Genomic DNA, 110,612 nt, shown 5'->3' with positions numbered 1-110,612 from the left:
ACTTCTTCTTCCCCGACCAGCTGAAAGCGATGAGCGAGCATCCCGCGCTGATGACCGCCGCGTACACGTGTTTCCTGGCGGGCAACGTCCTGCTATGGCCCGCGATGGTCGCCATCGCCACCAAGATCGGCCGTACCAAGCCCGCGTTGGCCGCTTGGGGTGGCCTGTTCGTCCTTTTCGGACTCTTCGAGCGGACCTTCCACGCCGGGATCGACCAAGCCGCCCTCAGCCTTGCCGAACGGCACGGCGCCGGTTTCGCCGAGGGTGTGGTCAGCGAGTCGTACCAGGATCTGCATCTGTTCAGTTTTCTGTCGTTCACGATCATGTTCGGCTGGTACGTACTCGCATTCGCCGCCTATCGGGCGAAAGTGCTCGATGTCGCCGGGTCGATCGGGATGGCGACGATGGGACTTCTGCCGCTCGGGGTTTTGAAGGGCACCGAAATCGTGTCGATCATCGGTACCGCCGGACTTTGTCTCGCGTTGGTTCCGGCCGGTGTCCGCGCATTACTGGAAAGTCCCAAACCGAGCCGGCGGACGGTATTGCTCGCGGCGATCGCCGTTCCGGTTCTGGGCGGCCTCGCCTTCGCCAGCGCGCTGGGCTGAGTTCAGGCCAGCCGCGCGGGCGCTTTCCTGTCACCGGATTCGTGTTCGCGCCCCGCCGGGAGGCAGCTCATCAGCAGTACGACACCGACAGCACCGAGAAGCATGTGCCCGGCGAGGATGCACAGCCCACAGAATCCGATCCACAATGAGATCTTCATTCTCAGAGGGTAGGGCCGTTCTCGGCACCGGACCCCGAACTTGGGAAAGACTTAAGGTCTCCTTTGGGAAAAGGGTCTGTCCGGCATACGGACGTAATGCACCACCAGCGAAACCGTCGCGGCCAGGAAGACCACCTGCATCAGGCTCCGCGGCACCAGTTCGTCCATCGTCGAGGTCACCGGACCGTGCAGCGCCTTGTACACGTTCGCCGGGAACATCCCCAGCAGCAACAGCGTCAGCCCGGCGGACGCCCAAGGCGCCGTACGCGACCACAGCATTCCCGCGGCGCCCGCGAGTTCGAGGACGCCGGTGACGGTGACCAGCAGCCCCGGCGCGGGCAGCGCGGGCGGCACCATCGCGACGAGTTCCTCGCGCATGCCGATGAAATGCGCGAGACCGGTGGTGACGAACAGTGCCGCGACACCGCCGCGCACGGCCACCGGCCAGGGTTTCAGCCGCCGGACGCCGAAGACGCCCAGCAGGGACAACGTCGCCGTGACGGCGATCAGCATCAGTACGGGGACGAGACCGGGATCCATGACCATGCCCCTACCACCACGGCGACCTCCGCCGGGCCGTGCTCGACGCCGCCGTCGCGGCCATCACCGAACACGGCCCGGCGGGGATCAGCCTCCGCGACCTCGCCCGGCGCGCGGGGGTCTCGCACGCCGGGCCGGTGCACCATTTCGGCGACAAGGCCGGGGTGCTCACCGCGCTGGCCGCCGAGGGGTTCGACCTGCTCGCGGACGCGCTCGCTGCCGAAGGCGACCGGGGCTTCGTCGAGGTCGGGGTGGCGTACGTGCGCTTCGCGATCGAGCATCGCGCGCATTTCGAGGTGATGTTCCGCCCCGAGCTCCACCGCGAGGACGACGAGGCGCTGACCGCGGCCCGTGACCGCGCGGGGGCCCTGCTGACCAGCGGCGCGTCGTCGGTCAGCGACGACGCGATGGCGGGGGTCGCCGCGTGGTCGTTGATGCACGGGTTCGCGAACCTGTGGCTCACCGGCGCGCTGCGCGCCGAACTCCAGGAGGATCCGGACACCGCCGCCCGCGCGATCGCCCGGATCCTGTTCCCCTGAAACCGGCTCAGACCTGCGCGGTGGGCATCACGGTGACCTGCTGGAGGTTCACCCGCGCCGGGAGCGAGGTCAGGAACGCCACGGTCTCGGCGATGTCCTCCGGCTTCAGCCAGGTCAGCGTCTCGCGCGCGCCGTCCAGCCACTCCAGGGCACCGGCGTCGGTGACATGCCCCTGCAGTTCGGTCTCGACCAGACCCGGCTCGATCGCCGCGACCCGCACCCCCTTCGGACCGAGGTCGGCGCGAAGGTTCTTCGACAGGTGCGTCACGTAAGCCTTCGAAGCGACGTACACGGCGAAGGAGGGGAAGACAGCCTGCGCGCCGATGGACGAGGTGTTCACCAGGTCCGCGACGCCCTTCTCGGCCGCCGAAGCGACCAGCTGCGGGACGAAGGCGCCGATGGCGTTCATCAGACCCGTCATGTTGACGTCGATCATGCGCTGCCAGTCGCCGGTGGCGAGTTCGTCGATCGGCGCGGCCAGCATCACGCCGGCGTTGTTGAACAGCAGATCCGCACGGCCCAGTTTCGCTTCGACCTCGGCCGCGGCGGCCCGCATCGCGTCGGCGTCGGCGACGTCGGCCGCGAGCACGAGCGCGGTGCCGCCGTCCCGTTCGATCTCCTTGGCGAGGGTTTCGAGCCGGTCGGCCCGGCGGGCGACGAGCGCGACAGCCGCACCGGAGGCGGCCAGCCGCCGGGCGGCCGCTTCGCCGATCCCGCTGGACGCTCCGGTGACGACTGCGACCCTGTTCGCGTGCGGTGCCGGGGAGTTCGTCATTTCTGTTTCTCCTAAGTGGACTCGGGGTGACAAGTCCAGAAAACCGGGCCGCGCGCGGAGATGGCACGGTCTGTTCAGCCTGGGTCCGGCAGTACCAGTCAGACCGCGCACGGAACTGTTACGTGCTCATCGAGTTCCGCGGACACGGACCGGCCAGCGTGATCCGCATGCGAATCCGATCCCTCGCGCTCGCGCTGACCCTGATGACGGCGACCGCCGCCCCCGCGGCGGCCGTCATCGGCGGCACCGAGTCCACCAAGCCCTACGACTTCATGGTCTCGCTTCAGTACGACTCTCCCCGCCCGGACGGCCATCGGTGCGGGGCGGTGCTCATCGCCCCGCAGTGGGCGGTCACCGCCGGCCATTGCGCCAACACCCCGAACGGCGCGACGGCGGGCGTCCCCCGCGGCTGGAAGGTCCGCGTCGGCTCGCTGGACACCACCGCCGGGGGTGAGGTCACCGACGTCGACAAGTTCTACCGTCGCCACCTCTCCTACAACCCGCCCGGGGAGGACATCGCGCTGCTGCACCTGCGCGAACCCGTGCGAGCCAAGCCCATCCGGCTCGCCGGGAGCAGTCCCGCCGTGGGAACCCCCGTCCGCATCCTCGGCTGGGGCGCGGCGTCGACCGGCTGCGGCGACTTCGCCGACCCGAAGTGCTACCCGAGCAAGCTGCGTGAAGCGGACACCGAGGTCGTGCCGCTCGACCGTTGCTGGGACGACGACGGGCACACCCTGCCGTTGTGCGTCGGCCGCACCGATCCGCCGGTCGGGCCGGGGATGACGGATTCCGGCGGTCCCGCCCTGGTCCGTTCGGGCGACGGCTGGGCGCTGGCGGGAACGGTCATCGGACCGGGTATCCGGGGCGCCGACTTCCCCGACATGTACACCGACGTCGCGAAGAACTCGGCCTGGATCAACGGCATCGTGACCGGCACCGACGTCCCGCCGGACGACCCCGGCCCGGACGTGGAGGGCACGGCCGCGGTGGGCGACTGCAACGGCGCGGTGGTGCGTGCCGCCTCCGCCCGTCCCCACGATCCGGCGCTGGTGCTGACCAACGGCCACTGCGTGCCGAGCGGACGGCCCGCACCGGGGAAGGCCCTGGTCGACCGGCCCGCCGACCTGCCCCGCCCGGTCACCATCGCCGGCCGGGACGGTTACCCGAAGGCCAGTGCCCGCGCCACCCGATTGGTGTACGCGACGATGACCGGCACCGACGTCGCCCTGTACCGCCTCGACAAGACCTACGCCCAGCTGGCCAGGGAGGGCGCGAAGGTCTTCCGGCTGACCACCAGCCCGATGCGCGCCGGGGACCGGCTGCTCATGTCCTACGCCAGCGGCCGCCCGCGATGCACGATCGAGGCGGTGGTGCCGCACCTGCGTGAGGCGGGGTACCAGCAGGACGACGCGGTCCGCTACACCCAGAGCGACACCTGCGTGAGCAGGCCCGGCCGCTCCGGCGCGGCGCTTTTGACCCTCGACACGAATACGGTGATGGGCATCAACAACACCCACAGCCGGGACGGTGAGCGATGCACCGAGGGCAACCCGTGCGAGGTCGGCCGGGACGGGACCGTGACCGCGGTGAAGGGCCGCGGCTACGGCCAGCAGGTCCACCGGATCTCCGCCTGCCTGACCAAGGGTTCGCGGCTCGACCTGTCCCGCCCCGGCTGCCGGCTGCCCGCCTGACCTGCGACGAAATGCGCGGAAAGAAAAAAACCGGAAAGATCGCCGTCGCTGTCGAATCGGCGGGTCGCCCTTCGTATAGGGAGTGAAAGACCGCACGAACGAGGAGGACGCCATGACCCAGTACCTGATCAGCCTCTATCACCCCGACGGCCCTCTCCCGCCGCCGGAGTTCCTCGAGCCGGTGATGCGCAAGATCCAGGCGCTCAACGACGAGATGAAATCCGCCGGGGTGTGGGTGTTCGCCGCCGGTCTGCACCCGCCGACCACGGCGACCGTGCTGCGGGCGACGGAGAACGGGCAGATCGCGACGATCGACGGCCCGTACCTGGAAGGCAAGGAACACCTGGGCGGTTTCACCATCGTCGAGGTGCCGGATCTGGACGCCGCGCTCGACTGGGGCCGCCGGGTCGCCGAGATCACCTATCTCCCGGTCGAGGTCCGGCCGTTCCAGGGTGTGGAAGACCCTTCGTGCGTGCCCTGACCTCCGAAGACATCGGCCGCGTCTTCGCACAGGAGTACGGCCGCGCGGTATCCGTGCTGGTCCGCGTCTTCGGCAGCATCGACATCGCCGAAGACGCGGTCCAGGACGCCTTCGCCGAGGCGGTGGACCGGTGGCCGTCCAGCGGTCCACCGCCGAGCCCGGCGGGCTGGATCATCACGACCGCCCGCAACAAGGCCGTCGACCGCCTGCGCCGGGAAGCCGCGCGCGACGACAAGCACGCCCAGGCCGCGCTGCTCAACGCGGACAGTGAACCAGTGGAGGAGGGCCCGGTGCGCGACGACCGCCTACGGCTGATCTTCACCTGCTGTCACCCCGCGCTGGCCGTCCCCGCGCAGGTCGCGCTGACGCTGAAACTGCTGGGTGGCCTGACCACCGCCGAAATCGCGCACGCGTTCTTCGTCCCCGAGACGACGATGGCCCAGCGGCTGGTCCGGGCGAAGGGCAAGATCCGCGACGCGAAGATCCCGTATCGCGTCCCAGGCGACGCCGACCTGCCGGACCGGCTGCGTTCGGTGCTCGCCGTGATCTACCTCGTGTTCAACGAGGGCTACGCGGCCAGTTCCGGTGAGCGGCTGGTGCGCGAGGACCTGTGCGCCGAGGCGATCCAGCTCGGCAGGCTGCTGGCCGGCCTCATGCCTGACGAACCGGAGGCCACCGGGCTGCTGGCGCTGATGCTGCTCACCGAATCGCGCCGCGCCGCCCGGACCGGTGAAGACGGCGAGGTCGTGTTGCTGGCGGAGCAGGACCGGTCACGCTGGGACCGGGCGCTCATCGCCGAAGGACAGACGCTGGTCCGCGCCTGCCTGCGCCGGAACCAGCCAGGGCCGTACCAGATCCAGGCGGCGATCAACGCCGTCCACAGCGACGCCGACGACACGGCGAGCACGGACTGGGCTCAGGTCGTCGAACTGTACGACCTGCTGCTCGCGATGAATCCGACGCCGATCGTGGCGCTCAACCGGGCCGTCGCGGTCGCCGAGGTACGCGGCCCGGAGAAGGCGCTCGACGTGATCGACGCCCTCGACCTGGAGGGATACCACCTCTACCACGCCATCCGCGCCGATCTGCTGCACCGCGCGGGCCGGACGACGGAAGCCGCCCAGGAGTACGAAGAGGCGATCCGGCAGGCGGGGAACAGCGCCGAACGACGGCTGCTGGAACGAAAACTGGCCGTGCTCAGTCGTTGCATTCGGTGAACCGGTCCCGCATGCACTCCAGCTGCTCGATGCGCTTGTTCAGCTCGGCGCTCCAGCAAGCGGATGCCCGCCGCCAGAACGCGTGATCCGGCGCGGCGCCCTCGGGCAGGAAATCGAGTACGCCGCCGATCACCTCGAGCGGGATGCCGAGATGGTGCGACGCGCGGATGAACGCGACGAGGCGAAGCGTGCTCTGCGCCGCGACAGCCCCCGATGGGGAGTTCGGACATGTCCCCGATCCTAGCTTGACTTGAACCCTTGTTTAAGTTTCATGCTGGAGGCATGACAGTACAGGGGACCTCCGAAATGACCATCCACAAAGGACATTGGCCGACACCCGATGACGCGACCGTCGTCGTGGCTCGGGAATGGCCGGACGCCGACGCGGCACGGGCGGCGTACAAGAGCCACGACGGGCTCGTTTCCTTCACCGCTTACGAAGGCATCGACCACGACGGCGCCTTCACTTACGAGCAGTGGACCAGCGAAGACGCCATCCAGAACCTGGACGGCGCGCCCGTGTTCCAGCTCTACCGCAGCCACCGCGGCGAAGGGACGCCAGGCTGCCTCGTGATCGTCTCGGTCGAGTTCGAAGGACCCGACGAGCGGCGGCAACGCGACTGGATCGACCTCGTCTTCGAAGCGCTGGCGTCCGAACCCGCGCATCCCAAGGGCGGGATCTCGGGGTACTTCCACGTGAGCACCGACGGGACCCGCGTGCTGAACTACGCCGAATGGGTCAGCGCCGAAGCCCACCTCGCCGCGCTCGCGGCCCCCGGCGCCGACGGCATCGGGACGACGGACGCGTGGAAGAAGGTGCAGACCTACCCGGGGATGTCGGGCGGGTCGGTCAAGCGGTACCGCCCGGTCTTCTCGGCGGTGGCGGCATGAAGCCGATCCTGGTCGCCGGCGCGACGGGTAACGTCGGTTCGCAGGTGGTCGCCCAGCTGCGGGAGCGGGACGTCCCGGTCCGGCCGCTGAGCCGGAACCCACCACCGGACGGCGTCCGCGGCGATCTGGCGAAACCGGAAACGATCGCACCGGCGCTCGACGGCGTCGACACCGTGTTCCTGATGCTCTCCGGCGCCGCCGAGGCCCTGGTGCCCACGGTGTCGTTGCTCGGGGAACGGGTGAACCGCGTGGTGTTCCTTTCTTCGGGCGCCGTCGACGATTCACTGGCGGAGCAGGACAACGCCATCGGCGCCTGGCATCGCACCGTCGAAGAGGCTTGACCCGCTCGGCTGGGCGCCGTCGATCCGCGCGGAGGGCGTCGTCCGCGGCGCGTACGGCGAGGCGTCGATGCCGCTGATCCACGAGAAGGACATCGCTGCGGTGGCCGTCGAAGCGCTGACCGGCGACGGGCACGCCGGGGCGAAGTACACGCTCACCGGAACGCGGCCGCTCACGCAGGCCGAACAGGTCCGCGTCATCGGGGAGGCCGCGGGCCGCCCGGCGCACTGGGCGGAACTCCCGCTCGACGAAGCCCGTGCCGCACTGCTCACCAGGATGCCGGACTTCGTCGTCGACACGATGCTGACCGGATTCCGGGAGCTGGTGACGAAACCGGGCGAGGTCACCTCGACCGTCCAGGACGTCACCGGCAGGCCGGGCCTGGACTTCGAGGTCTGGGCGGCCGATCACGCCGCGTCGTTCCGCTAAACTCGGCTTCGTGTCGACACCGGTTCATGCCGCGACGGTCCACTAACCGCCGTTCCTGAAATCACCCCACGGAGCCCGCGGGGTCTCTTTGCCGCGGGCGAAAACAGGAACGGAAATCATGAACCCCCTGTCCACAAAGGACGGTGGTCGGCGCTGGCTGACCACCGTCGGCACGAAACGCCCCGAACGTCTCGTCGACGTCGACGATCGCATCACCGCCGACGAGGCGTTCCGGCTCGCCGTGTCCGGCACCGGACTCGTCTGGTACGGCGACTTCCCCGGCGCACGGAACCTGCTCGCCGCGTTGTCCCGGCGATGCGGTACGGCGGCGGGGAAAACCTTTCAGGACCAGCGGAACCAGCGGTCACGCCGGGCGCGGATCCTCGGCAGGCTGCTGGTCCCGCTGGATCCGGGCCACGTCCTGCCGTTGCGCCGCGGACCGGACGTCCGCGAGGCCTGCACCGAGGTCTACGGACCGTCCGAGGCCGCGTCGCTGGTCTCGTTGCGCGAACTGCTCGGCGTCGTCGGCGCGCACGAATGGCGGGTGAAGGGCGTCGAGGTCCCGGCGCTCGGCGCGAGGATCCACCCGCACCACGGGGTCTTCTCCCCCGTCCGCGGCGAGTACGTCGATCTGGTGGCGAGAACTCCCTTGCCCGCCAAGGAACTCGCCTTCGACATCGGCACCGGGACCGGTGTGCTCGCCGCCGTCCTCGCGCATCGGGGAGTCGAGCGCGTGGTGGCGACGGACAACGAACCCCGCGCGCTCGCCTGCGCGCGGGAGAACTTCGCCCGGCTCGGCTTCGACGGGGTCGAAACCCTTGAGACGGACGTGTTCCCGCCGGGCCGCGCACCGCTGATCGTCTGCAATCCGCCCTGGCTGCCCGCCCGCGCGCACACCCCGCTCGAACGCGCCGTCTACGACCCGGGAAGCCGGATGCTGAAAGCGTTCCTCGACCGGCTGCCGCGGCACCTCGAACCCGGCGGCGAGGCGTGGCTGATCCTCTCCGACCTCGCCGAACTGCTGGGCCTGCGCCTTCGCGAAGAACTCCTCGGCGCGTTCGAGCGGTCCGGCCTCGAAGTCCTGGGCAGGGAGGACATCCGGCCGAGGCATCGACGAGCCGACGCGAAGGAGGTGACCTCGCTGTGGCGACTCACAACCCGAGCAGCGCCCGTGCCTGACTGATGAACACGCGGGCGGCGGGGCTGACCGGCCCCTCCGTCCGCCAGGCCAGCGCCAGTTTCGCGCGCAATCCGGCCGGCCGCGTGATCTTCATGGCGTGCAGTTTCGTGTAATGCGTCGCCAGCGACATCGGCACCACGGCGACCCCGAGCCCGCGCCCGACCAGTTCGGCGACGACGTTCGGATCGCCGGCCTCCAGCGTCACCCGCGGCTGCGCGCCGTCGGCGAGGAACGCCGCGTCGACGATCGCGCGCATCCCGGTGCCTTTCGGCAGGCTTACCAGCGACCGGCTTTCCAGCTCCGACAACGTGATCGTGGCTTGTCCGGTGAGCGGATCGTCCGGCCCGGAGATGGCGACCATCGGCTCGTCGAGGACGACCTCCAGCCCGATCCCCGGCGGCGGTTCGCCGGAGACCCCGATCAGCGCGACGTCGAACCGGCCGTCGGCGACTCCCGCGAGCAGGACGTCGGAGGTCGCCTCGGCGAGCGTGATGTCGACGGCAGGATGCCGCTCGTGGAAACGCGCAAGCAGATCGGGCAGGTTGACCGGGCCGCGCGAAGACACCATGCCCATCGCGACCTGGCCGCGGACCAGGCCGGTGAGATCGTCGACCGCCTGCCGTACCCCGGCGACGGCGGCGAGCGCGGCCCTGGCGTGCGGGAGCGCGGCGGCGCCGACCTCGGTCAGCCGCACCGCCCTGGCCGACCGGTCGAGCAGCGGCTGCCCGAGTTCGCGTTCGAGGCGGCGGATCTGGGCGCTGACGCCGGGCTGCGCGACGTGCAGCCGCTCGGCGGCGCGGGTGAAGTTCGCTTCCTCGGCGACCGCGACGAAGTATTCGAGCTGACGCAGTTCCATAACCGATGATTCTAGTTGCCAGACAAACCAGATCTTGGACTTCTGGCCGAATCGGGATCACGCTGGTCCCATGACCACGATGCTCCGCTCCGGCGACCCGGACTACGACAACGAACTCGCCGGTTTCCAGACCGCGGTACCCCGCCGGCCCGACGTCATCGTGCCCGCCGCTTCGGCCGCCGACGTCGTCGAGGCCGTCCGTCACGCCGCCGAGCACGATCTCCCCATCGCCGTCCACTCCACCGGCCACGGCGTGGGCGTCCCCTACGAGGGCGGCGTCCTCGTCACCACCCACCGCATGACCGGCATCCGGATCGAAGACGGCGTCGCACGGGTCGACGCGGGCGTGCGCTGGGGTGCGGTCATCGAGGCGGCCGCGAAGCACGGGCTCGCGCCGCTGAGCGGTTCCTTCCCCGGCGTCGGCGTCGTCGGCTACACCCTCGGCGGCGGGTTCAGCCTGCTCGGCCGCAAGTACGGGCTGGCCGCCGACCAGGTGACCGCGATCGAGGTCGTGACCGCCGACGGCGAACTCCGCCGCGCCACCCCGGACACCGAAAGCGACCTGTTCTGGGCGCTGCGCGGCGGCCGCGACAATTTCGGGATCGTCACCGCGCTGGAGTTCCGGCTCGTCCCGGTCACCCGGCTGTACGGCGGGAGCCTGCAGTTCGGCACCGAATCGCTGTCCGCCGTGCTCCACGCCTGGCGCGATTGGGCGGCGGACCTGCCGCGCGAGATGACGTCGTCGCTGGGCATGGTCCCGATGCCCGACCTGCCGATGGTGCCCGAGCCGCTGCGCGGGCAGCACGTCGCGCAGATCCGGATCGCCTACCTCGGCGACGCCGCCGAGGGCGAACGCCTGGTCGCCCCACTGCGCGCCGCCGCCCCCGTACTGGGTGACACGCTCGCCGAAATCCCCTTCACCGAATCGGGGAAGATCGCGAACGAGCCGCCGTTCCCGCACGGCTACCGCGCCGACAACGCCACCGTGTCCGAACTGGACGACACGATGCTCGACGCGATCCTCGAACACGCCGGCCCCGGCGCCCCGGTGCCGACCGTCGTCCTGCTGGACCTGCTCGGCGGCGCGCTGTCCGACCCGCCCGAGCACCCCGGCGTCGGCTGGGACCGCGAAGCCCGCTTCACCGTCCGCGCACTGTCCGTCGTGGACGACGCGGGCATGGCCGAGATCAAGGCGGCCCACGGGAAGCTGTTCGACGCGCTGAAGCCCAAGTCGACCGGCAAGCTCCTGACCTTCGTCTACGGCGACAGCGGCGCGGGCGACGAAGCGGCCAAGGTGTACTCCCCGGCCGATCTGCGGCGGCTCGCCGAGGTCAAGGCGGCCGTCGATCCGGCGAACCGTTTCCGGCTGACCCATAACGTCGAACCCGCGCGTGACGCTGGGTGATCTCCGATATCCGCTGGTAGGAGGCCCCGAGCCGGGGCGAGGGCACAGTGGGCGGCACCCGTATACTTCCGGGCCGATACCGCCATTAGGGGGCACTGTGCGCACTTTGGACCATGACGAGTTCCTCGCCATGCGTCGGTTCCCCGCGCTCGACGGGCTGCGCGCGATCGCGGCCACCATCGTGATCCTCTTCCACTTCGCGGGTCCGAAGTGGAGCTGGCTGTCCGGCTGGGTCGGTGTCTACATCTTCTTCGTGCTGTCCGGTTTCCTGATCACGACGCTGCTGCTGCGTGAGCAGGACCGGACCGGCCGGATCTCGCTTTCGGCGTTCTACCTGCGGCGGGTGTTCCGGATCCTGCCGCCGTACCTGGTGATCCTCGGCGGGATCATCGTGTTCGTGTGGCTGCGCGGGGAGTTCTTCACCCGCGACTTCCCGCACGCGCTGAAGTACTACCTGACCTTCTTCAACGAGTTCCTGCCCGGCAGCAAGCCGAACGGCCCGGACAACTTCTTCAGCGGCTCGTGGACGCTGGGCATCGAGGAGAAGTTCTACCTGTTCTGGCCGTTCCTGCTGGTGGTCGCGGGCGCCGTCGGGCTGGCCGCGGCCTGGCGCAAACTCGCGCTGGCGATCGCCGCGTTCGCGCTGATGGCCGGGCTGGTCGGAGTCACCAGCGGCTGGGTGCTCAACGGGCCGCAGGTGCCGATCTACCGCTCGACCGTGCACTACGCGATCCTGCTGATCGGCTGCGTGCTGGCGATCGCGATGCACTACCGCCGGTCCTACGCGGTGATCAAACCGCTGACCCATCCGCTCGCGGCGGTCCCGGTGTTCGGCGCTTTCGCCCTGCTGCACGTCAACATGGAAAGTCTGTGGTGGGAGACCGGCAGCAACCTCGGCCTGCTGATCGCCTACGGCCTGCTCTCGGCGATGTTGCTGGTGGTGCTGGTCTCGCCGGGGCCGCTGCGCTGGCTGCTGGCGACGAAGGTGATGCGGTTCGTCGGTGAGCGTTCGTACTCGCTCTACCTGCTGCAGGGCCCGGTGCACTTCGCCGTCGTCGCGGCGATCCCGCCGCTGGGTGAGCACCGGATGATCAGCGCGCTGACCGTGTTCGCGGTCGGGCTCGGGATCGCGGACCTGATCCATCGCTGGGTGGAGCAGCCGATGATCCTCACCGGCAAGAAGCTGATCGCGCGCCGCCAGGAGCGCAAGGCGCTGCGCGCGGCCGAAGCCGAACTCAAGCGCCCGAACGCCGTCGAAGCCCCGAGCGGCGCGCGCTGACCCTCTCGCGTTTCGTCCTCTGAATGCGGTGGTTGCACGCGCAAGTACCGCGTCGGTGCAGTTGGTCGTGAGTGGCCCGCACTCACGTGATCGAAGCCGGAACTCGCGTGATCGAAGGCGTGACTCGCGTGATTGAAGACGGAACTCGCGAGTGCGGTCTCCAGTCACGCGAGTTACGTCCCTGATCACGCGAGTTCCGCCTTTGGTCACTCCGTGCGCCTGTGTGCCTAGTCCGTGAAGGCTCCTTTCACCGCATCAGACGCGGTGAAGGGAGCCTTCGGCCCACGCACGATCGGCCGACCCCAACGGCGCACGCTGGCCCCTCGCGTTTCGTCCTCTGGATGCGGTAGTTGCACGTGCAAGTACCGCATCCAGAGGACTGAATGCGGATCGTCAGCGCGAGATGGTGACGATCGGGATCACCCGGTCGGTCTTCTGCTCGTAGTCCGCGAAGCCCGGCATCAGACTGACCATCTTCGCGTACAGACGGTCGCGCTCGGCGCGGTCTTCGAGGACGACGGTCGCGGTCGCCTCGAACTTCTCCGTGCCCACCTCGATGGTGACCTTCGGGTTCGCGACGATGTTGTGGTACCAGGCCGGGTTCTTGTCGGCCCCGGCGTACGACGCGGCGACGATGTACTTGCCGTCCTCCTGCGCGTACGCGAGCGGCGACGTGCGCGGTTCGCCGCTCTTCGCCCCGATGGTGGTGAGCAGCAGCAGCGAGCCGCCCTCGAACGGGCCGCCCACCTTCCCCTCGTTCTCGCGGAACTCCTTGATGATGTTCTTGTTCCAGTCGAGTGCTTCGGACATTCCTCTTCCTCCAGTGTCGATCTCTCCGCCGAGGCTACTCAGCCTTCACGGGCCTTGCGGCGCTGCTCCTCGGCGCGCTCCCGGCACTTACGGAGGAACTCTTCGTCGTCGGCCGCGCTCGTCGCGGCGAAGCGGCCCGGACGGTCGTACTCCGGGAACGCCGGCGTCTCCCGTTCGTACCGGCCACGCGGCGCGCGGGCGACGTGCTGCGGACGCCCGGCGACCAGCCAGACGATCGAGCCGATCAGCGGAACGATCAGCACCAGCAGCAGCCACATCCCCTTGGGCATGTTGCGGCACGATCCCTCGTCCGTGGTGATCACGTCGACGATGCAGAAGATCCACAGACCGAGCGTGAGAACGCCGAAGAAACCATTGAAATACAGCATCGAAAGACTCCCCAGTTCCAGATGACCGGGGTAAGTCTTAGCACAGCAGGGCGTCGAGAATTCCCGCGGCCACTTCCCGCGCCCGCGTTTCCCCGGGGCACTTTTTCGGCCCTGCTCCGAACGGATGCTCCGACAGGTCCACCTCGACCACCTCGCCGCCGACCCACCTCCGGGTGATCAGAACCGGCGGATCCTCACGCAGAACACGGTCGATCAGGCTTTCGGCGTCTTCACCGGGCCGATGGGCGGCCAGCGCCTTGCCGAGCAGCTTGGCCGTCGCGTCGCAGGCCTGCACCAGGAGCCCGATCCGCGCGGCCGTCCGCTCGTCGGCGGCACCGCCGCAGGCCTCGACCAGCCGCCGCATGGCTTCCTCGGCGTCGTCCCCGATTTCCGTATGCGGGTGGTAGGCGGCGGAAACCGTCGCGATGTCGCGGGAAACGTCGGGCAGGCCGAGTTCCGTGGCCAGTACGGCGACCGGAACCCGCTCCACCTCGTCCCGCATCACCTTGGCGAGCGCGAAAGCCTTGTCCCGCAAAGATCCCATCGGCGCCAGTTCGGTGAGCACGAGCGCCCGCCGCCGCGCGTGGTCCTCCGGGCGGCTGAACCGGGCGACGTTCGCGCGCAACCACCGGACGCCGCCCGGTTCGACGTCCTGGGGCACCGGCGGAACGGGGGCTTCGATCAGGGGATTCTCCATACCGTGACGCTAAGTGCGGAACGCTTCGGTCACGGCCGAAACATGAGCTCATCACCGTTGTTATGGTGACCGGGTGACGGCCGTGTCGGAGGCAACCGAAGTCGACGGCGCGGGGCGAACGGCGCAACCGCGCCAGCTGATCGTGACCGTGTACGGCCTCTACTCGCGCGGCGAGGGCGGCTGGCTCTCCGTCCGTTCCCTGATCGACCTGCTGGCCGGTGTGGACGTCGAGGAACCGGCCGTCCGGTCGTCGATCTCCCGGCTGAAGCGGCGCGGGATCCTGTCCGCGGTGCGCCGCGACGGGGCCGCCGGGTACGAGCTTTCCAAGACCGCGCTGGCGATCCTGCGCGAAGGCGACGAGCGGATCTTCCGCCGCGAACGCGCCACCCCGGGCGACGGCTGGCTGCTCGCGGTGTTCTCCGTCCCGGAGGCCGAACGGCACAAAAGGCACGTTCTGCGCACGCAACTGGCCCGGCTCGGTTTCGGGACCGCGTCGTCCGGCGTCTGGATCGCGCCCGCGCATCTGCGGGACGCGACGTCCGACATGCTCCGGCGGCTCGAACTCGAGGGCTACGCCGATCTCTTCCACGCCGAGCACCTCGCGTTCGGCGACGTGCGGGAGAAGATCCGCGAGTGGTGGGACCTCGACCAGCTCGAAGCGCTGTACACCGCCTTCGTCGACGAGCACGCGGCCGCGCTCCGGCGGTGGCAGCGGCGCAAGACCACGGACGAGGCCGAAGCGTTCGCGGATTACGTCCGGGTGCTGACCGACTGGCGGCGGCTGCCGTACCTCGACCCTGGCCTGCCCGCCGAACTGCTGCCGCCGGGCTGGGCCGGGATCCGGGCCGCCGATCTGTTCTTCACGCTGCACTCGCGGCTGGGCGAGGCCGCGGCCGCGCACGTCTCGCGCACACTGCCCTAAACGACACTGCCTTAGACGACCGCGAAGCCCTGCACCTCGACCAGCGCTTCCACGTCCCAAAGCCGGCTGACACCGATCCCCGCCATCGCGGGGTACTCGCTCCCCGCGAGCCGCTTCCACACCGCGCCGATCTCGCGCGCGTGGGCCCGGTAGTCGTCCATGTCGACGATGTAGATGGTCACGCTGCACAGGTCCGACGGCTTCCCGCCCGCCGCGCGCAACGCGGTGAGCAGATTGGACAGCGCGCGTTCGAACTGCTCGACCACACCGTCGCCGACGATGCGGTTCTCCTCGTCCAACGCCGTCTGACCGGCGAGGAAGACGAACCGGCCACTCGCCGCGACGGCGTGCGAGAAGCCGGAGGGGCGGCCGAGCTCGGGCGGGTTGATGCGCTCCATACGGGTCAGCATATCCCGTATCGTTGACGGTCGTACATACCGCGACATACCCTGAGCGACGTGCGTATCGCGGTGTTAGGCGGCGGCCCGGCGGGGCTCTACTTCGCCACGCTGGCGAAACAGCTCCATCCCGATCACGAGATCACCGTCTGGGAGCGCAACGCGCCCGACGACACCTTCGGGTTCGGGGTGGTGTTCTCCGACGAGACACTCGGCGGCATCGAGCACGCCGATCCGGTGATCCACGCGGCCATGCGCCGGGAGTTCGCGCGCTGGGACGACATCGACGTCCACTTCCGCGGCACGGTGCACACCTCCGGCGGGCACGGGTTCGCCGCGATGAGCCGCAAACGGCTGCTCGGCATCCTTCAGGAACGCTGCGCGGAGCTCGGCGTCGACGTCCGGTTCCGCACCGAGGCGCCGAGCGCGGCCGAGGCGAGCGCCGAATACGACCTCGTCGTCGCGGCGGACGGCGTCAACTCGCCGACCCGCTCCGCCCTCGCCGACAGCTTCCGGCCGAGCATCCAGACCCGGCGCTGCAAGTACATCTGGCTCGGCACGGATCTCGTCTTCGACGCCTTCAAGTTCCACGTCCTGGAAACCCCGCACGGGATCATGCAGATCCACGGCTACCCGTACAGCGACACCGCGAGCACGTTCATCCTCGAACTGCACGAGGACGTCTGGCAGCGCGCGTTCGGCGAGATCGCTGCGACGTCACTCGCGCCGGGCGAGAGCGACGAGAAGTCGATCGAGGTCATCCGCGAGCTGTGCGCGGACGTCCTCGGCGACCACCAGGTGTTCGCCAACAACTCGAAGTGGACCGCCTTCGCCACCGTGCGCTGCGCGAGCTGGCGGCACGAGAACGTCGTCCTGCTCGGCGACGCCGCGCACACCGCGCATTTCTCCATCGGTTCCGGCACGAAACTCGCCATGGAGGACGCCCTCGCGCTCGCCGCCTGCCTGCACGAACAGTCCGATATGGACAGTGCTTTGCAGGCCTACGAGGCGGAACGAAGGCCGGTCGTCACCTCGACCCAGCGTGCCGCGCAGGCGAGTCTCGAATGGTTCGAGAATCTGGGCCAGTACACCCATCAGGATCCGGCGCAGTTCGCGTTCAACATCCTCACCCGCAGCCGCCGTGTCACCTACGACAACCTCCGGCTGCGCGATCCCGAGTTCGCCGCGGAGCTGGACACCTGGTTCGCGTCCACTTTGGACACCGAAGTCCGGCCGCCGATGTTCCAGCCGTTCCGCATCGGGAACCTGGACCTGCCGAACCGCGTCGTCGTCTCGCCGATGGACATGTACTCCTCCGAAGACGGCGTCCCGACCGACTTCCACCTGGTACATCTGGGAAGCAAGGCGCTCGGCGGCGCCGGCCTGGTGATGACGGAAATGGTCTGCGTCTCCGAGACCGGCCGGATCACCCCGGGTTGCGGCGGCCTGTACACCGAGGAACAAGAGCGAGCGTGGAAGCGGGTCACCGATTTCGTCCACGGGCACTCGCCCGCGCGGATCGGGGTCCAGCTCGGCCATTCCGGGCGCAAGGGCTCCACGAAACTGATGTGGGACGGCATCGACCAGCCGCTCCCCGAAGGCAACTGGGAGATCTGCGCCCCGTCCGCGATCCCGTACAGCGAAGCGAACCAGACCCCGCGCGAACTCACGAAGGCCGAACTGGACGGCATCCGCGACCAGTTCGCCCACGCCACGGCCGCCGCCGCGCGCGCCGGGTTCGACCTTCTCGAACTGCACTGCGCGCACGGCTACCTGCTGTCGTCGTTCCTGTCCCCGCTGACCAACCGGCGCACCGACGACTACGGCGGCTCGCTGCAGAACAGGTTGCGCTTCCCGCTCGAAGTCTTCGACGCCGTCCGTGCGGCGTGGCCTGCCGAGCGGCCGATGACGGTCCGCATCTCCGCGACCGACTGGTACGACGGCGGAATCGACGTCGACGATGCCGTCGAGATCGCCCGCGCGTTCGCCGAGCACGGCGCCGACGGCATCGACGTGTCGACCGGGCAGGTCGTCAGCGAGGAGAAACCCGAGTACGGCCGCAGCTATCAGACGCCGTACGCCGACCGGATCCGCAACGAGATCGGCCGCGAGTACGGAGTCGCGGTGATCGCCGTCGGCGCGATCTCCTCCTACGACGACGTCAACTCGCTGATCCTCGCGGGCCGCGCGGATCTGTGCGCCCTCGGCAGAACCCACCTTTACGATCCACAGTGGACGTTGCACGCCGCCGCCGAGCAGGGCTACCCGATGCCGTGGCCGAAGCAGTTCGCGGCGGGCAGCCGGAAACCGCAGGGCGGCCGCACCGACGGGCCGAAACCACGGCTGGAACTGCTGCGCTCGGGGGAACCCGGCACCGCGCACGCCCGCTGGCGACCTGGGAGCGACCGATGACCGCCTTCGCCTTGAGCCCCGAACAGCAGTCTTTCGCCGAAGAAGTCCGTCGGCTGGGTGCCGAAAAACTCCGCCCCCTGGCCGAATCCGGCACCGAAGGCGCGGTCAACCGGCCACTGCTCAAGGAAATGGGCGCGCTCGGCCTGCTCGCCCGGCTCTTCCCCGGGGTCGACGGCGGCAGCCCGAGCCGGGAGGCCGCCGCGACGGATCTCTGCATCCTGCGGGAATCTCTCGCGAGCCAAAGCACCGAAGCCGAGACTGCGTTGGCACTGCAGGGTTTGGGCACGTACCCGGTGCTGCAATCCGGGCAGGACTCACAGGTCGCGAAATGGGTCCCCGCCGTGGCCGCGGGCGACGCCGTGGCCGCCTTCGCGCTCACCGAGCCGAACGCGGGTTCGGACGCGGCCGCGCTGGAACTCGCCGCCGAGCCCGACGGCGACGGCTGGCGGCTCACCGGCGAGAAGATGTGGATCTCCAACGCCCCCGAGGCCGACTTCTACAGCGTTTTCGCCCGCACCACCCCGGAAGCGGGATCGCGCGGGGTCTCCGCGTTCGTCGTCCCCGCCGATCGAGCCGGGCTGACGGGCGAGCATCTCGACCTCGTCAGCCCGCATCCCATCGGCACCCTGGTCTTCGACGGCGTCCGCGTCGAACGCGACGAACTGCTCGGCGAACAGGACCGCGGCTTCGGCGTGGCGATGCGGACACTGGACCTGTTCCGGCCGAGTGTCGGCGCGTTCGCCGTCGGGATGGCGCAGGCCGCGCTCGACGCCGCCGTCGCCCATGCCCAGACCCGGGTGGCGTTCGGCGGGCCGCTACTGAAACAGCAGACCGTGGCGCACACCCTCGCCGAAATGGCGACCCGCACCGAAGCTTCGCGCCTGCTCGTCTACGCCGCGGCCGCCGCGTACGACGCGGGCGAGCGCAACATCGCCGGCCGGGCCGCGATGGCGAAACTGTTCGCCACCGAGACCGCGCAGTACGTCGTCGATGCGGCCGTGCAGATCCACGGCGCCCGGGCGCTGCGGCGAGGGCATCTGCTCGAACACCTCTACCGCGAGGTCCGGGCGCCGCGGATCTACGAAGGCGCGTCCGAAGTGCAGCGCACGATCATCGCGCGATCGCTGGCTTCTTCCTAGCCGGACGCCGGTCGAGGTGCCACTGCGTGGCGAGCAGGACCAGCGTCGGGCTCAGCCAGGCGGTGATCGCCGAAACCGACTGCAGGTAGGCCAGTCCGCTGCCGCCGAACGTGGTCGGGATCAGCGGTTCCAGCGTGATCATCGCGATCGGCCCGACCACCCGGCTGACGATGATCGACATGGTCAGCGCGAAACTGCGGACCATCCAGCGGCGGTGGTCGGCGAACCGGCGCTGCCGTGCCGCGCGCCAGCCGGCGAACGTGCACGCCAGCCACAGCACCCCGGCCACGACGTTGGCCACCCGCGTCGTCGGGCCGAACGGGCTCAGCGCGCCGACGGTCAGGGCCATCACTCCGGCCGGGAGCACCCCGGCGAAGACGTACACGCGGCCGAGTTTCCGGTGCACCGCCGGATACTTCGCCCGGAACCACGGCCAGATCTGGAGCAGCGCGGAGATCATCGCGATCGAGCCGAACAGCACGTGCGCCGAGAGGAACCAGTAGTGCGAGGTGAACCCCGGCGGCTGCGGCACCCGCGACTGCGACGGGTCCAGCGACAGATACGGCGGCATCGAAAAGGCCAGGAACACCACGACGATGACGGCCATCGGCCCGACCCAGGGCCTTCGCCACCACGGTTTCCGTGGCGCCGTCTCCGGCTGGTCACGTCGTTCTAGCCTGACGGTCATCACTGTCCCCCACGTTTCCCGGTCCCGGCAACAACTTCCGTTGCCGAACCTAGAACGCCGAGCCATCGGGAAGAATGGAGCGGGCCGCCGGTTCGATGGTGGAGCAGGCCCTACCGCCGGCTGCCGCGCACCCGGTGGACGACGTCGCGATAGGCCAGCCCGCTCTGCTTGATCGTCCGCGCCTGCGTCTCCCGGTCGACCCGGACGAGGCCGAGCCGTTTCGCGTAACCGTACGCCCATTCGAAACTGTCCAAAAAGGACCAGGCGAAGTAGCCGCGCACGTCCGCGCCCGCCTGCCGCGCGGCGGCGGTGGCGGCGATATGCGCGGACAGGTACGCGGCGCGGTCGTCGTCGCGGACGAACCCCGTCTCGTCGGGGACGTCGGCGAACGCGGCGCCGTTTTCGGTGACGTACAGCGGCAAGCCCGGGTAGTCCCGGCCGATGCGGACGAGCAGTTCGGTGAGCTTGTGCGGCAGGATCTCCCAGCCCAGCGCCGTCGACGGTGCCCCGAACGGGACCTTACGGAACGCGGGCAAGCCGAAATGCTCCACCGCGTCCCCGTTCTCCTCCACGCCGGAATACCGCGTCCCGAAGTAGTAGTCGACGCCGAGGAAATCGAGCGGTGCCGCGATGATCGACGGATCCCACGGCTCGGACGGCAGGCGGATGCCCTGACGCGCGAGGGTCTCGAGGACGTCCTCCGGGTACCGGCCGTGCACGAGCGCGTCGAGGTAGAACCGCGTCCCGAGCCCGTCTTCGAAGCGGGCGGCTTCGCGATCGGCCTCGCTGGGCGTTTCCGGGTCGGCGGTGCTCAGGTTGAGCGTGATCCCGAACTTCGTGCCGGGCTTCGCGAGTTCCCGCATCCGCCGCACGGCGAGACCGTGGCCGAGCAGCAGGTGATGCGCCGCCGCCATCCCCGCCTTCGCGTCCCGGCGGCCGGGCGCCATCACGCCGTGGACGTACCCGTGCATGGCCGTGCACCACGGCTCGCTCAGCGTGGTCCAGTGGCGGACACGATCGCCGAGCCGCTCGAACACGAGCATCGCGTAATCGGCGAACCGGACGGCGGTGTCGCGCGCGGGCCAGCCACCCGCGTCTTCGAGGTGCTGGGGCAGATCCCAGTGGTACAGCGTCAGCCAGGGATCGATGCCCGTGTTGAGCAGTTCGTCGACCAGCCGGTCGTAGAAGGCGATCCCGGCGGGGTTGACGCCGCCGCGTCCGCGCGGCTGAACGCGGGGCCAGGAGACGGAGAACCGGTAGGTGTCGACGCCGAGTTCCTTGAGCAGCGCGATGTCGGCGGGCATCCGGTGGTAGTGGTCGCAGGCGATCTCGCCGGTGTCACCGTTGTCGACCGACCACGGCGACTGGGCCCAGGTGTCCCAAATGGACGGTGTTCGTCCGTCTTCGGCGACCGCGCCTTCGATCTGGTACGCCGAGCTGCCGACCCCCCACCGGAAGTCCGGCGGCAAGGAGCCGATGAGCTCGTCCTCCCCCGTCATGACCCTCTTCCCGCCTTATTTCACCAGTTGATACATGGCGGAGGCTAAGGTCGTGGGGCATCCTGGAAAGGTCCGCCGCCATAAGATGGGTATCCGCATGCCTGCCAAGCGCACCACCGTCCGTGACCTGCGGCGGCACAACCGTTCCCTCCTCCTGTCGAAACTCTACTTCGACGGCCCGCTCAGCCGCCACGAATTGAGCGGTCTGACGGGTTTGAGCGCCGCGACCGTCAGCAACGTGACCGCCGAACTCGGCGAAGAACGCCTCATCGTCGAGGCCGGCCTGGTCGAATCCGACGGCGGCAGGCCGCGCGTCCTGCTCCGCGTCGATCCGGCGTACGGCCATGTCGCGGGCGTCGACATCGGCGAGACCGGGGTGAAGGTCGAACTGTTCGACCTCACCATGAACCGGCTCGCCACCGTCGAGCATCCCCTCGCCTCCCGGCGCCCGGACGCGGCCGCGGCGGTCACCCAGGTGGCGTCCGGACTCCGGGAAGTGATCGCGGAATCGGGGATCGACGAGGCGACCGTGCTCGGTGTCGGCGTCGGCGTGCCCGGCACCGTCCAGCAAGGTGAGGCGCTCCGCGTGCACGCGCCCACCATCGGCTGGAAAGAGGTCCCGCTCACCGACCTCCTGCGCGCGGAGGGTGTCGAGCTGCCGCTGTTCGTCGACAACGGCGCGAAAACCCAAGGCCAGGGCGAAATGTGGTTCGGCGCCGGCCGTGGCGCCCGGCACGCGGTGATCGCGCTGATCGGCTCCGGCGTCGGCGCGGCCGTGGTCACCGACGGCACCACGTATCGGGGTTCCACCAGCAGCGCGGGCGAATGGGGCCACACGACGATCGTCTACGGCGGGCAGGAATGCCGCTGCGGAGCGCGCGGCTGCCTGGAGTCCTACGTCGGCGCGGAGGGCGTCCTCGCCCGCTATCGCAAGGCGCGCGGCGGAAAGACGGCGTCCGACGAGGACGAGCAGACGCAGTTCGCGGCCCTGCTGGAGTCGGCGGCCAAGGCCAAGGCCGCGGCCAAGGTGCTGGAAGAGACCGCCGGCTACCTCGGCGCCGGAATCGGGAACCTGATCAATCTGTTCAACCCGGAGCGGATCGTGCTGGGCGGCTGGGCGGGGCTCGCGCTCGGCGAGCACTACCTCCCCGAGATCCGGCGCGTGGCGAGCGAGCACGCGCTGGCGCACGTGTTCGACCAGACCGAGATCGAACTCGGGCAGCTGGGGCCGGACGCCGTCGCCATAGGAGCCGCCACCCTCCCGGTCGCCGCCCTCCTTGAGCAGGGTGCGGACCCGCGGACGGCCGGATCGAAGCGGGGTACCGCCGCCTGACCTTAATTCGAGGTCGAAAAATACGTCTTGTCGCAGTGGTTGAGACCATGCATACTTTGTTGCCAGGCACAACAAAGTGGTTTTTCCGCCTGCGAAGAGAGGCGACAACGATGTCCATCTCCTCCCGCTTCCGCTGGGCGGCGTTCCTCGCCGCCGGCGTTCTCCTCGGCTCACTCCCGGCCACCACGCAGACCCCGGCCGCCGAGGCCGCGGTCATGGCCGCGACCTTCACCGACGACTTCAACGGACCCGCCGGCGCGGGTGTCGACACCTCGAAATGGCATTTCGAGACCGGCGACAACGTGAACAACCACGAGCGGCAGTGGTACACGTCCGGGACGAACAACGCGGCGCTCGACGGCCAGGGCAATCTGGTCATCACCGCGAAGAAGGAGAACCCGGGCAACTACAACTGCTGGTACGGGCGCTGTGAGTACACCTCGGCGCGACTGTCGACGCAGGGCCAGTTCACCCAGACCTACGGCCGGTTCGAAGCGCGGATGAAACTGCCGCGCGGACAAGGGATGTGGCCCGCGTTCTGGATGCTCGGCGCCGACATCGGCAACGTCGGCTGGCCCAACAGCGGCGAGATCGACATCATGGAGAACGTCGGCTTCGAGCCGAACACGGTGCACGGCACCCTCCACGGCCCCGGTTACTCCGGCGCGGGCGGCATCGGCGCGGCCTACAACGGCCCGAACTTCTCCGACGACTTCCACACCTACGCCGTCGACTGGGCGCCGAACCAGATCAAGTGGTACGTGGACGGAAACCTTTACCAGACCCGTACTCCCGCCGATCTCAACGGCAATCGGTGGGTGTTCGACCATCCCTTCTACCTGATCCTGAACCTCGCCGTCGGCGGCTATTGGCCGGGTGACCCGAATTCGAGCACCGTCTTCCCTCAGCGGCTCGTGGTCGACTACGTGCACGTCAACTCCAGCGACACCGCCGGGCGGACCGGGCGGATCACCGGCATCGGCGGCAAATGCGTCGACGTCGCCGGGGCGAACACCGCCAACGGCACCCCGATCCAGATCACCGACTGCAACGGGAACGCCGCGCAGAACTGGACCATCGGCGGCGACGGCACGATCCGCGCGCTCGGCAAGTGCATGGACGTCTCCGGCGGCGGGACCGCGGACGGCACGGCCGTGCAACTGTGGGACTGCAACGGAACCGGCGCGCAGAAATGGACGATCAGCGGCGCGCGCGACATCGTGAACCCGCAGGCGAACAAATGCCTGGACGCCACCGGGAACAGCTCGGCGAACGGAACCAGACTCCAGATCTGGACCTGCGGCGGTGGCGCGAACCAGAAGTGGGTCACCCCCTAGCATCCCCACGCGTTTCGTCCTCTGAATGCGGTGGTTCGCATCCCGAACTACCGCATTCAGAGGACGAAATGCGTCAGGGGGAGCGCTCGGCGTAGGCCTCGACGAGCTGGTTTTCGGCGTCGGTGAGGTACTGCGCGAGGAGCTTCTCGGCGCCGAGGCCGTCGCCGGCCTCGAGGCGTTCGAGGATCTCCGCGTTGCGCTTGAGGTACGGCTCGTGGAAGCGCCGCGGGTCGGCCATCATGTGGAACACCAGCCGCAGCTCGGCCAGGATGCCGCGCATCAGCTCGTCGATCCGCTCGCTGCCGCTCAGTGCGGCGAGCGCCGAATGGAACCGGATGTTCGCGGTGCCGAGGTCCTGCCAGCGCTCACTCCGTTCGGCGAGCTTGCCGTCCTCGACCAGTCGCGCGAGCTTCGCGAACGTCGGCGGCTTCTCCGTCACCGCCCGCACCGCCGAGCACTCGACGACCTTGCGCACCTTGTAGAGGTCGACGACGTCCTCGACGGGCAGCACCCGCACGAAAACGCCGCGGTTGAGCTCATGGGTCAGCAGACGTTCGTGCGTGAGCAGCCGGAACGCCTCGCGCAGCGTGTTGCGGGAGACGCCGAGCGCCGAGCCGATGTCGTGCTCCGAGAGCCGGACGCCGGGCAGGAAGAACCCTTCCGCGATGCGCGTGCGGAGGACGCCCGCCACTCTTTCGGCCGTACTGGTGCGGCTCACCATGCCGCGATCCGCTTCGAGTCCTTGAACCGAGGCAGGACCACCCTCCGCGATCGTCACGTGACCGATCCTAACCGGCTACAAGAGGCCCAGCCAAGGATCCTCTTGTGGAATTGTTGAACAATACCTACAGTGGCTTCCCATGTGACCCGTGCCACGATGGGATCCACCTCTGGAGGTGCCGATGGACGCGACAGCCACTACCGAAGACACACGCCCCTTCGCCTGGTTCCGCACGCTCGGTTCGCGAGGCCGCCGGGCCTTCGTCGGCGCGTTCGGCGGATACGGGCTCGACTCGTTCGACTACCAGACCCTCCCGCTGGGCCTGGCCGCGATCACCGCCTACTACGGCCTCTCCGGCGGCGAGGCGGGTCTGCTCGGCACCACGACGCTGGTGGTCTCGGCGATCGGCGGGATCGGCGCGGGCGTCCTGGCCGACCGCATCGGCCGGGTCCGCACCCTCCAGATCACCATCGCGATGTACACGGTCTTCACCGTGCTCTGCGGGTTCGCGCCGAACTTCGAGACGCTCCTGATCTTCCGCGCCCTGCAGGGCCTGGGCTTCGGTGGCGAATGGGCCGCCGGCGCCGCGCTGGTGGCGGAGTACTCGCAGGCGAAGTACCGCGGCCGGACCGTCGCCTTCGTGCAGAGCGCGTGGGCGGTCGGCTGGGCGCTGTCCGTCGTCGTCTACACGGTGGTCTTCAGCATCTGGAGCCCGGACGTCGCGTGGCGCGTCATGTTCTGGACCGGCGTCATCCCGGCGCTGCTGGTGCTGTGGGTCCGCCGCAACGTCCAGGACGCGCCCGTCGCCGAAGCGGCCCGCGCCACGAAGAAGGAACGCGGTTCGCTGGCGGGGATCTTCAAGCCCGACCTGCTGCGCACGACGTTCTTCGCCGCGCTGCTCGCCACCGGTGTCCAGGGCGGTTACTACACGCTCGCGACCTGGCTGCCGAGCTACCTGAAGACCACCCGAGGCCTCACCGTCATCGGCACCGGCGGCTATCTCGCGTTCCTGATCTCCGGCGCCTTCATCGGGTACGTCACCGGCGGCTATCTCACGGATCTCCTGGGCCGTAAGAAGACTTTCCTGTTGTTCTCGGTGCTGTCGGCGGGCCTCATCGTCGCTTACACACAGATCCCGGCGGGCGCGAACACGCTCGTGCTGTTCCTCGGCTTCCCGCTCGGGTTCTCGATGTCCGCGATCTTCAGCGGGTTCGGCGCCTTCCTCGCGGAGCTGTACCCGTCGGCGCTGCGCGGGACCGGGCAGGGTTTCACCTACAACCTCGGCCGGGCCATCGGCGCGACGTTCCCCGCCGTGGTCGGTTTCCTCGGCGCGGGCGGCGCGATGGTGTTCGGCGCGGTCGGCTACGGGATCGCCGTACTGGCGCTGCTCGGCCTGCCCGAGACTCGCGGCCGCGAACTGCTGTGACCACAATCGGAAGAGGAGGCACCGCGATGACCACCTTCGACGACCCGGCGACGTTGTCCCCCGCCGAGGCCCGCGCCCTGTTCCGCGCGGGCACGGCCCGCCCGACCACCGGCTGGGCGAACGGCTTCACCCAGACCAACCTGATCGCCGTCCCCGAGGACTGGGCCTACGACGTCCTGCTGTTCTGCCAGCGGAACCCGCAGCCCTGCCCGGTGCTCGACGTCAGCGATCCCGGCGATCCGTCGACCCGGCTGGCGCCGGGCGCGGACCTGCGCACCGACCTGCCGCGCTACCGCGTCTGGCAGAACGGCGCGCTGGCGGGCGAGCTCGCGGACGCGACCGGATTGTGGCGCAGCGACATGGTCACGTTCTCGATCGGCTGCAGTTTCACCTTCGAGTCGGCGTTGGCCGCGGAGGGCATCCCGCTGCGGCACGTCGAGCAGGGCCGCAACGTGGCGATGTACGTGACGAACCGCGAATGCGTCCCGGCCGGACGGCTGCACGGGCCGATGGTGGTCTCGATGCGGCAGATCCCCGAAGACCGCGTGGACGACGCCGTGCGCATCACCCGCGGGATGCCTGCCGTGCACGGTGCGCCGGTGCACATCGGCGACCCCGCCGCACTCGGCATCGCCGATCTCGGCAAACCGGATTTCGGCGACCCGGTCGACGCGGCCCCCGGCGACGTGCCGGTGTTCTGGGCGTGCGGCGTGACCCCGCAGGCGGCGTTGATGGCCTCGCGGCCGCCGTTCGCGATCACGCACGCGCCGGGCTACATGTTCGTGACCGACAAGCTCGACAGTGAGTTCAGGGTGGCCTGATGGATCTCAACAGTGACCTGGGCGAAGGGTTCGGCGCCTGGAAGATGGGCGACGACGACGCCATGCTCGACATCGTCACCAGCGCGAACGTCGCCTGCGGCTTCCACGCCGGCGACCCGTCGGTGATGCGGCGGGTCTGCGAGCGCGCGGCGGAACGGGGCGTCGTCATCGGCGCCCACGTCGCCTACCGCGATCTGGCGGGCTTCGGGCGGCGGGCGATGGACGTCGCCCCCGCCGATCTGGCCGACGACGTGCTCTACCAGATCGGCGCGCTCGACGCGTTCGCCCGCGCGGCGGGAACGAGCGTGCGGTACGTGAAACCGCACGGGGCGCTGTACAACACGGCGGCGGTCGATCCGGAGCAGGCGGCCGCCGTGGTCGAGGCGATCCGGCGGTTCCGTCCCGGGCTCGCGCTGCTGTGCCCGCCGGGGTCGGAAATGGCCAAGCAGGCGGAAAAGGCCGGATTCCCCGCGTACGCCGAGGCGTTCGCGGACCGCGCGTACACCCCCGAAGGCCTTCTCGTCTCCCGGAAACTGCCGGGTGCCGTGCTCCACGACGCCGACGAGGTCGCCTCCCGGGCGGTCACGATGGCGACCACCGGCAAGGTCGTCGCCGACGACGGGACCGAGCTGGCGCTCCAACCGCATTCGTTGTGCGTGCACGGCGATACCCCCGGCGCCGTCGAACTGGCGCGCCGGATCCGCGCGGGACTCGACGCCTCCGGTGTCCACATCGGATCGTTCATCGAGGCCGCCTGATGCGAGTGCTGCCCTATGGGGCGCGTGCGGCCATGGTCGACTTCGACGATCCGTCGGAGGTACTCGGGCTGCACGCGTCACTGGAGCAGGATCCGCCGGACGGCGTCCTCGAACTGGTCCCGGCCGCGCGGACCCTGCTCATCCGGTTCGACCCCGGCCGCACCCACCACGACCGGCTCGCCGAAGACGTCCTCCACCGGTCCACAGTGGACACGAAACCGCGCGAGGCCGCCGAGATCGTCGTGCCGGTGCACTACGACGGCCCGGACCTGGCCGACGTCGCGGCCGCCTCCGGCATGTCCGCGGAGGCCGTCGTGCGGCGGCACGAGGACGGGACCTACGTCTCGGCGTTCTGCGGTTTCGCCCCGGGTTTCGCCTATCTGACCGGGCTCGACCCCGCGCTGCACCTGCCGCGCCGGACGAGCCCGCGCACCCGGGTGCCCGCCGGCTCGGTCGCGATCGCGGGCGAGTACACGGCGGTGTACCCGAACGCCTCACCCGGCGGCTGGCACCTGATCGGGCGCACCACGCTGCCGGTGTGGGACGTCGAACGGCAGCCGCCGAACCTGCTGACACCGGGCACCAGGATCCGGTTCACTTCATGACCGCGAAGATCGAAGTGCTCCGGCCAGGCGTTTTCACCACCGTGCAGGATCTCGGGCGACCAGGGCTGGCCGCGATCGGCGTCGGCCGGTCCGGCGCCGCCGATCGCGGCTCGCTGCGACTGGCGAACCGGCTGGTCGGCAACCCCGAGAGCCACGCGGCCCTGGAATGCGTCCTGGGCGGCCTCGCCCTCCGGTTCTCGGCTCCGGCCACCGTCGCGGTCACCGGCGCGCCGTGCTCGATCACCGTCGGCACACGGGCTTTCGGCCCCGGCTCACCGATCCCGGTCGGCCCCGGCGAGGAACTCGTCCTCGGGATGGCTTCCCACGGTTTGCGTTGCTATGTCGCCGTGCGCGGCGGCGTCGACGTTCCCGCGGTGCTGGGCGCGCGGGCGACCGACACACTGGGCAAACTCGGCCCGCCCGCGCTCTCGGCCGGGATGACCTTGCCGGTGGGACAGCGGGTGTCGCCCCACCCCGGCGTGGATCTCGCTCCTCGCGCGCCCTTGCCGGACGTCCCGGTCCTACGAGTGACTCCGGGGCCTCGGCTTTCGTGGTTCGTTCCCGACGCACTGTCCACTTTGGTCTCCACGGGTTACGTCGCCACCGCCGACGTCGACCGGGTGGGTGTGCGACTGGACGGTCCCGTGCTGGCGCGGGACCGTGGTGGCGAACTGCCGCCCGAGGCCGCCGTGCCCGGAGCGTTGCAGGTACCTCCCTCGGGGCAGCCGATCCTGTTCCTGGCCGACCACCCGGTGACCGGGGGCTATCCGGTGATCGCGGTGGTGGAGGAAGCGGATTTGGATCTGGCCGCGCAGGTGCGGCCGGGGCAGCGGGTGCTCTTCCGCCTCTCGTGAGTGGTAAGGCAAACGACACGCACCCCGACCATTCAGCTCGCCAATGAGGCAAGCCGGAGGGGTAGTGAAGGCCTCCTTCCCTACCGTCAAGGTCAGGACCCCGGCAAAGTCGCATAAGCGCCGGTCGGTGCCAGGAGGCTTGAACGGACGATGTCCATAAAGGACACCAGATGGCAGGAGAATGTCCGTTTCATGCTTATACGCACGGTTCACGATTAGGGTCGTGAGTGGTAAAGAGGGTTCTAACGCTCTTTACCACTCACGACCCCTCGGAAAAACGACCAAATCGGGCACGATTATCTCGATAAGTGTCCTCTTTGGACAGCCAAGGCCACCATGACGAGCCCCTCCGTCGCCCAGTTGACCAGTGAATAGACGACTTTGCCGGAACCCTGGCCGAACATCCGATGATGGCGGTGGCGGAGGAATCGGATCTGGATCTGGCCGCGCAGGTGCGGCCGGGGTAGCGGGTGCGGTTCCGCCTCTCATGAGCGGTAAGGACGGTTCTGACCACGGGTGTCTTGGCTACCCACCGGCTTCCGGCTTACGGTCCGTGGAGGTGCTGGAGGTGTGTCGCGAAAGCCACTTTCGGGACATCAGATGTCGCGAAAGTGGCTTTCGCGACATGATCGCCAGGGGGGTACCGGGCCCGGCCACGGCCGACGTTGCGAAAGCCACTTTCGCAACCTTCAACGTTGCGAAAGTGGCTTTCGCAACCCCGAGCAAGGCCGGCCCCACTAACCGTCCTTACCACTCACGAGGCCCGAAACCCGCAAAGTGATGTTCAACCGCCCCACCAGACCCAGCGCCGGATCGGCCGTCCCCGGCAGCACCCGGGGCACCCCGTGGAAGGCCAGCCGCGACTCCCCGCCGAACACGAACAGATCCCCCGAGCGCAGATCCACATCCGTGTAGGGCCGCCCGCGATCGGTCGTGTTCCCGAACCGGAAGACGCAGGCGTCACCGAGACTCAACGACACCACGGGCTCCAGCGAAGCCTCGTCCTTGTCCTGATGCTGCCCCATTTTCGCGGCGGAGTCGTAGAAGTTCACCAGCGCGATGTCCGGCTCGTACGGCGTCGGGCCATAAGCGGCCGAAACCGCCTGTCGCCCCAAGTCCCCCAGCCACGAAGGAAAAGGAAGCACCGGAGAGCCGTCGTCGGTCACCTTCGCGTACCGGTACGGATGCCAGTGCCAGCCGAGACAGACCGTCCGCACCGACATGACGCCGCCGTTCGGCAGCCGCGTCCGCCGGTAACCGCGCCAGCCGCGGCAGGCTTCGACCAGGCGTCGTTGCCCGTCGAGGTCGAGCCAGTCCGGGACATGTACCGCGCCGGGCGCAACCTCGGTCCGCGGGCGAGGGATCAGCGCGTCCACACGTCGAGTCTGCCAGGGCGCGCGCCGATGATCCGGTGGCCCCGCACCATGACACCGGCAGTGGTGAACCAGCGCAGCACGCGACGGCCGAATCGTGGCCCCACCGGGGCATCCATGACTGTCACGGCCAAGCAAGCTGCCACAAAGCGGCCGCGGAAGCCACCTTTCGGACTACTCCGATCGGCCGGTTGACCGCAGTGCGTTCACCCGGTCACTGTGCGAATTCGACCACGGTCACCCCGGCCCGCGCGGGCACCGGATCGTTCATCTCCGCGAGCACCGCGGGGACGTCGTCGAGGCCGACCCGCTTGCCGATCATGCCTTCGAGGTCGATCCCGGCCGTCTCCACCACCCGCAGCATCTCGGGGTACTCGTGCGCCTGCAGGCCGTGGATGCCGACGATCTCCAGTTCCCCGCCGATCACCCGGTGCATCGGGATCGGCGCGATGCCCTGCGCGGGCGGCATCAGACCGGCCTGGACGTGCCGTCCGCGTTTGCGGAGGCTCCCGATCGAGGCGGCGCAGGTGGTCGGCGAGCCGAGGCAGTCGAGCGAGACGTGCGCGCCGCCGCCGGTCAGCTCCCGGACGCGCGCTGAGACCGCCTCGTGCCCCTCGAACGCCGAGGGATCGACGACCAAAGCGGCGCCCATCCGCGAAGCCAGCGCCCTGGCGTGCGGAGACGGGTCGACGGCGACGACGGACGCTCCGGCCGCGACGGCCAGCAGGATCGACGAGACGCCGACGCCACCGCAGCCGTAGACCGCGACCCACTGACCCGGCCGGACCCCGCCCTGGCGCAGCACGGCCCGGAACGCCGTCCCGAACCGGCAACCCAGCGCCGCCGCCTCGGCCGCGGACAGGGAGTCCGGGAGCGCGACGAGATTGACCTCGGCGTTTTCGATGGCCACGTACTCGGCGAACGAACCCCAGTGGGTCGCGCCCGGCTGGAACTCGCGGTCACAGATCTGCTGGTCACCGGCGGCGCACTGGGCACAGGTGCCGCACGCGCAGACGAACGGCACGGTCACCCGGTCGCCCGCCGACCAGCCCCGGACGCCCTCGCCGAGCGACGCGATCCGGCCGGCGAGTTCGTGCCCGGCGACGTGCGGCAGCTTCACCGACGTGTCATGCCCCTGCCAGGAGTGCCAGTCGCTGCGGCAAACCCCGGTCGCCTCGACGGCGATCACCACCCCGCCCGGCGGCGCGACCGGATCCGGCACCTCGCGTACCTCGGGCAGCACCCCGAACTCCTCGAAGACGACCGCCCGCACTCGCGCTCCCTAAGTGTCCCGGCCTCTCTGCATCACGAGGCCCTCGCCGGGCACCGTACATCGGGCCGCCCGCCCGCGCGGCGGCCCGAGAAGCCGCGACAGCGACTCCGGCGGCACCCCGAGGACCTCCTCGAGATTCTTGAGCACCAGCAGGGATTCCGGCCGCTCGGGACGGCAACGCCCCGACTGCCAATGGCTCAGTGTCGCGAGGCTGACCGAACACCCCCGTCCTCTCAGCCGGTACCGGATCCGATCGAGCCCGAGGCCCCTCGCCCTGATCGCCGCCCTGAGGGCGTCCGCGAACGGCCCCGTCTCCAAAAGCCGCCTGAGTTCACGTCCTTCCGCCACCCCCCGGTCGATGGTGTGTGTCCGCTGACCGGTCATCTTCATCGCCTTCGCACGCTCGCTAGCCACCCGGAAATGCGCAGCCTAGGCGGGGGGACACATGATCGGAAGGGCCTTAGATCACCTATCGGCGCGGCAGGCGGGTGACGTAATTATGCAGAGACGTAGGAAAATTCCCACCCCGGCGGATATCGGTCCACAATGGACACGATTCAGCGCAGGGCGACCGACAGGGCTTGCGCGATCTCCTTGCCGATCGCGTGTGTCGCCGCGTCGGGCGGCGAGCCGACCTTGACCACCATGGGGCCGCCGAACGGCTGGCGCTCGACGACCTCGATCCGTTCGCCGAGGCCGATCGAATGCTCGGTCAGGTAGCGCAGGAGTTCCGGATCGGTGTCCCAGACGCGGACGATCTCGCCGACCGCGCCCGGCGGGAGGTCGTCGAGGATGCGCATCGGCATCTCCTCGACGCTGCCGTCGGGGGCGGGGATGGGGTCGCCGTGCGGGTCGCGCATCGGGTTGCCGAGCTTCGCCGCGATCCGCTCGACGAGCCGGTCCGACACCGCGTGTTCGAGCGCGTCCGCCTCCGAGTGCACCTCGTCCCAGGTGTAGCCGAGTTCGGACACCAGGTAGGTCTCGATCAGCCGGTGGCGGCGGAGCACCGAGCGGGCCAGCAGCCTGCCCTCGGTGGTCAGCTCGATGCCGCGGTACGGGACGTGCGCGACCAGCCCCAGCTGGGACAGTTTGGTGACCATGCCGGACGCCGACGACGGGCTGACCTCCAGCCGTCCGGCCAGCGACGTGTTGGTGACGGCCTCGCCGCGCTCCACCAGCCCGTAGATCACCCGGACGTAGTCCTCCACGGACGACGACCTGCGACTTGCCCCTTCACCCATGACTGCGAGTTTACGGCTTGCCGCCCGGTCGCGGATCACCCAGCGTGCGGCCGCCAGCGGTACCGGATCCAGCCGGGGACGGGTTCGGCGCCGAGCTGGGCGTAGAACGCCTCGCCCTTCTCGTTGCCCTCCTGCATGTCCCATTCGACCCGGCCGGGGGTCCGCGCGCTCAGCTCTTCGAGCAGCTCCCGGCCGAGGCCGAAACGCCGGTGCTCAGGGCGCACGAAGAGGTCGTCGAGCCAGATCCCTGGCCGCGCCTCCCAGGTGGAGAAGTTCCAGCTGCAGAAGGCGAAGCCGGCGACCTTGCCCGGCTCACCCGGCGGGGTGGCGAGCAGCACCCATGCCTTCGGATCGGGCCCGAAGAGGAACCCGGCCATCTCCTGCCTGTCGAGCTTCAGATCGTGTTTGTCCTCGTAGACGGCGTGCTCCTCGATGAGCGCGCAGATCTCCTCGATGTCGTCCGCGACCGCGTCCCGCACCGGCATGGGTCTCAGCTCCGTTCGTAGACGATGTCGCCGCCGACCGCGGTGGCGACGACGTGGATCGAATCCAAAGTGGACTCGTCGGTCGGATCGGCCGAGAGGACGGCGAAGTCCGCGAGCTTGCCGACCTCCAGCGTGCCCAGGTCCTTCTCGGCGAAAGCGGCGTACGCGGATCCGTAGGTGTACGCGCGCAGGGCTTCGGCGGGGGTGAGCCGCTCATCGGGACCCAGCACGACCCCGGACGCGGTCTTCCGCCGCACCATGTCGGCCAGCGCGAGCAGCGGCGCGCCCTCGACGACCGGGCGGTCCGAGCTGGCGGGCAGCACGCATCCCGCGTCCAGCAGGCTCTTGAGCCGGTAGCACCACGGCTCGCGTTCGGGGCCGAGGGCGGCCCGCATCCCGTCGCCGATCTCGTTGACGAACCGGCCCTGCGGGGAGGCGATCAGCCCCAGCGACGCCAGCCTCTTCAGCTCCTCGGGCCGCAGCACCGCGCAGTGCTCGATGCGGTGCCGGTGGCCGGGACGCGGATCGGCCTTCAACGCGGCTTCGTAGGCGTCGAGGACGACGGTGATCGCGCGGTCGCCGATGGCGTGCGTCGCGATCTGCCAGCCGGCCTTGTGCGCGGCGGCGATCGTCCGCGCGATCTCGTCCTCGGGCACCTGGAAGTAGCCGACGTTGTCCGTTTCGCCGGCGAACGGCTCGTGCATCGCGCAGGTGCGGCCGATCAGCGAGCCGTCGGCGAACAGCTTCATCGCGCCGATCCGCAGCCATTCGTCGCCGAAGCCGGTACGCATCCCCAGGTCCAAGCCGTACAGCGCTGATGGCTCCTCGGCGGGAAAGCGTGCCTCGGAGCGAGCCCCCGCATCGAGGTCGTGGAGCACGCTCGCCGCGACCATCACCGTGCTCCGCACCCGCAGCACGCCGCGTTCGCGCGCCAGCTGGTACGCGGCGAGCTCGGCGGGGGTCTCCCCCACGAGACCCCCGCCGATCCCGGCCTCCTGGACACTCGTGATGCCCTCGGCCAGGTAGCGCTCGCTCGCCCGGTCCAGCCCGCGGACGACCCGCTCGACCGGCGTCGGATAGGTCAGCGGTCGCAGCATGAGCTGGGCCTGTTCCCGCAGCAGCCCGGTCGGCGAACCGTCCTCGTCGCGGACGACGTCACCGCCGACGGGCACGTCGCCCAGGTCCAGTCGCTCCAGCACCGCGGAGTTGACCACGGTCATATGCCCGGACGTGTGCTTGAGCCGCACGAGGTGCCCGGGGGCGGCCCGGTCGAGACCCTGCCTCGTCGGATGACCGCCGACGAGCTTGTTCTGGTCGTAGCCGCTGCCGATGATCCAGCCGCCCGGCGGGGTCTCGGCCGCGCGCCGTGCGACGGCGTCGTACACCTCGTCGACGCTGCGGCAATCCGAAAGGGCGACGTCGTCGAGCGCCATACCGAACCAGGCCATGTGGTTGTGCGCGTCGTGGAAGCCGGGTACCACCACCGAGCCGCCGAGATCCACTCGCCGCTTTGCGGAAAGCGCGGCCGCATCGTGGCCTAACGCCACAATCCGTCCGTTCAGCGCGGCAAGCGTTACGGATTCCCCCGTTCCGGTGAGGAATCGGGCGTTCTCGTAGACCGTGTCGACCCGCATGATTTCGACTCTATCGATCGATCGATCGGTCGTCTAGGCTCGGCGTCATGAGCACCGTGGACTACGCACTCGACGACGGAATCGCTGTGATCTGGCTGAACCGCCCCGAACGGCTGAACGCGGTGGTCGCCGAACTGGTCGACGACCTGCTGGAGGCGCTCGACGCGGCCGCCAAGTCGGACGCGCGCGCCGTCGTGCTCGCCGGTCGCGGACGCGCCTTCTGCGCCGGTCACGACCTCAAAGAGCCCACCCCAGAGGGTGATTCACGCCCGCGACTCGACCGGCTACAGGACGTGACACGGCGCCTTCGCGGCCTCCGCCAGCCGGTCATCGCCGCCGTCCACGGCTACGCGATCGGCGCGGGCGCGGAGTTCGCGATGGGCTGCGACCTGATCCTCGCCGCCGAAGACGCGGCGTTCGCCTTCCCCGAGGTCTCCCTGGGCCTGAGCGTCACGGGTGCGGCGTCGCGGTTGCTGCCCCTGCTGGTCGGCCCGCTGAAGGCCAAGGAACTCCTCCTGCTGGGCGAACGCGTGAGCGGCACCGAGGCCTACGAACTCGGCCTGGTCAACGCCGCCGTACCCGCCGACGACCTGATGGACACCGCGCTCGCGTGGGCGGCCAAGATCGCCTCCCACCCGGCCGCCGCGGCCACGATGGCCAAACGCGCCCTCGATTCCGGCATCGACAGCTCGCTCGAAGCCGCGCTCGAACTCGAAGTCAGCCACGCGCTGATCACCGAACACTCCGCCGAGGTCGCCGCTTCGTCCGAGGCATTCCGGAGCCGGTCATGACTTCGCTCGCCGGGATCGACACCCTCTCCGGCCTGACCACGAGGGCCGCCGCGCTCTGGCCGGACAAGACGGCGTGGATCTTCGACGCCACCGGGGAAAGCCTCACCTTCGCCGACGTCGACGCACGCAGCACTGAGTACGCCCGCGCACTGCTCGACCTCGGCGTGACACCGGGCGACCGGGTCGCGGTGATGCTGCGCAACCAGCCCGAATTCCCGTTGCTGTGGCTGGCCTTGGCCAAGATCGGCGGCGTGCTCGTCCCGGTCAATACCGGATACCGCGAGTTCGACGGCGCCCATGTACTGCGCCATTCCGGCGCCCGGTTCGCCGTCGCCGCCGAGGAGTTCCTGGAGCTGCTGAACAAGATCGCGCCGGAGACCTCGCTGGAACGGGTGCTCACGCCCGGCGAACTCACCGGCTCCGGAAGTGTCCCGAAGTTCGGGAGCGAAGGCGAACGCCCGGTCAACATCCAGTACACGTCGGGCACCACGGGCGCGCCCAAGGGCTGCGTGTTGCCGAACAGGTATTGGACGACACTGGCGATCAGCCTGGCCACCGACTTCCCGGCGGTCGGCGCGGACGACGTCATCCTGACCGCGCAACCGTTCCACTACATCGATCCACAGTGGAACGTGGCGCTGGGGCTCGCGGGCGGCGCGACCCTGGTGGTGCTCGACCGTTTCCACCCGTCGACGTTCTGGGAGAAGGTCCGCGAACACGGGGTCACCTGGTTCTATTGCCTCGGACTGATGCCCACCCTTCTGCTGCGCCAGCCGGAAAGCGAGCTCGACAAGGCACACCAGGTCCGCGCGATCTGCGCTTCGGCCATCCCGCGTGACCTGCACGCCGCGCTCGAAGCACGCTGGGGCGCACCGTGGTTCGAGGCCTTCGGCATGACCGAGACCGGCGGCGACATCCGGATGTACCCGGCGGATCACGAGGAGACCGTCGGCACCGGCTGCCTCGGCAGGCCGGCGCCCACCCGCGAGGTGATGATCGCGGACGCGGACGGGAAACCGCTGCCGCGCGGGGAAACCGGAGAGCTGCTGATCCGCGGGGTCGGTCTGATGCACGGCTACCACGACGACCCCGAAGCGACCAGGCGCGCTTTCGACGGCGGCTGGTTCCACACCGGCGACCTGGCCACAATGGACGACCAAGGCCGCGTGTACTACGTGGGCCGCACCAAGGACATGATCCGCCGCAGCGGGGAGAACATCTCCGCCGACGAGGTCGAGCGGGCGCTGCAGCTGCATCCCGCGGTCAAGCTCGCCGCCGTCATCGCGGTGCCGGACGACATCCGCGGCGAAGAGGTCAAGGCGTACCTCGTCCTCGACGAGAACGAGGGGCACCGGTGCGAACCGGCCGAGCTGGCGGAGTTCTGTTCGGCGAAGCTGGCCTACTTCAAGGTCCCCCGGTTCTGGACCATCGTCACGGAACTGCCGATGACACCGTCGGAACGGGTCGCGAAGGGCGAGCTCAAGAAGGCGGAAGACCTCCGCGCCGGTTCGTGGGACAGGACCACCGGAACATGGTTGTGACCACCCGTGAGCGGGTCCGGCAGGCGGCGGTGAAACTGTTCGCCGCCAAGGGGTTCCACGGCACCGGCATCCGGGATCTGGCCCAGGAGGCGGAGCTGTCGTCCGCCAGCCTGTACCACTACATGGGCACCAAAGAGGACCTGCTGGTCGCCATCATGAACGAGTCGCTGCGGCGCCTGCTCGACGCGGCCGAGCAGGCGACCGCCGGGCTCACCGATCCCGTGTCACGGCTCGGATCCCTGGTGGCGCTGCACGTGCTCGCGCACGCCATCCAGCCGGATGACACCCGGGTGGTCGACAACGAGGTCCACGCGCTCACCCCCGGCGCCAGGGCAGGAGTGGTGGGGCTGCGCGACGCCTACGAAAAGCTGTGGGCGGACGCCATCGAAGACGGTGTCGCGGCCGGCGTCTTCCACACCGATCAGCCGTCGGTCACCCGGCTCGCGCTGGTGGAGATGTGCAGCGGGGTCGCGCGCTGGTATTCGCCGAAGGGGCCGCTCACCCTGGATCAGCTGGCCGCCCATTACGCCGGATTGGCGCTCCGGGCGCTCGCCTGCGATCGGCAGCTGGACGTCACAGCGTTGCAAAACTGCCGTGAAGTGGTCTCAGGAGTGTGGCGAGTGCCCGTTTAGCGGCGACTTTAGGTCTGTACGCCTTGCTCAGACGGCTTCTCTGGGGGACGCTCGAAGGGTGACTGAGCAAACGATCCAACTCGAACTGGACGACTCGGGTCTCTCGCCGGCGTTGCCGGTGCCTTCGAACCCCCGTGATCAGGTGCAGGACGTCCCCTACCGCCCGGTGGGCTTCCGCGACGACGACCTGCCCACGGCGCTCGAACGGTGCGCGACATGGCTACGCCAGGCTCAGGAGTGGCTCGGGGAACCGGTCGATGTGCTGGCCGTCCATCTCGACTATGACGACCGCAAGGGTTCGCCCTACTACGACGTGAAACTGCTCTGCAACGAGGAGGACCTGGCCGGGGTCCCGATCGCGATGCGGAACCAGAAGGAAGAAGACTAGGGCCGACGCGATGAACGGGCCGTTCCTTGCGAAATCTGCGAGGAACGGCCCGTTCATCGCACGGGCGAGCGTCAGCCCAGCGTGCCGCCGACCTTGACGTGCCCCTTGAGCAGGTTGCGCGCGATGGTCCGGCGCTGGATCTCGTCGGTGCCCTCGTAGATCCGCAGCAGCCGCAGTTCGCGGTACCACCGCTCGACCGGCAGTTCCCGCGTGTAGCCCATTCCGCCGTGGATCTGCAGGACGCGGTCGACGATCTCGTTCGCCTTCACCCCGCCGTACAGCTTCGCCATCGACTGCGCGTGCCGCGAGTCCAGCTTCTGGTCGACCTGCCAGGCGGCGTGCAGCACCAGCCAGCGCAGCGCCTCCAGCTCGGTACCGGAATCCGCGATCATCCACTGGATGGCCTGGCGCTCGGCGATCTTCTGCCCGAACGTCTCCCGCGTGTTGGCGTGCTCGATGGCCATCGAGATCAGCCGCTCGCAGGAGCCGATGGCGCGGGCGGGCAGCAGGTAGCGGCCCGCCCCGATCCACTGCATGGCCAGGTCGAACCCGTGGCCGAGCTCGCCGAGGATCTGCGTCTCCGGCACGCGGACGTCCTCGAAGACCAGCGCCGCCGGACCCCATTCGCCCATGGTGTCGATGTATTCGGACTTCCAGCCCGCGTCACGGTCGACGAGGAAGCAGGTGACGCCGCCGTTCGCGCCCTTCTCCGGATCGGTGATCGCGAAGACCATCACGAAGTCGGCCTCGTTACCGCCGGTGATGAAGGTCTTCTCGCCGTTGATGACCCAGTCGGTGCCGTCCTTGCGGGCGGAGGTCCGGATGGCCTTGGCGTCCGAACCCGCACCGGGTTCGGTGATCGCGAAGCACGATTTGCGCTCGCCGGAGATCGTCGGGAGCAGGTAGCGCTCCTTCTGCTCGTCGTTGGCGTAGTACAGGATGTTGTCCGCGGCGCCGCCGAAGCGGAACGGCACGAAAGTGCGGCCGAGTTCGGCCTCCAGCAGCGCGGTCATCACCGCGGACAGGCCCATGCCGCCGTACTCCTCCGGCGTCTGCACACCCCAGAACCCGGACTCCTTGGCCTTCAGCTGCAGCTCGCGCAGCTCGTCGGCGGTCAGGCCGGGCTGACCGGCGCGTTCGCGGCGCAGCACCTCCTGCTCACGCGGCATGAGGTCGCGCTGGACGAACGTGCGGACCCAGTCGCGCACCTCGCGTTCCTCGACGCTCAGAGAGAAATCCATGGTCAGCCCGCTCCTGTTCGACAGTGACTAAGCGCTCGCTTAGCTCAGCGTACCGCTTCGGTTGTCGTTAGCCGAGGAGTTGTCATAAGTTTTCGCAACCTGTTCCCGTCTCGTCGAAGGGCACCCATGAGCACGGCAGCACCCGCGACGAAGCGGGATCGCACCCACTACCTGTACATAGCCGTCATCGTGGCGGTGGGGCTCGGCATCGCGGTCGGCATCCTGTTCCCGGCCCTCGGCAAGGAACTGAAGCCGCTCGGGACCGGGTTCGTGAACCTGATCAAGATGATGATCTCGCCGATCATCTTCTGCACGATCGCGCTCGGCGTCGGCTCGGTGGCGAAGGCCGCGAAGGTCGGCCGCGTCGGCGGGCTCGCGATCGGCTACTTCCTGATCATGTCGACGGTCGCGCTGGTCATCGGCCTGGTCGTGGGCAACCTCCTGCAGCCCGGCACCGGCCTGCACCTGACGCCCGAGATCGCCGAAAAGGGACAGGACCAGATCGCCAAGAGCGAGGGCACCGTCGAGTTCCTGCTCGGGATCATCCCGAAGACGCTGGTCTCGGCGTTCACCGAGGGCGAGGTGCTGCAGACGCTGCTGGTCGCGCTGCTCGCCGGGTTCGCGCTGCAGAAACTGGGCACCAAGGGCGAGCCGATCCGCCGCGGCATCGAGCACATCCAGCGGCTCGTGTTCCGGATCCTGGCGATGATCATGTGGGCGGCCCCGGTCGGCGCGTTCGGCGCGATCGCCGCCGTCGTCGGCGATACCGGCTGGAAGGCGCTGCAGAGCCTCGCGGTGATCATGCTCGGCTTCTACCTCACCTGCGGTTTGTTCGTGTTCGTGGTGCTCGGGCTGATCATCGGCGTGTTCGCCAGGGTCAACATCTTCAAGCTGCTGAAATACCTCGGCCGCGAGTTCCTGCTGATCCTGTCGACGTCGTCGTCCGAATCGGCGCTGCCGCGGCTGATCGCGAAGATGGAGCACGCCGGCGTCTCCAAACCGGTCGTCGGCATCACCGTGCCGACCGGGTACTCGTTCAACCTCGACGGCACCGCGATCTACCTGACGATGGCGTCCATCTTCATCGCGGACGCGCTCGACAAACCGCTGACCATCGGCGAGCAGATCTCGTTGCTGGTGTTCATGATCATCGCGTCGAAGGGCGCGGCCGGGGTCACCGGCGCGGGGCTCGCGACGCTGGCGGGCGGGCTGTCGTCGCACCGGCCGGAGCTGGTCGACGGCGTCGGGTTCATCGTCGGCATCGACCGGTTCATGTCCGAGGCCCGCGCGCTGACGAACTTCGCGGGCAACGCCGTCGCGACCGTGCTGATCGGCACCTGGACCAACGAGATCGACCGGGAGCAGCTCGACCGTACGCTGAACGGCGAATCACCGTTCGACGAAGCGACCCTGCTCGACGAAAACGCCAGTGAGGTGACGGCGGAATCGGGTAAGAAGGAGACGTGATCGAATGCGCGGTCCGCTGGTCGGAGCCCCTGCCCGCTGAACCCCGGTTCCTGGCCCTGCTCGACGAGCTGGAACAGGGCCGGTACGCGAACTACCGCCAGGACATCGACAAACGCCGGTTCCTGACCGGCCGGGTGCTGGCGAAGACCGTCGCCGCCGAGCGGCTGGGCCTGGCCGTCGAGGCCGTGAGCTTCGACGCGACCTGCGAAGACTGCGGCAAACCGCACGGGCGGCCCAAGGTCCCCGGCGCACCTCTGATGCTGTCGATCTCGCATTCCGGGGACCTCATCGGCGTCGCGGCCACCGCGGGGACCCCGGTCGGCCTCGACGTCGAGACGGCCACCAGACGGGCCGAGGACTCGCTCATGGAGTACGCGCTGACCCCGGCCGAGCTGGCCGCGATCTCCGGGCTCTCCGACGAGCAGCGCGCGACGGCGTTCTTCACCTACTGGACGCGCAAGGAAGCGGTCATGAAGGCCACCGGGAAGGGCCTCAAGATCCCGCTGCAGAGCATCACGTTCTCCGGCTACGACGAGCAGGCGAGGCTGGTCCGGTCGACCCACGAGGCCCTCGACCCGGACCGGACCCGGCTCGCGGACCTGAAGGCGACCGAGGGCTACCGGGCCGCGGTCGCGCTGATCACCTCGGACGACATCACGGTCACCGAAGACTTCGCACCCCTCTGACCGCGCTGTTCGCCGCCTGAACACGCGTGTTCGCCCTCCAATCACGCGAGATCGCCCTCCAAGCACGCGTGTTCGCCCTCCAATCACGCGAGATCGCCCTCCAAGCACGCGTGTTCGCCCTCCAATCACGCGAGATCGCCACCCAAACACGCGAGATCGCCGCTTAGTAACACCGGCGCGTGAAGGCCCCCTTCCCTCGGCTCAGCCGAGGAAACTCGACCTTCGCACCTTCCAAGTACGTGAAGGCCCCCTTCGCTGCGCCTAGCGCAGTGAAGGCCCCCTTTACGTACCGAGCACCCCTCTGACCTCCCGCGTTTCGTCCTCTAAATGCGGTACTTGCGTGTGCAAGGACCGCATTCAGAGGACGAAACGCGTCAGATCTCGAGGCCCATCGCGGCCAGCAGGGTGCGGAACTTCGCCGAGGTCTCGTCGAGTTCGGTCCGCGGGTCGGAGGCGGGCACGATGCCGCCACCGGCGTACAGCCGCATCGAGGTGTCGGCGACCTCCGCGCACCGGATCCCGACGGCCCACTCGCCGTTCCCCGCCGCGTCGACCCAGCCGACGGCACCCGCGTAGTACGCGCGGTCGAACGGCTCCAGCTCCCGGACCAGCGAACGCGCGGCATCGGTCGGCGTGCCGCAGATCGCGGGCGTCGGATGCAACGCGGCGGCGAGGTCGAGCGCGGTGACGTCCTCGTCGATCAGCTCGCCGGTGACCGTCGTCGACAGATGCCAGATGGCCGGCGTCGAGACCAGCTCGGGCCCGCGGACGTCGAGCGTGCGGCAGAACGGCCGCAGGATCTCGACGACGGACTCCACCACCACGGCGTGCTCGACGTGGTCCTTTTCGGACGCCAGCAACGCCTCACCGTTCGCCTTGTCGATCGCCGGGTCCGCCGACCGGGGCATCGACCCGGCATGCGGCCGGGACACGACGGCGCCGCCGGTGCGGGAGAGCAGGAGTTCGGGGGTGGCGCCGACCAGCGTGCGCCCGCCGGGCAACTGCGCGGCGTACGTGGTGTGCCGGGGGTTCCCGTTCGCCAGGTTCCGGACGACTTCGGCGACCGGGACGGCCTCGTCGAAGTCGAGATCGAGAGCGCGGGCCAGGACGACTTTGCGCAGGTCACGGTCGCTCAACGCCGCGACGGCCGCGCGGACGGCGGCCAGATGGGCCTCCGGCTCGGGCACGGAAGTGACCTTGACCGGCCGCGGAAGCGAGGTGCGCGGCGGAACGGCCGCGTGGTCGGACGACGCGCGGTGGACCGCGCGCGGGAGCACCAGATGCCCCGGTGTCGACGTGGTGTCACTGGTGTCGAAGGGCAGCACGCCGACCGCGATCGAAGCACCCGAGTCGGTGAACAGCCCGGGGAGCGCCCCGGACAGCCGCGACGGCTCGGTGTCGGTCGCGGTGGCCACGGCCCCGCTCGCGAGGAGCGCGTGCCGTGCCGTGGCCAGGAGGAAGTCGCCCCGCTCGTAGCGGGCGGCCAGGTCTGCCGGGGTCGCCGGTGCGGTACTGGTCGTCACCCCACCAGCGTCCCAGGCTCCGGCTGAGACCAGGGGAAAGTGTTGCCCGGGCAACAGCCTCTCAGGCAACACCTTCCCCCGGACAGCCCGTGACCTGCGGAAGCGTTACTTCAGCGCCTCGAGAAGGGCCTCGCGCTGCCGCTCGCCCAGGCCGGCGGCACGCCGGTCCGGGTCGATGCCTGCCTGCTCCAGCAGGGCGGCGACCTTGACCGCGCCCAGGCCGGGCACGGCCTTCAGCAGCTGCGTGACCTTCGTCTTGCCGATGGTCTTGTTCTCCTTGGCCTGCTTGAGCACCTTGTCGATGCTCTCCTTGCCGGACTTGATCGACGCAAGCAGCTCGGAGCGCGCTTTGCGAGCCTCAGCCGCCTTGGCGAGGGCATCGGCGCGCTGCTCCGGAGTCAACGTGGGCAGAGCCAACGTAGTAGTCCTTTCATCTCAGGTCTCCGCTTTCGCGGCCGACGGCCTTTAACCATGCTTGCGAGAGCAAGCGCTGGCCAGCCGTCTCTGTACCACGGCTCCAGTAAACGCCACCCGTTCCTCGGCCGTGAAACCGACACGCACTTATTACCCCTCGACCACGCCACGGGCAACCCGCCCCAGCCTGCGGAAACACGCCGTTCGAGCGGCGATTCACCGTCGTTCATCACCCTTATGAGCGATGTCACCACTTCGCACAGTCAGCCATTTTTCGTTTCATGGTAAGAAAAATACGAATTATTGATGATCTTGGCCCGAACCGGCGAACACCCGTTAGCGCGACACTGTGACCGAACGGTTGCCTGCGATGTTACTGACCGGTTCACCCCTCCCGGATTAGAGTCGGCGCAACCCCAGTTCACCGGAGAACGAGCACCACGGGAGTACGCGATGTTGAGCACGATGCAGGACGGGCAGCTGTCACTGGGCAGGCTGCTCCGCCACGGCACCACGGTGCACTCCGAGAGCGAAGTCATCACCTGGACCGGTTCAGAAGCCCGCCGCGAGACCTACGGCGAACTCGGCAGGCACGCCGCGAAGCTCGCGAACGCCCTCCGGAGCCTCGGCATCACCGGCGACCAGCGCGTCGGCACCTTCATGTGGAACAACGCCGAGCACATGGCCGCGTACCTGGCCATCCCGGCGATGGGCGCGGTGCTGCACACGCTGAACATCCGGCTGTTCCCCGAGCAGCTCGTCTTCGTCGCCAACCACGCCGAAGACCAGGTCGTCATCGTCGACGGCACGCTCGTCCCGCTGCTGGCCAAGCAGCTGCCCGAGCTGAAGACCGTGCGTCACGTCATCGTGGCCAACGGCGACGCCTCCACCCTCCCGGCGCCCGACGGCGTCCAGGTGCACGCCTACGACGAACTGCTCGCCGGTCAGCCGGACACCTTCGACTGGCCCGAGGTGGACGAGCGGTCGGCCGCCGCGATGTGTTACACGTCGGGCACCACGGGTGACCCGAAGGGCGTCGCGTACTCCCATCGGTCGATCTGGCTGCACTCGATGCAGGTCACGATGTCCGACAGCATGCGGCTGGCCCAGCACGACAAGGCCCTCGCGATCGTCCCGATGTTCCACGCGATGGCGTGGGGCATGCCGTACGCGGCCTTGATGGTCGGCGCCTCGCTGCTCATGCCGGACCGCTTCCTCCAGCCGGCGCCGATCGCCCAGATGCTCGCCGCGGAGAAGCCGACCTTCGCCGGCGCCGTCCCGACCATCTGGCAGGGCCTGCTCTCCCACCTCGACGCGAACCCGCAGGACATCTCGCATCTGCGTGAGGTCGTCGTCGGCGGATCGGCGGCGCCGCCGTCGCTGATGCACGCCTTCGAAGACCGCTACAACGTGCCGATCCTGCACGCCTGGGGCATGACCGAGACGTCGCCGCTGGGCAGCGTCGCGCGTCCGCCCGCCTCCGCGACCGGCGAGAAGGCGTGGGACTACCGCTACACCCAGGGCCGCTTCCCGGCGTCCGTCAGCGCCAGGCTGATCGGCGACGACGGCGAGGAACTGCCGTGGGACAACGAAAGCGTCGGCGAGCTCGAAGTGCAGGGCCCGTGGATCGCGGCGTCGTACTACGGCGGCAAGACCGGTGACGAGCCCGACCCGGAGAAGTTCCACGACGGCTGGCTGCGCACCGGCGACGTCGGCAAGATCAGCCCCGACGGCTACCTGACGCTCACCGACCGCGCGAAGGACGTGATCAAGTCCGGCGGCGAATGGATCTCGTCGGTCGACCTGGAGAACCAGGTGATGGCGCATCCTGCGGTGGCCGAGGCGGCCGTGGTCGGCATCCCCGACGAGAAGTGGGACGAGCGCCCGCTGGTCGCCGTCGTGCTCAAGGAGGGCCAGAGCGTCACGGCCGAAGAGCTGCGCGATTTCCTGTCCGACAAGGTCGCCAAGTGGCAGCTTCCGGAGAATTGGACCTTTGTGGACGAAGTCCCGAAGACCAGTGTCGGCAAGTTCGACAAGAAGCGGCTGAGGGCGTTCCACTCCGAAGGCAAACTCGACGTCAGTCAGCTCTAACGGGTTAATCTCCCGCGCGCCTGCGCTTCAGTGAAGGCCATCTTGAGGGACTCTGGTCCCTGGAGATGGCCTTCACGGCGTTCGGCGAAGGGTTTTGTTGGTGCGCAAGACAAACAGGCGGGCGTTCCTGGCACTGGCGGGGACGACGGTGCTCTCCGCCTGCGGGTCCAACACCGTCCAAACAGGAAACCCGCCACCCTCGACGGCCTACTCCGCCGGGGTGACCAGGCCGAAACCGAAACCGGTGGATCTCACGCAGTGGTACCACCCGTATCCCGAGGCGGGCGTCCAAGAAGCCGTCACGCGCTACGCGGCGGCGTACCAGAAGTCCAAGGTCGCGGTGCAGTGGAATCCCGACGACTACGAAACGAAACTCGATGCCGCACTGCGGGCTGGCCCGGTTCCGGACGTCTTCGAAGGCCAGGTCACCGTCGAGCGCGTCCGGCAGAACCTCCTCGTCCCGCTCGACGACGTCATCGGGCCCGTGCGCGGGGACTTCAATCCTTCGGTGCTCGCGGCGCAGACCGTCGACGGCAAGACTTACGGCATCCCGCAAGCGCTGGACACGCAAGTCCTCTTCTACCGCAAGAGTTTCCTGCAGGAGGCCGGGGTCCAGCCGCCCCAGACGCTGGACGAACTCGTCGACGCCGCGAAGAAGCTGTCCAAGGACGGCGTCAAAGGCCTGTTCGCCGGCAACGACGCGGGCGCGGCGGCGCTCGCCGGGCCGCTGCTGTGGTCGGCCGGGCTCGACTACGTCAAGGACGGGAAATCCGCCGGCTTCGACGATCCGCGCACCGCCACGGCGTTCGCGAAACTCCACGAGCTCAACGGTTCGCTGCTGCTGGGCGCCGCGACGGACTGGCCGGATCCGCTCCCGTTCATCGACGGGATCACCGCGATGCAGTGGACCTGGCTGTGGAACCTGCCGAAGATCCAGGACACCTTGAAAGACGACTTCGGTGTCCTGGCCTTCCCGCGGCTCGACGCGGCGGGCGCGCCTTCCGTGCCGGTCAGCGGACTGAGCGCGATGGTGCACGCCAAGAGCCTGAACCCCAACGCAGCCAAGGATTTCGTCAAATGGCTGTGGCTTGAGCGTGTCGACTTCCAGCAGGAGTTCGCCACCAAGTTCGGTTTCCATCTGCCCGCGCGGCTGAGCGTGCTCGACAAGGTCACCGCGGCGGGCGACGCCGCGAAGCTGGTCAAGGAGAACGGGCGCGCCGCCGGTCCACTGTGGACACCGGCGGCGAACACCGCGCTCGTCGACGCACTGGGCCGGATCGCCCGCGACGGCGCCGACCCGGCCACCGAGACGAAGGCCGCCGTCGAGGCCGTCAAAGCCGAACTGGGTCGCCTTTCCGCCTGAACGACCGCACGTAAGCGACGATCAGCACGATCGACAGGATCACCGCGCCACCGTCGGTGACCAGCGAAGGCAGTACGCCCGGCCAGCCGTGTTCGGCGATCGCCGCCCGGTGCACTTCGAACGGCACGACGAACACGCCGAAGGCTTGGGCGACGTTGAACGCGAGCACCGGCCAGAACAGCCAACGCCACCCGAACCACACCAGCAGGCCCAAGGCGTTGCCGATGATGAAGACGTTCCCCACCAGCCGCAACGCGCTCAGGTACGCGGGCGCGTCGGTGGTGTCGGCCCCCTTGAGCCGCATACTCGCCTCGATCAGATCCAGATCGATGATCACGTAGTTCTGCAGCGTCGTCCCGAGCACGAAGACGATCGAGCAGAGCACCGTGACCAGGCGGATCTTCGGTGTCCAGAGCATCACTTCCCCCGATCTCTATCAGCGATAGAGATAAATCTATCACTGATAGAGTCCACCGGGTGGCACGCAAAGGCTCACTCGACCTCGCCAAGATCACCGAGGCGGCCGTCGAACTGCTCGACGACGCCGGCCTCGCGGAGCTGACGACCCGGCGACTGGCGGCGAAGCTCGGCGTCAGCTCACCGACGCTGTACTGGCATGTGAAGGACAAGGCGGAGCTGCTGGATCTCGTCGCCGAGGCGATCTGCGCCGGCGCCTTCGAGATCGATGGATCGCTGCCGTGGCGCGATCAGCTCGCGAGCGGGCTCCGCCAGTTCCGCGCCATGCTGCTGCGTCACCGGGATTCGGCGGCGCTGCTGCGCGAGCGGCCGCCGACCGGTCCGCACCGGCTGGGCCATATCGAGACGACCGCGCGGATCCTGCTGGAGGCGGGTTTCTCTGAAGAGGACACCGCCGGGATTTCGCGCCTGCTCACGGCGCACGTACTCGCGTCGGTCGAGACGCTCCCCGCGCGGAAGCCGGACGAAGGGTTCCTCGCGCGACTTGAGGCCTATCCGCATGTGGGCAGGCTAGGGCCGGCGTTCGCGCGGCAGAGCGACGAAGAGCTGTTCGAGCTGGGTGTCGAGGTGATCCTCGACGGGCTCGCGGCGCGACTCTAGGTGGTCATGTCCGTGAAGGCGCGGCGTGAGCGAATGCGTGACTCGCGTGATCAGGGACGTAACTCGCGTGACTGGATGCCGTACTCGGGGTGTTCCGCCCCTGATCACGCGAGTTCCGCCTTCGATCACGTGAGTGCGGCGCCGCGTCACCCTGGCTGTCGTGAGTAGCCTCTCCAAGACAACGACCGTGTGGATTTTGGGGCGTTAGATGACCCGAAATCCACACAGTCCCGCGCGACCGGCCCGGTCGCGACAGACGCGCCCTCGGCTCTAGTCGCCGGACACACCCCAGATCGCCAACTCGACGGCGACGTCGTTCTCGTACAGCAACGCGCAGTTCGCGCTCCACCGAGGCCGCCGCTCGTACGGCAGCCGTCCGGCCTTGTCGAGCTCGTCGAAGTCCGCCACGGACGGCTCCTCCGTCCCGAACGCGGCGACAAGCTCGGCGTCGGTCAGGGGCCGGATCGTGCCGAAGTCGTCCTCACCCGTGGCGCTGATGAACTCGTGGACGTCGAGTACGGAATGGGTCCCGGACTCCTGGACGCTTTCCACCTCGTACAGCTCGTCGATCGAGTCCGGGCGGCCGAGTTCGTCCTCTTCCCAGAGGTAGTCGCCCTCCTCGAAGACGCGTGCCTTCATCGCGTCCAGCGCCGCTTCCGGGTCGCCGTCGAACCGGCCGCGGACGGACCAAGCCGAAGCACCCACCGGGCCACCTCCTCGCTCGTCGAGCGGCCAGCGTAACCAGCCCGCTTGGCTACTTGCGTATTCGGCCGAACGTGACAAATTTTCGCATTACCCTTTTCTGGCGTTCACCCCACGGCTAACGTCTTCCGGCATCGTCCTTCCGCGACACCCACCCGCGACGACTGGGGGCACCGCCATGTCCGTCATCTCCAGGCGCACCTTCACCGCGGCGGGCGCCGCCGGCGTCGGCCTGCTGCTGTGCACACCGACCGCCAACGCGCTCGACCGCGCGCTGGCGCGCACCGCGTCCCGCGCGGTCCGCACCGCGGGCACCACACTGGAAGCCGCGGCGGCCCCGCGGGCCGGCGGTCCCGGCTACACGCGGCTGACCGCGGGCCCCGGCTGGCCACTCGTGGTCCGCGGCGACCTCGCCGCGCCGAAATCCGGCCGCGACGACCGGCGCCGCGCGATGGCGTCCTTCGCGCAGTTCACCGACCTGCACTTCACCGACGCCGAAAGCCCCGCGCGGTTCGAGTACCTGCACCCGTTCGTCGGTTCGGCGCACCGGCCGCAGGAGACCCTCGGCCCGGTCGCCACGACGGCGCTGGTGGAGCGGGTGAACAGCCTGAAGACCGGCCCGTTCACCGGGCGGGCGATCGACTTCATGGTCACCACCGGCGACAACACCGACAACCACGAGCTGATCGAGCTCGAATGGTTCCTCAAGGTGCTCAACGGCGGCACGGTGAACCCGACCTCGGGCGATCCGAACGTGCACGAAGGCGTCCAGACGTCCGGGTCTTCGCACTACTGGAACCCGGGCAAGACGCTGGACGACGCGTACACGAAGAAGGGCTTCCCGCAGCTGCCCGGCCTGCTCGGCGCGGCGTCGAACACCTTCACCTCGCCCGGTCTCGACGTCCCGTGGTTCTGCACCTTCGGCAACCACGACGACAGCATCGTCGGCACGGTGCCGGATCTGCCGGGGATGGACGCCTGGTACACCGGCCGTTTCAAGGTGATCGGCAAGGACGAGACGACGTCGCGGAAGCTCGCCAAGGCGATCGGGTCCGGCTCGGGCGTGCCGATCACGGAGCTGTTCGGCGGCTCCGGCACGATCCGCGAAATCACCCCGGACGAGCGACGGCGGCCGTTCAGCACCGCGGAGTTCGTCCAGCACCACCTCGACTCCGCCAACACCGGTCCCGGCCCGGTGGGCCACGGGTTCAGCGGGAACAACGCCGACGGGCGGAACGTGTACTACACCTTCCGCATCGCGCCGGGGATCACCGGCATCAGCCTCGACACCACGACGATGGCCGGGCTGGCCGACGGATCGATCGGGCTCGGGCAGTTCACCTGGGTGGAGAACACGCTCAAGCGCAACAGCTCGACGTACTACGACTTCTTCGGGCGCAAGGTCACGCAGAACGTGACGGACGAGCTGTTCATCCTGTTCAGCCACCACACCAGCGACACCATGGGCAACGTGCTGCCGGACGCGCGGCATCCGCTGGAGCTGCGGCTCAACGGCGACACGTTCGTCTCGCTGCTGCACCGGTTCCCGAACGTGCTGGCGTGGGTCAACGGGCACACGCACCGCAACAAGATCACCCCGCACGCCGGCAAGACCGCGAAGCAGGGCTTCTGGGAGATCAACACCGCCTCGCATATCGACTTCCCGCAGCACGCGCGGATCATCGAGGTCGCCGACAACGCCGACGGCACGTTGTCGCTGTTCACGACGCTGATCGAGGCGGAAGCACCGTACGAGGCGTCGTACTCGGACACCTCGACGCAAGCGCTTGCGTCGCTGTACCGGGAGTTCTCGTACAACGACATCCACGCCTCACTGGGCGCGGTCGGCACCGCTCAAGACCAGAACACCGAACTCCTGCTGCCGCACCCGCTCGCCTGATTCCCGCGCGTTTCGTCCTCTGAATGCGGTAGTTGCACGCGCAAGGATCGCATTCAGAGGACGAAACGCTCTGCACGCTCGGCGGGGTGCTGCACGGCGGCACGCTGATGGCGCTCGCCGACGCCACGGGCGCGGTCTGCGCGTTCCTCAACCTGCCCGAGGGCGCACAGGGCACGACCACCGTCGAGTCGAAGACGAACTTCCTGCGCGCGGTCCGGTCCGGCCACGCCACGGCCACCGCGAAGCCGCTGCACGCGGGCCGCAAGCTCATCGTGGTGGAAACCGAAATCCACGACGACGAGGGCAGGCTGGTCGCGAAAGTGACACAGACCCAGGCCGTCTTGTAGGCAACTGTTTACATACCTCGCGCGACCGGCGAAAATCCCTTCCCTACTGGGTGGAATCGAGGGATGGAGCCGGGATGCGCATACGAGGGCTGGTCACGCTGCTGACGATCGCGACGATGACCGCGGTGACGGCACAGACGGCGGAAGCGGGGCCTCCTCGTCCGGACGACGAGTCGATCGACTACCACGAATGGTCCGGTCACGCCGGATTCCGCGACGGCAGGCTCGAAGGGCTCGGCCTCGACCACGGCGCCCTGCGCATCGACCGCCCGATCGGCACGATCGAGCACACCGAACCCGTGCTCGGCACCACGAAGACCTACGAATACGGCCAATGGACGTCGCGGAGCCACACGCAGGGCTTCGACGCCTCCCAGCTGGTCGCTTCGTGGAACGCGAAGACGCCGGCCAAGACCTGGATCAAGGTGGAGGCGAAGGGCCGCACCGCGTCGGGCGCCGAGACCTCCTGGTACGTCATGGGCCGCTGGGCCAGCGGGGACGCCGACATCAAACGCACCAGCGTCGACGGCCAGAGCGACGCCAACGCCGCGGTCGACGTCGACACGCTGGTCATGAAGGCGGGTGTCGCGCTCCGCTCGTACCAGCTGCGGGTCAGCCTGTACCGCGAGGCCGGTTCCCGCGCCACGCCGTCGGTGACGTCGGTCGGCGCGATGACGTCGCTGGTCCCGGACCGCTTCGAGGTCCAGGCGACCAAGCCGGGCCGCGCCACCGGGATCGAACTCAAGGTGCCCGCCTACGCGCAGAACCTCCACAAAGGACAGTTCCCGGAATACGGCGGCGGCGGCGAGAACTGGTGCAGCCCGACGTCCACCGAAATGGTCGCCGAGTACTGGGGCAAACGGCCCAAGCCCGAAGACATGAAGTGGATCCCGGAGGGTTACGTCGATCCGACCGTCGCGTACGCCGCCCGCTACACGTTCGACTACGCCTACGACGGAACCGGCAACTGGCCGTTCAACACCGCGTACGCCGCATCACTCGGACTGCGTGGGCACATCACCCGTTTGCACTCCTTGAACGAACTCGAGAAGTACATCGCGCGCGGCATCCCGGTGATCACGTCGCAGTCGTTCAAGGCCGAGGAACTCGACGGCGCGGGCTACGGCACCGCCGGGCACATCATGGTCGTCGTCGGCTTCACCAAGGACGGGGACGTGATCGCGAACGACCCGGCCGCGAGCAGCAACGACCGGGTCCGGAACGTCTACAAACGACACCAGTTCGAAACCATCTGGCAGCGCACCAAGCGGTACAACACGAATGGCGGCGTTTCCGGTGGTCCCGGCGGCATCGCTTACATCATCACGCCTGGGCACTGAATCAATTCCCCACCCGAGCGGATGTCGCGATCCGGGCCTTTCGCATGGCAGGCTACAGAGTCGACTACTCGGAGGTGGGTATGCCGTACGAGGTCCAGGGCGCCGTTTCCCGCGCCAAGGGTGAACCGGTCTCGCTGGAGCCCGTGACGGTGCCCGATCCCGGGCCCGGCGAGGCCGTCGTCTCGGTCAAGGCGTGCGGCGTCTGCCATACCGACCTGCACTACCGCGAGGGCGGGATCAACGACGAGTTCCCGTTCCTGCTCGGCCACGAGGCCGCCGGGTTCGTGGAGGCCGTCGGCGACGGCGTGACGGATCTCGAACCCGGCGACTACGTGATCCTGAACTGGCGCGCGGTCTGCGGCACCTGCCGTGCCTGCCGCCGGGGCAGGCCCTGGTACTGCTTCTCCACGTTCAACGCCGCCCAGCCGATGACACTGGCCGACGGCACCGCCCTGTCGCCCGCGCTCGGCGTCGGGGCGTTCCTCGAAAAGACGCTCGTCCACAGTGGACAGTGCACGAAGGTCGACCCCGCCGCCGAGCCAGCCGTAGCCGGGCTGCTCGGCTGCGGGGTGATGGCCGGTCTCGGCGCGGCGTTGAACACCGGCGCGGTGAGCCGCGGCGATTCCGTCGCGGTCATCGGCTGCGGCGGTGTCGGTGACGCCGCGATCGCGGGGGCGGACCTGGCGGGCGCGAAGACCATCGTCGCCGTCGACACCGACGACCGGAAACTGGCGTGGGCCAAGGACTTCGGCGCCACGCACACGCTGAACAGCAAGGGACTGAGCGAAGACCAGGTCGTCGAGGCGATCCGGGAGTTCACCGATTCGTTCGGCGCGGACGTCGTGATCGACGCGGTCGGCAGGCCCGAAACGTGGCGGCAGGCGTTCTACGGGCGCGATCTGGCGGGCACGGTGGTGCTCGTCGGCGTCCCGACCCCGGACATGCGGCTGGATCTGCCACTGATCGACTTCTTCTCGCGCGGCGGCTCGCTCAAATCGTCGTGGTACGGCGATTGCCTGCCTTCACGCGATTTCCCGATGCTGATCGACCTCTACCTCCAGGGCAGGCTCCCGCTCGACAAGTTCGTCACCGAGCGGATCGCCCTCGACGGCGTCGAGCAGGCCTTCGGGCGCATGCACGACGGAGACGTCCTCCGCAGCGTGGTGACGTGGTGAAACTCTTCACCGACGCCGATTTCCCGGCCGATCCGTATCCGGGAGCGCGGCCGGGGCATTCGTTCGTCCACTTCGACGGTGCCGGGCACAGTCTCGACACCGCGCCGGAGGGCTGGCGCGAACGTCAGGCCGTGCTCGCCTACGGCTCCAACGCGTGCCCGTCCAAGATCACCTGGCTGCGGGAGAACATGGGCCTGGAGGGCCCGGTCGTCGTCTGCCACGCGCGCTGCACCGACCTCGCCGCGGTCTGGGCGTCCGGGCTGCGGTTCCGTGACGGGCAGCGCCCCGCGACGCTGGCCGCCGCGCCGGGCGTCGTCGAGGAGCACGCCGTGTGGTTCGCGACGCCCGAACAGCTGGCCGTGCTCGACAAATGCGAGGGCAACGGCATGCGCTACAACCTGGTGCGGCTGACCGCCCCGGCCATCACGCTCGACGACGGAACCGTGCTCGACGACGTGGTGGCGTACGTCGGCGCCGCGGACATCCGCCTGCCGATCCTGGTGGACGGCAGGCATATCCGCGTCGCCGACCTCGAACAGCGCCGGGCCGCCGCGCTGGACGGGATCCCCGCCGAAACACACGGTCTGGACTGCACGCTGGTCGAGGCCGGGACGCTGATCAGACCAGCTTCCCTGGATTGAGGATCCCGCTCGGATCGACGGCCTTCTTCGCCGCTCGCAACACTTCGACGCCGATCTCGCCGATCTCCGCCGCCAGATGACGCGCGTGGTCGACGCCGACGGCGTGGTGATGCGAGATCGTGCCGATGCCGGTGATCGCCTCCGACGCGGCCGCCTTCGCCCGCTGCCATTGGGCGATCGGGTCGGCCTCGTCGCGTGGCGTGAGCACGGTGAAGTACAGCGACGCGCCCGTTTCGTAGGCGTGCGAAACGTGGCACATGATGATGGCGTTGCCGAGGGTCGCGGTGAGCGCGGCGCGGACGGCGTCCCGCAGGTCGCTCAGTTCCGCCCAGTACGCGGCGGTTTCCAGGGTTTCGACGCAGACACCGTTGTCCATCAAGGCGTCCCGCTGCCGAGGGCCGGAGAACCGGCCGCGTCGCCAGGATTCGCCGAGCGCGGCCCCGATCCGGACGGCGCCGAACTCCTTCAGCACGCCGACGGTCTCCTGCCGTCGCCGGGCGACCTCGCGTTTCGACGCGCCTTCCCAGCCGACGATCAGCAGGCACGGCGCGTGCACTCCCCGTGCCTTGAGATACCGGCGCAGCGCCTTGGTCTTCACACTGTCGTTGAGCGCGAGCGAAACCTCGCTCTCGTCCACATCGGACAGTCGCGTGACGTCCGCGAGCACGTGTCGCTGGGCGAGTTCGCGGACCGCGTCGGTGCCCTTCTCCCAGCCGTCGAGGACGAAACCCTCGTAGCGGCGGACTTCCGGCACCGGACGGACGCGGAGGGCGACCTCGGTGATCACGCCGAGCGCGCCTTCGCTGCCGACGGCGAGCTGCCGCAGGTCCGGTCCGGCGGCCGAAGCCGGCGCGACGCCGAGTTTCCATTCCCCGCGCGGGGTCGCGAGCCGGACGCCCTTGACCATGTCCTCGAACCGGCCGTAGCCCGACGAGGCCTGTCCGGCGGACCGGGTCGCGGCGAATCCGCCGATGGTGGCGCGTTCGTAGGACTGCGGCACGTGCCCGAGGGTGAAACCGTGCGCGGCGAGCAGCCGGTCGGCCTCCGGGCCGGTGACCCCCGCCTGCAGGACCGCGATCCGGGAAACGGGATCGACCGAGACCAGTTCGTCGAGCCGCGTGAGGTCGAGCGCGATCACCGAGGCCTTGTCACCGCGCAGTGCGGCGACCCCGCCGACCACCGACGTCCCGCCGCCGAACGGGACGACGCCGACGTCGTGCCGTGCGCAGATTTCCAGTACCGACTGGACTTCGGCGGGATTCTCCGGCAGGACGACAGCGTCCGGCACCGGAAAATCACCGAACCCCCGGCGCCGTATCAAGTCCAGATAGGACAGACCACTGGCCCGCGCGAGCCGTTCCCCCGGTGCCGTCAGGACGTGCTCGGCGCCGACGAGTTCTTCGAGGTCTCGCTTGGGCAGCCCGTCCAGCACCGGTTCGGGAACGGACAGCGCCGAATCGGGCGCGAAGGGCGCCGCGGAGCCCAACGGCCCGATACGCTGGACGAGCCACCTCAGGGCCTTGGCCGGAAGGTGGGCGGCGTCACCGGCCTCGGGCGTCCAGGATCGTCTTAACCGGTGGTCAATAAGCTCGGTCACGACTACAGTGTTACATATGGACGTAAAACGTCACTCACCTGCGGAAACAGGCGTTTCGGCGCTGGCGGACACCCGATCCCGCCAGGCCTCGACACGTGTGTCCGACGACGTTCTGCTCGACGCCGCGAAGAAGTGCGTGCTCGCCGTCGGCGTGCGGCGGACCACCCTCGCCGAGATCGCCCGGACCGCCAAGGTCAGCCGGATGACCGTCTACCGCCGGTTCCCGGATGTGCGCAGTGTGCTCGCGACCCTCATGACCCGCGAGTTCGGCGGCCTGCTGCAGGGCGCCGCGGAGCCCGAAGTCGAGCCCGCCCACTTCCGCGAGAAGCTCGTCCAGAGCTCTTCGGCCGCCGTCGCCGCGCTGTCTGGCGACCCGCTGTTCCGCACCCTGCTGGACCTCGATTCGGAACTGGTCCTGCCCTACATCGTCGAGCGGTTCGGGAAGACCCAGCGCTTCGCCGAAGGTGTGATCCTGCACCTGCTGAAGTCGGGCCACGAGGACGGCTCGATCCGCAAGGGTGATCTGGCCGCGCAGGCTCGCACCTTGCTGCTGCTCATCCAGTCCTTCGCGTTCTCGTACCGTCCCGCCATCGCGGACGTGGACGAGAAGGCGCTGATGACGGAGTTCGCCCACGTGCTCGACGCGGCGCTGCGCCCGTGACGCCGGGCTCGCTCAACGCTCTGCGGCGCGACCGGGAACTCACGGCGCTGGCCGGCGGCGAGCGGGTCGACCTGGTGGTGGTCGGCGGCGGTGTCACCGGCACCGGGATCGCGCTGGACGCGGCCGCGCGCGGGCTTTCGGTCGCCCTGATCGAGGCGTACGACCTGGCGTACGGGACGTCGCGCTGGTCGAGCAAGCTCGTCCACGGCGGGCTCCGGTATCTCGCCAAGGGCGATCTGGCGCTGGCACACGAAAGCGCCGTCGAACGCGGCATCCTGATGACCCGCACCGCCCCGCATCTCACCAGGGCCATCCCGCAGCTGTTCCCCATGTACCGCAAGACCTCTCGCGGTCAGCAGGCCTTCATCATGACCGGCCTCGTCGCGGGCGACGGCCTTCGCCGCGCGGCCGGGACCCCGGCGTCGGTACTCCCCCGGCCGAGGTCGATCCCGGCCGCGGAGGCGCTGGCGCTCGCGCCCGGCCTGTCCCCACAAGGACTGCGCGGGGCGCTGCTGGCCTACGACGGCGCGCTGACCGACGACGCGCGCCTGGTGGTGAGCCTCGCCCGCACGGCCGCGGCACGCGGCGCGAAGATCCTGACGAGGGTCGAGGCGCTCCGGCTCGACGCGGAATCGGTGCTGGCGCGGGACAGGCTCACCGGGCAGGAGATCGAGATCCACGCCCGGCAGGTGATCAACGCGACGGGTGTCTGGGCGGGCGAACTGGCGGAGTCGGTCCGGCTGCGGCCGTCTCGCGGCTCGCACCTCATCCTGGCCTCGGGGGCGGCGCGGATCGGCGCGACGTCGGTCAACGTGCCCGTCCCCGGCGAGAACAACCGCTTCGTCTTCCTGCTGCCGCAACCGGACGGACGGGTGTTCGTCGGGGTCACCGACGAACCGATCGACGGGCCGGTGCCGCGGGTGCCGACCGTGCCGGAGTCCGATGTGGACTTCCTGCTCGAAGTGGCCTCGACGGCATTCACCCGCCCGTTGACCCGCGCCGACGTGGCGGGCTCGTTCGCCGGTCTGCGACCGCTGGTCGAAGGCAGTGGCGGGCGCAGCGCGGATCTCTCCCGCAAGCACGCGGTGGTGACCGGAGCCGACGGCGTGCTCACCGTCGTCGGCGGGAAGTTGACGACGTACCGGAAGATGGCCGAAGACGCCGTCGATGCCGCGCTGAAGCGGTCCGGGCTCCTCGCCGGACCGTCGACGACGTCCCGGCTCCCGTTGCTCGGCGCGACACCGCGCGACCGTCTGTCCACTGTGGACGCGCCGCCTCGGCTCGTCGCGAAGTACGGCACCGAGGCGCCGCGGGTCGCAGCTCTCGGCGAGGTCGACCCGGAACTGGGGCTCCCCCTGTTCGACGGGACCGACATCAGCGCGGCGGAGGTCGTCTGGGCCGTGCGGCACGAGGGCGCCCTCGACGTCGAGGACGTCCTGGAACGCCGCACCCGGCTCGGCCTGGTCGCCCCCGACGCCACCGCCGCCCGCGCCCGCGTCCAGGAACTTGTCGACAAATCACTCGCCGGCCTCGCCTGACCCCTCACCGCATTTAGTCCTCTAAATGCGGTGAGTCATGCCCTCAGCTTGACGAGTCGTTGGGTTTTTGCAACAGTATGTTCCATGAGCCCGGTAAGACGCGGCAAAGAGCTGCCGATCTACAACCGGCTTCCCGTGCTCCGGGCCGAGCGTGGACTGAGCAGGGCCGCCCTCGCGACGGCCGTCGAGGTCAATCCGCAGACCATCGGCGCGCTCGAACGGGGAGACCACTACCCGAGCCTGGACCTGGCGTTCCGCATCTGCGCGGTGTTCGACCTCCCGGTCGAAGCCGTGTTCAGCCGCGAACCGTTCACGCCGCTGTCCACTCAGGTCTACCGGGAGGGGGGAACATGAGCGAGGAACGAGGCCGTCTCGCGGCGTACTGGGAGCGTCAGCAGGAACGATGGGAGGAGCTGGAACGCAAACGCGCCCTCCGGCTTCCGTCGTGGCGTACGAGGAAACGGCGGCGGACGCTGAGTGTGCTGGTGGTGACGGGCGATCTGATCCTGATCGCCGGTGCCGCCTTGTTCCACACCGGCCACACCCCCGCCTTCCTGGTGTGCTGGTTCGGCGGCTGCTTCATCGCGGGCGGGGCGCACTATCTGCTGCGGATCCTGACCGGCAAGATGAGCAACGGGTTCTCCAGCCGTCTCGACGAACGCGAGCGGGAATGGCGTCATCGTGTCACTTTCGTCAGCTATCAGGTGCTGGTCGCGCTGATGCTGATCGCGGTGTTCTACGGCCTGATCGTCGCCGGTACCGAAGACGGTGGCGCGCGCGGCGCGATGATGGCCTGCGCGCTGCTGGTCACCGGGACCACGCTCTCCGGCGTCATCCTCGGCTGGTCGCTGCCGGACGACGACCCCGAAGACTTCGAAGGGGTGAGCCCGGCATGACCACCACCCGGACGCGAGCGGATCGTCGCCGGCTCGCCGTCGCCGCCGTGATCGGCCATCTGGTCGTGATCGCCGGTGCCGCGCTGCTGCGCGAGCCGACCTTGTGGTTCGCCGTGGGCCTGATGGGACCGGGGCTGTGTCTCTGCGTCGGCACGGCGGCGGTGCTGCGCAAGGCCGTCGGCAGGCCGGGCTCCGCGGCGAAGGATCTCGACGAACGCGAACTGCTGCTGCGAAACCGCGCGCACTACGCTGCGTTCCAGGGAATCTGCGTGCTCATGCTGGTGGATCTCGGGTACGGGCTTTACGCGGCGGGGCAACCGGATTCCGGTTCGCTGCTGGCCGCGATGACAGCGGCGTTGTTCGTCTTCGGGACGTCGCTACCGGCGCTGTGGCTCGCGTGGCGGCTGCCGGACGACGACCCTGAAGACTTCGAGGGGGTGGCTCCGGCATGACCGGGGACAAGAAGCGGCACAAGATGTCCATCGGCGTGGTCGCCGTCGTGCTGGTGGCGGGTGGGGTCCTCGCCGGCGCGGGGAGGGCGGTCCTGGTCTACCGGGCCACCTCGGTGGTGAGCAACGTCAAGCTGGACGGGCTGATCGAACGGAACCGCACGGTTTCCGGCGTCCATCGGGGATTCGCGGCGCTGGTGCGGTATTTCGAAGAGGGGAAGTGGAAATGAGCGAGGGGAAGCTGGAGATCGACAAGGTCTCCAAACGCTACGGCGCGAAGGTGGCGCTGGACGAGGTGAGCTTCGAGGTCCAGCCCGGTGAGCTGTTCGGTTTCGTCGGCAGCAACGGCGCGGGCAAGACCACCACGATGCGGATCGTGCTCGGGGTGCTGGCGGCCGACTCCGGCCAGGTGCGCTTCGGCGGCGCCCCGATCACCCACGAGACCCGCACGCATATCGGGTACATGCCGGAGGAACGCGGGCTGTACCCGAAGATGAAGGTGCTGGAGCAGCTGGTCTATCTCGCCGAGCTGCACGGGATGTCGGCCAACGACGCCCACCGCAGCGCCGAGAACTGGATCGCCCGGCTCGGGCTGACCGAACGGCGCAAGGACGAGGTCCAGAAGCTGAGCCTCGGCAACCAGCAGCGCGTGCAGCTCGCCGCCGCGCTGGTGCACGATCCGAAGGTCCTCGTGCTGGACGAGCCGTTCTCCGGCCTCGACCCGCTGGCCGTGGACGTGATGAGCGGGGTGCTGCGGGAGAAGGCCGCGACCGGGGTGCCGGTGGTCTTTTCCAGTCACCAGCTGGATCTGGTCGAGCGGCTGTGCGACCGCGTCGGCATCATCCGAAGTGGACGGATGGTCGCCTCCGGCACCGTCGGGGAGCTGACCGCCGGCGCGGGCAACGGGCTCGTCGTCACCGCGCCCGGCGCCGTTCCCGGCTGGGCTTCGGCCGTCCCCGGGGTCCGGACGATCGAGCAGAACGGCCCGACGACGATCCTCGAACTCGAGACGGGTGCCGACGATCAGGCCGTGCTCGCCGCGGCGCTGGCCACCGGGCCGGTCACCGAATTCACCAAACGCAGGCGTTCGCTGACCGAGCTCTTCCGCGACGCGGTCGCCGAAAAGCCTGCGGCACAGGGAGTTTCCGCATGAACACCGTTTCCTCATGGCGCGCGGTCCGGCTCATCGCCACACGCGAGCTGAACACCCGGCTGCGCACCAGGTCCTTCGTGGTCGGCACCGCCGTCCTGCTGGTCATGCTGATGGGCTACGTCCTGCTGCAGTCGACGCTGATCAGCAACGAGGACAAGAGCAAGGTCGGTCTCACCGGCCAGACCGCCGGGATCGCGCAGCAGCTCAAGACCGCGGGCGAGGCGATCGGCGAGAAGATCGAGACCGTCACCGTCGCCGATCCGGCGCAGGGCCGCTCGCAGGTCGAGAACGGTGATCTCGACGCGTTGCTGTCCGGCAACGCCACCGAGCTGAAGGTGCTCGTCAAGTCCGAATTGGACACCAAACTGCGTGCGCTGCTGAACGGCGTTTCCCAGCAGGAGGTGTTGAACGGCATCCTGTCCGAAGCCCAGGAATCCCCTGAGCAGGTGATGCGCACGGTCCACCAGACGCAGGTCGAGGTCGACTCGATCAAACCGCCGGACCCCGAGAAATCGCAGCGGATGGTCATCGGGCTGATCGTGGCGGTGCTGCTGTACATGAGCATCGTGACCTACGGGACGCTGGTCGCGCAGGGCGTGGTCGAAGAGAAGTCCAGCCGGGTGGTGGAGATCCTGCTGTCCACGGTGCGGCCGTGGCATCTGTTGCTGGGCAAGGTGATCGGGCTCGGCCTGGTCGGGCTGACGCAGCTGGTGATCATCGGTGGCGCCGGGTTCATCGTCGCTTCGGCGACCGACGTGCTGACGCTGTCCGGCGTCGCGACGAGCGCCCTGCTGTGGGGTGTCGTGTGGTACCTGCTCGGGTTCCTGCTGTACGCCACCGTCTACGGCGCCATGGGTTCGCTGGTCTCCCGCCAGGAGGACACGCAGTCGGTGATCGGGCCGGTCAACATCGTGCTGATCCTCGGCTTCGTCGTCGGGTTCAACCTGCTGGCCCAGGCGCCGGAAGGCACGGCAACCAAGGTGCTTTCCCTGGTGCCGCTGCTTTCCCCGGTGCTGATGCCCGCGCGGATCGCGGCGGGCACCGTCGAGGTGTGGGAGATCGCGGCGTCGCTGGGCCTGACCGTGGGCGCCATCGCCCTGTTCACCTGGCTGGGCGCGCGGATCTACCAGAACAGCGTCCTGCGGGTCGGCAGCCGGATCAAGCTTTCGGAAGCCCTGCGCAGCTAACCTTTGATGGCGCCGTAACGCTCCAGAGCGACCTGGCGTTCGTGCGCGTGGTCGACCATCGGTGCCGGATAGTCCTCGACGTTCTCCGGTTTGTGCACGGCCTTGCCCTGCACGGACCGGAGTTCGGGGACGTAGCGCCGGACGTAGTCACCGGCGGGGTCGAACTTCTCCCCCTGCGTCGTCGGGTTGAAGATCCGGAAATAGGGCGCGGCGTCGGTGCCGCTGCCGGCGACCCACTGCCAGTTCAGCTGGTTCGACGCGAGATCGCCGTCGACCAGATGCTTCATGAAATGCCGCGCGCCGAGCCACCACGGCAGATGCAGATCCTTGACCAGGAAGCTCGCCACGATCATCCGGACGCGGTTGTGCATCCAGCCCTCGGCGAGCAGCTGACGCATCCCGGCGTCGACGATCGGGAACCCGGTGCGCCCCTCGCACCACCGCTGGAAGGCTTCGTCGTCGCTCTCGTGCTCCATGGCGTCGAACCGGGAATCGTAGTTCTTCCGCGCGGTTTCGGGGCGGTGCCACAGGACGTCGGCGTGGAACTCGCGCCAGGCGAACTCGCCACGCAGTGCCTTGGCTCCGGCGCCCTCGTTCCCCGCGAGGTCGGCCAGCAGGGTGCGCGGGTGCACACAACCCCAGCGCAGATATGGCGAAAGCCTTGTCGTACCGGGACGATCGGGACGGTCGCGATCCTCGTCGTAGGTTTCGAGGCCGTCGTCCAGGAACTCGCGCCAGCGCTCCAGCGCCGCCTTCTCGCCGGGCTCGGGCAACTCCATCCCTTTGAGCGATGGGGATTTCGGAAGCTTGACCGATCGCGGCGGCTCCACCCAGTCCACAATGGACTTCCCGGTGTCGGCGGGGCGCGGCCAGCCGTGACGCACCCACGCGCGGTAGAACGGGGTGAAGACGCGATAGGGGTCGCCATCGGGTTTGGTGATGCGGCCGGGTGTGATCGCGTACGACGAACCCGTCTCGACCCAGGCGATGTCGTGCTCCGCCAACGCCTTCTCGACCTCGTCGTCGCGGCGGCGACCGTACGGGCCAGTGTCGGTGCTGACGTGCACGGCAGCGGCGCCGAACTCGCACGCGGCCTTGACGACCTCCTTGACCGGGTCGCCCTTGACCAGCATCAGGCGTCCGCCGAGCTGGTCGTCCAGCGCCTTCAGGCAGCCGTGGAGGAACGCGACGCGCGGGGCGCCGGAGGGTTTGAGGAGCGCGTCGTCGAGGACGTACAGCGCGAGGACGTGCTTGCTGTGCTTCGAGGCCTCCAGCAGGGCGGCGTGGTCTCCGAGGCGGAGATCGCGGCGGAACCACAGGACTACCGGGGCTTCTCTGGTCACTCCGGCAACCCTAAGCGTGCTCTCGCGCCTCCGCACGCCCGGATGTCATGAAAGGGCCGTTCCTGACGAAAAACGTCAGGAACGGCCCTTTCATGACATTTGCGGGAGGGGGGGATCAGCGCTCCGAGATGGGCGCGTAGTCCCGCGACGCGTAGCCGGTGTAGATCTGCCGCGGGCGGCCGATCTTGGTGGCCGGGTCCTGGATCATCTCGCGCCAGTGCGCGATCCAGCCCGGCAGGCGGCCGAGCGCGAACAGCACGGTGAAGTACTTCGTCGGGAAGCCGAGCGCCCGGTAGATCAGGCCGGTGTAGAAGTCGACGTTCGGGTACAGCTTGCGCTCGATGAAGTAGTCGTCCGAGAGCGCGGTCTCTTCCAGCTTCTTCGCGATGTCGAGCAGCTGGTCGCCGCCCTTGAGCTTGGAGAGGATCTCGTCCGCGGTGTTCTTGATGATCTTCGCGCGCGGGTCGTAGTTCTTGTAGACCCGGTGCCCGAAGCCCATCAGGCGGACACCCTTTTCCTTGTTCTTCACGCGCTGGACGAAGTTCGCGACGTCGCCGCCCTCGGCCTGGATGCCCTCGAGCATGTCCAGGACCGCACTGTTGGCGCCACCGTGCAGCGGGCCGAACAGGGCGTTGATACCCGCCGAGATCGAGGCGAACAGGTTCGCCTCGGAGGAGCCGACGAGGCGCACGGTCGAGGTGGAGCAGTTCTGCTCGTGGTCGGCGTGCAGGATGAACAGCAGGTCGAGCGCCTTGGCGACGTCCGGGTCGACCTCGTAGGGCTCGGCCGGGAAGCCGAAGGTCATCCGCAGGAAGTTCTCGACCAGGCCGAGCGAGTTGTCCGGGTACAGCAGCGGCTGGCCGACGGACTTCTTGTACGCGTACGCGGCCAGGGTCGGGACCTTGGCCAGCAGGCGGATGGTGGACAGCTCGACGTTCGGTTCGTCGAACGGGTTGAGCGAGTCCTGGTAGAAGGTCGACAGCGCGGATACGGCGCTGGACAGCACCGGCATCGGGTGCGCGTCACGCGGGAAACCGCTGAAGAAGGCCTTCAGGTCTTCGTGCAGCAGGGTGTGGCGCTGGATCTTCTCGGTGAACTCCGACAGCTGCGTCTGGGTGGGAAGCTCGCCGTAGATGAGCAGGTACGAGACCTCGATGAAGGTCGACTTCTCGGCCAGCTGCTCGATCGGGTACCCGCGGTAGCGCAGGATGCCGGCGTCACCGTCGATGTAGGTGATGGCCGAGGACGCGGCGCCGGTGTTCACGAACCCCGGGTCGTGGGTGATGTACCCGGTCGTCGCCAGCAGCTTCCCCAGCTCGATCCCAGGCGCACCCTCCACCGGGTGGATCACCTTGAACTCGTGCTCGCCGTTGGGCAGGCGCAGCGTCGCGGTCTCGCCGGACTGCCCCGCAGCCGTCGTCGCGTCGGACATGTAAGTCCCTCTCACGTTCAGCACGGGCCGGCGGCGCCTGTAGGTTCCACAGGTACGCCCTCTTTCACGCGCGTGACCCACGGCCTCGCTGCACACCGCCCCGCTGGGGTATAAATTCCCCTCCACGCTAGTCGAGAATGGGGTCAACGCGCAGCGGGTGAGTTGCTCACAACAGCCCCTTTGGGACCAGGTTCACACGGCGGATGCCATATCTTCGGCCGTCGGCGGTTCCGCCCCGCTCCGCGAGACGGTGATCGACGCCGCTTTCGCCGCGAATTCGAGCGCCGTACGCCAGCCGTCGGCGTCGAGAGTGGACACGTCGCGCACGCCGTTCGAGTACAGCCACGCCAGGAGGGCGCCTTGCACGGTGTCACCGGCGCCGATCGTGTCGACGACGTCGACCCGGCGTGACGGGACCTGCGCGATTTCGCCCGCTCGTGTGATGACGGACAACCCCTGGGCGCCTCGGGTGAGCACGACGGCATCGACTCCGCAAGAGGTCCAGACCTTTGCCGCGTCGACCGGGTCGGCGCCTTCGGCGAGCCATTCCGTGTCGTCGTCGGAGATCTTGAGCAGGCGGACATGCGGCAGCCAGGACTTGAACCGCGCACGGTACGCGGCCGGATCCTCGATCAGCGCCGCACGGATGTTCGGATCGAGCACGGTCAGCACGCCGCGCGCGGATTCGCGGCGCAACAGCGTTTCGTAGGTGCTCGCGCCCGGCTCCAAGACCATGCCGAGGGTGCCGAGGGAGAGCGCCGTCACATCTTCGGGCAGCGGGCCGGGGTCGGCGACGAGCCGGTCCGCGGTGCCCTCGGTGTAGAAGGTGTACCGGGCGGAGCCCTTGTCGTCGAGCGCGACCACAGCGAGTGTCGTCGGCTCGTTTCCCCGCTGCAGCAACGCGGTGTCGACGCCGGAGGCGTGCAGCCGGTCCACCAGCGCGACCCCGAAACGGTCGTTCGAGACGCGCGAGAGGAAACCCGTCGGGACGCCGAGCCGTCCGGCGGCGAGCGCGACGTTGTAGGGACCACCACCCATCCGGGGCAGCAGCGCGCGCAACCCACCGTCCACAGTGGAATCCAACGGTTCACCAGGAACGAGGTCGACCAGCGCCTCTCCACCCACCACGATCACGGGCGCGATGCTAGCCGAGGCGGTGGTTCCGCCACCAGAATTGTCAGTTCAGGACATTTTTTGTCGCCAGCCCGCCAAGCAAAAGCTCCGACAACGCCGTGAACGCTTCGGCGTCGGTCACCCCGGTGCGCTGCCCGATCACGCCGGTCTGGATTCCCTCGATGATCAGCCCCGCCATTTCCGCGATCAGCCGCGCGTGCACCTCACGGAAAACGCCGTCGGTGACCCCGCGGTCGATGAACGACCGGATCCGGGCGGCCGCGGCGCGACTGTTGAGCTGATAGGCGTCGCGCGCCGGCGCGAATTCGGCGATGTCGGTCATGAAAGCGGCCGAGGCGCGATTCAGGTATTCGGAGATCCCGGCGAGATACTCGCCGAGGATCTTGCGGGCGTCGTCGATCCCGGCGATCCGCTCCTCCAGCAGCTCGGCGGCCCCCTTGAAAAAGTGGGTGACGACCTTCACCGCGAGCTGCTCCTTACTGGGAGCGAGCGCGTAGAGCGTCGACTTCGAGCAGCGGAGCCTCGCCGCCAGGTCGTCCAGCGTGAACTGGGAGAACCCCTCGGCGAGGAAGAGCGCTTCGAGTTCCGAGAGCAGTGCTCTCTGACGCGCGGTGGGCTGGCGGCGCGAGGTCATCGGATCACTATCCCCTACGCGAACGGTGTCCCCCCAGCGCCGTCTACTGTACGCTGAATCAGCCCACAGTACTGTTTTTAGTACCGTTCAGCTCGGAGGAGCCATGCCGGCGGACCGTCTGCTGCCCAGCACCGAGGCCCAGGACCTGATCGACCTGGCCAAGGAGATCGCGCGCGAGGAACTCGCCCCGATCGCGAGCAAGTACGAAGAGACCGCCCACTTCCCGCGCGAGCAGTTCCGGCTGCTCGGGCAGGCGGGTCTCCTCGGCCTGCCGTACGCGGAGCGGTGGGGCGGCGGCGAGCTGCCGTACGAGGTCTACCTGCAGGTTCTGGAGGAGATCGCCGCGGCGTGGATGTCGGTGGGCGTCGGGCTCTCCGTGCACACGATGTCCTGCTTCGCGCTGGCGCACCACGGCACCGACGAACAGCGTGACCGCTGGCTGCCCGCGATGCTCGAAGGCGGCCTGCTGGGCGCGTACGCGCTCTCGGAGACCCACGCCGGCTCCGACGCGGCCGCGTTGTCCACGCGCGCCCGGCTCGACGGCGACCAGTACGTCGTGAACGGCACGAAGGCGTGGATCACCCACGCGGGTGAGGCCGACTTCTACACGACGATGGTGCGCACCAGCGACGAGGGCGGGCAGGGCATCAGCTGCCTGCTCGTCGACGCGGCGACGCCGGGCCTCTCGGCCGCGCCGCCCGAACGGAAAATGGGCCTCACCGGGTCGACCACGGCACAGCTGATGTTCGAAGACGCCGCCGTCGACGCCGAACGCCGGATCGGCGAGGAGGGTCAGGGGCTGAAGATCGCGCTTTCGTCGCTCAGCTCCGGACGGCTGGGCATCGCCGCATGCGCCGTCGGGCTCGCGCAGGCCGCGCTGGACGAGGCGCTCGAGTACGCGAAGGGGCGCACGCAGTTCGGGCGGCCGATCATCGAGTTCCAGGGCCTGGAGTTCCTGCTGGCCGACATGGCCGCGACCGTCGAGACGTCCCGTGCGATGTACCTCGACGCGGCCCGCCGCCGCGACCGCGGGCTGCCGTTCCAGCGGCAGGCGTCCATCGCGAAACTCGTCGCGACCGACGGTGCGATGAAGGTGACGACCGACGCCGTGCAGGTCCTCGGCGGTGCCGGCTACACGAAGGACTTCCCGGTGGAGCGGTACATGCGGGAGGCGAAGGTGCCGCAGATCTTCGAGGGCACGAACCAGATCCAGCGCATGGTCATCGCGCGGGAACTGCGGAAAGGCTGACACTCCGCGCTGATACGATCACCGATGGTCACCCCTTGGCCGTGAGACACTGTGGATGACGTGAGGAGACGCTGTGACAGCCGTTCCCTATTCCACGACCGGGTCGCACGGTGAACCAGGGTGGGCCATCCCGGATCACCTGCTGTCGGTCGCGGAGTACGCGGCGCTCGGTGAGCCCGATTCCGGATTCACCGAGCTCGTGGAAGGCCGCCTCGTCATGTCACCGAGCCCCAAGAGGAGACACAACAAGGCGCTGTACGCCTTGGCCAGGCAGCTGGAGTCGCAGCTGCCCGACCACCTCGAATTCGTCCAGGACATCGACGTTGATCTGGGGTTGGTGCCGCCAGGCGAGCCAGGCTTCGCCAGGCGACCGGATCTGATCATCGCCCTTCGCGAGGCAGGCGAACGGATCGACGAAGAAGACACGATGTATCACGCGGACGACGTCGTCGTGGTGGTCGAGATCGTGTCGCCTGGCTCGAAACGCACCGACTACGTGACCAAACACGGCGAGTACGCCGACGCGGGGATCCCGCATTACTGGATCGTCGACCTCAGCGAACCGGTCTCGGTCGTCGCCTGCCATCAGGCGGGCGAACTCGGCTATCAGGACTCTCCGGCCATGACAGGCGAATTCAAGGCCCTCGAACCGTTTCCGGTGAAGCTGGACCTCGGCCGGCTGCTGTCGTGAGTGTTTCGGGTCGTTAGAACGACCCGAAACACTCACGAGCCTCCGTACCCCGGCGGGCCGAACTGCTGTGGCGGCGGACCGGGCTGCTGCGGCCATCCGTTCTGCGGCGGACATGGCTGCTGCCCCGGTGCGGGTTGCCACTGGGGCTGCTGAAAACCCTGCTGCCGCGGGAAACCCGGCTGCGCCTGCCACTGCACATCCTGCCGAGCCGCGGCGATGGCGCGGTCCTTGCGCCGTTTCCCGCGGATCAGCATCGTCGCCCCCAAGCCGGTCAGCGCGACACCGACCCCTGCCATCCAGAGACCGTGATTCCGGAACGTCTCGGCACGGGACTCGGCGGCGGCCTTCATCTCGGCGTAGGTGTCCTCGCCGGTGGTGCGACCGTTCTTCGTGGTCTCGCAGACGTCCCCGGGCGACATGATCCGGCCCCCGCATTTGATGAGATTCGGGTCCTCGCGCGAGAACAGCAAGGTGACGACCAGGAACCCGATTCCGACGACCAAGACGAAGACCCAGCGCTTCATGTGTTACACACCCTCCCCGATGTGTCACACATGAGAGCACAGGTGGAGCCGCCATGGCAAGACCAGGTCAGGCCTCGCGGTAACGCCGCTCTTCGGCGACGCCGACCCCGGTCTCCTCGTCGAAGTGGTAGACCTCGCGCCCGCGCACGAACACGCGCATCGCCCGGTTCATCACGTCCAGCGGGTCACCCGACCAGATGACCACGTCGGCGTCGAGGCCCGGCTTCAGCGAGCCGACCTGGTCGTCGAGGTCCAGCATCGCGGCCGGGTTGACGGTCAGCGCCTTGAGCGCGGTCTCCGGGTCGAGCCCGTCCTTCACCGACAGCGCCGCCTGGTACACCAGGAAGTTGATCGGCACGACCGGGTGGTCCGTGGTGATCGCGATCTTCACCCCCGCCCTGGCGAGGATGCCGGGCGCGCGCAGGGTGCGGTTGCGCAGCTCCACTTTGGACTTGGTGGTGAACAGCGGCCCGAGGATCACCGGCACCTCCCGCTCGGCGAGCAGGTCCGCGATCAGGTGGCCCTCGGTGCCGTGGTTGATCACCAGTTTGTAGCCGAACTCGTCGGCCAGCCGGATCGCGGTGACCATGTCGTCGGCGCGGTGGACGTGCTGGTCCCAGTACAGCTCCCCGTCGAGGACCTTGGCCAGCGTCTCCTTGGTGAGGTCGACGTCGAACGGCTTGCCCTCGCCGGCGGCGTGCTCGCGCTGGGCGGCGTAGTTGCGCGCGGCGGTGAAGGCGTCGCGGATGGTCGACGCGACGCCGAGCCTGGTCGACGGCGTCTGCTTCTTCTCGCCGTACACGCGCTTCGGGTTCTCGCCGAGCGCGCTCTTCACGCTGACACCCTCGGCGAAGATCATGTCGAGCACGGTCCGGCCCCAGGTCTTGACGCCGATCGTCTGCCCGCCGATGGGGTTCCCCGAGCCGGGTTTGATGACGACGCTGGTGACGCCTCCCGCGAGCGCGTCGTCGAAGCCGGGCTCGTACGGGTCGATCCCGTCGATCGCGCGGAACCGCGCGCCGTTGGGGTCGGTCATCTCGTTGGTGTCGTTCCCGGACCAGCCTTCGCCGTCTTCGTGCACGCCGAGGTGGGCGTGCGCGTCGATGAACCCGGGCAGCACCCAGCTGCCCGCGGCGTCGATCAGTTCGGCGTCGTCGGGGATGTCGACGTCGGCGGCCGTGCCGACCGCGGCGATCTTCCCGTTCTCGATGAGGACCGTGCCGCCGTCGATGGGATCACCGTCGACCGGGACGACGTAACCACCGACGATGGCCTTGACCTGTGCTTTGTCAGACATACTTTGACACGCTAACGAACTGGGCCGCCGGTCCGCACGCGGGGCTTTTCGAAATGGATCAGTTCGTAGTGCTTCTCGCGCGTGCGGTGCGTCTCGACGTAGCCGAGCTTCCGGTACATCCGCAGCGGCCCCGCGCTCCGTTCCCCGGTGAACAGGCGGAACACGGTCACCGAAGGCGGCGCCGCGTCCTCGGCGGCGAGCAGCAAAGAGCTGCCGAGCCCGTGTCCCTGCCTGTCCGGGGCGACGATGAGCCTGCCGACGAGACCGGCGCCGCCGTCCACGACGATCCGCACGCTCGCCACCAGCCGCCCGGATTCCCTGATGCCCCAGGTGGAACACGCGGGATCACCCAGAGCCGCTTCGGCCTGCTCCAAGGTCTCCGTCAGCGGCGGGAGGTCGAGGTTCTCGTGCGCCCTGGCCTCCGGGACGTACGCCGCGCGCTGCAGCGTGAGCACCTCGCCCGCGTCGGCGGGCCCCAGGCGGAGAAGCGACATCTCAGCGCACCCGGATTCCCCAGCTCCCGGTCCACGACGACGCGGGCTCCAGCTCGATCAGGTCGGTGCCGGTGTTGAGCGCGTCGGCGGGGCAGGTCATCGGCTCGATCGCCACCGCCCGGCCGCGGCCGACCAGGTCGTCCGGGGTGAAGACCTGTGCCCAGCGGAAATCCGGCCCGGCCCAGACCAGCAGCTCCCGGTCCTCGTGCGAGAGGACGTGATGGTGGTTGCCGTCCTCGGCGACGGTCAGCCCGCCGAACGCCGTGTCCAGGTCGACGCCTTCGAGCAGCTTGCCGGACCGGAAGTCGTACTCGGTCCCGTCGACGTCCTGCTCGTCGGCGTACGGCATCTGCTCGTCGCCGAGATACGGCCGGACCCGGCTCGCGGGGAGCGTCAGGGTCAGCTCGTCGGTGGGCACGTCGCCGATGCGGAAGTACGGGTGCGTGCCGAGTCCGACACCGATCGGGCTCTCGCCCTCGTTGCGGATCTCGTGCGTGACGACCAGCTCGCGCGGAGAGATCTCGTAGGTGATCGTCGCGCGCAGCGGCACCGGCCAGCCTTCCTGCGCCGGGACGTCGATGGCCAGGGTGATCGACGACTCCGCGTGTTCGAGGAGCTCCCACTCCTCGTGCCTGGTCAGGCCGTGGATCGCGTTGCCGCGCGCCTCTTCGGTGATCGGGAGCTGCTGCTTCTCGCCCTGGTAGTCCCACTGGCCGCCCTTGGTGCGGTTCGGCCAGGGCAGCAGTACCTGCCCGGCGCCCTTCGGCGGCTTCTCATCCTCGGCGAACGCCTCGACGTAGGGCACCCCGCCGACCTCGAACGCACGCAACCCGGCACCGATCTCGGTGATGACGGCTCGCGCGTTGCCGCGGGTGATCTCGAACTGCTCTCCGGTGGGATTGGCCATGCCGACGAGGTTACTGTGAGAACGCCACGCCCGGACGAAGGAGACCGCCGCGATGACCGTTCCCGGCTACCCCAGCACCGTCGGCCGTATTTTGGAACGGAGCGCGCGCCGCGTCCCGGGCCGGGTCGCCCTCACCTTCGCCGATCGCGTGTGGACGTACGCGGAGCTCGACCGCGCGGCGGGCCGGGTCGCGGCGAAGCTGCTCGATCGCGGGCTCGTCCACGGTGACCGGGTCGCGGCCTTCGGCAAGAATTCGGACGCGTATCTGTTGCTGTACCTCGGTTGCGCGCGGGCGGGCCTGGTGCACGTGCCGGTGAACTTCAACGCCCGCGGCGAGGAACTCGAGTACCTGCTCACGCAGTCCGAGCCCGCCGCCGCCTTCGTCGACCCCGCACTGGCAGAGCACGTCAACGTGGATCATGTGTCCACAGTGGACGTTCTGGAGTGGGCGCTGGACGAAGCCGTCGTGCCGCACGAGGAATCCGGGGTCTCGGACGACGACCTCGTCCAGCTGCTCTACACGTCCGGGACGACCTCGCGGCCGAAGGGCGCGATGCTCACCCATCGCGCACTGGTGCACGAGTACTCGTCCTGCATCGCCGCGCTCGACCTGAGCGACCGCGACGTGCCGCTGCACGCGTTGCCGCTGTACCACTCGGCGCAGATGCACGTGTTCCTCATGCCCGGGCTGGCCGTCGGCGCGACGAACCATCTCGTCGAGGGGCCCGATCTCGGCGACATCCTGGCGCGGATTCCCCGCCAGGGCATCACTTCCCTGTTCTTCCCGCCGACCGTCTGGGTGGGACTCGCGAACCATCCCGGTCTCGCGGACGCGGATCTGAGCTGCCTCACCAAGGCGTACTACGGCGCGTCGATCATGCCCGTCCCGGTGCTGAAGGCGCTCCGAGCCCGGCTGCCGGAAGTCGGGTTCTACAACTGCTTCGGGCAATCGGAGATCGGTCCACTCGCGACGGTCCTGCGGCCCGAAGAGCACGACGCACGACCGGATTCCGTCGGCCGCCCGATCCTTTTCGTCGAGACGCGCGTGGTGGACGCCGACATGAACGACCTCCCGCCGGGCGAACTCGGCGAGGTCGTCTACCGCTCTCCGCAGCTGTGCACCGGTTACTGGGGTAAGCCCGAGGAGTCGGTGGAGGCGTTCGCGGGCGGCTGGTTCCATTCCGGTGATCTGGTGCGGCAGGACGAAGAGGGCTATCTGTTCGTCGTCGACCGGATCAAGGACGTCGTCAACACCGGCGGCGTGCTCGTCGCGTCGCGCGAGGTGGAAGACGCGCTGTACGCGCATCCCGCCGTCGCCGAGGTCGCCGTCGTCGGCCTGCCGCACGAACGGTGGATCGAGGCGATCGCCGCGGTGGTCGTGGTGAAGGAACCCGTCGACGAAGCGGAACTGATCGAGTTCGCCAAGAAGTCGCTGGTGGCGCACAAAGTGCCGAAGTCGGTGCATTTCGTCGGCGAACTGCCGAAGAACGCGTCCGGGAAGCTGCTCAAACGCGAGCTGCGGCAACAGTTCGGCGGGTCAGCGTCGGCGATCGGCGTCTAGCGACTCGGCGTACGCGGCGAATTCGCAGGCCGCTTCGAGGCTGCCCGGACGGGGCGGATCGCCGGGGTCCCAGCCGAGTTCGCGATCTTGGAGCACCTGCGTGAGCAACGGGCGCCAGCGCGGATCGAGCCGCTCGCGCGCCCATTCGAGCGCGCCTCGTTTCGACTCGACCTCGGCCGTGCGCAATGTGTAGAGCACGCGGCAACAAGTCGACACGATGTAGCGCTGCGTCCAGGCGATGTCGAAGGGTGCCCAAGTCCGGACGCCGTCGACCAAGCCGTGAAGCTCCTCGCGCATCGCCGCGCGCATCGCGTCCGGCGGCGGCTCGTCGACCAGGCTCGCGATCGGCGGGCCGTCGAGCACGATGCCCTTGTGGCGCAAGATCCAGCGCGTGTGGAGGCTGTTGCAGTGGGTGTCCCAGATCAGGACGCGATGGCCGTGGTCGCAGTACAGCCACGGGGTGCCGAGCCCCTGGCTGGTCTTCAGTGACGCGATGTCCGCGTACGAGCCCTCGATTTCCTTGCACCAGAAGCCTTCTCCGGTGGGGAGTTCGTCATGGAGCACGCGGAGGCCGGCTTCGACCCGGCCGCTCGGCGGTTCGGTGGTCGCGATGATGAAGTCGCAGTCGCTGTGGAGGTCACCGGCGCCGAGCGCGAAGGAGCCCTGGACGTACGCGCCGACGTAGGTGTCGCCGAGGATCTCGCGGGCTGAAGCGACCAGGCCGGTGAGGACCTGGTCGAGTTCGGCGTAGGGCGTGTACACGGGCCGGACGCTACCCGGCCTTGTGAGCGGTGACCGTCCTGACCGGTCCGATCACGACCGACCGCGTGGATTTCTGGTCATCTAACGCCACAAAATCCACACAGTCGTCGGCACTGCCAGTGTTCCCATGCCTCATCCGCCGACCTCGCCCCAACGAGTGAGAAGTTGTTGTGCCGCAAGGACAGAACGCTCGTCCCCCGCGTCGAGGAGGTCCGCCGCGACAGCCGCCGGGATCGCAAGACCGTCTGTTCCCGGCGGGCGCAGAACGCCGGACAGGGCGGGAACACGAATCACCGCGTTGGGTTCCGCGCTGTCCAGGCGGAGCCGCCGTGACCGCGCGAGTTCGTCGAACCGCGCCCCCTCCACGTAGAACTCTTCATCGGCGCTGCCCGCCATCAGGTCGACGCCGTGGCGCCCTGCGGCTACGGGACCGCTGACGACGGCGTGCGGATCTTCCCGCAGCCGCGCGAGCGGTCCGGGCAGCATTCGCACACGGTGCACACGCGCGCGAGCGGAGAGCAGGCGTGGCCACTGGGCGGGCACGCGTTCCCGCGCGTAGCGCTTGAGCCTGACCCGTTCCGACGGCGAGATCCACGACGGCTGGTAGCCGCTCAACGACCACAGGAAACCCCACGCCATCCGGGCAGAGAGCGGCCGGCCGGCCGCGGGCTTCACCACACTCTTCCGATGCTCGACCGATCGGGCGTCGACCAGCAGTTCACGGCCTATCCGGACCGCGTCGAGCCTGCCGCCGTGCACGAGTTCACGGACACGCTCTCGCGAGATGTCCAGAGCTCGGGCCGCCTGCGCGACCGGGAGCAACTGGGCCGAGTCGACCATGTCCGCTCCCTTCGCTCGCCGACCGGTTCGCCACCAGTTTACACAAACGTTCGTAAACAAGAGGGTTTGTGTAAATCGAGATTTACTAGACCGGTCGTCATAGTTTGAGCTACAGTCGGCCGCATGGTCCGCCGCACCGACACCCGGCAGCGCATGCTCGACTCCGCCGCCGACCTCTTCCACCAGCAGGGTTACCACGCCACTGGGCTCAACCAGCTCGTCGCCGCCGTCGGCGCGCCCAAGGGCTCGCTCTACTTCCACTTCCCCGGCGGCAAGGAGCAGCTGGCCGCCGAGGCCATCCGCCAGTCCGCCGACCGGCTCTGCGACCAGCTGCGCACGATCGCCGCGAACGCGCCCGACATCGTCTCCGGCATCGAGAACGTGGTCGACGCGCTGGCGACCTCGTTGGAGGAGTCCGATTTCCAGCGCGGCTGCCCGCTCGCGACGGTCGCGCTCGACGCGTCGGGGGACAGCGAGGCGATCCGCCAGGCCTGCGCCGACGGCTACAAGTCCTGGCACACCGTCATCGCCGACGCACTGGACACCGACAAGGCGGACCACTTGGCGACGGTCGTCCTCGCCGCCATCGAGGGCGGCTTGCTGCTGGCCAAGACGTTGCACGACACCACACCACTGCGCGCGATCGCCCCTCATCTCCGCGCCACACTCGAACGGGAGCTCTCCTGATGCGTGTCCATCACCTGAACTGCGGAACCATGCGGCCGATCGGCGGCAAACTCGTCGACGGCAAGCCCGGGCTCTTCCGCCGCGCCGAGCTGATCTGTCACTGCCTTCTGCTGGAGACCGACAACGGGCTGGTGCTCATCGAAACCGGCGTCGGCACGCCCACCGTCTCCCGGCCGGTCGAATGGCTCGGCGCCGGTTTCGTCCGGCTGGTGCACCCCGACAGCGACGACGACCTCAGCGCCACCACCCAGATCCGCAAGCTCGGCTTCGACCCGGCCGACGTGCGCGACATCGTGCTCACCCACCTCGACCTCGACCACGCGGGCGGGCTCGTCGACTTCCCCCAGGCGCGGGTCCACGTCCACGCCCGCGAGCTCCAGGCGCTGGAGAAGCCGATCGACCGCAAGGAGGCGAGCCGCTACCGCAAGGTCCAGTTCGCCCACGGGCCGATCTGGCGCTCGTACCGTGCCGACGGCGAGCCGTGGTTCGGTTTCGACGCGGTCCGCGAACTCGAAGGCGTCCCGGACGTCCTGCTCATCCCCCTCGCCGGGCACACCCGCGGCCACGCCGGGATCGCGATCGACACGGGTGACGGCTGGCTCCTCAACGCGGGCGACGCCGTCTTCCACGGCGGCGAGCTGGAGCGAAAGCCGCACATCCCCGCCGCTTTGGGCTTCTTCGAGTCGTACATGCAGACGGAGAAGACGGCACGACTGGACAACCAGCGCCGGCTGCGCGAACTTGTCAGTAACAACGGTGCCGAAGTGACGGTCTTCGCCGCGCACGACGCCACCGCATTCGAACGGCTCAGCCAGAGGAGCAGGCTATGAAGGTGCACCACCTGAACTGCGGCACGATGCGCGCACCGGGAGGCAAGCTGCTCGACGGCCAGCCCGGGCTGCTGCGCCGCTCGGAGCTGGTGGCGCACTGCCTGCTCATCGAGACCGGCGACGGTCTCGTGCTGGTGGACACCGGTTTCGGCCGCAAGGGCGTCGCGAACCCCGGCGCCTGGCTCGGCACGCCGTTCACGATCATGGTCGGCGCGAAGCCGGTCGAGACGGAGACGGCGGCCCACCACGTCGAGGCACTCGGCCACAAGCTCGAAGACGTCCGGCACATCATCTGCACCCATCTCGACGTCGACCACGCGGGCGGGCTCGCGGACTTCCCGAACGCCGTCGTGCACGTCCGCACCGCGGAGCACGACGCGGCGACGGCGCCGTCCAACCAGAGCGAGAAGCTCCGCTTCCGCGCCAACCAGTTCGCCCACCGTCCACTGTGGAGCATGTACGACGAGGCCGGCGACGAGTGGTTCGGCTTCCAGGCCGTCCGCGAGCTGAAGGGCCTGCCGCCGGAGATCCTGCTGGTGCCGCTCGCGGGACACACCAAGGGCCACACCGGTGTCGCGGTCGACACCGGCGACGGCTGGCTGCTGCACGCGGGCGACGCGTATTTCTTCCACGGGCAGATGGATCCGGTGAAACCGCATTGCCCGCCGGGGATGACCGCGTTCCAGAACATGGTGCAGACGCTGCGCAAACCGCGGCTGGAGAACGTCGAGCGGCTGCGCGAGCTGAGCCGAGAACACGCCGACGACGTCACCGTGTTCTCGGCCCACAGCCCGGTGGAGTACCAGGCGCTCAGTCGCGGCTAGCCGACCGGCGGCTCGATGGGCCGCCGGTCTTCTTCACTGTGCGTGGCCCGCATGACGAGCCAGTTGATCCCCCACAGCAGGACACCGACGCCGAGCAGGATCGCGGCGACCTTGTAGTCGCGCGCGGGCCGTCCGGACAACGGCGTCACCAGGTAGACGCAGAAGAGCGCGGCCAGCACCGGGACGATCGTCGGCGCCCGGAAATGCTTGTGTGAAACCTTTTCCTTGCGCAGCACCAGCACCGCGACGTTGACGATGGCGAACACCGCCAGTAGCAGCAACGCCGTGGTGCCGCCGAGCACGCCGATGTCCACAAAGGACACCAGGGCGATCGCGATCAGGCTGGTGAACACGATCGCCACCCACGGGCTGCGGCGGAACGGGTGCACGGTGCCCAGCTGCTTCGGGATGATCCGCTGGTTCGCCATGCCGTAGAGCAGACGGCTGGCCATCAGCATGTTGATCAGCGCCGAGTTGATGACCGCGAAGAGACCGATCGCGGAGAACACCTCGCGCGGGAAGCCGGGCGCCCCGACGTCGAGCACCTTCAGCAGCGCGCTGCTCTTGGCCGCCGCCAGCTCGTCCGCGGGCACCAGCAGCGAAGAGGTCACCGAGACCATGATGTAGATGGTCGCGGCGATGACCATGCCCCACAGCATCGCCTTCGGGAAGATCCGGATCGGGTCCTTGCACTCCTCGGCCATGTTCACCGAGTCCTCGAAACCGACCATCGCGAAGAACGCCAACGACGTCGCCGAGGTGATCGCCACCAGCATCGTCTGGTTCTCGGTGTCGAACTCGACCAGCCGCGAGGCGTCCCCGTTGCCGTTCAGCACCGCCCACACGCCGACCCCGATGATGATCAGCAGCCCGCCGATCTCGATGCAGGTCAGCACCACGTTGGTCTTCACCGATTCGGAGACCCCGCGGAAGTTGATCAGCGCGAGGCCGATCACGAACAGGATCGCCACCAGCGGCATCGGCGCGGTGATGAACTCCTTGAGATACGTGTCCCCGAACGCCTTCGCCGCCGACGAGGCCGACGTGATCCCGGAGCACATCACCGCGAACGCCACCATGAAGGTGAGGAAGCGGATCTTGAACGCCTTGTGCGTGTAGAGCGCGGCCCCCGCCGCCTGCGGGTACTTCCCGACCAGTTCCAGGTAGCTGAACGCGGTCATGAACGCGACCACGAACGCGATCAGGAACGGCAACCAGAGCGCGCCGCCCACCCGGCCCGCCACCTGCCCGGTGAGCGCGTAGACGCCCGTCCCGATGATGTCCCCCACCACGAAGAACAGCAGGAGCTTGGAACCCATGACCCGTTTGAGGCTCGGCTGACCGGCCGGACCGGTCTGTTCTGTTGTCGTCGTGTCCGCCATGCGGCAAGAGTGTGCCGCATCACGTCTGTGGCCGACAGTCCGATTTGGTCAGTTCTTCGTCACGGGTTGACGAAGGCCGCTTCTGGGTAAATCGCTCAGTTGGCGTCGACCGCGGTCTTCACCAACGGGGTCATCATGTCCTGCGTCATCTTGGCCGGACCGGTGTAGTTGACCAGCACCGGGACGTTGTCCACGAGTTCGGCGGCCGCCAGCGTCGCGGTCTTGTTCTCGTCGGTGTAGTAGAGGGCGCCCTCGCCGACACCGGCGACGTCCTTCGCGTTCTGCTTCGCCTTCTTCAGCGCCGCGACCATCTCGGCGGGCTTGATCTTGTTGCCTTCGAAGCGGGTCACGGCGAGCGCGCCGATCTGCTTGCCGGCGGCCGAGTAGACGCAGCTCTTGGCCTTGCCCCCGTTGGCGGCGTTGTCCTGCACCGGGCCCGGCGCCGACGTCACGCCCTGGATGGAGACGGCCTTGCCGACGGCCTCGGCGGGCAGCAGCGCGCACGGCTCCTTCGCGCCGGCGCCACCGGTGGGGGCGGACGAGGAACTCGGCGCGGCCGAGGGCGAGGGGGCCTGGCTCGACGGCTTGGCCGCGTTGTCCGTCTTTTCGCCACCGGACGAGCAGGCGGAAAGGGTCGCGATGACAGCGGCGAACAGGATGATCGCCCGTGAAATACGCATGGGCCCGACGATAGACCGAACGGCTCAGTCCACCGGGGCCCGGTACCGCCAGAAGGACGGGATCAGCAGCGCCGCGCCGACGACCAGCACGATGACCAGCACCCCGCCGCCGGAGGCCGCGGCCGCCGTGCCGACACCGGCCGCGGCCCAGCCGTGGGTGAGGTCGGCGATCCGCGGGCCGCCCGCGACGACGACGGTGAACACACCCTGGAGCCGTCCGCGCATCTCGTCGGTGGTGGCGACCTGCAGGATCGACATCCGGTAGATCGCGCTGACCATGTCGGCCGCGCCGGCGAGCGCCATGAAGAACACCGCCAGCCACAGCGAGTTCGCGAGCCCGAAACCGGCGACCGCGGCGCCCCAGACGCAGACCGAGACGATCACGCCCGCGCCCTGGTTGCGGATCCTGGTCAGCCAGCCGGAGAAGAGGCCGATCAGCATCGCGCCCGCGGGGAGCGCGGCGTACAGCCAGCCCAGCGCCGGACCGCCGCCGGGCGGATCGCCGAAGGTGCGCTCCGCCATCTCCGGGATCAGCGCGCGCGGCATCCCCGCGACCATCGCGATGATGTCGACGAGGAAGGAGGCCAGCAGGATCTTCTGGGTGGCCAGGTATTTGAAACCGTCGATGATGTCGCGGATCCCGGCCCGGCGCGCGATCTCGCCGAGCGGCGGGATCGGGGGAAGCCGGTAGACCGCGACGAGGGTCAAGGTCAGTGCGAGGACGTCGATCAGGTAGAGCGTCGAGAGGCCGAGGATCGGGATCAGTGACCCGGCGAGCAGCGGGCCGAAGACCGCGCCGAAGGTGGCCATCGTGCTGCTCAGCGCGGTCGCTGGCGCGATCAGGTTGTCCGGGACCAGCCGGGCGACGACGGCGCTGCGGGTCGGCATGTTGACCGCGAAGAACGCCTGGTTGACCGCGAGCAGGCCCAGTACGAGCCAGACGGAGCCGACGTTCAGGAACGCTTGGAGCCAGAGGACCACCGAGGTGAGCGTGACCCCGACGTTGGTGACGAGGAGCAGCTTGCGGCGGTCGACGGCGTCCGCGATGGCGCCGCCCCAGAGCCCGAAGACGAGCAGCGGGATCAGGGCGACCAGGCCGGTCAGGCCGACGTACGCGGACGATCCGGTGAGGTCGAAGACCTGTTTGGGGACCGCGACGGCGGTGAGCTGGCTGCCGATCGCGGTGACCGCGGTGGAGAGCCAGAGGCGGCGGAACGCGGGGATCTTGAGCGGCCGGGTGTCGACGACGATCGAGCCGAACAGCTTGCGGACACCTTTGCGCTGCTCAACCCCCACGTCGTCACTCACAACCAGACAGCTTAGCCGCGCTAACTAACCATCCGCGCGCGATTTAGGTCACCCGGCGCCGCCGGGATCACCCTTCCCCTCGGCCAGCCGCGGCCTCGGTGACCCAACGGTCTCCCGGGAGCGCGCCAGCGCGACGGGGAGACTTCACCGCCGCGCGCCCTCTCTTGGGCCGAAGGCCCACGAAAACGCGATGAAGGGGCGCCTCTCCGCTCAACGTGACGTTGAAGCGGAACGACGCCCCTTCGGCGCGCTTTTCGTCAGCGCGCCGGCAAAAATCACGGCGCGACGCGCTCGATCTGCCAGCCGTCGTCGGTCCGCACGTAGCGGAGCCTGTCGTGCATGCGGTCCTCGCGGCCCTGCCAGAACTCGACGACGTCGGGCCGGATGCGCCACCCGCCCCAGTGCGGCGGGAACGGGATGTTCTCGACGTCGGCGAAGCGGCGCTCGATGCCGTGCAGCGCGGTCTCGAGGGCGCGGCGGCCGTCGACGACGCGAGACTGCGGCGAGGCCCAGGCCCCGAGCTGCGAACCCCGCGGGCGGGACGCCCAGTACTCGGCGGTCTCGGCGACGTTGACCTTCTCCACCTCGCCGCGCACGTGGACCTGCCGCTGCAGGGGGTACCACGGGAAGGTGACCGACGCGTAGCGCGTCGCGGTGAGGTCGTGGCTCTTGGTGGAGGTGTAGTTCGTGTAGAACACGACGCCACGCTCGTCGAGGCCCTTGCACAGGACGGTCCGGGAGGACGGCCTGCCCTCCGGGTCGGCCGTGGCGAGCACCATCGCGTTCGGTTCGGCGATCCCGGCGGAGACGGCCTGGTTCAGCCAGTCCTGCAGCTGATCGGTCCAGGTCTCCGCCAGCGCGGATTCGTCGAAGGCCGCGCCTTCGTAGGCCACCCGCATCCCGGGCAGGCGCACGACGGCGTCGCCGTTCCCGGCAGCGCCTTCCTTGATCTCCGGCATCATCCGCCAAACCTCCGTACCCGGTCGGGGCATCTGTGACTTCGGCTTTGCCGCCGACGGTATTGCCTCCGACGCGGCGGCGAAACCCACTGAACGGTGACACCCGCCACCCCTGCTGGATCATCTGTGTGTAGCCGCCGGACCGCAAGCCGTCACCTGCCCGTTACCTGGCCGAACCTGATCGATCAAGGTCGAACGTCGGTCCCGCGAAATCACGTCCGTCTCCGCAAACGGCGGAAATGCCCTGGACAGACCGGGTCCGCGCGGATCGGCGCGGAATTCTTTCCACTTTTGTTTCACCGGTATTTCGGCACTCCGCGAACAATTCTTCCGGATTTCACGAAGGCGCCCGCGTCGGCCGGAGCCAATTCTGTCGATTGACAGAAATTACCCCCGGAACATCTCCCCCGGATGTGTCAGCGAAGGCCGGCCCCGGGACGGCAATTCGCGTCCCGAAACCGGCCTTCGCTTCTGTCAGTTCGTGACAGTGAACTCCGCGCGGACGATCCAGCCCCAGCAGTCGTAAGCCGCCGTGTAGCGCCCCGGCACCGTCCCCACCGGACCGTCGCCGCGCAACGCGACACCGATGCCGCCGGTGCCGCCGTCGCCCACCACCCGCAAGGGGATCGGGGCCGCGAGACCGTCCGCGACGAGGGCCGTCGCGAGCTCGCCCGCACCGGACGGGCGCAGGCAGTAGATATCCGCCGTGACCGTCCCACCTGCGGCAACGGCGCTCGGGCTGATGACCAGACTGGACGGTCTGGTCGCGTTCGCCGGTCCCGCGCCGATCAAAGTGGACAAGATCGCCGCCCCCGCGACACCCAACGCGGCCGAACGAATTTTCATCCTCTGCTCCCTCCCGAAGGGCGGGCGGAGATTCACCCGCCACCCGATGGACGTACGACCTCCGGGACCGGGTTGTCCATCCACCGGGACTCCGCCCATTGGGGCGAACGGCCGGATTTAGCAGAATGTGACAGCGAATCGTGCAAGAGCCGACGATCACACTAGGTAGACCTTGCGCCACTCGATAGGATCGCCGCCGAGAGCAACGGGGTGATCACCTCTATCCAATACGTTCAGAGGTTTGGCTGGGACGGCCGGGTGTGCGGCCGAACCATCCGCCATTGCCGGCCGGGCTTCCCCGAGGGAGCTCGACACCGGTCGATCAGTCCTGCGCTCGAACAGCCGGAACTTTCCACGCCCGAGTTACTCCCCTTCCCCAGGAGTGCGTTGTGATTTCCCGTTCCCGCCGTCTGATGACGGCGTTGTTGTGCGCCCTTTCGCTGGCGGGCGTGACCGCCCTTTCGGCTTGTTCCGACAGCACGGCCGCCTCCGGCACCAAGGTCACGATCGGTTACAGCGCCTGGCCGGGGTGGTTCCCGTGGGCGGTCGCCCAGGAGAAGGGCCTCTTCGAGAAGAACGGCGTGAACGTCGACCTGAAGTGGTTCGACAGCTACACCGAGAGCATCAACGCCCTCTCCTCGGGCGCGATCGACGCCAACAGCCAGACCCTGAACGACACCCTCGCCTCGGTCAGCGGTGGCGCGAAGCTGTCGGTGGTGCTGGTCAACGACAACTCGACCGGCAACGACAAGATCATCGCCCGCCAGGGCATCACCGGCGTCGCCGACCTCAAGGGCAAGAAGATCGCCGTCGAGCAGGGCACCGTCGACCACTACCTGCTGCTGCTCGCGCTGCAGGAGGCGAAGCTGACCGAGAAGGACGTCGAAATCGTCCCGCTGCTGACCGACGCCGCCGCGGCCGCGTTCGTCGGCGAGCAGGTCGACGCCGTCGCCGCCTTCGCCCCCTTCACCTCGAAGGCGCTCGAGCGCCCCGGCAGCCGCGCGATCGCGACGTCGGCCGAGTTCCCCGGCGCCATCCCGGACCACCTGGTCGTCTCCGAGCAGATGTCGAAGGAGCGCAAGAAGGAGGTCCAGGCGCTGGTGAACACCTGGTTCGAGACGATCGACTGGATCAAGCAGAACCGCGAAGAGGCCGTGAAGATCATGGCGAAACGCGGCGCGGTGTCGATCGACGAGTACAAGTCCTACGACGCGGGCACCACGATCTTCACCAAGCAGCAGAACCTCGACGCGTTCACCCCCGGCGTCACCCCGGCCCACCTCAACTTCCAGGCGGGCAAGATCGCCGACTTCATCGTCTCCAACGGGCTCGCCCAGAGCCGCCCGAACTTCGACGGGCTGTTCGACGACCAGTACGTCAAGGCGGTGAAGTGAGCGCCACCGACGCGACGGGCCGGGCCGCTCAGCGGACGGACGCCGCTGACGAGGCCGAAGCGCGCCGTCTCGAAGACGAGCAGCGGCTCGCCGAGGCGCAGGAAGAGCGGCGCGGCGCGCGACCGGACTGGTCGCCGCTGCCCCGCCGGGCGGGCCTCAAGCCGAACGCCTCCCCACTGCTCTCACTCCGGACGCCGATCCCCGCCCGGTGGCGATGGACGCTGGCGGCGGCCTCGTTCGTCATCCCGTTGCTCATCTGGGTGACGCTGAACGCGCTGGGCACGATCAAGCCGATGTTCCTGCCGACGCCGGTCGCGGTGTTCGACGCGCTGGTGAAGATGATCGAGTCGGGTGAGCTGTTCAGCGACCTCTGGGCCACCACCCAGCGCGTGCTGCTCGGCTTCGGGCTCGCGATCCTCGTGTCGGTCCCGCTCGGCATCGTGATGGGGACGTTCGACGCGGGGCTGGCGCTGTTCGAGCCGGTCATCGCGATGCTGCGTTATCTGCCGGCGAGCGCGTTCATCCCGCTGCTGATGATCTGGCTCGGTCTCGGCGAACCGTCGAAGGTCGCGGTCCTGTTCCTCGGCACGGTCTTCTTCAACACGCTGATGATCGCCGACGCCGTCCGCGGGGTGCCGCGATCGCTGATCGACGTGTCCTACACGCTCGGCGCGCGGCGCGGCGAAGTGCTGCGGAAGGTGATCGTGCCGCACGCGCTGCCCGGCATGATCGACGCGACCCGCGTCAACGCGGCGGCCGCGTGGAACTTCGTGGTGGTCGCCGAACTGATCAACGCCACCGCCGGGCTCGGCCTGCGGATCATGCGGGCGCAGCGGTTCACCCAGACCGACCGGATCTTCGCGCTGCTGATCGTGATCGGCCTGCTCGGACTGGTCATCGACATCGCGCTGCGGCTCCTGCGATCCAGGGTCGGGAAGTGGGCGGCATGACGCTCCAACTGAAAGCGGTCGCCAAGGACTACACGGTCCGGGGCAAGACCACCCGCGCGCTCGACGGGATCGACCTCGACATCGCGCGCGGCGACTTCGTCTGCGTGGTGGGCGCGAGCGGATCCGGCAAGTCGACCCTGCTGTCGCTGATCGCCGGGCTGACCGAACCGACCGAGGGCCTGATCACCCTCGACGGCGACGCCGTGACCGGGCCCGGCCCGGATCGCGGGCTGGTGTTCCAGCACGGCGCGCTGTACCCGTGGCGCACGGTGGAGAGCAATGTCGCGTTCGGACTCGAACTGCTGAGCCTCGACAAGGCCGAGCGGGCGCGCCGGATCGACTGGTATCTCGACGAGACCGGGCTCGGTCACCTGCGGAAGTCGTTGCCCAAACAGCTTTCCGGCGGGCAGAAGCAACGGGTCGCGATCGCGCGGGCGCTGGTGTGCGAGCCCGACGTGCTGCTGCTGGACGAACCTTTCGGCGCGCTGGACGTCCAGACCAAAGAGGACATGCAGGTCCTGATCCGCCGGATCTGGACCGACACGCACACCACCGTGCTGATGGTGACCCACGACGTCGAGGAGGCCGTGTTCCTCGGCGGGCGCGTCGTGGTGCTGGCCTCGGATCCGGGCCGGGTGGCCGCGGACATCGTGGTCGACCTGCCCGCCGAACGCGACCTCGCGGTCAAACGCACGCCCGGGTTCGTCTCGTTGCGCGCGTCCATCGAAGACCTCGTCCGGGAACAGCACCGCGGACACCTCGGGCGGAGCCGGGGAGAAAGGTGACCATGAGGCACGGGAAGTCCCGGCCGGAACGCACGGCACGGTCCGGGTTGCTCGGCAGACTCGGCATCCGGGGCAAGCTCAACCTGCTCCTGATGCTGCCGCTGACCGCCGTGGTCCTGGTGTCGGTGCCTTACGTCGCCGGGGAGATCGACGACGCCCGGTCCGCCCGCACCACCGCCGACGTCGCGTCGCAGGCCCGCGCGCTCGGCACGCTCGCCTGGGAACTGCAGCGCGAGCGCCTGCTGACGGCGCACTACATCGCGTCCACGTCGGCGAGCAGTTCGGCGATGCTGAAGCAGCAGGGCGTGGTCGCGGAAACGGTGAACCAGGTGCGGTCGGGGCTGAGCGCCGACGCGCCGGAAGAACTCGCGGCGGCGCTGGTGCGCATCGGGTCGCTGAACGAGATCCGGGAGAACGCGCTCCGGCGCGGTGCCTCACTCGACAGCGTGGCGCGGACGTATCACGCGGTGATCGACGCGGTCATCAACGCGCTCCGGCTCGTGCCGCAGCAGACCAGTGACGCGGCGGGCACCCAGCAGCTGACGGCGCTCGACGCGCTGCTGCGCGCGAACGAGGAGAACTCGTTGCGCGGCATGGCGTTGATCATCGTGCTGGTCACCCCCGAATCGGGAGCGCCGGTGCTGGCCGACGCGAAGCAGCAGTCGTCGCTGTTCCTCGAACGGTTCGTGCAGCAGGCCGACGTCACCCAGGCCACGCAGGTCGTCGCGGTCGAGCAGGGTGAGACGGGCCGCCGGGTCGACGCGCTGGAGGCCAGGCTCTCCGACGCCAAGGGCCCGCAGGCCGTGCAGAACCTGCTGCCCGACATCCTCGGCGCCGTCGACGCCCAGTCGAACCAGCGGCGGATCACCCAGGACGCGGTCACCACCGGCATCACCGACGCGGCGACCGCGCGAGCGGACGCGGCGCAGAACCTGGCGTGGACGATCGGTGTCGGCGCCGGCGTGCTGTTCCTGCTGGTCGGCGGGCTCGCGATCGCGGTCAGCCGGTCGATCGCGGATCCGCTGCGGAAGCTGACCACGGCGGCGACGTCGGTCGCGGACCTCGCGAGCACCGAACTCGTCCGCGTCACCGACACCGAGCAGGCCGAAGAGCTCGCGCCGCGGCTGGCCACCATCGACGTGTCCTCGCAGGACGAACTCGGCAAGCTGGCCGAAGCGTTCAACCGGGTGCAGGCCACCGCGGCCGAACTGGTGGAACGGCAGGCCGTCACGCGGCGCAACGTCGGCCTCATGTTCGCCAACGTCGCGAAGCGCACGCAGAACCTGGTGGGCAGGCAGCTGGCACTGGTCGACGAACTGGAGCGCAACGAGCAGGACGTCGCCCTGCTGGCGAGCCTCTACCGGCTCGACCACCTCTCCACCCGTCTGCGCCGGAACGCCGACAATCTGCTCGTCGTCTCGGGAAACCGGGACGAGGCAAGGATTTCCGGCCCCATCGAACTCTCGACGGCGTTGCGTTCGGCGCTCGCGGAGATCGAGGACTACCAGCGGGTGCGGCTCGGCTCGATGGGCGACGTCCTGCTGTCGTCGCCGTTCGGCTCCGATCTGGTGCTGATCTTCGCCGAGCTGCTGGAGAACGCGACGTCGTTCTCCCCGCCGGAGTCCTTTGTGGACGTCGGCACGAAGATCCTGCCCGACGGCTCCTGCCTGATCGTGATCGTGGACCAGGGCATCGGCATGACCGCCGAACGGCTCGCCGAGGAGAACCGGCGGCTGGTCGAACGCGAGCGGCTCGAACTGGCGCCGACCAGTGTGCTCGGGCTGTTCGTGGTCGGACGGCTCGCGCGACGGCACGGGCTCAAGGTCGAGCTGACCGAGACCGAACCGGGCGCGGGGATCACCGCGCGGCTCACCGTCCCGCCGAATCTGCTGACCTACCGGCCGCCCGCGCCGAAATCCGTCCCGGCGCCGCCGGTGTGGCCGACGGCGGAACCCGGTGACGAGCCCGCACCGCCGTCGCTGCCCGAGCCGCGGCAGAAGACCGCTCCGAGCGAACCGCCGACGCTCGCGATCGCCGGGATGATCCCGCGCGACGGCAGGCAGCCCAAGGACTTCCGATGGTTCCGCAAGACCGACGGAGAGATCTTGGAACCACCGCCCCTGCCTACGCCGGTACCCGAGCCCGTGTACCAGGCCCCCGCGCCGACGCTCACCGCCGCCGACTCCGGTGAGACCCGCGGCGGGCTGCGGCGGCGGGTCAAGGGCGCGCAGCTTCCCGGTGCCCCCGAAGCGCCGGCGCGGCAGAAGTCCAGGCATGATCCAGAAGCCGCCAAGGCGGCCTTCGACGGGTTCGAGGCCGGACTCGCGAAGGCCACGGCACCACCAGCACCACCGGCCGCCGCCCCGGCGCCGATGCCGACCCCGACACCGGTGCCCGCCGCCTCCCGCGGTGGTCTCACCCGGCGGGTCCCCGGCGCGCAACTGGCGCCGGGACTGGCGAAAGGTCCGGCCGCGCGGCACCAGACCGCGCGGGCGGCACTGAACACCACCAAGCCCAAGGGCATGCGTGACCCCGAGGCCGAGCGTGCCGCGTTCGACGCCTTCAGTGACGGGTTGGAGAAAGCCGTCAACCCGGAGATGCAACAGAGAGAGAAGAGCAAGAGATGACGACCGGAGTCAGCGTCGAAGCCCGGAACTTCAACTGGTTGGTGACGCGCTTCGCGCAGAACACGGCGAGCGCGATGGGCGCGATCGCCGTCTCGGCCGACGGCCTGCTGATCGCGATGTCGTCCGAGCTGGAACGGGCCAACGCCGACCGGCTGGCCGCGATCTGCTCGGCGATGCTCGGCCTCGCGCACGGTGTCTCCGAGAGCCACCCGCTCGGTTCGCCCGACAAGATCATCATCGAGCTGGAGCAGGGCTACCTGCTGGTCTGCACGATCAGCATCGGCTGTTCGCTCGGCGTGCTCGCCACCAAGCAGGCCAGTCTCGGCACGATCGCCTACGAGATGGCGATGTTCGCCAACCGCGCCACCGAGGTGCTCACCCCCGCGCTGATCGAGGAACTCAAGAAGAGCGTCGGCAGCTGAACTGACGAGGGGACAAGGGAATGAGCGACGATCAGGTACCCCAGCCGCGAGGCGCCGAACAGGGCATCTCGCCGCTACGCCCGTATCTGCTCACCGCCGGCCGCGCGCAGCCGGTGGACGGCACGCTCGAAATCGAGGCTCAGGTGCTCACGAGCAGGCTCGGCGCGGCGTCGCACGCGCGGCTGACCTTCGAACGACGGGAGATCGTTTCCCTTTGCCGGGAAACGAAATCCGTCGCCGAAGTGGCGGCGATGCTCGGCCTGCACATCGGCGTGGCCAGGGTGCTCGTGGCGGATCTCGCCGCGCTCGGCTACGTCGTGCTCCGTCGCCCGGCGGGAGCCTTCACCCAGGACCTCGGCATGATCGAAAGGGTCATTCGTGGACTCGAAGCAATTCGCTGAACCGGCGTCGGCCAAACCGCCGACACCGGTCAAGATCGTCATCGCCGGCGGGTTCGGGGTCGGCAAGACGACCACCGTCGGCGCGATCTCCGAGATCAAACCGCTGACCACCGAGGCGGCCATGACCTCGGCGGGCGCGGCCGTCGACGGCTCCGGCGGGGAGGTGCCGTCGAAGACCACCACCACGGTGGCGCTGGACTTCGGCTGCATCACCATCGACGAAGAGGTGAAGCTGTACCTCTTCGGCACGCCGGGGCAGGACCGGTTCGGGTTCATGTGGCACGACCTCGTGCTGGGCGCGCTGGGCGCGCTCGTCATCGTCGACACCCGGCGGCTCGACGACTGCTACCCGGCCGTCGACTACTTCGAGAAGGCCGGATTGCCGTTCGTGGTCGGGGTGAACGTCTTCGACGGCTCGCTCAAACACGACCTCGAAGACGTGCGGTGGGCGCTCGCGGTGAGCGAGGACGTCCCGCTGATCACCTTCGACGCGCGGCAACGCCTTTCGGTGCGGGACGCGCTGCTCGCCGTGCTGCACAACACCTTCCGGCGCGCCTCGGCCGCCTCCTGACGCGTTTCGTCCTCTGAATGCGGTACTTGCACGCGCAAGGATCGCATTCAGAGGACGAAACGCCGGGGGTGGTCAGGCGGGCCGGGTGATCGCGGCGAGCATCAGGGCCCGGAGTTCGGCGGCGACGTCGGCGACCGGCAGCGGCGGGGTGTGCGCCTGCCACTCGCGCAGCAGACCGGTCGCCGCGCCGACGAGCGCGATCGCCGTCAGGTGGTAGTCGCGATCGGGCGCCACGCCGTGCTCGGCGGCGTGCCGGGCCTCGGCTTCGATGAACGCGGCCCACCGGTCGACCCATTCCTGGTGCTGCGCCTCCAAAGCGGCGCTGACCCCGACGGCCTCGACGTAGTTCAGCCGCGGCATCCGGGGATCCGAGGTGACCGTGCTGACGAAGACGTCCAGCAGCGTCCCGATCCGGGTGACCGCGTCGGCGTCCTCCAGCCGTTCCAGGGTGCCGGTGACCTGCTCCAGCGCGAGCGCGTTGATCCGCTCGTGCAGGGTGAGCAGCACCTTCTCCTTGCTCTCGAACTCCTCGTAGAAGTTCCGCGTGGAGACACCCGCGCGGGTGCACAACTCGGTGATCTTCGCCTGCTGGTAGCCCGTCGAGGTGAACAGGTCCAGGGCCGCCAGGAGCAGGCGTTCACGCCGTTCGGCGCGCCGTTGCTCGGGCGCGACCCCGCCATAGGTGCGGGCCACTCGACCTCCCCCGATTCGGTAACAGGGATTGCCAGATGCTAGCAACAGCGCCTACATTGCGAAAATCTCGATTACCAAACTGGAGGCAACGGTGCTTCGGACAGTTCTGGTCTCGGCCCTCGCAGCCACCCTGATCGGCGCGCCCGCCGCGCAAGCCGCGCCGAGCGCGCCCGGGGACCTGGTCGACTACAGACCGGTCGTCGCCACCGCCCCGGCGAAGGCCTGGAAACTCCACTACCGCTCCACGTCGGCGACGGGACAGCCGAACACGGTGTCGGGCATCCTGCTGGTCCCGCACACGCCGTGGACGAAGGGCGCGCGGCCGCTGGTCAGCTACGCCGTGGGCACCCATGGCCTCGGCGACCGCTGCGCGCCGTCGACCCGGCTGACGAACGGGTCCGAGAACGAAGTCCTCCTGATGAGCCAAGCACTTTCGCGCGGCTGGGCGGTCGTCGTGACCGACTACGAAGGCCTCGGCACCCCGGGCACGCACACCTACGCCGTCGGCCAGTCCGAAGGCCGGGCCGTCCTCGACGCCGCCCGCGCCGCTTCCCGGGTGCCCGAAGCGGGCCTGTCCAAGACCGGGCCGGTCGGCGTTTTCGGTTACTCGCAAGGAGGCCAGGCCGCGGCGTTCGCCGGCGAACTGCAGCCGTCCTACGCGCCCGACGTCAATCTGGTCGGTGTCGCGGAAGGCGGCGTCCCCGCGGACCTGAACGCGGTCCTGAAGTTCAACGACGGCGGTCCGGCGTTCGGGCTGGTGCTCGGCGCGGCCGTCGGTTACGCGACCGCGTATCCGGAACTGCCGTTCACCGGCGTGCTCAACGCGAAGGGCGAGAAGGCCGTCGCGAAGGTCAAGGAAGCGTGCACCGTCGAACTCGGCGCGGCGGCACCTTTCGCGCGGCTCAACGACTTCACGACCGTTCCGAACGTTTCGTCGGATCCGCGCTGGCAGGCCCGGCTCGGCGAGAACCTGGCGGGCAAGACCAAACCGGGCGCGCCGGTCTTCCTGTACCACGCGTCGCTGGACGAACTGATCCCGCTCGCGGTCGGCAAGGGCCTGCGCGACCGCTACCAGGCCCTCGGCGCCGACGTCACCTGGCAGGAATTCCCGCTGCTGGAACACATCGGCGGTGTCTCGGCGGGCGGGCCGGTCGCGATGACCTGGCTGGGCACGAAGTTCTGACGGGGAGTCGGTCCGTGAAGGCCTCCTTCACTACCCTCAGGGTAGGCAAGGGGGCCTTCACGGATTTTCGAACACCCGGAGCGCGGTCACGGCGTCCGGGGCCAAGGAAGTCGTGAGCGTCCCACCGGCGGCGAGCGGCGTACGCGACCACCACTCACCGGAAGCCTCGGGCACCACGGGACCACCGACGACCAGATCGGTCACCAGCACCCGTCGCCCGGCCAGATGCGCGAGACTGGCGTCCAAAGTGGAGTCACCGATCTCCAAAGTCTGCCGCAAGACCGGTACAGCACCCCGCGTCACCTGCTGCGTCGTCACCAGAGAGCCAGGCCGTTCACCCGCCCGCCCCAGGACCAGCACCTCTCGCGTGTGCAAGAAGGCGCCAGGCGCCAAAGCGGCCCGGAACACGGCGGTGTGCCGGGCGCGCGCGGTCACCACGGTCGGCTCCGGCAGGTACTCCAATGACCCACCATCGTCCACGGCGATGTCCACAAGGGACGAACTGCCTTCGCCGTGCAACCCGGGCAGCGCGATCGTCGCCGCCACCCCGGAAAGCCGCAGCGAAGCACCGGCACCGACCCGGATGGTCAGGTTGAGCTCATCGCCACCCAAAGGCGAGGTCGCCGAATTGACCAGATGCACCACCGCCGTCGCACCGGTGCCCCGCTTGGGAAGGAGCGTGAGCGGCGCCATCGAGCGCAGCTCACGCAGTACGGTCCGACCGCCCTCGAAGCAGGCGGTCAGCCGCGCGTGCGCCTTCACCCCGCGCGGACCGGGAGCAGCGAGCGGACCCAGTCCGCGACCGCCGGCGCGTTCGGAGTGTCCACAAGGGACTGGGTGATCACCGGCAGTTCGCCCCGCATCCGATGCGCGTCCGAGGTCATCACGTCCATGTCCGCCCCGACCAGATGCGCGATGTCGATCTTGTTGATCACCAGCAGATCCGCCGTCGTCACCCCCGGCCCGCCCTTGCGCGGCACCTTGTCACCACCGGCGACGTCGACCACGAACACCTGGCTGTCGGCGAGTCCCCGGCTGAACACGGCGGTGAGGTTGTCTCCGCCGCTCTCGATGATCACCAGATCCAGCCCGGGGAACCGCTCCTCCAGCCGTTCGACGGCGTCGAGGTTCGCGGTGATGTCGTCGCGGATGGCGGTGTGCGGGCACGCGCCGGTCTGCACGGCCTCAATCCGCTCCGGGTCGAGCACCCCGGCCTTGCGCAGGAAGTCGGCGTCCTCGGTGGTGTAGATGTCGTTGGTGACGACGGCGAGGTTCACCTCGTCGCCGAGCGCCCGGCACAGCGCCGCGGTGAGCGCGGTCTTCCCGCTCCCCACCGGCCCGCCGATCCCGATCCGGTACGCGCGCCCGGCGGTCGGCGCCTGCTCGTAGTGGTCGGGTTCCGCGGCGGTCGGGTCGAAGTTGACCGGGTGCACATGTCCGTGACCGTGACCATGCTCAGCTGGCAAAGAGACGCACCTCTTCCTGGTGATGCCGGGCGTGTGCCTCGGCGAACAGATCGAGCGCCGGTGACCCCGGCGCCGGGAGATCGGCCGGATCGTCGCCCGCGACGTCGGCGGCCCGCCGGGAAACCTCCCGGACCTCGTCCGCGAGGCGGGCCACGACGGCGTTGACGGCGAACGGGTCGAGACCGAGCAGCCGCACGGCCGCGCTCGCGGGACCGCTGATCGCGAGATAGGCCACCGCCATCGCGGCGTCGAAGGGCACTCCGACCAGCGCGCCGACGATCACCGGATGATGCGGCCGCGGGGTTTCCTTCAGCAGCTGGGAAAGCACCGGAGACGGCCAGGCCGCCTTTCCCGCCCGCGCCGTTCCCCGCCCTTGCGCGCGGGACGCCTCCCGCTGCGCGAGCGAAGGCGTTCTGGCGTCGAGTTCGAGGTCGAGCCTTCGCCAGTGTCCACTTCGGACTTTCCTTGCGGCCGCGTGCGCCGACGCGGCGGCGAACACCGCGGCCAGCGCACCCGCTGTACGCAAGCGCCCGGAGAGGAAACCCGGCAGATCGCGCTCGTGCGTGATCAGCTTCCGGGTGACGGCTTCTTCGAGTCCGCCGGAATGGACGTGCCCGCCTCCGGGGAACCTGGAATCGGCCAGGATGACCGCTGAAAGTTCCATCAGAACAGGAAATACCGTTGCGCCATGGGCAGTTCGGTCACCGGCCGCGGCTCGATCAGCTCACCGTCGACATGCACGGCGAAACTGTCCGGCTCCACCCGGATGTCCGGCGTCGCGTCGTTGAGCACCATGTCGGCCTTGCCCCGGGACCGGGTGTTCGCGACCGGCACGAGCTTCCGCGCGATGCCGAACCGCTCCGCCACCCCGTTTTCCAGCGCTTCCGGGGCCACGAAATGGAAGCTGCTCGCGGCGGCGACCGCCGGCGCCGCACCGAACATCGGCCGCGCGAGCACCGGCTGCGGCGTCGGGATGGACGCGTTCGCGTCGCCCATCGCCGCCCACGCCGGGAAACCGCCCTTGAGCACTACATGCGGCCGCACGCCGAAGAACTTCGGCTCCCACAGCACGAGATCGGCGAGTTTCCCGACCTCCACCGAGCCGATCTCGCGCTCCATACCGTGCGCGATCGCGGGGTTGATCGTGTATTTGGCGACATAGCGACGGGCCCGCAGGTTGTCGGCCGCGCCGTCGCCGGGAAGCGCGCCACGCCGTCGTTTCATGACGTGCGCGGTCTGCCAGGTCCGGATGATCACCTCGCCGATGCGGCCCATCGCCTGCGAGTCCGAGCTCATCATCGAGATCGCGCCGAGGTCGTGCAGGACGTCTTCCGCGGCGATGGTCGTCGGCCGGATCCGGCTTTCGGCGAACGCCAGGTCCTCGGGCACGGACGGGTTCAGGTGATGGCAGACGACGAGCATGTCGAGGTGTTCGTCGAGGGTGTTCGCGGTGTGCGGGCGCGTCGGGTTCGTCGACGACGGCAGGATGTTGGGCAGCCCGGCGACCTGGATGATGTCCGGCGCGTGCCCGCCGCCCGCGCCTTCGGTGTGGTACGCGTTGATCGACCGGCCGCCGATGGCGTCCACAGTGGACTCCAGGAAGCCCGCTTCGTTCAGCGTGTCGGTGTGGATCGCGACCTGGACACCGGATTCGCCCGCCACGGTCAGGCAGGCGTCGATCGCGGCCGGGGTGCTGCCCCAGTCCTCGTGCAGTTTGAACCCGCCCGCGCCGGCGGCGAGCTGTTCGCGCAGCGCCTCGTGCCGGACGGTGTTCCCCTTGCCCAGCAACAGGACGTTGACCGGCTGGCCGTCCATCGCCCGCAGCATCCGGCCGAGGTTCCACGCGCCGGGCGTGACGGTGGTGGCCTTGCTGCCCTCGACCGGCCCGGTCCCGCCGCCGACGAGCGTGGTGAGCCCGGACGCCAGCGCGGTGTCGGTCAGCTGCGGGCAGATGAAGTGGACGTGGCAGTCGATGCCGCCCGCGGTGAGGATCTTCCCGTTGCCGGACAGCACCTCCGTGGACGGTCCGACGACCAGCGCGGGGTCGACACCGTCCATCGTGTCCGGGTTGCCCGCCTTGCCGATGCCGACGATCCGGCCGTCGCGGACACCGACGTCCGCCTTGACGATCCCCCAGTGGTCCAGGATCACCGCGCCGGTGATGATCAGATCGGGCGCGCCTTCGGCCCGGGTCGCCATCCCCTGGCCCATGGATTCGCGGATCACCTTGCCGCCGCCGAACAGCACTTCGTCACCGCTGCCCGACGGCCCCATGCTGCGGTCTTCGGTGACTTCGATCAGCAGATCGGTGTCGGCGAGGCGGATCCGGTCGCCGGTGGTCGGGCCGAACAGTTCGGCGTAGCGCTCGCGATCGATCGACGGCATCAGGTCGCCTTCCGCAGTCCGGGCACCGAGCGATTCCCGGCCAGCGGGACGAGGTCGACTTCGCGTTCGACCCCCGGCTCGAAACGCACCGACGTTCCCGCGGGCACGTCGAGCCGATGTCCCCTGGCGGCTTCGCGATCGAATTCGAGCCCCGGATTGACCGCCGCGAAATGGTAGTGCGAACCGACCTGGACCGGCCGGTCGCCGACGTTCCGCACGAGCAACCGCACCCGCGGCCTGCCCGGGTTCAGCTCGACCGGCACGTCGCCGGTGACGATCTCTCCTGGTCGCACTCGCGGCCCTTTCTAGACGATCGGGTCGTGCACGGTGACGAGCTTCGTGCCGTCCGGGAAAGTGGCTTCGACCTGCACGGAATCGACCATCTCCGGCACTCCGTCCAGCACCTGCGCCCGGCCGAGCACCGACCGGCCGCTCGCGACGAGTTCGCTCACCGTCCGGCCGTCGCGAGCGCCTTCGAGGACGTGATCGGTGATCAGGGCGACCGCCTCGGGGTAGTTCAGCAGGACCCCGCGCTCCAGGCGTTTGCGAGCTACGTCCGCCGCGACGTGGATGAGCAGTTTGTCCCGCTCCTGGGGGCTCAGGTGCATGGGAAAGGTCTATCACCGGAAACGGCTCGCCGCCGGTTCTCGAAACACAGGATTTACCTCGGCGCCCGGTACACGCAAAGTGAACAGCGCCGTAACTCTTCGCGTACGAACGAGCTTTTCACTGAATCGTTCTCGTAATCGTGACCGAAAGCACCACATCTTTCGATTGCCCCAGGCCGCGACGTGGAGCAAAGTTTGTCCATCCGTGCGATGAGGCGCGCCTTCGCTGCGTGTATCCCGTCCACGCATGAACACAAAGCCGGGGAATGCGCATCGAAAGGTTTCACCACAGTGAGTACCTCCACGATCAGCACCAATCAGCCGTCCGAGCAGGTCGACGACGGTTTCCGACCGGGTCTCGAAGGCGTGGTCGCCTTCAAGACCGAAATCGCCGAGCCCGACCGTGACGGCGGCGCGCTGCGTTATCGCGGTGTCGACATCGAGGATCTCGCCGGCAAGGTGACCTTCGGTGACGTCTGGGGTCTTCTCGTCGACAGCCGCTTCGGCCATGGGCTACCGCCCGCCGAGCCGTTCCCGCTGCCGGTCCACACCGGCGACGTCCGCGTCGACGTCCAGGCCGCGCTGGCCATGCTCGCCCCCATCTGGGGCTACCGGCCGCTGCTGGACATCACCGACGACGAGGCGCGCGACCAGCTGGCCCGCGCCTCGGTGATGGCGCTTTCGTACGTCGCCCAGTCCGCTCGCGGCATCGGGCAGCCCGCCGTCCCCCAGACCCGGGTCGACGAGGCGAAGTCGATCACCGAACGCTTCATGGTCCGCTGGCGCGGCGAGCCCGACCCGGCCCACGTCAAGGCCATCGACGCCTACTGGGTCTCGGCCGCCGAGCACGGCCTCAACGCCTCGACCTTCACCGCCCGGGTCATCGCCTCGACCGGCGCCGACGTCGCCGCGGCGCTGTCCGGCGCGATCGGCGCCATGTCCGGCCCGCTGCACGGCGGCGCGCCGGCGCGGGTGCTGCCGATGATCGAAGAGGTCGAGAAGACCGGTGACGCGGTCGGCCTGGTCAAGGGCATCCTGGACCGCAAGGAACGGATGATGGGCTTCGGGCACCGCGTGTACCGCGCGGAGGACCCGCGGGCGCGCGTGCTGCGCCGGACCTGCCAGGAGCTCGGCGCTTCGCGCTACGAAGCGGCGGCGGAGCTGGAGCAGGTGGCGCTGAAGGAGCTGCGCGAGCGGCGTCCGGACCACCCGATCGAGACCAACGTCGAGTTCTGGGCGGCCGTGATCCTGGACTTCGCCCAGGTGCCGCCGCACATGATGCCCGCGATGTTCAGCTCGGCGCGTACCGCCGGCTGGGCCGCGCACATCCTGGAGCAGAAGAAGACCGGCCGCCTCGTGCGCCCGTCGGCCAAGTACGTCGGGCCGGAGCCGCGGAAGCCGGAAGACGTCGAAGGCTGGGACCTGGTCGCGAAGCAGTCCTGACGCGCGCTATGAAAGGTCCTTTCCTTGCAAATTTTGCAAGGAAAGGACCTTTCATAGCATCTGCGGGACCGAAGAATCATGCGCCGCGGTCGCCGACAGCATCGCCGTCAGCTGATCGACCAGCCACCCGTCGAGCGCCTCACGCGGCACGGAACGCTCCTGCAGCCAGCTCAGCAGTGCGCCCTCCACCACCGCCGTCCAGCACCGCAAGGTCAGCAGGAGCATAGGCGAGGGCTCCGACACTCCCAGCGCGCCGAGGATGAGCTCGACTGCGCGGTTGCGGACCTCGTCGATCGCCGCGTCCGTCTCGGACGTCGCGATCACCGAACCGCTGCGCAATAACGCGACATACCCCGCCCGGTAGTGGTCGGCGACGTCGATCAGCCCGCGGACGGCGGCCCGCAGCCGGGTTTCGGGCAGGCCTTCCTCGAGCCCGGCCAGGCCGTCGATGAGCCCTTCGGTGACCGTTTTCAGCGCCTCGACCTGCAGTTCCCGCAGATTCGGGAAGTACCGGTAGAACAGCGGCCGGGAGACCTCGGCGCGGGCGATGATGTCGTCGACCGTGACGAGTTCGGGCGCACGTGAGCCGAACAGGTCCAGCGCGGCGCGGATCAGGTCCTCGCGGCGCGCTTCCGGCGACATCCGGCGTGGGCGTCCGGTCACGGGGTGACGTCCAGTTTGGCCGCGGCTCGCAGCAGCCCGGGGGTGAGGCGGGAGAGGACGAGCGCGGCCTTGGCCTCCGGCGTCGACGGCTGGATGGCCTTGTCCTTCTCGACTGCGCGCAAGATGTCGCGGGCGACCTTCTCCGGGCCGAAGCCGCGTTTCGCGTACAGCTTGCTGCTCGACTTCTGGCGCCGCTTCTGCTCGATGTCGTCGACACCGACGAAACGGGTGGTGCTGGTGATGTTGGTGTTCACGATACCGGGGCAGATCGCGGTGACACCGATGTTCTCGGCGGCCAGCTCCGCCCGCAGGCAGACGCTCAAGGTCAGCACGGCGGATTTCGTGGTGGCGTACGCGGAAAGGATCTTCGACGGCAGGTACGCGGCGGCCGAGGCGACGTTGACGATCTGGCCGCCCTCGGCCCGTTCGCGCATCTGCTCGGCGAAGACGCGGCAGCCGTGGATGACACCCCACAGGTTCACGTCGATGAGGCGTTCCCAGTCCTTGACCGTCGTGTCGAGGAACGGGCCGGACAGGCCGATCCCCGCGTTGTTGACGACGATGTCCGGGACGCCGAACTCCTCCTTGACCCGCTGGGCGAACTTCTCGACCGCTTCGGCGTCGGAAGAGTCCACTGTGTACTCGCCGACGGTCGCGCCCTTGTCCCGCAGCAGTTTCGCGGTGTCGGCGGCGGCGGAGCCGTTGATGTCGGTGATGACGACGTCCGCGCCCTTGTCCGCGAACGCGAGCGCCGTCGCGCGGCCGATGCCGCTGCCGGCGCCGGTGATCACCACGAGTTTGTGCGCGAAGCCTTTCGTCCTGGCCTGTTTGAGCGCGCGGCTCTCCTCGCCGCCTTCGACGTGGTCGATCAATTCGGCGGTGGCGTCGGCGATCACCCGCGGCTTCTCGCGGACCACCCAGTGCGTGCCGACGATCCGGCGGATCCGGAGGTCCGGCGCCCAGCGTTCGATCTCGGTCTGCAGCGGCGTGGTGACGAACTTGTCCCCGGTGGGCGCGAGCACCTGCACCGGGATTTCGGCGGGCCGCGGCTTCGGCCGGGAAAGGCGCGTGAACATGTTGGCGCGGTACAGGTTGAGGCCGTACAGGCCGTCCGAAGTGGACGGTGCTCCGGCCGCCGGATCCATCCGGCCGATCAGCGCGCCCATCGCGCCGGTGCGCCAGAGCACCTGCGGGATCAGGGGGATCTGGAAGCCGAGGATGTACGTCGAATGCGCCCACTGGACGAGCGCGTTCTTGAGCCTTTTCGGGCTCGGGCGCAGCTGCGCGCGGAACCACGCTCCCGCGTGGTCGAGGCTCGGCCCGGAGATCGACGTGAACGACGCGAGCCGTCCGCGCAGCCTGTCGCCGGTGACCGAATGCCAGGTTTGGATGGAGCCCCAGTCGTGCGCGAGCAGGTGGACCTTACCCTCGGGCTGGACCTCGTCGACGATCGCGGCGAGGTCATCGGACAGCTGGTCCAATTTGTAGGACGCACGTCCCGAAGGCTTGTCCGAGCGGCCCGCGCCGCGGACGTCGTAGACGACCACCCGGTAGCGGCGTTCCAGCAGGGCGGCGATGCCGTCCCACATGGAGCCGTTGTCCGGGTAGCCGTGGACGAGCACCACCGTGGGCGCGTCGTCGACGCCGGTCACCCGGACCGAAAGGCGGACACCGTCGCTGGCCGTCACCCACTTGTGAGACATCCTGTCATGTTAGACAACTTGTCAATAAGGCCGCTTCTTGAGGAGTTGGCGGCCGAAGGTCCATACGGTGTCGATCACGAGAACGAAGGTCCAGATGCGGCCGAGGTTCAACAGCCAGTGACCACTGGAGTTCCAGTACCAGCCGGCTTCGTGCGCTTCGCCGAACAAGGCTTCGACGGGCCAGCTGTAACCGGCGACCGCCAGAGCCGCCTGCGCGACGACGTAGACCCCGGCGTGGATCGCCCAGTTGCGGAGCGGGTTCGCGCGCTTGTTCGCCTCCTCCGTCACCGATTCGGCCGCTTGTGGACTGTCCTCGATCGTGCGGGGTGCCCGCTTTTCCTTTTGTGACACCGTTTTTCGTGGTTCCACGGGAAACTCCGCAACTCCGACACGCCGTACGGCGCCACGAACCACGAACGATCCGAAGAGCAGAAGCCCCGCCGCGCCGAAGCAGGCGACACGCCATCCGGCGTCCGAACCGTAGAGCTGCCCCGCCACGAAGGTTCCGATCGTCGCTCCGAGTAGCGTCGCACTCTCGTAGATCCCCATCGCCCGGCCGAGGCTCAGCCCGGCCGCCTCGGCGACCACCGCCTGCTCGACCGGGATGGCCGCTGCGAACGCCGCCGCGGACAGGACCCACATGACCGCGAGCACCGGCGGGCTCGGCGCGAAGGACAGTCCGGCGGCGAAGATCGCGCTCGCCACCATCGCCAGCGCGAGCACCCGCGTCCGGCCGACCTTGCGGACGAAGCCGTGGAGGTAGTCCGGCAGCAGGCTGTAGACGATGAAGCCGGGAATGAAGACCGCCGCGATCTCGCCGAGCTGGAGCTGATGCCCGCGTTGCAGGTGCATGAGGAGCAACAGCGCGACGCCGGCCTCGGCCAATGCGGTCAACGCGACGAGCGCGAGCATCGGCCGCATCCTCTTGCCCAGTTGCAGCAGCCGCGGCGCGTCCACCTCGCTCACCTGCGCGGACTTCGCGTTCAGCAGGACCACCGCGGCCACCGCGCAGGCCGCGGCGCCGAGCCAGAACACACCCCGGTAGTCGATCCAGGCGATCGCGGTCAGCGCGACCACGAAGGCGATCCACGTGCCGCCACCCTCGGCCGCGAACAGCTTGCTGAACGCGCCGTCGTCAGCCTCGAGCCCCTCCCCGACCCGGGCCCGCAACGCGACCCAGAACAGCGCGCCACCCGCGCCACCGAGAACCGCGGCCAGGTAGGCGACCCCGATACCCGGCGTCACCGCGTAGACCACAAAGGACAGTCCATAGAGGACAGCGCCGACCGCGGCGATCCGGCCCCGGTCGAACCGATCGGCGAGCGAGCCCGCGATCGGCCGGACCACGAACGACACCAACGTCTCCAACGCGGTCAGCGCCCCGACCTCGGCGGCCGACGCGCCGAGCTGACTCCCCACCCACAGCGGCAGGAGGAAATCGAGCACCTCCGCCGGTCCTTTGGTCAGCGCGGCGGCGAGCTGGTTCTCCTCGGCGCGTTTCCTGTGTGCTACCTCGTCCACCCCAGTACCCCCTGTTCGGATACGACTGTATTCTAAAAAGCGGCGGCCAGGCAAGGCGGCGCCGGAGCGGAGTCGTTGGCGCATTCGGGCTGGACTGGGTGATGCGACACCGCACTCGTGTGCTCAGACATGGATCTCACGTGTTCGGAGGCGGATCTCGCGTGATTGGAGGCCGAACACGCGAGTGCGGCGTCCAAGCACGCGAGTTACGTTTCCAACCACGCGAATCACGTCTTGCGCCACCGCCACGGTGACGAACGGGCGATGTCACGTGAGCCCATGGGCGAAGGGGCCGTTCGCCGCGTCGGATGCGGCGAAGGGAGCCTTCACCCCACCACCGAACCCATCCGGCGCTCAGAGGGGAGGATGTGCCCGTGCCGAAGATCGTGGATCGCGCCGAACGCCGCCGGGAGATCGCCGGCGCCCTCCTGCGCATCGTCGCGCGCGAAGGCGTCGAGGCCGTCAGCGTGCGCTCGGTCGCCGTCGAGGCCGGGGTGTCCGCGGGCGCGGTGCAGAAGTATTTCTCCACCAAGGAAGACCTGTTTCGGTTCGCCCTCGACATGACGAGCGAGTTCCTGGAACAGCGCTGGAACACCCTCGACCAGTCCGGTGACCTGCTGGACCTGCTGCTGCGCCTGCTTTTCGAGGCGATGCCGCTCGACGAGCAGCGCCGCGCGGAGGTGATCGTCATCAACGCCTTCACCGCCCGCGCCGCCGTCCGGCCGTCCTGGGCCGAGTTCATCCGAACCGGCTACGACGAGCTCGCGGAGATCACGACGCAGTACATCTCGAAAGCTCAGTCCGAGGGCCACATCCGGGACGACCTCGCGGCGGGCGACCTGGCCGATGCCGTCCTCGCCCTGTCGGACGGCTTCGCGAACCGGATGCTCACCTCCGCCGACCCGGCCGCGCTCCTTCCGTCCCTCGAAACCGCCGTGCGCACGCTCCTGACTCCCCGCATTTAGTCCTCTGGATGCGGTAGTTGCACGCGCAAGGACCGCATCCAGAGGACTAAATGCGGGAGGCGATCGTGGCCTTGACCCGGCGCACCATCGCCCGCGGGTCGGCATAGAGCTCTTCCTTGGTGATGACGACGAACTCCCAGCCCTCGGCCTCGATCATCGCTCGCCGACGCGCGTCCAAACGCGGTTGCTCGCCTTCGAGATGCCAGGCCCCGTCGTACTCGACGGCGACCTTGGCCTCACGGATCGCGAGGTCGAGCCGTCCGAGGAACCGGGTGCCACGGTAGACCTCGACCTGGGGCTCCGCTTCGATCTCGTGAAGTCTCAGCCACACTCTGACCTCCGACTCCGGAATGGACTCCGCGCGCTCGTCCGAGAAGGCCAAAGCCTGACGAGCTCGGACGATCCCGTTGTCGTGCCGGTGTTCCAGGTACACCTTGAGCGCTTCGCCGTCGATGAAGCCGGCCCGGAGCAACGTGTCCAGCAAGCCGACGACACGGGGAAAGGACCGGCGAAGACGGGTCTCGGTCAAGATGTCCATGGTGATGCGCAACGGCGTCGCGATGAGGCCGTCCCGCCATGGCACGAAGTCCCGCCCGAGCAGCCTGGTCCGGCGGAAGTGTGTTCCTCGCAGGCTGTGAAAACCCCTCGCCTCAGGCACCACGAACTCGACCGGATCGTTCTCGAGCGAGAACGGGAACCCGCGGACCGTCGCGGCCGAGCACCCGGTCAGCACCGCACCGTCGGGTACGACGAGGATCGCGGCCTTGCACCGCAGCTCGTGATCCAGAGGTATGCCGATGGGGGCATAGACATCTTGGAAGAGCCGGTTGTACGGCCCCGAGCGGAGCTGGGAGCGGGTCAAGTCTCCTTCGCTGACGACACGGCTTCCGACGAAGGGGCCGAAGAACTCGGTCGTCGCGTAACTATTACTGGGCACGACCGAACGATGACATCCGCTCCCGGGCGAACCCCGGCTTCAAGATCATCTTCGCGCGAGTTGTCCACAACGCCCCCGCGCCTGTGGACGCCCCGCATTTAGTCCTCTGGATGCGGTAGTTGCACGCGCAAGGACCGCATCCAGAGGACTAAATGCGGGAGGGGGTGACGCCGGTGTCCATCGATCGGTTGACAGCCGGGTTCAGTCCAGCGGTCGTCCCGGGACAGCGGCCCGCTGAAGCACGATCGACGTATGAACAAAGCGGTGAAAGTGCGTGGCCTGCGCAAGGAGTACCCGGGCCACACGGCGGTCGGGGGGATCGACCTCGACATCGAGCAGGGCGAGGTGTTCGCGCTGCTCGGCCCCAACGGCGCGGGCAAGACGACGACGGTCGAGATCCTGGAGGGCCATCGCGAAAGGACCAAAGGCGAGGTCGAAGTCCTCGGCGAGGATCCCGGGACGGCGGGCCGCGCCTGGCGGGCCAGGCTCGGGATCGTGTTGCAGACGGCCAACGACGCCGCCGAGCTCACCGTCGCCGAGACCGTCCGGCACTTCGCCCGCTACTACCCGAACCCTCGTGACACCGACGAAGTGATCGAGAAGGTCGGCCTGACCGAGAAGGCAGGCGCCCGCGTCAAAAGCCTTTCCGGCGGGCAACGCCGTCGGGTTGACGTCGCGCTCGGGATCATCGGACGGCCCGAGCTGGTTTTCCTCGACGAGCCCACGACCGGGTTCGATCCGGCGGCCCGGCGCCAGTTCTGGGACCTGATCAAAAGTCTCGCTCGCGAGGGCACCACGATCCTGCTCACCACGCACTATCTGGACGAAGCCGAGGCGCTGGCAGACCGGGTCGCGGTCATCACCCGCGGCGCGATCGTCGCCGAGGGGACGCCGCAGACGCTCGGCGGCCGCGCCACCGCGGAGGCCACCGTCCGCTGGGCCGACGAGCACGGCGCCCACCTGGAACGCACCCATTTCCCGGCCAAGCTGATCCGCGAGCTCTCCGCCGACGGACGCGAGCCGTCGGAGCTGACCGTCCACCGTCCCACCCTCGAAGAGACCTATCTCGACCTGATCGGAGAAGCCCGATGAGCACGCTGACCCTCCCGGGCACCTTCTCGCTCGGACTCGTCCGCGGCGCCGCGGAGATCAAGCAGTTCTTCCGCCTGCGGGAGCAGGTGATCTTCACCTTCGCCTTCCCGTCCCTGCTGATGGTCCTGCTCGGCTCGATGCTGAACTCCTCGATGCCCGGCATGGCGATCACCACCGGCCAGGTGCTGGCCGCGGGCATGATCGGCTCCGGCATCGTCTCGACGTCGTTCAACAGCGTCGGTATCGGCCTGGCCGCCGACCGTGAAGCCGGTGCGCTGAAACGCCTTCGCGGTACGCCGATGCCCGCGGCGTCCTACTTCATCGGCAAGATCGTCCTGGTCGCCGCGACGAGTATCGCCCAGGTCGTGCTGATGTCGGTGGTCGGTGTCCTGCTGTTCGACCTCAGCCTGCCCACCGATCCGGTGAAACTGCTGACCGCCCTGTGGGTCTTCCTGCTCGGCGTCACCAGCTGCACCCTGCTGGGCATCGCGCTCGGCTCGGTGACCAAATCGGTCAGCGGCGCGGTCGCCGTGGCCAATCTGATCTACATCGCGTTGCAGTTCATCTCCGGGGTGTTCGTCACACCGATCACCAACCTGCCGAAGGTTATGGTCGACATCGCTTCGTTCTTCCCGGTGAAGTGGATCTGCCAGGGCTTCCGCTCGGTGTTCCTGCCGGCCGAGGCCGCGAGTCAGGAAATGGCGGGGACATGGGAACTTCCGATGGTGGCACTGGTGCTGACGGCGTGGTGCGTCGCGGGGCTGCTGCTGGCGAAGCTGACGTTCCGCTGGTCGAACGAAGGCAAGTGAACGCCTGGGAGCGGTTCTACTGGCTGTGGGAGGTCCTCTTCGGGATCACCTTCGCCGCGACGATCGCCCTGGTGGTCTTCGACGACGGGACGACCACGGACAAAACGGTCGCGATCCTGTGCTTGACCGGTATCGCCGTGGCGTACCTGGTCCGGGGCCGCCGGCTCATCAAGGGCCCGGATCACGAAGACACACCGTGGCTGCACACCGGGGTGGTGATGCTCTTCCTGGCGGGCGCCAACTTCGCCAGCACCACGTCGAGTTTCATCCTGTTCTTCGTGTGCCCGGTGCTCTACATGACGCTGTCGACGAAGACGGCGTCGGTCTTCACCACGATCGGGGTGCTGCTGGGACCGGCGTCGTCGATCGCGCGGGGCGGCTTCGACCAGCCGTCCCTGCGCATCCTGCTGCCGATGACGGCCATCCTGATCGTCTTCAGCATCCTCGCCGGCCGCTACACCAGCCAGATCATCGATCAGAGCAAGAGCAGGGCCGCGTTGATCGAGCAACTGCAAGCCAGCCAGGCGGAAGTCGCCCGCCTGTCGCGGGAGGCGGGGACGGCCGCCGAACGCGAGCGCATGGCCCGCGAGATCCACGACACGCTCGCGCAGGGCTTCACCAGCATCGTCACGCTCACCCAGGCCATCGAGTCCGAAATGGACACCGATCCGAAGGCGGCCCGCCGTCATCTGGAGCTCGCGGCACGGACGGCGCGGGAGAACCTGGCCGAGGCGCGGGCGATGGTCGCGGCGCAGGGGCCGTCGGCACTCGCCGCCGCCTCGCTGGAGGAAGCCTTGCGCCGTCAGGGGGAACGGCTGACCGAGGAGACCGGGATCGAGGCGTCGATCGAGGTCGACGGCCCGCTGCCCGCGCTCCCGATGTCCACGGAGGTCGTCCTTCTGCGCGCGGCGCAGGAGGCGCTGAGCAACATCCGCAAGCACTCCCGCGCCACCCACGTCTCGCTTCGGCTGTCCCTTGTGGACGGACGCGTCCGGCTCGGCGTCACGGACGACGGCATCGGATTCGACCCCGCCGCACCCACTTGCGGCTTCGGTCTGGCGGGGATGCGCACGCGTACCGATCAGGTCGGTGGCATCGTGACGCTGAAGAGCGAACCCGGTGCGGGGACGACACTGGAACTGGAGGTGCCCGCGTGATCACGATCATGCTGGTCGACGATCACCCCGTGGTGCGGGAAGGCCTGCGCGGCATGCTGGAGGCCGAGCCGGACCTGAGCGTCATCGGGGAAGCGGGCTCCGGCGACGAGGCCGTCGCGCTGAGCCGGGTCAAGCAGCCGGACGTGATCCTGATGGACCTGCGGATGCCCGGCCTCGACGGCGTCGGCGCGACGCGGAAGATCCTCGCCGACCGGCCGGGCCAGCGGGTCGTCGTGCTCACCACCTACGAGACGGACGCGGACATCCTGCGCGCGGTCGAAGCGGGAGCCTCCGGCTATCTGCTGAAGGACGCTTCGCGCGCGGAGCTCGCCGGTGCGATCCGTGCCGCGTCGCGCGGCGAGACGGTCTTGGCGCCTTCGGTCGCCGGGAAGCTGGTGAACCGGGTGCGCAACCCGACGGCGTCGCCCTTGTCGGCGCGCGAGATCGAGGTACTCCGGCTGGTGGCGCGGGGAAGCACGAACGCCGACATCGGCCGGACGCTCCACATCAGCGAGGCGACGGTCAAGACCCATCTGCTGCGCGTGTTCGGAAAACTGGACGTTTCGGACCGTACGGCCGCTGTGACCACCGCTATGCGACTGGGGCTGCTCGGGTAGGCAGAATGCGACCCATGCTTGCCACGACCGAAATGGCGCTGCTTCGCCGCCTCGCGCACGAGCAATCCTCGTGCCGCACCCCGTCCATCGTCGCCGCCGTCGTCCGCGACGGGGAAATCGCCTGGTCCGGAGGGCGCGGACGCGTCGACGGCGAGACACCGGGCGCCGACACGCAGTACCGGCTCGGGTCGATCACCAAGACACTCGTCGCGACGGCCGTCATGCGGCTGCGCGACGAAGGCAAGCTCGACCTGAACGACCCGCTGGAGCAGCACCTGCCCGGCACCTCGTTCGGCTCGGCCACCATCGCCCAGCTGCTGTCGCACACCTCGGGGCTGACCGCGGAATCGCCCGGCTCCTGGTGGGAGCGCACCGTGGGCGCGGACTGGGACGCGCTCGTCGAGAGCCTCAAGGACGGCGCGACGCGGCTGCGGCCGGGCAGCCGGTTCCACTACAGCAACGTCGGTTACGGCGTGCTCGGCGAGCTGGTCGCGCGGCACCGCGGGCAGTCGTGGCTCGACGTCGTCCGCGCCGAGATCCTCGGCCCGCTCGGCATGAACCGGACCTCGCCGCATCCGGAAGGCGCGCACGCGGACGGGTTCGCCGTGCATCCCTTCGCCGATCTCCTCATGCCGGAGCCGTCGCCGGACGCGGGCGCGATGGCCCCCGCCGGCCAGCTGTGGTCGACGGCCACCGACCTCGCCCGCTGGACGGCGTTCCTCGGCGGGCACACCGGCGGCGTCCTGAGCGAGCAGACCGTCGCGGAGATGCGCGAAATGGTCACCGTGGACGACGGCGACACCTGGACCACCGGATTCGGCCTCGGCGTCATGCTGGTCCGCACGGAGGGCAGGCGGCTGGCCGGGCACACCGGATCGATGCCGGGCTTCCTCGCCTGCTCGCTGGTCGACGCCAACGCCGGCATCGGCGCGCTGGTGCTGACGAACTCGACGGCGGGCGTCGGCATCACGCAGCTGTGCCTCGACCTGATGAACCTGACCGAACAGCACGAGCCGTCCATGCCCGCGGAATGGCAACCGTCCACTGTGGACCCGAAGTTGCTGGAGCTGACCGGGTTGTGGCATTGGGGTCCGACGCCGTACCACCTGCGGCTGCTCCCGGGCGGCCTGTTCTCCCTCGCGCCGACCGACGGACCGGGCCGCGCGTCACGGTTCGCGCCGGTGGGCGACGACACCTGGGTCGGTCTCGACGCCTACTACGCGGGCGAGACGCTGCGGGTCGGACGGGATTCGGCGGGCAAGCCGAACCACCTCGACCTCGCGACGTTCATCTTCTCGCGCACCCCGTTCGACCCGGCCGCGCCCATCCCGGGCGGCGTCGACCCCGAGGGCTGGCGCTAGCGGAAGCGGACGGCGGCGGTCGTGAACTCGCGGCCGCCGTCGGCGCACACCGGGACGTCGCCGTAGTGGGCGTCGCCGACGACCCACATCCGGCGCGGACCGCGCAGCGACTCGGCGAGTTCGTCAGGACAGTCCTCGATGACGAACTTCGCCGGGGCGCCTTCGAGCACCACCCACCCGCGCGTGGTCCCGGCGTCCGGATCCAGCGTGGCGGTGGCCAGCGTCCAAGGGCCGAACACGACGTCGAGGACACCTGCCCGGCGCCGGATCGTGAACCGCAGCGCCGCCCACCTTCGACGGAGCGGCAGGCCGGGAACGAAGACGAGCACCAGCGTCGCCACGAAACCGAGCGGTGCGCCGATCGCCGCCGTCTCGTCCCACTCGGCGAAGACCGCGTGGACGACGAAGACGAGGAAGTACAGGAACAGGAAACCCCATCGGGGTCTCCACGGTTCGGGCATCAGACCGCCGGGGTGTGCCCGACCGCCGCGCCGACGGCCGCGATGAACTTGCGGGCGATGCGCTTGCCCTCACCCCAGTCGACGAAGCCGAACTTCAGGCTCGTCTGGATCGCGAGCCCGGAGCCTTCGGTGGTCCGCTCGACCTTGACGGTGACCGTCTGGCCGTAGCTGAAGAGGCCCATGCTGGTGGAGAAGGTGACGTAGCCCGCGGCCGCGTCGTAGAAAGGGTTCTTCCCCTTGACCGCCGTGACCCCGTTCGGAAGGGCCTGCCACAACGCCTCGGGGGCCAGGGGGAATCGCTCGTGCACTGTCGCCATGAGGCGAGAAGCTACCCGGACGAGGGGCACCCGCGGGAGCGAGTTCTCCGATCCCACATACCGGACACGCGACACCGACTTTCAGCAGGGTCATCCCGACCTGAGAGACTGGGCACATGACCGACGCACCTGAGTTGACCCTCCCCGCGGACCTGAAGCCTGCCGATGGCCGCTTCGGCTGCGGACCGTCCAAGGTCCGTGACGAGCAGCTCGCCAACCTGGCGAAATCCGGTGCCACCTACCTCGGCACCTCGCACCGTCAGAAGCCGGTGAAGTCCCTCGTCGGCCGCGTGCGTGCGGGTCTGTCCGAATTGTTCTCGCTGCCCGAAGGCTACGAAGTGGTCCTCGGCAACGGCGGGACGACCGCATTCTGGGACGCCGCCGCGTTCGGACTCGTGCGGGAACGTGCGCAGCATTTCACCTACGGCGAGTTCTCCTCGAAGTTCGCCACGGTGACCAAGGGCGCCCCGTTCCTCGCCGACCCGATCGTCGTGAAGGCCGACCCGGGCAGCGCGCCCGAGATCGCCTACGAGGCCGGCGCCGACCTGGTCGGCTGGGCGCACAACGAGACCTCGACCGGTGTCGCGGTGCCGGTCCGCCGTCCCGAAGGCAGCGAAGGCGCCCTCGTCGCCATCGACGCCACCTCCGGTGCGGGCGGTCTGCCGGTCAAGGCCGAGGACTTCGACGTCTACTACTTCGCGCCCCAGAAGTCCTTCGCCTCCGACGGTGGCCTCTGGATCGCGCTGGCTTCGCCCGCCGCCGTCGAGCGCATCGGCGAGATCGGCGCGAGCGACCGCTGGATCCCCGAGTTCCTGTCGCTGACCACGGCGCTCGACAACTCCCGCAAGGACCAGACGTACAACACCCCGGCGGTGTCGACGCTGTTCCTGCTGGCCGATCAGATCGAGTGGATGAACTCCAACGGCGGTCTGGAGTGGACGACCTCGCGGACCCGCGACTCGTCGACCCGGCTGTACGAGTGGGCCGAGAAGACCAGCTACACCACGCCGTTCGTCAGCGACCCGTCGCTGCGCTCGCAGGTCGTCGGCACCATCGACTTCGCCGACGAGGTGGACGCCGCCGCGGTGGCGAAGGTGCTGCGCGCCAACGGGATCGTCGACACCGAGCCGTACCGGAAGCTGGGCCGCAACCAGCTGCGCGTCGGCCTGTTCCCGGCCATCGACCCGGACGACATCACGAAGCTGACCCAGAGCATCGAGTACGTCGTCGAGCGCCTGGGCTGAGCTAGCTAGCTGTCCGTGAAGGCCTCCTTGAGGGACCCAGAGTCCCTCAAGGAGGCCTTCACGGACTTGCGGAAGGCTGCGGCCAGGGCGAGCAGGACCAGGCCGTACAGGACGTAGGACTCCGTCGCCAGCCACCAGCCGAAGCTCCCGGCGGGCCGCGGCGCGAGCCACATCGGCGCGATCACGAACAACGCCACCGTCACCGCCGCGAGCGCGTACGAAAAGACCGAACGCGCCCAGATCAGCAGCACCAGGATCGGCACGCACCAGATCCAGTGGTGCGTCCACGAAACCGGTGACACCAGCAGCCCACCGACGGCACACACGGTCAGCGCGACCACCGGCTCCGCGACACGCACGATCACGAACGCGGTCAGCGCGACCACGGCGATCGAGGCCAGCACCCAGACGACGTCTTCCGCCGAACCGAAACCGAACCGCGCGAGCATCCCG

119 protein-coding genes (2 of these 119 running past the window's edge) are annotated in these 110,612 nt (G+C 68.9%); 65 read left to right on the top strand and 54 right to left on the bottom strand.

The annotated features are described in order from the left end of the window. Positions 1-605, top strand: partial view of a hypothetical protein gene (locus DMC64_RS11280; RefSeq protein ID WP_125733434.1) — the 3' portion only. 103 nt of this gene lie to the left of the window's left edge; 605 of the gene's 708 nt are visible here — the last part of the coding sequence; the start codon falls outside the window, past its left edge; the stop codon is at positions 603-605. A 2-nt stretch (positions 606-607) separates the two neighbouring features. Here the strand turns inward: DMC64_RS11280 and DMC64_RS42665 are convergent, their stop codons facing one another. Together DMC64_RS42665 and DMC64_RS11275 are read right to left on the bottom strand one after the other, a co-directional pair. Further along, a complete protein-coding gene (locus DMC64_RS42665) occupies positions 608-763 on the bottom strand; it encodes a hypothetical protein (RefSeq protein WP_158073286.1) in 156 nt (51 codons plus the stop codon). A 51-nt stretch (positions 764-814) separates the two neighbouring features. After that, positions 815-1,309 (bottom strand): DoxX family protein, encoded by a 495-nt coding sequence (locus DMC64_RS11275; RefSeq protein WP_125733433.1) that lies wholly within the window; start codon positions 1,307-1,309, stop codon positions 815-817. A 32-nt stretch (positions 1,310-1,341) separates the two neighbouring features. Here DMC64_RS11275 and DMC64_RS11270 point away from each other — a divergent pair, with 32 nt between their 5' ends. After that, positions 1,342-1,842, top strand: coding sequence for a TetR/AcrR family transcriptional regulator (locus tag DMC64_RS11270; RefSeq protein ID WP_125733432.1), 501 nt, complete (start codon positions 1,342-1,344; stop codon positions 1,840-1,842). Positions 1,843-1,849: 7 nt separating this feature from the next. Here the strand turns inward: DMC64_RS11270 and DMC64_RS11265 are convergent, their stop codons facing one another. After that, positions 1,850-2,617 carry an SDR family oxidoreductase gene (locus DMC64_RS11265; protein WP_037347902.1) on the bottom strand — a complete coding sequence of 256 codons (768 nt, stop codon included), beginning with the start codon at positions 2,615-2,617 and terminating at the stop codon, positions 1,850-1,852. A gap of 167 nt (positions 2,618-2,784) precedes the next feature. Here DMC64_RS11265 and DMC64_RS11260 point away from each other — a divergent pair, with 167 nt between their 5' ends. The 3 genes from DMC64_RS11260 to DMC64_RS11250 all read left to right on the top strand — a co-directional run bounded on the left by DMC64_RS11260 (position 2,785) and on the right by DMC64_RS11250 (position 6,006). Next, positions 2,785-4,308: a trypsin-like serine protease gene (locus DMC64_RS11260; protein ID WP_125733431.1), complete on the top strand. Its 1,524-nt coding sequence runs from the start codon at positions 2,785-2,787 to the stop codon at positions 4,306-4,308. A 112-nt stretch (positions 4,309-4,420) separates the two neighbouring features. Next, positions 4,421-4,789, top strand: coding sequence for a YciI family protein (locus DMC64_RS11255; protein ID WP_037348084.1), 369 nt, complete (start codon positions 4,421-4,423; stop codon positions 4,787-4,789). Continuing rightward, positions 4,777-6,006: an RNA polymerase sigma factor gene (locus DMC64_RS11250; protein ID WP_125733430.1), complete on the top strand. Its 1,230-nt coding sequence runs from the start codon at positions 4,777-4,779 to the stop codon at positions 6,004-6,006. Before DMC64_RS11255 ends, DMC64_RS11250 begins: the two co-directional genes overlap by 13 nt. Here DMC64_RS11250 and DMC64_RS11245 read toward each other — a convergent pair. Beyond that, positions 5,987-6,139 carry a hypothetical protein gene (locus DMC64_RS11245; protein WP_233629618.1) on the bottom strand — a complete coding sequence of 51 codons (153 nt, stop codon included), beginning with the start codon at positions 6,137-6,139 and terminating at the stop codon, positions 5,987-5,989. The genes DMC64_RS11250 and DMC64_RS11245 overlap by 20 nt on opposite strands. Positions 6,140-6,288: 149 nt before the next feature. Here DMC64_RS11245 and DMC64_RS11240 point away from each other — a divergent pair, with 149 nt between their 5' ends. The 4 genes from DMC64_RS11240 to DMC64_RS11230 all read left to right on the top strand — a co-directional run bounded on the left by DMC64_RS11240 (position 6,289) and on the right by DMC64_RS11230 (position 8,848). Then, complete coding sequence (locus tag DMC64_RS11240) at positions 6,289-6,897, top strand: antibiotic biosynthesis monooxygenase (protein WP_233629617.1); 609 nt, start codon at positions 6,289-6,291, stop codon at positions 6,895-6,897. After that, positions 6,894-7,238, top strand: coding sequence for an SDR family oxidoreductase (locus DMC64_RS43205; RefSeq protein ID WP_233629616.1), 345 nt, complete (start codon positions 6,894-6,896; stop codon positions 7,236-7,238). Before DMC64_RS11240 ends, DMC64_RS43205 begins: the two co-directional genes overlap by 4 nt. A gap of 67 nt (positions 7,239-7,305) precedes the next feature. Continuing rightward, a complete protein-coding gene (locus tag DMC64_RS43200) occupies positions 7,306-7,665 on the top strand; it encodes a hypothetical protein (protein ID WP_233629615.1) in 360 nt (119 codons plus the stop codon). Positions 7,666-7,783: 118 nt separating this feature from the next. Next, entirely contained in the window at positions 7,784-8,848 is a 1,065-nt protein-coding gene (locus DMC64_RS11230; RefSeq protein WP_125733429.1) for a class I SAM-dependent methyltransferase, read from the top strand. On the opposite strand, the gene DMC64_RS11225 is transcribed toward DMC64_RS11230, so the two are convergent. Next, entirely contained in the window at positions 8,817-9,701 is an 885-nt protein-coding gene (locus DMC64_RS11225) for a LysR family transcriptional regulator (RefSeq protein WP_125733428.1), read from the bottom strand. The two genes, DMC64_RS11230 and DMC64_RS11225, sit on opposite strands and share 32 nt — an antisense overlap. A 70-nt stretch (positions 9,702-9,771) precedes the next feature. Here DMC64_RS11225 and DMC64_RS11220 point away from each other — a divergent pair, with 70 nt between their 5' ends. Next, positions 9,772-11,106, top strand: coding sequence for an FAD-binding oxidoreductase (locus DMC64_RS11220; RefSeq protein ID WP_125733427.1), 1,335 nt, complete (start codon positions 9,772-9,774; stop codon positions 11,104-11,106). Positions 11,107-11,203: 97 nt separating this feature from the next. Continuing rightward, positions 11,204-12,385: an acyltransferase gene (locus DMC64_RS11215; protein ID WP_125733426.1), complete on the top strand. Its 1,182-nt coding sequence runs from the start codon at positions 11,204-11,206 to the stop codon at positions 12,383-12,385. 393 nt (positions 12,386-12,778) lie between these two features. Here the strand turns inward: DMC64_RS11215 and DMC64_RS11210 are convergent, their stop codons facing one another. Genes DMC64_RS11210 through DMC64_RS11200 form a run of 3 tightly spaced genes read right to left on the bottom strand, consistent with a single transcriptional unit; the run spans position 12,779 to position 14,281 of the window. After that, positions 12,779-13,195, bottom strand: a complete 417-nt coding sequence (locus DMC64_RS11210) for a nitroreductase family deazaflavin-dependent oxidoreductase (RefSeq protein ID WP_037347915.1) — start codon at positions 13,193-13,195, stop codon at positions 12,779-12,781. Between the two features lie 38 nt (positions 13,196-13,233). Beyond that, entirely contained in the window at positions 13,234-13,584 is a 351-nt protein-coding gene (locus DMC64_RS11205; protein WP_125733425.1) for a PLDc N-terminal domain-containing protein, read from the bottom strand. A 37-nt stretch (positions 13,585-13,621) separates the two neighbouring features. After that, on the bottom strand, positions 13,622-14,281 hold the full coding sequence (locus tag DMC64_RS11200; protein ID WP_125733424.1) for an oxidoreductase: 660 nt from the start codon (positions 14,279-14,281) through the stop codon (positions 13,622-13,624). A 73-nt stretch (positions 14,282-14,354) separates the two neighbouring features. Here DMC64_RS11200 and DMC64_RS11195 point away from each other — a divergent pair, with 73 nt between their 5' ends. Continuing rightward, entirely contained in the window at positions 14,355-15,203 is an 849-nt protein-coding gene (locus tag DMC64_RS11195; protein ID WP_125733423.1) for a PaaX family transcriptional regulator C-terminal domain-containing protein, read from the top strand. An 11-nt stretch (positions 15,204-15,214) separates the two neighbouring features. Here the strand turns inward: DMC64_RS11195 and DMC64_RS11190 are convergent, their stop codons facing one another. Continuing rightward, positions 15,215-15,613 (bottom strand): RidA family protein, encoded by a 399-nt coding sequence (locus DMC64_RS11190; RefSeq protein ID WP_016337429.1) that lies wholly within the window; start codon positions 15,611-15,613, stop codon positions 15,215-15,217. Between the two features lie 48 nt (positions 15,614-15,661). Here DMC64_RS11190 and DMC64_RS11185 point away from each other — a divergent pair, with 48 nt between their 5' ends. Beyond that, on the top strand, positions 15,662-18,013 hold the full coding sequence (locus DMC64_RS11185; protein WP_125733422.1) for a bifunctional salicylyl-CoA 5-hydroxylase/oxidoreductase: 2,352 nt from the start codon (positions 15,662-15,664) through the stop codon (positions 18,011-18,013). Then, on the top strand, positions 18,010-19,152 hold the full coding sequence (locus DMC64_RS11180; protein WP_125733421.1) for an acyl-CoA dehydrogenase family protein: 1,143 nt from the start codon (positions 18,010-18,012) through the stop codon (positions 19,150-19,152). Before DMC64_RS11185 ends, DMC64_RS11180 begins: the two co-directional genes overlap by 4 nt. On the opposite strand, the gene DMC64_RS11175 is transcribed toward DMC64_RS11180, so the two are convergent. Together DMC64_RS11175 and DMC64_RS11170 are read right to left on the bottom strand one after the other, a co-directional pair. After that, the gene (locus tag DMC64_RS11175) at positions 19,124-19,759 is read right to left on the bottom strand and encodes a DUF2306 domain-containing protein (protein WP_125733695.1); all 636 of its coding nucleotides are present in this window, start codon (positions 19,757-19,759) and stop codon (positions 19,124-19,126) included. The genes DMC64_RS11180 and DMC64_RS11175 overlap by 29 nt on opposite strands. 191 nt (positions 19,760-19,950) lie before the next feature. Beyond that, complete coding sequence (locus DMC64_RS11170; protein ID WP_125733420.1) at positions 19,951-21,339, bottom strand: GH1 family beta-glucosidase; 1,389 nt, start codon at positions 21,337-21,339, stop codon at positions 19,951-19,953. A gap of 85 nt (positions 21,340-21,424) precedes the next feature. On the opposite strand from DMC64_RS11170, the gene DMC64_RS11165 reads away from it, so the two are divergent. Beyond that, positions 21,425-22,672 (top strand): ROK family protein, encoded by a 1,248-nt coding sequence (locus tag DMC64_RS11165; protein WP_199754951.1) that lies wholly within the window; start codon positions 21,425-21,427, stop codon positions 22,670-22,672. Positions 22,673-22,782: 110 nt separating this feature from the next. Beyond that, the gene (locus tag DMC64_RS11160) at positions 22,783-24,009 is read left to right on the top strand and encodes a glycoside hydrolase family 16 protein (protein ID WP_125733418.1); all 1,227 of its coding nucleotides are present in this window, start codon (positions 22,783-22,785) and stop codon (positions 24,007-24,009) included. Between the two features lie 73 nt (positions 24,010-24,082). Here DMC64_RS11160 and DMC64_RS11155 read toward each other — a convergent pair whose 3' ends face one another. Further along, the gene (locus DMC64_RS11155; protein WP_052121314.1) at positions 24,083-24,730 is read right to left on the bottom strand and encodes a GntR family transcriptional regulator; all 648 of its coding nucleotides are present in this window, start codon (positions 24,728-24,730) and stop codon (positions 24,083-24,085) included. Positions 24,731-24,911: 181 nt separating this feature from the next. Here DMC64_RS11155 and DMC64_RS11150 point away from each other — a divergent pair, with 181 nt between their 5' ends. From DMC64_RS11150 to DMC64_RS11130, 5 genes are read left to right on the top strand one after another with little or no spacing between them, the layout of a single operon-like run. Beyond that, positions 24,912-26,156, top strand: a complete 1,245-nt coding sequence (locus DMC64_RS11150; RefSeq protein WP_037347934.1) for an MFS transporter — start codon at positions 24,912-24,914, stop codon at positions 26,154-26,156. A 26-nt stretch (positions 26,157-26,182) separates the two neighbouring features. Continuing rightward, positions 26,183-26,977, top strand: coding sequence for a putative hydro-lyase (locus DMC64_RS11145; RefSeq protein WP_125733417.1), 795 nt, complete (start codon positions 26,183-26,185; stop codon positions 26,975-26,977). After that, a complete protein-coding gene (locus DMC64_RS11140) occupies positions 26,977-27,735 on the top strand; it encodes a LamB/YcsF family protein (RefSeq protein ID WP_125733416.1) in 759 nt (252 codons plus the stop codon). The genes DMC64_RS11145 and DMC64_RS11140 overlap by 1 nt, the downstream gene beginning before the upstream one ends. Next, positions 27,735-28,340 (top strand): allophanate hydrolase subunit 1, encoded by a 606-nt coding sequence (locus DMC64_RS11135; RefSeq protein WP_125733415.1) that lies wholly within the window; start codon positions 27,735-27,737, stop codon positions 28,338-28,340. Before DMC64_RS11140 ends, DMC64_RS11135 begins: the two co-directional genes overlap by 1 nt. Then, a complete protein-coding gene (locus DMC64_RS11130; RefSeq protein ID WP_125733414.1) occupies positions 28,337-29,194 on the top strand; it encodes a biotin-dependent carboxyltransferase family protein in 858 nt (285 codons plus the stop codon). The genes DMC64_RS11135 and DMC64_RS11130 overlap by 4 nt, the downstream gene beginning before the upstream one ends. Before the next feature lie 737 nt (positions 29,195-29,931). Here the strand turns inward: DMC64_RS11130 and DMC64_RS11125 are convergent. The 7 genes from DMC64_RS11125 to DMC64_RS11100 form a co-directional block, all read right to left on the bottom strand. Next, positions 29,932-30,570, bottom strand: coding sequence for an alpha-ketoglutarate-dependent dioxygenase AlkB (locus DMC64_RS11125; RefSeq protein WP_037347943.1), 639 nt, complete (start codon positions 30,568-30,570; stop codon positions 29,932-29,934). Next, positions 30,558-30,695: a hypothetical protein gene (locus DMC64_RS42660; protein WP_158073287.1), complete on the bottom strand. Its 138-nt coding sequence runs from the start codon at positions 30,693-30,695 to the stop codon at positions 30,558-30,560. The genes DMC64_RS11125 and DMC64_RS42660 overlap by 13 nt, the downstream gene beginning before the upstream one ends. A gap of 86 nt (positions 30,696-30,781) precedes the next feature. After that, the gene (locus tag DMC64_RS11120) at positions 30,782-31,840 is read right to left on the bottom strand and encodes a zinc-dependent alcohol dehydrogenase family protein (protein ID WP_125733413.1); all 1,059 of its coding nucleotides are present in this window, start codon (positions 31,838-31,840) and stop codon (positions 30,782-30,784) included. Between the two features lie 9 nt (positions 31,841-31,849). Beyond that, positions 31,850-32,230: a transcriptional regulator gene (locus DMC64_RS11115; protein ID WP_073845209.1), complete on the bottom strand. Its 381-nt coding sequence runs from the start codon at positions 32,228-32,230 to the stop codon at positions 31,850-31,852. A 167-nt stretch (positions 32,231-32,397) separates the two neighbouring features. Then, positions 32,398-33,081 carry a metal-dependent transcriptional regulator gene (locus DMC64_RS11110; RefSeq protein ID WP_037347949.1) on the bottom strand — a complete coding sequence of 228 codons (684 nt, stop codon included), beginning with the start codon at positions 33,079-33,081 and terminating at the stop codon, positions 32,398-32,400. A gap of 35 nt (positions 33,082-33,116) precedes the next feature. After that, the gene (locus tag DMC64_RS11105) at positions 33,117-33,566 is read right to left on the bottom strand and encodes a GNAT family N-acetyltransferase (RefSeq protein WP_125733412.1); all 450 of its coding nucleotides are present in this window, start codon (positions 33,564-33,566) and stop codon (positions 33,117-33,119) included. Positions 33,567-33,571: 5 nt separating this feature from the next. After that, on the bottom strand, positions 33,572-35,200 hold the full coding sequence (locus DMC64_RS11100; protein WP_125733411.1) for an amidohydrolase: 1,629 nt from the start codon (positions 35,198-35,200) through the stop codon (positions 33,572-33,574). A 47-nt stretch (positions 35,201-35,247) separates the two neighbouring features. Here DMC64_RS11100 and DMC64_RS11095 point away from each other — a divergent pair, with 47 nt between their 5' ends. The 4 genes from DMC64_RS11095 to DMC64_RS11080 are packed head-to-tail and all read left to right on the top strand — an operon-like array spanning position 35,248 to position 38,552. After that, positions 35,248-35,991 carry an enoyl-CoA hydratase/isomerase family protein gene (locus DMC64_RS11095; protein WP_125733410.1) on the top strand — a complete coding sequence of 248 codons (744 nt, stop codon included), beginning with the start codon at positions 35,248-35,250 and terminating at the stop codon, positions 35,989-35,991. Beyond that, on the top strand, positions 35,988-37,532 hold the full coding sequence (locus DMC64_RS11090) for an ATP-dependent acyl-CoA ligase (protein ID WP_125733409.1): 1,545 nt from the start codon (positions 35,988-35,990) through the stop codon (positions 37,530-37,532). The genes DMC64_RS11095 and DMC64_RS11090 overlap by 4 nt, the downstream gene beginning before the upstream one ends. Beyond that, the gene (locus tag DMC64_RS11085; protein WP_125733408.1) at positions 37,523-38,164 is read left to right on the top strand and encodes a TetR/AcrR family transcriptional regulator; all 642 of its coding nucleotides are present in this window, start codon (positions 37,523-37,525) and stop codon (positions 38,162-38,164) included. The genes DMC64_RS11090 and DMC64_RS11085 overlap by 10 nt, the downstream gene beginning before the upstream one ends. 58 nt (positions 38,165-38,222) lie before the next feature. After that, positions 38,223-38,552 (top strand): hypothetical protein, encoded by a 330-nt coding sequence (locus DMC64_RS11080; protein WP_007028628.1) that lies wholly within the window; start codon positions 38,223-38,225, stop codon positions 38,550-38,552. A 71-nt stretch (positions 38,553-38,623) separates the two neighbouring features. On the opposite strand, the gene DMC64_RS11075 is transcribed toward DMC64_RS11080, so the two are convergent. Next, on the bottom strand, positions 38,624-39,793 hold the full coding sequence (locus DMC64_RS11075) for an acyl-CoA dehydrogenase family protein (RefSeq protein ID WP_037347957.1): 1,170 nt from the start codon (positions 39,791-39,793) through the stop codon (positions 38,624-38,626). A 126-nt stretch (positions 39,794-39,919) separates the two neighbouring features. On the opposite strand from DMC64_RS11075, the gene DMC64_RS11070 reads away from it, so the two are divergent. Both DMC64_RS11070 and DMC64_RS11065 read left to right on the top strand, forming a co-directional pair. After that, positions 39,920-41,260, top strand: a complete 1,341-nt coding sequence (locus DMC64_RS11070) for a cation:dicarboxylate symporter family transporter (protein ID WP_125733407.1) — start codon at positions 39,920-39,922, stop codon at positions 41,258-41,260. Beyond that, on the top strand, positions 41,257-41,946 hold the full coding sequence (locus DMC64_RS11065) for a 4'-phosphopantetheinyl transferase superfamily protein (RefSeq protein ID WP_125733406.1): 690 nt from the start codon (positions 41,257-41,259) through the stop codon (positions 41,944-41,946). Before DMC64_RS11070 ends, DMC64_RS11065 begins: the two co-directional genes overlap by 4 nt. A 374-nt stretch (positions 41,947-42,320) precedes the next feature. Here the strand turns inward: DMC64_RS11065 and DMC64_RS11055 are convergent, their stop codons facing one another. Further along, on the bottom strand, positions 42,321-43,469 hold the full coding sequence (locus DMC64_RS11055) for an isochorismate synthase (RefSeq protein ID WP_125733404.1): 1,149 nt from the start codon (positions 43,467-43,469) through the stop codon (positions 42,321-42,323). A 105-nt stretch (positions 43,470-43,574) separates the two neighbouring features. Next, a complete protein-coding gene (mihF, locus tag DMC64_RS11050; RefSeq protein WP_005155963.1) occupies positions 43,575-43,886 on the bottom strand; it encodes an integration host factor, actinobacterial type in 312 nt (103 codons plus the stop codon). Positions 43,887-44,336: 450 nt separating this feature from the next. Between mihF and DMC64_RS11045 the strand changes: the two genes are divergently transcribed. Both DMC64_RS11045 and DMC64_RS11040 read left to right on the top strand, forming a co-directional pair. Continuing rightward, on the top strand, positions 44,337-45,974 hold the full coding sequence (locus tag DMC64_RS11045) for a long-chain fatty acid--CoA ligase (RefSeq protein WP_125733403.1): 1,638 nt from the start codon (positions 44,337-44,339) through the stop codon (positions 45,972-45,974). Between the two features lie 100 nt (positions 45,975-46,074). Beyond that, complete coding sequence (locus DMC64_RS11040) at positions 46,075-47,337, top strand: ABC transporter substrate-binding protein (protein WP_125733402.1); 1,263 nt, start codon at positions 46,075-46,077, stop codon at positions 47,335-47,337. Here DMC64_RS11040 and DMC64_RS11035 read toward each other — a convergent pair. Next, on the bottom strand, positions 47,306-47,755 hold the full coding sequence (locus tag DMC64_RS11035) for a hypothetical protein (RefSeq protein ID WP_125733401.1): 450 nt from the start codon (positions 47,753-47,755) through the stop codon (positions 47,306-47,308). The genes DMC64_RS11040 and DMC64_RS11035 overlap by 32 nt on opposite strands. Before the next feature lie 59 nt (positions 47,756-47,814). Here DMC64_RS11035 and DMC64_RS11030 point away from each other — a divergent pair, with 59 nt between their 5' ends. Then, positions 47,815-48,414, top strand: coding sequence for a TetR/AcrR family transcriptional regulator C-terminal domain-containing protein (locus DMC64_RS11030; RefSeq protein WP_125733400.1), 600 nt, complete (start codon positions 47,815-47,817; stop codon positions 48,412-48,414). Positions 48,415-48,684: 270 nt separating this feature from the next. Here DMC64_RS11030 and DMC64_RS11025 read toward each other — a convergent pair whose 3' ends face one another. Continuing rightward, the gene (locus DMC64_RS11025; protein WP_016337460.1) at positions 48,685-49,119 is read right to left on the bottom strand and encodes a hypothetical protein; all 435 of its coding nucleotides are present in this window, start codon (positions 49,117-49,119) and stop codon (positions 48,685-48,687) included. A gap of 175 nt (positions 49,120-49,294) precedes the next feature. Here DMC64_RS11025 and DMC64_RS11020 point away from each other — a divergent pair, with 175 nt between their 5' ends. The 5 genes from DMC64_RS11020 to DMC64_RS11000 all read left to right on the top strand — a co-directional run bounded on the left by DMC64_RS11020 (position 49,295) and on the right by DMC64_RS11000 (position 54,519). Next, positions 49,295-51,016 carry a TIGR03767 family metallophosphoesterase gene (locus tag DMC64_RS11020; protein ID WP_125733399.1) on the top strand — a complete coding sequence of 574 codons (1,722 nt, stop codon included), beginning with the start codon at positions 49,295-49,297 and terminating at the stop codon, positions 51,014-51,016. A gap of 32 nt (positions 51,017-51,048) precedes the next feature. Continuing rightward, a complete protein-coding gene (locus tag DMC64_RS11015; RefSeq protein WP_125733398.1) occupies positions 51,049-51,363 on the top strand; it encodes a PaaI family thioesterase in 315 nt (104 codons plus the stop codon). A gap of 74 nt (positions 51,364-51,437) precedes the next feature. Then, on the top strand, positions 51,438-52,703 hold the full coding sequence (locus DMC64_RS11010) for a C39 family peptidase (protein WP_199754950.1): 1,266 nt from the start codon (positions 51,438-51,440) through the stop codon (positions 52,701-52,703). Positions 52,704-52,783: 80 nt separating this feature from the next. Then, the gene (locus DMC64_RS11005) at positions 52,784-53,878 is read left to right on the top strand and encodes an S-(hydroxymethyl)mycothiol dehydrogenase (protein ID WP_125733692.1); all 1,095 of its coding nucleotides are present in this window, start codon (positions 52,784-52,786) and stop codon (positions 53,876-53,878) included. Next, positions 53,872-54,519: a gamma-glutamylcyclotransferase family protein gene (locus DMC64_RS11000; protein WP_125733397.1), complete on the top strand. Its 648-nt coding sequence runs from the start codon at positions 53,872-53,874 to the stop codon at positions 54,517-54,519. Before DMC64_RS11005 ends, DMC64_RS11000 begins: the two co-directional genes overlap by 7 nt. On the opposite strand, the gene DMC64_RS10995 is transcribed toward DMC64_RS11000, so the two are convergent. Beyond that, positions 54,497-56,116, bottom strand: a complete 1,620-nt coding sequence (locus DMC64_RS10995; RefSeq protein WP_199754949.1) for an FAD-binding oxidoreductase — start codon at positions 56,114-56,116, stop codon at positions 54,497-54,499. The genes DMC64_RS11000 and DMC64_RS10995 overlap by 23 nt on opposite strands. Positions 56,117-56,213: 97 nt before the next feature. On the opposite strand from DMC64_RS10995, the gene DMC64_RS10990 reads away from it, so the two are divergent. From DMC64_RS10990 to DMC64_RS10955, 8 genes are all read left to right on the top strand, one after another. Continuing rightward, the gene (locus tag DMC64_RS10990; RefSeq protein ID WP_037347972.1) at positions 56,214-56,777 is read left to right on the top strand and encodes a TetR/AcrR family transcriptional regulator; all 564 of its coding nucleotides are present in this window, start codon (positions 56,214-56,216) and stop codon (positions 56,775-56,777) included. Continuing rightward, positions 56,774-58,315, top strand: a complete 1,542-nt coding sequence (locus DMC64_RS10985) for a glycerol-3-phosphate dehydrogenase/oxidase (protein WP_125733396.1) — start codon at positions 56,774-56,776, stop codon at positions 58,313-58,315. Before DMC64_RS10990 ends, DMC64_RS10985 begins: the two co-directional genes overlap by 4 nt. An 84-nt stretch (positions 58,316-58,399) precedes the next feature. Beyond that, the gene (locus DMC64_RS10980) at positions 58,400-58,669 is read left to right on the top strand and encodes a helix-turn-helix transcriptional regulator (protein ID WP_005155992.1); all 270 of its coding nucleotides are present in this window, start codon (positions 58,400-58,402) and stop codon (positions 58,667-58,669) included. Continuing rightward, positions 58,666-59,211, top strand: coding sequence for a hypothetical protein (locus DMC64_RS10975; protein WP_037347975.1), 546 nt, complete (start codon positions 58,666-58,668; stop codon positions 59,209-59,211). Before DMC64_RS10980 ends, DMC64_RS10975 begins: the two co-directional genes overlap by 4 nt. Beyond that, complete coding sequence (locus DMC64_RS10970; protein WP_125733395.1) at positions 59,208-59,663, top strand: hypothetical protein; 456 nt, start codon at positions 59,208-59,210, stop codon at positions 59,661-59,663. Before DMC64_RS10975 ends, DMC64_RS10970 begins: the two co-directional genes overlap by 4 nt. After that, positions 59,660-59,890, top strand: coding sequence for a hypothetical protein (locus DMC64_RS10965; RefSeq protein WP_125733394.1), 231 nt, complete (start codon positions 59,660-59,662; stop codon positions 59,888-59,890). Before DMC64_RS10970 ends, DMC64_RS10965 begins: the two co-directional genes overlap by 4 nt. Then, complete coding sequence (locus DMC64_RS10960; protein WP_125733393.1) at positions 59,887-60,813, top strand: ABC transporter ATP-binding protein; 927 nt, start codon at positions 59,887-59,889, stop codon at positions 60,811-60,813. The genes DMC64_RS10965 and DMC64_RS10960 overlap by 4 nt, the downstream gene beginning before the upstream one ends. Next, positions 60,810-62,000 carry an ABC transporter permease gene (locus DMC64_RS10955; RefSeq protein WP_125733392.1) on the top strand — a complete coding sequence of 397 codons (1,191 nt, stop codon included), beginning with the start codon at positions 60,810-60,812 and terminating at the stop codon, positions 61,998-62,000. The genes DMC64_RS10960 and DMC64_RS10955 overlap by 4 nt, the downstream gene beginning before the upstream one ends. On the opposite strand, the gene DMC64_RS10950 is transcribed toward DMC64_RS10955, so the two are convergent. The 4 genes from DMC64_RS10950 to DMC64_RS10935 all read right to left on the bottom strand — a co-directional run bounded on the left by DMC64_RS10950 (position 61,997) and on the right by DMC64_RS10935 (position 66,543). Continuing rightward, complete coding sequence (locus tag DMC64_RS10950) at positions 61,997-63,343, bottom strand: deoxyribodipyrimidine photo-lyase (RefSeq protein WP_125733391.1); 1,347 nt, start codon at positions 63,341-63,343, stop codon at positions 61,997-61,999. The genes DMC64_RS10955 and DMC64_RS10950 overlap by 4 nt on opposite strands. Positions 63,344-63,458: 115 nt before the next feature. Continuing rightward, positions 63,459-64,775: a citrate synthase gene (locus DMC64_RS10945; RefSeq protein ID WP_051972324.1), complete on the bottom strand. Its 1,317-nt coding sequence runs from the start codon at positions 64,773-64,775 to the stop codon at positions 63,459-63,461. 192 nt (positions 64,776-64,967) lie between these two features. Continuing rightward, the gene (locus DMC64_RS10940) at positions 64,968-65,909 is read right to left on the bottom strand and encodes a carbohydrate kinase (RefSeq protein WP_125733390.1); all 942 of its coding nucleotides are present in this window, start codon (positions 65,907-65,909) and stop codon (positions 64,968-64,970) included. Positions 65,910-65,952: 43 nt separating this feature from the next. Continuing rightward, on the bottom strand, positions 65,953-66,543 hold the full coding sequence (locus DMC64_RS10935; RefSeq protein ID WP_125733389.1) for a TetR/AcrR family transcriptional regulator: 591 nt from the start codon (positions 66,541-66,543) through the stop codon (positions 65,953-65,955). 103 nt (positions 66,544-66,646) lie between these two features. Here DMC64_RS10935 and DMC64_RS10930 point away from each other — a divergent pair, with 103 nt between their 5' ends. Next, positions 66,647-67,792 (top strand): acyl-CoA dehydrogenase family protein, encoded by a 1,146-nt coding sequence (locus DMC64_RS10930; protein ID WP_037347987.1) that lies wholly within the window; start codon positions 66,647-66,649, stop codon positions 67,790-67,792. Positions 67,793-67,865: 73 nt separating this feature from the next. Beyond that, positions 67,866-68,483: a Uma2 family endonuclease gene (locus DMC64_RS10925; RefSeq protein ID WP_125733388.1), complete on the top strand. Its 618-nt coding sequence runs from the start codon at positions 67,866-67,868 to the stop codon at positions 68,481-68,483. 32 nt (positions 68,484-68,515) lie between these two features. Here the strand turns inward: DMC64_RS10925 and DMC64_RS10920 are convergent, their stop codons facing one another. From DMC64_RS10920 to DMC64_RS10905, 4 genes are all read right to left on the bottom strand, one after another. Then, positions 68,516-69,007, bottom strand: coding sequence for a hypothetical protein (locus DMC64_RS10920; RefSeq protein ID WP_125733387.1), 492 nt, complete (start codon positions 69,005-69,007; stop codon positions 68,516-68,518). Between the two features lie 67 nt (positions 69,008-69,074). Then, positions 69,075-70,304, bottom strand: a complete 1,230-nt coding sequence (locus tag DMC64_RS10915) for an amidohydrolase (protein ID WP_125733386.1) — start codon at positions 70,302-70,304, stop codon at positions 69,075-69,077. Between the two features lie 11 nt (positions 70,305-70,315). Further along, positions 70,316-70,798: a GNAT family N-acetyltransferase gene (locus tag DMC64_RS10910; protein WP_125733385.1), complete on the bottom strand. Its 483-nt coding sequence runs from the start codon at positions 70,796-70,798 to the stop codon at positions 70,316-70,318. Between the two features lies 1 nt (position 70,799). Further along, positions 70,800-71,705: an aldose 1-epimerase family protein gene (locus DMC64_RS10905; protein ID WP_125733384.1), complete on the bottom strand. Its 906-nt coding sequence runs from the start codon at positions 71,703-71,705 to the stop codon at positions 70,800-70,802. Positions 71,706-71,757: 52 nt separating this feature from the next. On the opposite strand from DMC64_RS10905, the gene DMC64_RS10900 reads away from it, so the two are divergent. Further along, positions 71,758-73,266 carry a fatty acyl-CoA synthetase gene (locus tag DMC64_RS10900; protein ID WP_125733383.1) on the top strand — a complete coding sequence of 503 codons (1,509 nt, stop codon included), beginning with the start codon at positions 71,758-71,760 and terminating at the stop codon, positions 73,264-73,266. Here DMC64_RS10900 and DMC64_RS10895 read toward each other — a convergent pair. Together DMC64_RS10895 and DMC64_RS10890 are read right to left on the bottom strand one after the other, a co-directional pair. Beyond that, entirely contained in the window at positions 73,243-74,028 is a 786-nt protein-coding gene (locus DMC64_RS10895) for an aminoglycoside adenylyltransferase domain-containing protein (protein WP_125733382.1), read from the bottom strand. The two genes, DMC64_RS10900 and DMC64_RS10895, sit on opposite strands and share 24 nt — an antisense overlap. 132 nt (positions 74,029-74,160) lie before the next feature. After that, entirely contained in the window at positions 74,161-74,868 is a 708-nt protein-coding gene (locus tag DMC64_RS10890) for a helix-turn-helix domain-containing protein (RefSeq protein ID WP_125733381.1), read from the bottom strand. A gap of 123 nt (positions 74,869-74,991) precedes the next feature. On the opposite strand from DMC64_RS10890, the gene DMC64_RS10885 reads away from it, so the two are divergent. Genes DMC64_RS10885 through DMC64_RS10875 form a run of 3 tightly spaced genes read left to right on the top strand, consistent with a single transcriptional unit; the run spans position 74,992 to position 77,209 of the window. Next, complete coding sequence (locus DMC64_RS10885; RefSeq protein ID WP_125733380.1) at positions 74,992-75,555, top strand: TetR/AcrR family transcriptional regulator; 564 nt, start codon at positions 74,992-74,994, stop codon at positions 75,553-75,555. Continuing rightward, positions 75,555-76,385: an MBL fold metallo-hydrolase gene (locus DMC64_RS10880; RefSeq protein WP_125733379.1), complete on the top strand. Its 831-nt coding sequence runs from the start codon at positions 75,555-75,557 to the stop codon at positions 76,383-76,385. The genes DMC64_RS10885 and DMC64_RS10880 overlap by 1 nt, the downstream gene beginning before the upstream one ends. Continuing rightward, positions 76,382-77,209 (top strand): MBL fold metallo-hydrolase, encoded by an 828-nt coding sequence (locus DMC64_RS10875; RefSeq protein WP_037347999.1) that lies wholly within the window; start codon positions 76,382-76,384, stop codon positions 77,207-77,209. Before DMC64_RS10880 ends, DMC64_RS10875 begins: the two co-directional genes overlap by 4 nt. Here the strand turns inward: DMC64_RS10875 and DMC64_RS10870 are convergent. The 5 genes from DMC64_RS10870 to DMC64_RS10850 all read right to left on the bottom strand — a co-directional run bounded on the left by DMC64_RS10870 (position 77,206) and on the right by DMC64_RS10850 (position 82,384). Next, a complete protein-coding gene (locus DMC64_RS10870; protein WP_125733378.1) occupies positions 77,206-78,591 on the bottom strand; it encodes an APC family permease in 1,386 nt (461 codons plus the stop codon). The two genes, DMC64_RS10875 and DMC64_RS10870, sit on opposite strands and share 4 nt — an antisense overlap. Before the next feature lie 95 nt (positions 78,592-78,686). After that, entirely contained in the window at positions 78,687-79,271 is a 585-nt protein-coding gene (locus tag DMC64_RS10865) for a DUF3558 domain-containing protein (RefSeq protein ID WP_125733377.1), read from the bottom strand. Between the two features lie 24 nt (positions 79,272-79,295). Then, complete coding sequence (locus DMC64_RS10860; RefSeq protein WP_073845264.1) at positions 79,296-80,579, bottom strand: MFS transporter; 1,284 nt, start codon at positions 80,577-80,579, stop codon at positions 79,296-79,298. Between the two features lie 275 nt (positions 80,580-80,854). Then, the gene (gene pdxH / locus DMC64_RS10855) at positions 80,855-81,541 is read right to left on the bottom strand and encodes a pyridoxamine 5'-phosphate oxidase (protein ID WP_037348006.1); all 687 of its coding nucleotides are present in this window, start codon (positions 81,539-81,541) and stop codon (positions 80,855-80,857) included. Positions 81,542-82,012: 471 nt separating this feature from the next. Next, positions 82,013-82,384 carry a hypothetical protein gene (locus tag DMC64_RS10850; protein ID WP_125733376.1) on the bottom strand — a complete coding sequence of 124 codons (372 nt, stop codon included), beginning with the start codon at positions 82,382-82,384 and terminating at the stop codon, positions 82,013-82,015. 389 nt (positions 82,385-82,773) lie between these two features. On the opposite strand from DMC64_RS10850, the gene DMC64_RS10845 reads away from it, so the two are divergent. Genes DMC64_RS10845 through DMC64_RS10815 form a run of 7 tightly spaced genes read left to right on the top strand, consistent with a single transcriptional unit; the run spans position 82,774 to position 89,534 of the window. Further along, positions 82,774-83,778 (top strand): ABC transporter substrate-binding protein, encoded by a 1,005-nt coding sequence (locus DMC64_RS10845; protein WP_037348008.1) that lies wholly within the window; start codon positions 82,774-82,776, stop codon positions 83,776-83,778. Next, positions 83,775-84,728, top strand: a complete 954-nt coding sequence (locus DMC64_RS10840) for an ABC transporter permease (RefSeq protein WP_125733375.1) — start codon at positions 83,775-83,777, stop codon at positions 84,726-84,728. Before DMC64_RS10845 ends, DMC64_RS10840 begins: the two co-directional genes overlap by 4 nt. Further along, the gene (locus DMC64_RS10835) at positions 84,725-85,513 is read left to right on the top strand and encodes an ABC transporter ATP-binding protein (RefSeq protein ID WP_125733374.1); all 789 of its coding nucleotides are present in this window, start codon (positions 84,725-84,727) and stop codon (positions 85,511-85,513) included. The genes DMC64_RS10840 and DMC64_RS10835 overlap by 4 nt, the downstream gene beginning before the upstream one ends. Positions 85,514-85,515: 2 nt before the next feature. Then, positions 85,516-88,140 (top strand): nitrate- and nitrite sensing domain-containing protein, encoded by a 2,625-nt coding sequence (locus tag DMC64_RS10830; RefSeq protein ID WP_125733691.1) that lies wholly within the window; start codon positions 85,516-85,518, stop codon positions 88,138-88,140. Next, a complete protein-coding gene (locus DMC64_RS10825; protein WP_005156032.1) occupies positions 88,137-88,562 on the top strand; it encodes a roadblock/LC7 domain-containing protein in 426 nt (141 codons plus the stop codon). The genes DMC64_RS10830 and DMC64_RS10825 overlap by 4 nt, the downstream gene beginning before the upstream one ends. A 20-nt stretch (positions 88,563-88,582) precedes the next feature. Further along, on the top strand, positions 88,583-88,963 hold the full coding sequence (locus DMC64_RS10820; protein ID WP_034308529.1) for a DUF742 domain-containing protein: 381 nt from the start codon (positions 88,583-88,585) through the stop codon (positions 88,961-88,963). Further along, on the top strand, positions 88,941-89,534 hold the full coding sequence (locus DMC64_RS10815) for an ATP/GTP-binding protein (protein ID WP_038507950.1): 594 nt from the start codon (positions 88,941-88,943) through the stop codon (positions 89,532-89,534). The genes DMC64_RS10820 and DMC64_RS10815 overlap by 23 nt, the downstream gene beginning before the upstream one ends. A 72-nt stretch (positions 89,535-89,606) precedes the next feature. Here DMC64_RS10815 and DMC64_RS10810 read toward each other — a convergent pair whose 3' ends face one another. Beyond that, positions 89,607-90,227, bottom strand: coding sequence for a TetR/AcrR family transcriptional regulator (locus DMC64_RS10810; protein WP_125733373.1), 621 nt, complete (start codon positions 90,225-90,227; stop codon positions 89,607-89,609). Between the two features lie 91 nt (positions 90,228-90,318). On the opposite strand from DMC64_RS10810, the gene DMC64_RS10805 reads away from it, so the two are divergent. After that, positions 90,319-91,410 (top strand): lipase family protein, encoded by a 1,092-nt coding sequence (locus DMC64_RS10805; protein WP_125733372.1) that lies wholly within the window; start codon positions 90,319-90,321, stop codon positions 91,408-91,410. A 57-nt stretch (positions 91,411-91,467) separates the two neighbouring features. On the opposite strand, the gene DMC64_RS10800 is transcribed toward DMC64_RS10805, so the two are convergent. From DMC64_RS10800 to DMC64_RS10775, 6 genes are read right to left on the bottom strand one after another with little or no spacing between them, the layout of a single operon-like run. Then, positions 91,468-92,172 carry an urease accessory protein UreD gene (locus tag DMC64_RS10800; RefSeq protein WP_125733371.1) on the bottom strand — a complete coding sequence of 235 codons (705 nt, stop codon included), beginning with the start codon at positions 92,170-92,172 and terminating at the stop codon, positions 91,468-91,470. Then, positions 92,169-92,876 (bottom strand): urease accessory protein UreG, encoded by a 708-nt coding sequence (gene ureG / locus DMC64_RS10795; protein WP_037348019.1) that lies wholly within the window; start codon positions 92,874-92,876, stop codon positions 92,169-92,171. Before ureG ends, DMC64_RS10800 begins: the two co-directional genes overlap by 4 nt. Next, a complete protein-coding gene (locus tag DMC64_RS10790; RefSeq protein WP_125733370.1) occupies positions 92,866-93,540 on the bottom strand; it encodes an urease accessory protein UreF in 675 nt (224 codons plus the stop codon). The genes ureG and DMC64_RS10790 overlap by 11 nt, the downstream gene beginning before the upstream one ends. Then, positions 93,540-95,261, bottom strand: a complete 1,722-nt coding sequence (locus DMC64_RS10785) for an urease subunit alpha (protein WP_125733369.1) — start codon at positions 95,259-95,261, stop codon at positions 93,540-93,542. The genes DMC64_RS10790 and DMC64_RS10785 overlap by 1 nt, the downstream gene beginning before the upstream one ends. Next, positions 95,261-95,554, bottom strand: coding sequence for an urease subunit beta (locus DMC64_RS10780; protein WP_125733368.1), 294 nt, complete (start codon positions 95,552-95,554; stop codon positions 95,261-95,263). The genes DMC64_RS10785 and DMC64_RS10780 overlap by 1 nt, the downstream gene beginning before the upstream one ends. 12 nt (positions 95,555-95,566) lie before the next feature. Beyond that, positions 95,567-95,869 carry an urease subunit gamma gene (locus DMC64_RS10775; protein ID WP_016337506.1) on the bottom strand — a complete coding sequence of 101 codons (303 nt, stop codon included), beginning with the start codon at positions 95,867-95,869 and terminating at the stop codon, positions 95,567-95,569. A gap of 291 nt (positions 95,870-96,160) precedes the next feature. Here DMC64_RS10775 and DMC64_RS10770 point away from each other — a divergent pair, with 291 nt between their 5' ends. Then, positions 96,161-97,312 carry a citrate synthase 2 gene (locus DMC64_RS10770; RefSeq protein ID WP_037348027.1) on the top strand — a complete coding sequence of 384 codons (1,152 nt, stop codon included), beginning with the start codon at positions 96,161-96,163 and terminating at the stop codon, positions 97,310-97,312. Between the two features lie 51 nt (positions 97,313-97,363). Here the strand turns inward: DMC64_RS10770 and DMC64_RS10765 are convergent, their stop codons facing one another. Genes DMC64_RS10765 through DMC64_RS10755 form a run of 3 tightly spaced genes read right to left on the bottom strand, consistent with a single transcriptional unit; the run spans position 97,364 to position 101,199 of the window. Then, positions 97,364-97,954, bottom strand: a complete 591-nt coding sequence (locus DMC64_RS10765) for a TetR/AcrR family transcriptional regulator (protein WP_125733690.1) — start codon at positions 97,952-97,954, stop codon at positions 97,364-97,366. 17 nt (positions 97,955-97,971) lie between these two features. Then, positions 97,972-99,663: an SDR family oxidoreductase gene (locus DMC64_RS10760; RefSeq protein WP_125733689.1), complete on the bottom strand. Its 1,692-nt coding sequence runs from the start codon at positions 99,661-99,663 to the stop codon at positions 97,972-97,974. 36 nt (positions 99,664-99,699) lie between these two features. Beyond that, entirely contained in the window at positions 99,700-101,199 is a 1,500-nt protein-coding gene (locus tag DMC64_RS10755) for an MFS transporter (protein WP_125733367.1), read from the bottom strand. A gap of 374 nt (positions 101,200-101,573) precedes the next feature. On the opposite strand from DMC64_RS10755, the gene DMC64_RS10750 reads away from it, so the two are divergent. After that, on the top strand, positions 101,574-102,164 hold the full coding sequence (locus DMC64_RS10750; RefSeq protein WP_125733366.1) for a TetR/AcrR family transcriptional regulator: 591 nt from the start codon (positions 101,574-101,576) through the stop codon (positions 102,162-102,164). Between the two features lie 46 nt (positions 102,165-102,210). On the opposite strand, the gene DMC64_RS10745 is transcribed toward DMC64_RS10750, so the two are convergent. After that, positions 102,211-103,101, bottom strand: a complete 891-nt coding sequence (locus tag DMC64_RS10745; protein WP_125733365.1) for an endonuclease domain-containing protein — start codon at positions 103,099-103,101, stop codon at positions 102,211-102,213. Between the two features lie 252 nt (positions 103,102-103,353). Between DMC64_RS10745 and DMC64_RS10740 the strand changes: the two genes are divergently transcribed. Genes DMC64_RS10740 through DMC64_RS10720 form a run of 5 tightly spaced genes read left to right on the top strand, consistent with a single transcriptional unit; the run spans position 103,354 to position 108,137 of the window. After that, positions 103,354-104,193, top strand: coding sequence for an ABC transporter ATP-binding protein (locus tag DMC64_RS10740; RefSeq protein WP_125733364.1), 840 nt, complete (start codon positions 103,354-103,356; stop codon positions 104,191-104,193). After that, positions 104,190-105,002, top strand: coding sequence for an ABC transporter permease (locus DMC64_RS10735; protein WP_125733363.1), 813 nt, complete (start codon positions 104,190-104,192; stop codon positions 105,000-105,002). Before DMC64_RS10740 ends, DMC64_RS10735 begins: the two co-directional genes overlap by 4 nt. Further along, positions 104,999-106,159, top strand: coding sequence for a sensor histidine kinase (locus DMC64_RS10730; protein ID WP_125733362.1), 1,161 nt, complete (start codon positions 104,999-105,001; stop codon positions 106,157-106,159). The genes DMC64_RS10735 and DMC64_RS10730 overlap by 4 nt, the downstream gene beginning before the upstream one ends. Then, positions 106,156-106,776, top strand: a complete 621-nt coding sequence (locus DMC64_RS10725) for a response regulator transcription factor (RefSeq protein ID WP_037348043.1) — start codon at positions 106,156-106,158, stop codon at positions 106,774-106,776. Before DMC64_RS10730 ends, DMC64_RS10725 begins: the two co-directional genes overlap by 4 nt. 14 nt (positions 106,777-106,790) lie before the next feature. Further along, positions 106,791-108,137 carry a serine hydrolase gene (locus DMC64_RS10720; protein WP_037348046.1) on the top strand — a complete coding sequence of 449 codons (1,347 nt, stop codon included), beginning with the start codon at positions 106,791-106,793 and terminating at the stop codon, positions 108,135-108,137. Here the strand turns inward: DMC64_RS10720 and DMC64_RS10715 are convergent. Both DMC64_RS10715 and DMC64_RS10710 read right to left on the bottom strand, forming a co-directional pair. After that, positions 108,134-108,598, bottom strand: a complete 465-nt coding sequence (locus DMC64_RS10715; protein WP_037348047.1) for a hypothetical protein — start codon at positions 108,596-108,598, stop codon at positions 108,134-108,136. The genes DMC64_RS10720 and DMC64_RS10715 overlap by 4 nt on opposite strands. After that, complete coding sequence (locus DMC64_RS10710; RefSeq protein ID WP_125733361.1) at positions 108,598-108,915, bottom strand: hypothetical protein; 318 nt, start codon at positions 108,913-108,915, stop codon at positions 108,598-108,600. The genes DMC64_RS10715 and DMC64_RS10710 overlap by 1 nt, the downstream gene beginning before the upstream one ends. 116 nt (positions 108,916-109,031) lie before the next feature. Here DMC64_RS10710 and serC point away from each other — a divergent pair, with 116 nt between their 5' ends. After that, positions 109,032-110,159, top strand: a complete 1,128-nt coding sequence (gene serC / locus DMC64_RS10705) for a phosphoserine transaminase (protein WP_125693785.1) — start codon at positions 109,032-109,034, stop codon at positions 110,157-110,159. A gap of 5 nt (positions 110,160-110,164) precedes the next feature. On the opposite strand, the gene DMC64_RS10700 is transcribed toward serC, so the two are convergent. Continuing rightward, positions 110,165-110,612, bottom strand: partial view of a glycosyltransferase 87 family protein gene (locus DMC64_RS10700; protein ID WP_125733360.1) — the end only. It continues 752 nt past the right edge of the window; the window shows 448 of its 1,200 coding nt (coding positions 753-1,200); the start codon falls outside the window, past its right edge — the gene reads right to left on this strand; the stop codon is at positions 110,165-110,167.

This window comes from Amycolatopsis sp. WAC 04197, assembly GCF_003947475.1.
GTDB classification, from domain to species: Bacteria; Actinomycetota; Actinomycetes; order Mycobacteriales; family Pseudonocardiaceae; genus Amycolatopsis; species Amycolatopsis japonica.
The sequence above is the reverse complement of the archived record's forward strand: the minus strand, read 5'-3'. Positions and strand labels throughout refer to the sequence as shown.

Excerpts from the sequence above, each read along its gene's own strand:
- DMC64_RS42665 (WP_158073286.1), bottom strand. The coding sequence starts at position 763 with ATGAAGATCTCATTGTGGATCGGATTCTGTGGGCTGTGCATCCTCGCC.
- DMC64_RS11275 (WP_125733433.1), bottom strand. The coding sequence starts at position 1,309 with ATGGTCATGGATCCCGGTCTCGTCCCCGTACTGATGCTGATCGCCGTC.
- DMC64_RS11265 (WP_037347902.1), bottom strand. The coding sequence starts at position 2,617 with ATGACGAACTCCCCGGCACCGCACGCGAACAGGGTCGCAGTCGTCACC.
- DMC64_RS11260 (WP_125733431.1), top strand. The coding sequence starts at position 2,785 with ATGCGAATCCGATCCCTCGCGCTCGCGCTGACCCTGATGACGGCGACC.
- DMC64_RS11255 (WP_037348084.1), top strand. The coding sequence starts at position 4,421 with ATGACCCAGTACCTGATCAGCCTCTATCACCCCGACGGCCCTCTCCCG.
- DMC64_RS11240 (WP_233629617.1), top strand. The coding sequence starts at position 6,289 with ATGACAGTACAGGGGACCTCCGAAATGACCATCCACAAAGGACATTGG.
- DMC64_RS43205 (WP_233629616.1), top strand. The coding sequence starts at position 6,894 with ATGAAGCCGATCCTGGTCGCCGGCGCGACGGGTAACGTCGGTTCGCAG.
- DMC64_RS43200 (WP_233629615.1), top strand. The coding sequence starts at position 7,306 with ATGCCGCTGATCCACGAGAAGGACATCGCTGCGGTGGCCGTCGAAGCG.
- DMC64_RS11230 (WP_125733429.1), top strand. The coding sequence starts at position 7,784 with ATGAACCCCCTGTCCACAAAGGACGGTGGTCGGCGCTGGCTGACCACC.
- DMC64_RS11225 (WP_125733428.1), bottom strand. The coding sequence starts at position 9,701 with ATGGAACTGCGTCAGCTCGAATACTTCGTCGCGGTCGCCGAGGAAGCG.
- DMC64_RS11220 (WP_125733427.1), top strand. The coding sequence starts at position 9,772 with ATGACCACGATGCTCCGCTCCGGCGACCCGGACTACGACAACGAACTC.
- DMC64_RS11210 (WP_037347915.1), bottom strand. The coding sequence starts at position 13,195 with ATGTCCGAAGCACTCGACTGGAACAAGAACATCATCAAGGAGTTCCGC.
- DMC64_RS11205 (WP_125733425.1), bottom strand. The coding sequence starts at position 13,584 with ATGCTGTATTTCAATGGTTTCTTCGGCGTTCTCACGCTCGGTCTGTGG.
- DMC64_RS11200 (WP_125733424.1), bottom strand. The coding sequence starts at position 14,281 with ATGGAGAATCCCCTGATCGAAGCCCCCGTTCCGCCGGTGCCCCAGGAC.
- DMC64_RS11190 (WP_016337429.1), bottom strand. The coding sequence starts at position 15,613 with ATGCTGACCCGTATGGAGCGCATCAACCCGCCCGAGCTCGGCCGCCCC.
- DMC64_RS11180 (WP_125733421.1), top strand. The coding sequence starts at position 18,010 with ATGACCGCCTTCGCCTTGAGCCCCGAACAGCAGTCTTTCGCCGAAGAA.
- DMC64_RS11175 (WP_125733695.1), bottom strand. The coding sequence starts at position 19,759 with ATGGCCGTCATCGTCGTGGTGTTCCTGGCCTTTTCGATGCCGCCGTAT.
- DMC64_RS11170 (WP_125733420.1), bottom strand. The coding sequence starts at position 21,339 with ATGACGGGGGAGGACGAGCTCATCGGCTCCTTGCCGCCGGACTTCCGG.
- DMC64_RS11165 (WP_199754951.1), top strand. The coding sequence starts at position 21,425 with ATGGGTATCCGCATGCCTGCCAAGCGCACCACCGTCCGTGACCTGCGG.
- DMC64_RS11160 (WP_125733418.1), top strand. The coding sequence starts at position 22,783 with ATGTCCATCTCCTCCCGCTTCCGCTGGGCGGCGTTCCTCGCCGCCGGC.
- DMC64_RS11155 (WP_052121314.1), bottom strand. The coding sequence starts at position 24,730 with ATGGTGAGCCGCACCAGTACGGCCGAAAGAGTGGCGGGCGTCCTCCGC.
- DMC64_RS11150 (WP_037347934.1), top strand. The coding sequence starts at position 24,912 with ATGGACGCGACAGCCACTACCGAAGACACACGCCCCTTCGCCTGGTTC.
- DMC64_RS11145 (WP_125733417.1), top strand. The coding sequence starts at position 26,183 with ATGACCACCTTCGACGACCCGGCGACGTTGTCCCCCGCCGAGGCCCGC.
- DMC64_RS11140 (WP_125733416.1), top strand. The coding sequence starts at position 26,977 with ATGGATCTCAACAGTGACCTGGGCGAAGGGTTCGGCGCCTGGAAGATG.
- DMC64_RS11135 (WP_125733415.1), top strand. The coding sequence starts at position 27,735 with ATGCGAGTGCTGCCCTATGGGGCGCGTGCGGCCATGGTCGACTTCGAC.
- DMC64_RS11130 (WP_125733414.1), top strand. The coding sequence starts at position 28,337 with ATGACCGCGAAGATCGAAGTGCTCCGGCCAGGCGTTTTCACCACCGTG.
- DMC64_RS11115 (WP_073845209.1), bottom strand. The coding sequence starts at position 32,230 with ATGAAGATGACCGGTCAGCGGACACACACCATCGACCGGGGGGTGGCG.
- DMC64_RS11110 (WP_037347949.1), bottom strand. The coding sequence starts at position 33,081 with ATGGGTGAAGGGGCAAGTCGCAGGTCGTCGTCCGTGGAGGACTACGTC.
- DMC64_RS11105 (WP_125733412.1), bottom strand. The coding sequence starts at position 33,566 with ATGCCGGTGCGGGACGCGGTCGCGGACGACATCGAGGAGATCTGCGCG.
- DMC64_RS11100 (WP_125733411.1), bottom strand. The coding sequence starts at position 35,200 with ATGCGGGTCGACACGGTCTACGAGAACGCCCGATTCCTCACCGGAACG.
- DMC64_RS11095 (WP_125733410.1), top strand. The coding sequence starts at position 35,248 with ATGAGCACCGTGGACTACGCACTCGACGACGGAATCGCTGTGATCTGG.
- DMC64_RS11090 (WP_125733409.1), top strand. The coding sequence starts at position 35,988 with ATGACTTCGCTCGCCGGGATCGACACCCTCTCCGGCCTGACCACGAGG.
- DMC64_RS11085 (WP_125733408.1), top strand. The coding sequence starts at position 37,523 with ATGGTTGTGACCACCCGTGAGCGGGTCCGGCAGGCGGCGGTGAAACTG.
- DMC64_RS11075 (WP_037347957.1), bottom strand. The coding sequence starts at position 39,793 with ATGGATTTCTCTCTGAGCGTCGAGGAACGCGAGGTGCGCGACTGGGTC.
- DMC64_RS11070 (WP_125733407.1), top strand. The coding sequence starts at position 39,920 with ATGAGCACGGCAGCACCCGCGACGAAGCGGGATCGCACCCACTACCTG.
- DMC64_RS11045 (WP_125733403.1), top strand. The coding sequence starts at position 44,337 with ATGTTGAGCACGATGCAGGACGGGCAGCTGTCACTGGGCAGGCTGCTC.
- DMC64_RS11035 (WP_125733401.1), bottom strand. The coding sequence starts at position 47,755 with ATGCTCTGGACACCGAAGATCCGCCTGGTCACGGTGCTCTGCTCGATC.
- DMC64_RS11020 (WP_125733399.1), top strand. The coding sequence starts at position 49,295 with ATGTCCGTCATCTCCAGGCGCACCTTCACCGCGGCGGGCGCCGCCGGC.
- DMC64_RS11010 (WP_199754950.1), top strand. The coding sequence starts at position 51,438 with ATGCGCATACGAGGGCTGGTCACGCTGCTGACGATCGCGACGATGACC.
- DMC64_RS11005 (WP_125733692.1), top strand. The coding sequence starts at position 52,784 with ATGCCGTACGAGGTCCAGGGCGCCGTTTCCCGCGCCAAGGGTGAACCG.
- DMC64_RS10980 (WP_005155992.1), top strand. The coding sequence starts at position 58,400 with ATGAGCCCGGTAAGACGCGGCAAAGAGCTGCCGATCTACAACCGGCTT.
- DMC64_RS10975 (WP_037347975.1), top strand. The coding sequence starts at position 58,666 with ATGAGCGAGGAACGAGGCCGTCTCGCGGCGTACTGGGAGCGTCAGCAG.
- DMC64_RS10970 (WP_125733395.1), top strand. The coding sequence starts at position 59,208 with ATGACCACCACCCGGACGCGAGCGGATCGTCGCCGGCTCGCCGTCGCC.
- DMC64_RS10965 (WP_125733394.1), top strand. The coding sequence starts at position 59,660 with ATGACCGGGGACAAGAAGCGGCACAAGATGTCCATCGGCGTGGTCGCC.
- DMC64_RS10960 (WP_125733393.1), top strand. The coding sequence starts at position 59,887 with ATGAGCGAGGGGAAGCTGGAGATCGACAAGGTCTCCAAACGCTACGGC.
- DMC64_RS10955 (WP_125733392.1), top strand. The coding sequence starts at position 60,810 with ATGAACACCGTTTCCTCATGGCGCGCGGTCCGGCTCATCGCCACACGC.
- DMC64_RS10945 (WP_051972324.1), bottom strand. The coding sequence starts at position 64,775 with ATGTCCGACGCGACGACGGCTGCGGGGCAGTCCGGCGAGACCGCGACG.
- DMC64_RS10935 (WP_125733389.1), bottom strand. The coding sequence starts at position 66,543 with ATGACCTCGCGCCGCCAGCCCACCGCGCGTCAGAGAGCACTGCTCTCG.
- DMC64_RS10930 (WP_037347987.1), top strand. The coding sequence starts at position 66,647 with ATGCCGGCGGACCGTCTGCTGCCCAGCACCGAGGCCCAGGACCTGATC.
- DMC64_RS10920 (WP_125733387.1), bottom strand. The coding sequence starts at position 69,007 with ATGAAGCGCTGGGTCTTCGTCTTGGTCGTCGGAATCGGGTTCCTGGTC.
- DMC64_RS10915 (WP_125733386.1), bottom strand. The coding sequence starts at position 70,304 with ATGTCTGACAAAGCACAGGTCAAGGCCATCGTCGGTGGTTACGTCGTC.
- DMC64_RS10910 (WP_125733385.1), bottom strand. The coding sequence starts at position 70,798 with ATGTCGCTTCTCCGCCTGGGGCCCGCCGACGCGGGCGAGGTGCTCACG.
- DMC64_RS10905 (WP_125733384.1), bottom strand. The coding sequence starts at position 71,705 with ATGGCCAATCCCACCGGAGAGCAGTTCGAGATCACCCGCGGCAACGCG.
- DMC64_RS10900 (WP_125733383.1), top strand. The coding sequence starts at position 71,758 with ATGACCGTTCCCGGCTACCCCAGCACCGTCGGCCGTATTTTGGAACGG.
- DMC64_RS10890 (WP_125733381.1), bottom strand. The coding sequence starts at position 74,868 with ATGGTCGACTCGGCCCAGTTGCTCCCGGTCGCGCAGGCGGCCCGAGCT.
- DMC64_RS10885 (WP_125733380.1), top strand. The coding sequence starts at position 74,992 with ATGGTCCGCCGCACCGACACCCGGCAGCGCATGCTCGACTCCGCCGCC.
- DMC64_RS10880 (WP_125733379.1), top strand. The coding sequence starts at position 75,555 with ATGCGTGTCCATCACCTGAACTGCGGAACCATGCGGCCGATCGGCGGC.
- DMC64_RS10875 (WP_037347999.1), top strand. The coding sequence starts at position 76,382 with ATGAAGGTGCACCACCTGAACTGCGGCACGATGCGCGCACCGGGAGGC.
- DMC64_RS10870 (WP_125733378.1), bottom strand. The coding sequence starts at position 78,591 with ATGGCGGACACGACGACAACAGAACAGACCGGTCCGGCCGGTCAGCCG.
- DMC64_RS10865 (WP_125733377.1), bottom strand. The coding sequence starts at position 79,271 with ATGCGTATTTCACGGGCGATCATCCTGTTCGCCGCTGTCATCGCGACC.
- pdxH (WP_037348006.1), bottom strand. The coding sequence starts at position 81,541 with ATGATGCCGGAGATCAAGGAAGGCGCTGCCGGGAACGGCGACGCCGTC.
- DMC64_RS10850 (WP_125733376.1), bottom strand. The coding sequence starts at position 82,384 with ATGAAAATTCGTTCGGCCGCGTTGGGTGTCGCGGGGGCGGCGATCTTG.
- DMC64_RS10835 (WP_125733374.1), top strand. The coding sequence starts at position 84,725 with ATGACGCTCCAACTGAAAGCGGTCGCCAAGGACTACACGGTCCGGGGC.
- DMC64_RS10830 (WP_125733691.1), top strand. The coding sequence starts at position 85,516 with ATGAGGCACGGGAAGTCCCGGCCGGAACGCACGGCACGGTCCGGGTTG.
- DMC64_RS10825 (WP_005156032.1), top strand. The coding sequence starts at position 88,137 with ATGACGACCGGAGTCAGCGTCGAAGCCCGGAACTTCAACTGGTTGGTG.
- DMC64_RS10820 (WP_034308529.1), top strand. The coding sequence starts at position 88,583 with ATGAGCGACGATCAGGTACCCCAGCCGCGAGGCGCCGAACAGGGCATC.
- DMC64_RS10790 (WP_125733370.1), bottom strand. The coding sequence starts at position 93,540 with ATGGAACTTTCAGCGGTCATCCTGGCCGATTCCAGGTTCCCCGGAGGC.
- DMC64_RS10785 (WP_125733369.1), bottom strand. The coding sequence starts at position 95,261 with ATGCCGTCGATCGATCGCGAGCGCTACGCCGAACTGTTCGGCCCGACC.
- DMC64_RS10775 (WP_016337506.1), bottom strand. The coding sequence starts at position 95,869 with ATGCACCTGAGCCCCCAGGAGCGGGACAAACTGCTCATCCACGTCGCG.
- DMC64_RS10765 (WP_125733690.1), bottom strand. The coding sequence starts at position 97,954 with ATGTCGCCGGAAGCGCGCCGCGAGGACCTGATCCGCGCCGCGCTGGAC.
- DMC64_RS10740 (WP_125733364.1), top strand. The coding sequence starts at position 103,354 with ATGAACAAAGCGGTGAAAGTGCGTGGCCTGCGCAAGGAGTACCCGGGC.
- DMC64_RS10735 (WP_125733363.1), top strand. The coding sequence starts at position 104,190 with ATGAGCACGCTGACCCTCCCGGGCACCTTCTCGCTCGGACTCGTCCGC.
- DMC64_RS10720 (WP_037348046.1), top strand. The coding sequence starts at position 106,791 with ATGCTTGCCACGACCGAAATGGCGCTGCTTCGCCGCCTCGCGCACGAG.
- DMC64_RS10715 (WP_037348047.1), bottom strand. The coding sequence starts at position 108,598 with ATGCCCGAACCGTGGAGACCCCGATGGGGTTTCCTGTTCCTGTACTTC.
- DMC64_RS10710 (WP_125733361.1), bottom strand. The coding sequence starts at position 108,915 with ATGGCGACAGTGCACGAGCGATTCCCCCTGGCCCCCGAGGCGTTGTGG.
- serC (WP_125693785.1), top strand. The coding sequence starts at position 109,032 with ATGACCGACGCACCTGAGTTGACCCTCCCCGCGGACCTGAAGCCTGCC.